This window comes from Mesorhizobium sp. U510 (genome assembly GCF_059180695.1).
This window is the reverse complement of sequence record NZ_CP180532.1, coordinates 63578-174388: the sequence shown is the minus strand read 5'-3', so window position 1 is coordinate 174388 and position 110811 is coordinate 63578. Positions and strand designations below refer to the sequence as shown.

113 protein-coding genes, 1 tRNA gene and 1 riboswitch (2 of these 115 only partly in view) are annotated in these 110811 nt (G+C 64.0%); of the genes, 70 read left to right on the top strand and 44 right to left on the bottom strand.

From position 1 onward, the window contains the following. Both ACLGL5_RS02660 and ACLGL5_RS02655 read left to right on the top strand, forming a co-directional pair. Positions 1–725, top strand: partial view of a pyruvate dehydrogenase complex dihydrolipoamide acetyltransferase gene (locus ACLGL5_RS02660; RefSeq protein WP_069090278.1) — the 3' portion only. It extends 646 nt beyond the left edge of the window; only the last 725 of its 1371 coding nucleotides appear in the window; the start codon falls outside the window, past its left edge; its stop codon occupies positions 723–725. A gap of 114 nt (positions 726–839) precedes the next feature. Then, the gene (locus ACLGL5_RS02655; protein ID WP_064981045.1) at positions 840–1208 is read left to right on the top strand and encodes a hypothetical protein; all 369 of its coding nucleotides are present in this window, start codon (positions 840–842) and stop codon (positions 1206–1208) included. Positions 1209–1253: 45 nt separating this feature from the next. Here the strand turns inward: ACLGL5_RS02655 and ACLGL5_RS02650 are convergent, their stop codons facing one another. Continuing rightward, on the bottom strand, positions 1254–2225 hold the full coding sequence (locus tag ACLGL5_RS02650; RefSeq protein WP_069090277.1) for a sugar-binding transcriptional regulator: 972 nt from the start codon (positions 2223–2225) through the stop codon (positions 1254–1256). A 262-nt stretch (positions 2226–2487) separates the two neighbouring features. Between ACLGL5_RS02650 and ACLGL5_RS02645 the strand changes: the two genes are divergently transcribed. The 6 genes from ACLGL5_RS02645 (at position 2488) to ACLGL5_RS02620 (ending at position 9525) form a co-directional block, all read left to right on the top strand. Next, positions 2488–3474, top strand: coding sequence for an ABC transporter substrate-binding protein (locus ACLGL5_RS02645; RefSeq protein WP_064981043.1), 987 nt, complete (start codon positions 2488–2490; stop codon positions 3472–3474). Between the two features lie 59 nt (positions 3475–3533). Beyond that, positions 3534–5237, top strand: a complete 1704-nt coding sequence (locus ACLGL5_RS02640; protein WP_069090276.1) for an ABC transporter permease — start codon at positions 3534–3536, stop codon at positions 5235–5237. Then, positions 5225–6301 (top strand): ABC transporter ATP-binding protein, encoded by a 1077-nt coding sequence (locus tag ACLGL5_RS02635; protein ID WP_069090275.1) that lies wholly within the window; start codon positions 5225–5227, stop codon positions 6299–6301. Before ACLGL5_RS02640 ends, ACLGL5_RS02635 begins: the two co-directional genes overlap by 13 nt. Continuing rightward, a complete protein-coding gene (locus tag ACLGL5_RS02630) occupies positions 6301–7467 on the top strand; it encodes an MBL fold metallo-hydrolase (RefSeq protein ID WP_069090274.1) in 1167 nt (388 codons plus the stop codon). Before ACLGL5_RS02635 ends, ACLGL5_RS02630 begins: the two co-directional genes overlap by 1 nt. Then, the gene (locus ACLGL5_RS02625) at positions 7464–8207 is read left to right on the top strand and encodes a 5'/3'-nucleotidase SurE (protein WP_069090273.1); all 744 of its coding nucleotides are present in this window, start codon (positions 7464–7466) and stop codon (positions 8205–8207) included. The genes ACLGL5_RS02630 and ACLGL5_RS02625 overlap by 4 nt, the downstream gene beginning before the upstream one ends. 106 nt (positions 8208–8313) lie before the next feature. Beyond that, positions 8314–9525: a DUF930 domain-containing protein gene (locus ACLGL5_RS02620; protein ID WP_069090272.1), complete on the top strand. Its 1212-nt coding sequence runs from the start codon at positions 8314–8316 to the stop codon at positions 9523–9525. A 30-nt stretch (positions 9526–9555) separates the two neighbouring features. On the opposite strand, the gene ACLGL5_RS02615 is transcribed toward ACLGL5_RS02620, so the two are convergent. Then, the gene (locus tag ACLGL5_RS02615; protein WP_240565033.1) at positions 9556–9738 is read right to left on the bottom strand and encodes an HAD family hydrolase; all 183 of its coding nucleotides are present in this window, start codon (positions 9736–9738) and stop codon (positions 9556–9558) included. Between the two features lie 191 nt (positions 9739–9929). Between ACLGL5_RS02615 and ACLGL5_RS02610 the strand changes: the two genes are divergently transcribed. Further along, on the top strand, positions 9930–10994 hold the full coding sequence (locus ACLGL5_RS02610; protein ID WP_069090271.1) for a DUF930 domain-containing protein: 1065 nt from the start codon (positions 9930–9932) through the stop codon (positions 10992–10994). 101 nt (positions 10995–11095) lie between these two features. Here ACLGL5_RS02610 and ACLGL5_RS02605 read toward each other — a convergent pair whose 3' ends face one another. After that, complete coding sequence (locus ACLGL5_RS02605) at positions 11096–11770, bottom strand: HAD family hydrolase (RefSeq protein ID WP_038650014.1); 675 nt, start codon at positions 11768–11770, stop codon at positions 11096–11098. Positions 11771–11876: 106 nt separating this feature from the next. After that, positions 11877–12518, bottom strand: coding sequence for a hypothetical protein (locus ACLGL5_RS02600; protein WP_038653435.1), 642 nt, complete (start codon positions 12516–12518; stop codon positions 11877–11879). Positions 12519–12709: 191 nt separating this feature from the next. Between ACLGL5_RS02600 and ACLGL5_RS02595 the strand changes: the two genes are divergently transcribed. The 5 genes from ACLGL5_RS02595 (at position 12710) to ptsP (ending at position 17523) form a co-directional block, all read left to right on the top strand. Then, positions 12710–13147, top strand: a complete 438-nt coding sequence (locus ACLGL5_RS02595) for a transcriptional regulator GutM (protein WP_069090270.1) — start codon at positions 12710–12712, stop codon at positions 13145–13147. A 51-nt stretch (positions 13148–13198) separates the two neighbouring features. Next, on the top strand, positions 13199–13960 hold the full coding sequence (gene srlA / locus ACLGL5_RS02590) for a PTS glucitol/sorbitol transporter subunit IIC (protein WP_027047456.1): 762 nt from the start codon (positions 13199–13201) through the stop codon (positions 13958–13960). A 16-nt stretch (positions 13961–13976) separates the two neighbouring features. Next, positions 13977–14981 carry a PTS glucitol/sorbitol transporter subunit IIB gene (srlE, locus tag ACLGL5_RS02585; protein WP_069090269.1) on the top strand — a complete coding sequence of 335 codons (1005 nt, stop codon included), beginning with the start codon at positions 13977–13979 and terminating at the stop codon, positions 14979–14981. A 26-nt stretch (positions 14982–15007) separates the two neighbouring features. Further along, the gene (locus ACLGL5_RS02580) at positions 15008–15388 is read left to right on the top strand and encodes a PTS glucitol/sorbitol transporter subunit IIA (protein ID WP_038650009.1); all 381 of its coding nucleotides are present in this window, start codon (positions 15008–15010) and stop codon (positions 15386–15388) included. A gap of 152 nt (positions 15389–15540) precedes the next feature. Further along, positions 15541–17523, top strand: a complete 1983-nt coding sequence (gene ptsP / locus ACLGL5_RS02575; protein ID WP_038650006.1) for a phosphoenolpyruvate--protein phosphotransferase — start codon at positions 15541–15543, stop codon at positions 17521–17523. A 23-nt stretch (positions 17524–17546) separates the two neighbouring features. Here ptsP and ACLGL5_RS02570 read toward each other — a convergent pair whose 3' ends face one another. Continuing rightward, entirely contained in the window at positions 17547–18341 is a 795-nt protein-coding gene (locus tag ACLGL5_RS02570; protein WP_019861513.1) for a hypothetical protein, read from the bottom strand. 156 nt (positions 18342–18497) lie between these two features. Here ACLGL5_RS02570 and ACLGL5_RS02565 point away from each other — a divergent pair, with 156 nt between their 5' ends. Beyond that, positions 18498–19508, top strand: coding sequence for a sugar-binding transcriptional regulator (locus tag ACLGL5_RS02565; RefSeq protein ID WP_027047454.1), 1011 nt, complete (start codon positions 18498–18500; stop codon positions 19506–19508). On the opposite strand, the gene ACLGL5_RS02560 is transcribed toward ACLGL5_RS02565, so the two are convergent. From ACLGL5_RS02560 to ACLGL5_RS02550, 3 genes are read right to left on the bottom strand one after another with little or no spacing between them, the layout of a single operon-like run. Continuing rightward, entirely contained in the window at positions 19495–20346 is an 852-nt protein-coding gene (locus ACLGL5_RS02560; RefSeq protein WP_019861511.1) for a TIGR01459 family HAD-type hydrolase, read from the bottom strand. The two genes, ACLGL5_RS02565 and ACLGL5_RS02560, sit on opposite strands and share 14 nt — an antisense overlap. After that, positions 20343–21617: an FGGY-family carbohydrate kinase gene (locus ACLGL5_RS02555; protein WP_019861510.1), complete on the bottom strand. Its 1275-nt coding sequence runs from the start codon at positions 21615–21617 to the stop codon at positions 20343–20345. Before ACLGL5_RS02555 ends, ACLGL5_RS02560 begins: the two co-directional genes overlap by 4 nt. 15 nt (positions 21618–21632) lie before the next feature. Further along, a complete protein-coding gene (locus tag ACLGL5_RS02550; protein WP_019861509.1) occupies positions 21633–22676 on the bottom strand; it encodes a class II aldolase/adducin family protein in 1044 nt (347 codons plus the stop codon). Positions 22677–22858: 182 nt separating this feature from the next. Between ACLGL5_RS02550 and ACLGL5_RS02545 the strand changes: the two genes are divergently transcribed. The 12 genes from ACLGL5_RS02545 to ACLGL5_RS02490 all read left to right on the top strand — a co-directional run bounded on the left by ACLGL5_RS02545 (position 22859) and on the right by ACLGL5_RS02490 (position 35867). Further along, on the top strand, positions 22859–23641 hold the full coding sequence (locus tag ACLGL5_RS02545; protein WP_027047453.1) for a DeoR/GlpR family DNA-binding transcription regulator: 783 nt from the start codon (positions 22859–22861) through the stop codon (positions 23639–23641). Beyond that, positions 23638–25017: an acetate and sugar kinases/Hsc70/actin family protein gene (locus ACLGL5_RS02540; protein ID WP_038650001.1), complete on the top strand. Its 1380-nt coding sequence runs from the start codon at positions 23638–23640 to the stop codon at positions 25015–25017. Before ACLGL5_RS02545 ends, ACLGL5_RS02540 begins: the two co-directional genes overlap by 4 nt. Beyond that, positions 25014–26558 (top strand): sugar ABC transporter ATP-binding protein, encoded by a 1545-nt coding sequence (locus ACLGL5_RS02535; protein ID WP_038649999.1) that lies wholly within the window; start codon positions 25014–25016, stop codon positions 26556–26558. Before ACLGL5_RS02540 ends, ACLGL5_RS02535 begins: the two co-directional genes overlap by 4 nt. Further along, positions 26555–27547 carry an ABC transporter permease subunit gene (locus ACLGL5_RS02530; RefSeq protein ID WP_019861505.1) on the top strand — a complete coding sequence of 331 codons (993 nt, stop codon included), beginning with the start codon at positions 26555–26557 and terminating at the stop codon, positions 27545–27547. The genes ACLGL5_RS02535 and ACLGL5_RS02530 overlap by 4 nt, the downstream gene beginning before the upstream one ends. 80 nt (positions 27548–27627) lie before the next feature. Then, positions 27628–28566 carry an ABC transporter substrate-binding protein gene (locus ACLGL5_RS02525; protein ID WP_027047452.1) on the top strand — a complete coding sequence of 313 codons (939 nt, stop codon included), beginning with the start codon at positions 27628–27630 and terminating at the stop codon, positions 28564–28566. 69 nt (positions 28567–28635) lie between these two features. Then, entirely contained in the window at positions 28636–29529 is an 894-nt protein-coding gene (locus tag ACLGL5_RS02520; protein ID WP_069090268.1) for a sugar phosphate isomerase/epimerase family protein, read from the top strand. A gap of 128 nt (positions 29530–29657) precedes the next feature. Beyond that, positions 29658–30011, top strand: a complete 354-nt coding sequence (locus ACLGL5_RS02515) for a cupin domain-containing protein (protein ID WP_038649996.1) — start codon at positions 29658–29660, stop codon at positions 30009–30011. A gap of 149 nt (positions 30012–30160) precedes the next feature. After that, on the top strand, positions 30161–31087 hold the full coding sequence (locus ACLGL5_RS02510) for an ArsR/SmtB family transcription factor (RefSeq protein ID WP_027047451.1): 927 nt from the start codon (positions 30161–30163) through the stop codon (positions 31085–31087). Between the two features lie 104 nt (positions 31088–31191). Continuing rightward, positions 31192–32697 (top strand): arabinosylfuranosidase ArfA, encoded by a 1506-nt coding sequence (gene arfA / locus ACLGL5_RS02505; RefSeq protein ID WP_069090267.1) that lies wholly within the window; start codon positions 31192–31194, stop codon positions 32695–32697. A 114-nt stretch (positions 32698–32811) separates the two neighbouring features. After that, entirely contained in the window at positions 32812–34086 is a 1275-nt protein-coding gene (locus tag ACLGL5_RS02500) for an extracellular solute-binding protein (protein ID WP_020629056.1), read from the top strand. Positions 34087–34143: 57 nt separating this feature from the next. Next, positions 34144–35028, top strand: coding sequence for a carbohydrate ABC transporter permease (locus tag ACLGL5_RS02495; protein WP_038649988.1), 885 nt, complete (start codon positions 34144–34146; stop codon positions 35026–35028). Beyond that, positions 35025–35867, top strand: a complete 843-nt coding sequence (locus ACLGL5_RS02490) for a carbohydrate ABC transporter permease (RefSeq protein ID WP_019861495.1) — start codon at positions 35025–35027, stop codon at positions 35865–35867. The genes ACLGL5_RS02495 and ACLGL5_RS02490 overlap by 4 nt, the downstream gene beginning before the upstream one ends. Positions 35868–35920: 53 nt before the next feature. Here ACLGL5_RS02490 and ACLGL5_RS02485 read toward each other — a convergent pair whose 3' ends face one another. Continuing rightward, complete coding sequence (locus ACLGL5_RS02485) at positions 35921–37006, bottom strand: ABC transporter ATP-binding protein (RefSeq protein WP_019861494.1); 1086 nt, start codon at positions 37004–37006, stop codon at positions 35921–35923. A gap of 166 nt (positions 37007–37172) precedes the next feature. On the opposite strand from ACLGL5_RS02485, the gene ACLGL5_RS02480 reads away from it, so the two are divergent. Next, positions 37173–38681: a multicopper oxidase family protein gene (locus tag ACLGL5_RS02480; protein WP_069090266.1), complete on the top strand. Its 1509-nt coding sequence runs from the start codon at positions 37173–37175 to the stop codon at positions 38679–38681. A 6-nt stretch (positions 38682–38687) separates the two neighbouring features. After that, the gene (locus ACLGL5_RS02475) at positions 38688–39122 is read left to right on the top strand and encodes a YqaA family protein (protein WP_069090265.1); all 435 of its coding nucleotides are present in this window, start codon (positions 38688–38690) and stop codon (positions 39120–39122) included. 35 nt (positions 39123–39157) lie between these two features. Here ACLGL5_RS02475 and ACLGL5_RS02470 read toward each other — a convergent pair whose 3' ends face one another. The 3 genes from ACLGL5_RS02470 to ACLGL5_RS02460 all read right to left on the bottom strand — a co-directional run bounded on the left by ACLGL5_RS02470 (position 39158) and on the right by ACLGL5_RS02460 (position 41160). Further along, positions 39158–39700, bottom strand: a complete 543-nt coding sequence (locus tag ACLGL5_RS02470) for a cytochrome b (protein ID WP_245306978.1) — start codon at positions 39698–39700, stop codon at positions 39158–39160. 135 nt (positions 39701–39835) lie between these two features. Next, positions 39836–39912: transfer RNA gene (locus ACLGL5_RS02465), tRNA-Arg, on the bottom strand. Between the two features lie 84 nt (positions 39913–39996). Then, positions 39997–41160 (bottom strand): M20 aminoacylase family protein, encoded by a 1164-nt coding sequence (locus ACLGL5_RS02460; RefSeq protein WP_038649981.1) that lies wholly within the window; start codon positions 41158–41160, stop codon positions 39997–39999. Between the two features lie 253 nt (positions 41161–41413). Here ACLGL5_RS02460 and ACLGL5_RS02455 point away from each other — a divergent pair, with 253 nt between their 5' ends. Together ACLGL5_RS02455 and ACLGL5_RS02450 are read left to right on the top strand one after the other, a co-directional pair. Next, positions 41414–42583 (top strand): D-alanyl-D-alanine carboxypeptidase family protein, encoded by a 1170-nt coding sequence (locus ACLGL5_RS02455; RefSeq protein WP_069090263.1) that lies wholly within the window; start codon positions 41414–41416, stop codon positions 42581–42583. Positions 42584–42672: 89 nt separating this feature from the next. Continuing rightward, the gene (locus ACLGL5_RS02450; RefSeq protein ID WP_069090262.1) at positions 42673–43800 is read left to right on the top strand and encodes a CobW family GTP-binding protein; all 1128 of its coding nucleotides are present in this window, start codon (positions 42673–42675) and stop codon (positions 43798–43800) included. 16 nt (positions 43801–43816) lie between these two features. Here the strand turns inward: ACLGL5_RS02450 and ACLGL5_RS02445 are convergent, their stop codons facing one another. The 5 genes from ACLGL5_RS02445 to ACLGL5_RS02425 all read right to left on the bottom strand — a co-directional run bounded on the left by ACLGL5_RS02445 (position 43817) and on the right by ACLGL5_RS02425 (position 47780). Continuing rightward, positions 43817–44056 (bottom strand): sulfurtransferase TusA family protein, encoded by a 240-nt coding sequence (locus ACLGL5_RS02445; RefSeq protein ID WP_019861468.1) that lies wholly within the window; start codon positions 44054–44056, stop codon positions 43817–43819. Between the two features lie 8 nt (positions 44057–44064). After that, the gene (locus ACLGL5_RS02440; RefSeq protein ID WP_038649974.1) at positions 44065–45396 is read right to left on the bottom strand and encodes a L,D-transpeptidase family protein; all 1332 of its coding nucleotides are present in this window, start codon (positions 45394–45396) and stop codon (positions 44065–44067) included. A gap of 239 nt (positions 45397–45635) precedes the next feature. Beyond that, positions 45636–46586 (bottom strand): acetyl-CoA carboxylase carboxyltransferase subunit alpha, encoded by a 951-nt coding sequence (locus ACLGL5_RS02435; RefSeq protein ID WP_019861465.1) that lies wholly within the window; start codon positions 46584–46586, stop codon positions 45636–45638. A gap of 98 nt (positions 46587–46684) precedes the next feature. After that, on the bottom strand, positions 46685–47602 hold the full coding sequence (locus tag ACLGL5_RS02430; RefSeq protein ID WP_038649972.1) for a site-specific tyrosine recombinase XerD: 918 nt from the start codon (positions 47600–47602) through the stop codon (positions 46685–46687). A 25-nt stretch (positions 47603–47627) separates the two neighbouring features. Further along, positions 47628–47780: a hypothetical protein gene (locus ACLGL5_RS02425; protein ID WP_019861463.1), complete on the bottom strand. Its 153-nt coding sequence runs from the start codon at positions 47778–47780 to the stop codon at positions 47628–47630. Positions 47781–47991: 211 nt separating this feature from the next. Between ACLGL5_RS02425 and ACLGL5_RS02420 the strand changes: the two genes are divergently transcribed. Genes ACLGL5_RS02420 through ACLGL5_RS02410 form a run of 3 tightly spaced genes read left to right on the top strand, consistent with a single transcriptional unit; the run spans position 47992 to position 50628 of the window. Then, entirely contained in the window at positions 47992–48603 is a 612-nt protein-coding gene (locus tag ACLGL5_RS02420) for a shikimate kinase (protein ID WP_027047447.1), read from the top strand. Continuing rightward, complete coding sequence (aroB, locus tag ACLGL5_RS02415; protein ID WP_494372862.1) at positions 48600–49736, top strand: 3-dehydroquinate synthase; 1137 nt, start codon at positions 48600–48602, stop codon at positions 49734–49736. The genes ACLGL5_RS02420 and aroB overlap by 4 nt, the downstream gene beginning before the upstream one ends. A 1-nt stretch (position 49737) precedes the next feature. Next, complete coding sequence (locus ACLGL5_RS02410) at positions 49738–50628, top strand: HlyC/CorC family transporter (protein ID WP_019861460.1); 891 nt, start codon at positions 49738–49740, stop codon at positions 50626–50628. 96 nt (positions 50629–50724) lie between these two features. Here the strand turns inward: ACLGL5_RS02410 and ACLGL5_RS02405 are convergent, their stop codons facing one another. Beyond that, positions 50725–51783, bottom strand: a complete 1059-nt coding sequence (locus tag ACLGL5_RS02405) for a hypothetical protein (protein ID WP_141700858.1) — start codon at positions 51781–51783, stop codon at positions 50725–50727. A gap of 260 nt (positions 51784–52043) precedes the next feature. Here ACLGL5_RS02405 and ACLGL5_RS02400 point away from each other — a divergent pair, with 260 nt between their 5' ends. Together ACLGL5_RS02400 and ACLGL5_RS02395 are read left to right on the top strand one after the other, a co-directional pair. Beyond that, positions 52044–52844 (top strand): alpha/beta hydrolase, encoded by an 801-nt coding sequence (locus ACLGL5_RS02400; RefSeq protein WP_069090260.1) that lies wholly within the window; start codon positions 52044–52046, stop codon positions 52842–52844. Positions 52845–52961: 117 nt separating this feature from the next. After that, entirely contained in the window at positions 52962–54515 is a 1554-nt protein-coding gene (locus ACLGL5_RS02395; RefSeq protein WP_069090259.1) for an acetolactate synthase large subunit, read from the top strand. Positions 54516–54543: 28 nt separating this feature from the next. On the opposite strand, the gene ACLGL5_RS02390 is transcribed toward ACLGL5_RS02395, so the two are convergent. Continuing rightward, positions 54544–54846, bottom strand: coding sequence for a BolA family protein (locus ACLGL5_RS02390; protein ID WP_019861455.1), 303 nt, complete (start codon positions 54844–54846; stop codon positions 54544–54546). Positions 54847–55005: 159 nt separating this feature from the next. On the opposite strand from ACLGL5_RS02390, the gene ACLGL5_RS02385 reads away from it, so the two are divergent. From ACLGL5_RS02385 to ACLGL5_RS02360, 6 genes are all read left to right on the top strand, one after another. Then, complete coding sequence (locus ACLGL5_RS02385) at positions 55006–55635, top strand: J domain-containing protein (RefSeq protein WP_019861454.1); 630 nt, start codon at positions 55006–55008, stop codon at positions 55633–55635. Between the two features lie 123 nt (positions 55636–55758). Continuing rightward, entirely contained in the window at positions 55759–56745 is a 987-nt protein-coding gene (gene cobS, locus ACLGL5_RS02380; RefSeq protein ID WP_027047444.1) for a cobaltochelatase subunit CobS, read from the top strand. An 11-nt stretch (positions 56746–56756) separates the two neighbouring features. After that, positions 56757–58655, top strand: coding sequence for a cobaltochelatase subunit CobT (cobT, locus tag ACLGL5_RS02375; protein ID WP_494372861.1), 1899 nt, complete (start codon positions 56757–56759; stop codon positions 58653–58655). Next, positions 58652–59680 (top strand): esterase-like activity of phytase family protein, encoded by a 1029-nt coding sequence (locus ACLGL5_RS02370; protein WP_069090258.1) that lies wholly within the window; start codon positions 58652–58654, stop codon positions 59678–59680. The genes cobT and ACLGL5_RS02370 overlap by 4 nt, the downstream gene beginning before the upstream one ends. Before the next feature lie 279 nt (positions 59681–59959). Next, positions 59960–60328: an ArsR/SmtB family transcription factor gene (locus tag ACLGL5_RS02365; protein WP_069090257.1), complete on the top strand. Its 369-nt coding sequence runs from the start codon at positions 59960–59962 to the stop codon at positions 60326–60328. Further along, complete coding sequence (locus tag ACLGL5_RS02360) at positions 60325–60813, top strand: SRPBCC family protein (protein ID WP_019861448.1); 489 nt, start codon at positions 60325–60327, stop codon at positions 60811–60813. Before ACLGL5_RS02365 ends, ACLGL5_RS02360 begins: the two co-directional genes overlap by 4 nt. A gap of 22 nt (positions 60814–60835) precedes the next feature. On the opposite strand, the gene ACLGL5_RS02355 is transcribed toward ACLGL5_RS02360, so the two are convergent. The 3 genes from ACLGL5_RS02355 to rpmB all read right to left on the bottom strand — a co-directional run bounded on the left by ACLGL5_RS02355 (position 60836) and on the right by rpmB (position 62645). Further along, the gene (locus ACLGL5_RS02355; RefSeq protein WP_069090256.1) at positions 60836–61510 is read right to left on the bottom strand and encodes a spermidine synthase; all 675 of its coding nucleotides are present in this window, start codon (positions 61508–61510) and stop codon (positions 60836–60838) included. A gap of 3 nt (positions 61511–61513) precedes the next feature. Then, positions 61514–62194 (bottom strand): queuosine precursor transporter, encoded by a 681-nt coding sequence (locus tag ACLGL5_RS02350; RefSeq protein ID WP_069090255.1) that lies wholly within the window; start codon positions 62192–62194, stop codon positions 61514–61516. 154 nt (positions 62195–62348) lie between these two features. After that, positions 62349–62645: a 50S ribosomal protein L28 gene (gene rpmB, locus ACLGL5_RS02345; protein WP_010911765.1), complete on the bottom strand. Its 297-nt coding sequence runs from the start codon at positions 62643–62645 to the stop codon at positions 62349–62351. Between the two features lie 258 nt (positions 62646–62903). Here rpmB and ACLGL5_RS02340 point away from each other — a divergent pair, with 258 nt between their 5' ends. From ACLGL5_RS02340 to ACLGL5_RS02330, 3 genes are all read left to right on the top strand, one after another. Next, a complete protein-coding gene (locus ACLGL5_RS02340; protein WP_069090254.1) occupies positions 62904–63692 on the top strand; it encodes a DUF3108 domain-containing protein in 789 nt (262 codons plus the stop codon). An 82-nt stretch (positions 63693–63774) separates the two neighbouring features. Further along, the gene (gene yddG / locus ACLGL5_RS02335; protein WP_069090253.1) at positions 63775–64689 is read left to right on the top strand and encodes an aromatic amino acid exporter YddG; all 915 of its coding nucleotides are present in this window, start codon (positions 63775–63777) and stop codon (positions 64687–64689) included. After that, a complete protein-coding gene (locus ACLGL5_RS02330; RefSeq protein WP_069090252.1) occupies positions 64686–65360 on the top strand; it encodes a lysoplasmalogenase family protein in 675 nt (224 codons plus the stop codon). Before yddG ends, ACLGL5_RS02330 begins: the two co-directional genes overlap by 4 nt. Here the strand turns inward: ACLGL5_RS02330 and ACLGL5_RS02325 are convergent. Then, the gene (locus tag ACLGL5_RS02325) at positions 65335–65787 is read right to left on the bottom strand and encodes a cupin domain-containing protein (RefSeq protein WP_069090251.1); all 453 of its coding nucleotides are present in this window, start codon (positions 65785–65787) and stop codon (positions 65335–65337) included. The two genes, ACLGL5_RS02330 and ACLGL5_RS02325, sit on opposite strands and share 26 nt — an antisense overlap. Before the next feature lie 12 nt (positions 65788–65799). Then, positions 65800–66567, bottom strand: a complete 768-nt coding sequence (gene gloB / locus ACLGL5_RS02320) for a hydroxyacylglutathione hydrolase (RefSeq protein ID WP_069090250.1) — start codon at positions 66565–66567, stop codon at positions 65800–65802. Between the two features lie 162 nt (positions 66568–66729). On the opposite strand from gloB, the gene ACLGL5_RS02315 reads away from it, so the two are divergent. The 4 genes from ACLGL5_RS02315 to ACLGL5_RS02300 all read left to right on the top strand — a co-directional run bounded on the left by ACLGL5_RS02315 (position 66730) and on the right by ACLGL5_RS02300 (position 70821). Next, positions 66730–67518 carry a class I SAM-dependent methyltransferase gene (locus tag ACLGL5_RS02315; protein ID WP_019861437.1) on the top strand — a complete coding sequence of 263 codons (789 nt, stop codon included), beginning with the start codon at positions 66730–66732 and terminating at the stop codon, positions 67516–67518. Positions 67519–67647: 129 nt separating this feature from the next. After that, on the top strand, positions 67648–69468 hold the full coding sequence (locus ACLGL5_RS02310) for an ABC transporter ATP-binding protein/permease (protein WP_038649954.1): 1821 nt from the start codon (positions 67648–67650) through the stop codon (positions 69466–69468). 88 nt (positions 69469–69556) lie between these two features. After that, positions 69557–70360, top strand: coding sequence for a DUF1194 domain-containing protein (locus ACLGL5_RS02305; protein ID WP_064981703.1), 804 nt, complete (start codon positions 69557–69559; stop codon positions 70358–70360). Between the two features lie 140 nt (positions 70361–70500). Beyond that, on the top strand, positions 70501–70821 hold the full coding sequence (locus ACLGL5_RS02300) for a DUF1330 domain-containing protein (protein WP_019861434.1): 321 nt from the start codon (positions 70501–70503) through the stop codon (positions 70819–70821). Between the two features lie 7 nt (positions 70822–70828). On the opposite strand, the gene metW is transcribed toward ACLGL5_RS02300, so the two are convergent. Both metW and metX read right to left on the bottom strand, forming a co-directional pair. Next, positions 70829–71443: a methionine biosynthesis protein MetW gene (gene metW, locus ACLGL5_RS02295; protein ID WP_027047441.1), complete on the bottom strand. Its 615-nt coding sequence runs from the start codon at positions 71441–71443 to the stop codon at positions 70829–70831. 58 nt (positions 71444–71501) lie between these two features. Then, the gene (gene metX, locus ACLGL5_RS02290; RefSeq protein WP_069090249.1) at positions 71502–72671 is read right to left on the bottom strand and encodes a homoserine O-acetyltransferase MetX; all 1170 of its coding nucleotides are present in this window, start codon (positions 72669–72671) and stop codon (positions 71502–71504) included. A 105-nt stretch (positions 72672–72776) separates the two neighbouring features. Further along, positions 72777–72854: riboswitch (SAM riboswitch) on the bottom strand. Between the two features lie 170 nt (positions 72855–73024). Between metX and hisC the strand changes: the two genes are divergently transcribed. Together hisC and ACLGL5_RS02280 are read left to right on the top strand one after the other, a co-directional pair. Beyond that, a complete protein-coding gene (hisC, locus tag ACLGL5_RS02285; protein ID WP_069093198.1) occupies positions 73025–74134 on the top strand; it encodes a histidinol-phosphate transaminase in 1110 nt (369 codons plus the stop codon). A 23-nt stretch (positions 74135–74157) separates the two neighbouring features. After that, positions 74158–75093: a prephenate/arogenate dehydrogenase family protein gene (locus ACLGL5_RS02280; RefSeq protein ID WP_171903223.1), complete on the top strand. Its 936-nt coding sequence runs from the start codon at positions 74158–74160 to the stop codon at positions 75091–75093. Here ACLGL5_RS02280 and ACLGL5_RS02275 read toward each other — a convergent pair. Both ACLGL5_RS02275 and ACLGL5_RS02270 read right to left on the bottom strand, forming a co-directional pair. Next, positions 75090–76019 (bottom strand): sugar kinase, encoded by a 930-nt coding sequence (locus tag ACLGL5_RS02275; protein WP_069090248.1) that lies wholly within the window; start codon positions 76017–76019, stop codon positions 75090–75092. The genes ACLGL5_RS02280 and ACLGL5_RS02275 overlap by 4 nt on opposite strands. A 7-nt stretch (positions 76020–76026) precedes the next feature. After that, positions 76027–77025: a DUF2125 domain-containing protein gene (locus ACLGL5_RS02270; protein ID WP_027047439.1), complete on the bottom strand. Its 999-nt coding sequence runs from the start codon at positions 77023–77025 to the stop codon at positions 76027–76029. 152 nt (positions 77026–77177) lie between these two features. On the opposite strand from ACLGL5_RS02270, the gene ACLGL5_RS02265 reads away from it, so the two are divergent. The 3 genes from ACLGL5_RS02265 to ACLGL5_RS02255 all read left to right on the top strand — a co-directional run bounded on the left by ACLGL5_RS02265 (position 77178) and on the right by ACLGL5_RS02255 (position 79613). Further along, positions 77178–77699 (top strand): gamma-glutamylcyclotransferase, encoded by a 522-nt coding sequence (locus tag ACLGL5_RS02265; protein WP_027047438.1) that lies wholly within the window; start codon positions 77178–77180, stop codon positions 77697–77699. Between the two features lie 123 nt (positions 77700–77822). Next, on the top strand, positions 77823–78770 hold the full coding sequence (locus ACLGL5_RS02260; protein WP_069090247.1) for an aldo/keto reductase: 948 nt from the start codon (positions 77823–77825) through the stop codon (positions 78768–78770). Between the two features lie 216 nt (positions 78771–78986). Continuing rightward, a complete protein-coding gene (locus ACLGL5_RS02255; protein ID WP_494372860.1) occupies positions 78987–79613 on the top strand; it encodes a LysE family translocator in 627 nt (208 codons plus the stop codon). Positions 79614–79631: 18 nt separating this feature from the next. On the opposite strand, the gene ACLGL5_RS02250 is transcribed toward ACLGL5_RS02255, so the two are convergent. Beyond that, positions 79632–80420 carry a lysophospholipid acyltransferase family protein gene (locus ACLGL5_RS02250; protein ID WP_019861421.1) on the bottom strand — a complete coding sequence of 263 codons (789 nt, stop codon included), beginning with the start codon at positions 80418–80420 and terminating at the stop codon, positions 79632–79634. 113 nt (positions 80421–80533) lie between these two features. Further along, entirely contained in the window at positions 80534–81436 is a 903-nt protein-coding gene (locus tag ACLGL5_RS02245) for a LysR family transcriptional regulator (protein ID WP_069090245.1), read from the bottom strand. A 103-nt stretch (positions 81437–81539) separates the two neighbouring features. Between ACLGL5_RS02245 and ACLGL5_RS02240 the strand changes: the two genes are divergently transcribed. Together ACLGL5_RS02240 and ACLGL5_RS02235 are read left to right on the top strand one after the other, a co-directional pair. Beyond that, positions 81540–82010 carry a nuclear transport factor 2 family protein gene (locus tag ACLGL5_RS02240; RefSeq protein WP_069090244.1) on the top strand — a complete coding sequence of 157 codons (471 nt, stop codon included), beginning with the start codon at positions 81540–81542 and terminating at the stop codon, positions 82008–82010. Between the two features lie 38 nt (positions 82011–82048). Then, complete coding sequence (locus ACLGL5_RS02235; protein WP_038649946.1) at positions 82049–82684, top strand: pyridoxamine 5'-phosphate oxidase family protein; 636 nt, start codon at positions 82049–82051, stop codon at positions 82682–82684. A 15-nt stretch (positions 82685–82699) separates the two neighbouring features. On the opposite strand, the gene ACLGL5_RS02230 is transcribed toward ACLGL5_RS02235, so the two are convergent. The 3 genes from ACLGL5_RS02230 to ftsE all read right to left on the bottom strand — a co-directional run bounded on the left by ACLGL5_RS02230 (position 82700) and on the right by ftsE (position 85180). Further along, positions 82700–83425 carry a YdcF family protein gene (locus tag ACLGL5_RS02230; protein ID WP_038649945.1) on the bottom strand — a complete coding sequence of 242 codons (726 nt, stop codon included), beginning with the start codon at positions 83423–83425 and terminating at the stop codon, positions 82700–82702. A 110-nt stretch (positions 83426–83535) separates the two neighbouring features. Then, complete coding sequence (locus tag ACLGL5_RS02225) at positions 83536–84528, bottom strand: cell division protein FtsX (protein WP_038649944.1); 993 nt, start codon at positions 84526–84528, stop codon at positions 83536–83538. Further along, positions 84521–85180, bottom strand: coding sequence for a cell division ATP-binding protein FtsE (ftsE, locus tag ACLGL5_RS02220; RefSeq protein ID WP_010911739.1), 660 nt, complete (start codon positions 85178–85180; stop codon positions 84521–84523). Before ftsE ends, ACLGL5_RS02225 begins: the two co-directional genes overlap by 8 nt. 306 nt (positions 85181–85486) lie before the next feature. Here ftsE and ACLGL5_RS02215 point away from each other — a divergent pair, with 306 nt between their 5' ends. From ACLGL5_RS02215 to ACLGL5_RS02205, 3 genes are all read left to right on the top strand, one after another. After that, positions 85487–86131 carry a hypothetical protein gene (locus tag ACLGL5_RS02215; protein ID WP_038649942.1) on the top strand — a complete coding sequence of 215 codons (645 nt, stop codon included), beginning with the start codon at positions 85487–85489 and terminating at the stop codon, positions 86129–86131. 184 nt (positions 86132–86315) lie between these two features. After that, positions 86316–86858, top strand: a complete 543-nt coding sequence (gene hpt, locus ACLGL5_RS02210; protein ID WP_019861412.1) for a hypoxanthine phosphoribosyltransferase — start codon at positions 86316–86318, stop codon at positions 86856–86858. 119 nt (positions 86859–86977) lie between these two features. Next, positions 86978–87349, top strand: a complete 372-nt coding sequence (locus ACLGL5_RS02205) for a response regulator (protein WP_019861411.1) — start codon at positions 86978–86980, stop codon at positions 87347–87349. Here ACLGL5_RS02205 and ACLGL5_RS02200 read toward each other — a convergent pair whose 3' ends face one another. Beyond that, positions 87350–88297, bottom strand: a complete 948-nt coding sequence (locus ACLGL5_RS02200; RefSeq protein WP_069090243.1) for a DMT family transporter — start codon at positions 88295–88297, stop codon at positions 87350–87352. A 224-nt stretch (positions 88298–88521) separates the two neighbouring features. Here ACLGL5_RS02200 and ACLGL5_RS02195 point away from each other — a divergent pair, with 224 nt between their 5' ends. Beyond that, complete coding sequence (locus ACLGL5_RS02195; RefSeq protein WP_038653420.1) at positions 88522–89379, top strand: LysR family transcriptional regulator; 858 nt, start codon at positions 88522–88524, stop codon at positions 89377–89379. 2 nt (positions 89380–89381) lie between these two features. Here ACLGL5_RS02195 and ACLGL5_RS02190 read toward each other — a convergent pair whose 3' ends face one another. From ACLGL5_RS02190 to ACLGL5_RS02180, 3 genes are all read right to left on the bottom strand, one after another. Beyond that, positions 89382–89753, bottom strand: coding sequence for a glyoxalase superfamily protein (locus ACLGL5_RS02190; RefSeq protein ID WP_069090242.1), 372 nt, complete (start codon positions 89751–89753; stop codon positions 89382–89384). A 47-nt stretch (positions 89754–89800) separates the two neighbouring features. Further along, positions 89801–92407 carry a TIGR02302 family protein gene (locus ACLGL5_RS02185; RefSeq protein ID WP_069090241.1) on the bottom strand — a complete coding sequence of 869 codons (2607 nt, stop codon included), beginning with the start codon at positions 92405–92407 and terminating at the stop codon, positions 89801–89803. Between the two features lie 116 nt (positions 92408–92523). Further along, the gene (locus ACLGL5_RS02180) at positions 92524–93465 is read right to left on the bottom strand and encodes a threonine/serine dehydratase (protein ID WP_019861406.1); all 942 of its coding nucleotides are present in this window, start codon (positions 93463–93465) and stop codon (positions 92524–92526) included. Positions 93466–93515: 50 nt separating this feature from the next. Between ACLGL5_RS02180 and ACLGL5_RS02175 the strand changes: the two genes are divergently transcribed. Further along, positions 93516–93818 (top strand): ArsR/SmtB family transcription factor, encoded by a 303-nt coding sequence (locus tag ACLGL5_RS02175; RefSeq protein ID WP_019861405.1) that lies wholly within the window; start codon positions 93516–93518, stop codon positions 93816–93818. Between the two features lie 18 nt (positions 93819–93836). On the opposite strand, the gene lysA is transcribed toward ACLGL5_RS02175, so the two are convergent. From lysA to argH, 3 genes are all read right to left on the bottom strand, one after another. Continuing rightward, positions 93837–95105 (bottom strand): diaminopimelate decarboxylase, encoded by a 1269-nt coding sequence (gene lysA / locus ACLGL5_RS02170; RefSeq protein WP_019861403.1) that lies wholly within the window; start codon positions 95103–95105, stop codon positions 93837–93839. Positions 95106–95172: 67 nt separating this feature from the next. Beyond that, a complete protein-coding gene (locus tag ACLGL5_RS02165) occupies positions 95173–95379 on the bottom strand; it encodes a hypothetical protein (RefSeq protein WP_019861402.1) in 207 nt (68 codons plus the stop codon). Positions 95380–95472: 93 nt separating this feature from the next. Continuing rightward, positions 95473–96873, bottom strand: a complete 1401-nt coding sequence (gene argH, locus ACLGL5_RS02160; protein ID WP_038649937.1) for an argininosuccinate lyase — start codon at positions 96871–96873, stop codon at positions 95473–95475. Between the two features lie 37 nt (positions 96874–96910). Here argH and tlpA point away from each other — a divergent pair, with 37 nt between their 5' ends. The 6 genes from tlpA (at position 96911) to ACLGL5_RS02130 (ending at position 103182) form a co-directional block, all read left to right on the top strand. After that, entirely contained in the window at positions 96911–97591 is a 681-nt protein-coding gene (tlpA, locus tag ACLGL5_RS02155) for a thiol:disulfide interchange protein TlpA (RefSeq protein ID WP_069090240.1), read from the top strand. 397 nt (positions 97592–97988) lie between these two features. Beyond that, positions 97989–99341, top strand: a complete 1353-nt coding sequence (locus tag ACLGL5_RS02150; protein ID WP_069090239.1) for an extracellular solute-binding protein — start codon at positions 97989–97991, stop codon at positions 99339–99341. A gap of 106 nt (positions 99342–99447) precedes the next feature. Continuing rightward, positions 99448–100332 (top strand): carbohydrate ABC transporter permease, encoded by an 885-nt coding sequence (locus tag ACLGL5_RS02145; RefSeq protein WP_019861397.1) that lies wholly within the window; start codon positions 99448–99450, stop codon positions 100330–100332. Positions 100333–100339: 7 nt separating this feature from the next. Next, a complete protein-coding gene (locus tag ACLGL5_RS02140) occupies positions 100340–101254 on the top strand; it encodes an ABC transporter permease subunit (protein ID WP_069090238.1) in 915 nt (304 codons plus the stop codon). Between the two features lie 10 nt (positions 101255–101264). Further along, positions 101265–102365: a sn-glycerol-3-phosphate import ATP-binding protein UgpC gene (locus ACLGL5_RS02135; protein ID WP_069090237.1), complete on the top strand. Its 1101-nt coding sequence runs from the start codon at positions 101265–101267 to the stop codon at positions 102363–102365. 7 nt (positions 102366–102372) lie between these two features. Beyond that, positions 102373–103182: a phosphodiesterase gene (locus ACLGL5_RS02130; protein ID WP_069090236.1), complete on the top strand. Its 810-nt coding sequence runs from the start codon at positions 102373–102375 to the stop codon at positions 103180–103182. 30 nt (positions 103183–103212) lie between these two features. Here the strand turns inward: ACLGL5_RS02130 and ACLGL5_RS02125 are convergent, their stop codons facing one another. The 3 genes from ACLGL5_RS02125 to ACLGL5_RS02115 all read right to left on the bottom strand — a co-directional run bounded on the left by ACLGL5_RS02125 (position 103213) and on the right by ACLGL5_RS02115 (position 107055). Continuing rightward, on the bottom strand, positions 103213–104295 hold the full coding sequence (locus ACLGL5_RS02125) for an ABC transporter ATP-binding protein (RefSeq protein ID WP_494372859.1): 1083 nt from the start codon (positions 104293–104295) through the stop codon (positions 103213–103215). Beyond that, positions 104292–105872: an ABC transporter permease gene (locus tag ACLGL5_RS02120; RefSeq protein WP_069090234.1), complete on the bottom strand. Its 1581-nt coding sequence runs from the start codon at positions 105870–105872 to the stop codon at positions 104292–104294. Before ACLGL5_RS02120 ends, ACLGL5_RS02125 begins: the two co-directional genes overlap by 4 nt. 175 nt (positions 105873–106047) lie before the next feature. Further along, entirely contained in the window at positions 106048–107055 is a 1008-nt protein-coding gene (locus ACLGL5_RS02115; protein WP_069093196.1) for an iron ABC transporter substrate-binding protein, read from the bottom strand. A 317-nt stretch (positions 107056–107372) separates the two neighbouring features. Between ACLGL5_RS02115 and ACLGL5_RS02110 the strand changes: the two genes are divergently transcribed. The 3 genes from ACLGL5_RS02110 to ACLGL5_RS02100 all read left to right on the top strand — a co-directional run bounded on the left by ACLGL5_RS02110 (position 107373) and on the right by ACLGL5_RS02100 (position 110697). Beyond that, positions 107373–107924, top strand: a complete 552-nt coding sequence (locus tag ACLGL5_RS02110) for a sigma-70 family RNA polymerase sigma factor (protein ID WP_019861390.1) — start codon at positions 107373–107375, stop codon at positions 107922–107924. Between the two features lies 1 nt (position 107925). Further along, positions 107926–108564, top strand: coding sequence for an NrsF family protein (locus ACLGL5_RS02105; protein WP_494372858.1), 639 nt, complete (start codon positions 107926–107928; stop codon positions 108562–108564). 162 nt (positions 108565–108726) lie between these two features. Further along, entirely contained in the window at positions 108727–110697 is a 1971-nt protein-coding gene (locus tag ACLGL5_RS02100; RefSeq protein WP_069093195.1) for a PAS domain S-box protein, read from the top strand. Between the two features lie 9 nt (positions 110698–110706). Here the strand turns inward: ACLGL5_RS02100 and ACLGL5_RS02095 are convergent, their stop codons facing one another. Further along, on the bottom strand, positions 110707–110811 hold the 3' end of the coding sequence (locus ACLGL5_RS02095; RefSeq protein ID WP_015315562.1) for a 3-hydroxybutyryl-CoA dehydrogenase. It continues 774 nt past the right edge of the window; only the last 105 of its 879 coding nucleotides appear in the window; the start codon falls outside the window, past its right edge — the gene reads right to left on this strand; its stop codon occupies positions 110707–110709.

The following is a 110811-nucleotide window of genomic DNA, read 5'->3' as shown; positions in this document are numbered from 1 at the left end:
TGTTCGAGCAAGGCTCCTACGAACTCGTCCCGCACGACAATATGCGCAAGACGATTGCGCGGCGGCTGGTCGAGGCCAAGTCCACCATCCCGCATTTCTATCTGACGCTCGACTGCGAACTCGACGCATTGCTGGCGCTGCGCACGCAGATCAATGCCGCCGCCCCGATGAAGAAAACCGACAAGGGCGAGGCTCCCGCCTACAAGCTGTCGGTCAACGACATGGTCATCAAGGCGATGGCGATGGCCTTGATGGCTGTGCCGGATGCCAATGCCTCGTGGACCGAAAGCGCCATGGTCAAGCACAAGCATGCCGATGTCGGCGTTGCCGTCTCGATCCCCGGTGGCCTGATCACGCCGATCATTCGGCATGCGGACGAAAAGACGCTGTCGACCATCTCCAACGAGATGAAGGACCTGGCCAGCCGCGCGCGCAGCCGCAAGCTGAAGCCGGAGGAGTATCAGGGCGGCACCACGGCCGTATCCAACCTTGGCATGTTCGGCATCAAGGACTTCGCCGCCGTCATCAACCCGCCGCATGCGACGATCCTGGCGGTCGGCGCGGGTGAGGAGCGGGCTGTGGTCAAGAATGGCGAGATCAAAATCGCCACCGTGATGTCGGTGACCTTGTCGACCGACCATCGCGCCGTGGACGGAGCGCTCGGCGCCGAACTTCTGGTCGCCTTCAAGCGGCTGATCGAGAACCCGATGGGCATGCTGGTCTAGCTTCTTGTTGTAAGCCGGTGCCAAACGTTACGCCGGCTTACGACAGAAAACGACTTGTCAGGCGCCGACCCTTGACCCATCTTCCCCAGTGGATCGCGACCAAGGGAGGCCAAAATGCCTGCATTCGACCCGTCTGACGTCAAAACCTTGTTCGGCAAGGTCATGGGTGCCTCGCCGTCCGACATCAAGCTGGTGGCGCAGCGCCTGCACGACCATGCCTTCGAGCCGCGCATGTCGGCGGAGGAGACCAGGCAGCTTGTCGCTGACCTGGGCTATGACAGCCTCGATGCGTTCTGTGCCGATATCGGCCTGCCCGCTCATATCGCCGAGCGCTGGAGCCGTTTTGGCGTTTCCGGTGAGATGAAACAGGTGTTCACCCTTTTGGCGGCCCAGCGCAAGCGGGTGGCCGAGGCGATCGCCGAATTCGAATCCATGACCCATGTCGGCGTCGAGGATTATTTGCGCGAACGCGGCCTCATCTAAGGTGTATCTATATTCGGGTGAGGTCGGCCTGCAAATGGCAGGACCTCAACCGCCCTTGGCCAGCAGTGCAGTCGCCGTGTCGCTGTCGGTGATTAGCACATTGGTGCTGACCGCCTTGAGTGCGGCCAGGATCGCCGCCACCTTGCGTTTTCCGCCGGCGGCCAGCACGACATTCGGCACCTGGCTCACCACATCGAGACCGATGGCCATGACGCGCCCGTTGACCTCATGGTCGACCAGCCGGCCGGCGGCATCGACGAAGTAGCACAGCATGTTGGCGACCGCGCCTTTCGCCTTCAATGGCGCGATCAGCGATGACGGCACGATCCCGTGGCGAAAGATGGTGGCGTCCGCGGACATGTCGCCGACGGTGAGCAGTGCGATGTCGGCGGCCGCCGCCCGCTGGCGTACGTCCTGCAGGGTCGGCTGCGCCCACAGGAGGTCGCGAAGCGCGGGATCGTCAACCATCACCGGCGCGGTGATCTGGTAGGAGTCGACCTCGAAGACATCGGCGACCTTGGCGGCGACGATCGACGGGTTGATCCACTGCGAATGCGGCAGGCTGCCGACGAGCGCCACCACCGAGGCGCGCCTCAGCTGCTGGCGGGCGAGGAAGCCCAGGCTTGCATGCAGTGTCGCGCCGCCGCCGATCGCCAGCGTCATGCCGTCGTGCATCTGCTCGCCGAGATAGGCCGCCACGGCATGGCCGATCGCCTTTTCCAGATGCTCATGCGCCGAGGGTGTCGGGATGACCACCGCGGCGTCGAGGCCCCAGCGCTTTTCCAGTTCCCGCTCGAGCGCAACCTGTCCGGCGGTCGGTGCGTTGATCATGGTGACCACGATGCCTTCGGCGGTGCAGGCAGCCAGCGTGCGCATGACCTTCACGCGGGAGACATCGAGCTTCTCGGCGATCTGTTCCTGCGTGAAGCCCTCGACATAGTAGAGCCAGGCCGTCTTGACGTTGAGATCGGACGACGCCATCGGCAGGCGGGCCGGTGTGGGTTTTTCCGTGGGCATCTGTTCTCGTCCCTCATCAGCCATGGCCGACCGCGTCGTCCTCATCGGAGAAACGCCGGCCGGATGTCAACCGGATGCCGGTTTCAGCCAAGCCGATTGTTGCACATCTCTGATCATTTGTAATTGACAATGTACAAATGAACATATTTTGTGGGTTTCACGCGCAGTGTCATCCACCAGTCATGTGCGCCGTGCAGGGAGGAAGAGACGGGGAGCCGGCCAGGGGCCGGACCGGTCATGCACAGACAAGACAGGAGGTCTCATGAAGACGCTACTCATCAAGCTGCTGGCCAGCCAGTTGGCGCTCGCGGCAATTTTGTTTGCCGGCGTGGCAAACGCCGAAACACTGACGCTCTACACATCGCAGCCGGAAGCCGACGCGGCCAAGACCGTGGACGCCTTCAAGAAGGCGCAGCCCGGCATCGACGTGACCATCTATCGTTCTGGGACCAGCGACATCCTCACCAAGATGGCGGCCGAGTTCGCCGCCGGCAGCCCGCAACCCGACGTGCTTTTGATCGCCGACGCGGTCTCGATGGAGCTATTGAAGAAGGACGACCGGCTGCTGCCTTATCCCGAAGCCAAGCTCGATGGCATCGAGGCTGATGCCTATGACGCCGACAGGACCTATTTCGGCAGCAAGCTGATCACCACCGGCATCGTCTACAACACCGCGGCTGCTGAAAAGCCGCAGCATTGGGCCGATCTTGCCAAGCCCGCCTATGCCGATGGCCTGGTCATGCCGAGCCCGCTCTATTCGGGCGCGGCCGCCTATCTGCTTTCCGGCTTTGCCGGCGATACCAACTTAGGCTGGGATTTCTTCCAGAAGCTGAAGACCAACAACACCGTCAGCGTGCGCGGCAACGGTGCTGTACTGAAGTCGGTGGCATCAGGCGAGAAGCCCTATGGCATCCTCGTCGACTTCATGGCGATGAACGCCAAGAAGAAGGGCTCGCCGGTCGAGTTCGTGTTCCCGAGCGAAGGCGTGCCGGCGGTGACCGAGCCGGTCGCCATCATGAAGACCGCCAAGAATGTCGACGGCGCCAAGAAGTTCGTCGACTTCATTCTGTCGGATGAAGGCCAGAAGCTGGCGCTGTCCATGGGCTACCTGCCGGCGCGTGCCTCGGTCGGCCGTCCCGAATGGCTGCCGGAAGGCGTCAAGGTCAAGGTGATGCCGTTCGACACCAAGGCGATCGTCGCCAAGACCGACGCCGACAAGGCGAAGTTCCAGGAACTGTTCGGCGGCTGAGCCGGCAATCGTGGCGGGATGTCGTTTCGACGGCATCCCGGACCTCAGGAAACACAACCATGCCAACACGCGTCAGGGAAAGCCGGGGCCAGGAAATGGTCCTGACGGCGGCGGTGGCCGTCGTCATCGTGCTGCTTTCGCTGCTGCCCATGCTGCGCCTCATCAAGGAGATCGTGGCACCTGGCGGCACGCTGTCGACCGTGGCCATTGCGGCCGGGCTGAGAAGCCCGGCGACCTGGATCGCGACATGGCATACGCTGGTCGTCGGCATCGGCGGCACCTTGCTTGCGGTGCTGTCGGGAACGCTGGTGGCGGTGCTGGTCTCGCTGACCGACATACGCGGCCGCAGCGCCCTGGTGCTCTGCTACGTCATGCCGCTGATGATCGCGCCGCAGGTCACGGCGCTGGCCTGGCTGCAGCTGTTCGGCCCGGCAAGCCCATTCCTCAAGCTGTTCGGAGCGGCACCGCCGCTCGGCACGAAAAACCCGCTTTACTCAACGTCAGGCATCATTCTGCTGCTTGGCGTCCAATATGGCCCGCTGGTGTTCCTGCTGGTGCGTGCCGGCCTGCGCAAGCTGCCGCGCGAACTGGTCGAGGCCGCGCGCGCCGGCGGCGCGGGCTGGTTCACCGTGCTGGTCACCATCGTTCTGCCCTTGATGACGCCGTCGATCATGGCGGCCGCGGCACTCGCCTTCGTGTCCTGCGTCGGCAATTTCGGCATTCCGGCTTTCCTCGGCATTCCCGCCAACTACCTGGTGCTGCCGACCCTTATCTATCAGAAGCTGGCCGGCGGTGGTCCGGCCGTGCTCGGCGAGACCGCGTTCCTATCGGCTCTGATCGGCGTTATCGCCATGGCCGGCATTCTCGCCCAGGAGGTGATGAGCCGCCGCCGCGACTACCGTATCTCTTCGACATCGTTGCCGGCCGAACCCTACGAACTCGGTCGCTGGCGGGCTATTGTCCAGGCCTGCATGTGGCTGCTGATCGTGCTGGTGCTGTTCCTGCCGCTGTTCGGGTTGGTGCTGACCTCATTGGTACCGGGCTATGGCATCGCGCTCACCGCCAAGACGGTGACGCTCGACAATTATCGTTTCGTGCTGTTCGAGCATGACGCCGCCAACCGCGCCTTCTTCAACAGTTTCTGGCTGTCGATCGCGGCCGCATTCTTCGCGGTCGTGGTCGCCGTGCCGGTCGGCTATCTCATCGCCTGGGGCAGGCAGCGCTGGGTACGGCTGCTCAATCTGGCGGTCGAACTGCCCTATGCCTTGCCCGGCGTGGTGCTGGCGATCGCCTCGCTGCTGCTCTTCCTCAGGCCGATCCCACTGACCGGCATCCAACTCTACAACACGGTCTGGATCATCCTCTACGCCTACCTCGCCCGCTTCCTGGTGTTGGCGCTGCGGCCGACCATCAGCGGCTATCACCAGATCGATCGGGCGCTGGAGGAGGCCGCGCAGGTGGCGGGCGCCGGCCTGTTCACGCGCATGCGCACCATCATCTTTCCACTGGTCGCGCCGGCGGCGATCGCCGGTGGTCTGCTGATCTTCATGACGGCGCTCAGCGAACTCACCGTCTCGGCGCTGCTGTGGTCGTCAGGCTCGGAGACGATCGGCGTGGTGATGTTTTCCTTCGAACAGGGCGGCGATTCCAACTACGCGGCGGCGATGTCGGTCATCACGGTCGCGGTCACCTTCGTGCTGATGCTGGTGACCAATCTGCTTGCCCCCTACCTTCCCAGCGGAGTGCTGCCATGGCGCGACTGAGCCTGGACCATGTGACCAAGAGCTTCGCCAACTTCGATGCCGTGAAGGACGTCTCGATCGACGTTGCCGATGGCGAGTTCCTGGCCGTGCTTGGACCGTCCGGCTGCGGCAAGACGACGTTGCTCAGGCTGGTCGCCGGATTCGAGAAAGTGACTTCGGGAGCGATCCGCATCGGCAGCGATGTCGTATCGAGCAGCGTCGGCAGCGTCGCGCCGGAAAAGCGGCGCGTCGGCATCGTCTTCCAGAACTATGCGCTGTGGCCGCACATGACGGTGGCCGAGAATATCGGCTATTCGCTGAAGGTGGCGAAGCTCGACAAGACCGTCGCGCGCCATAAGGTCGAGGACGCGCTGGCTCTGGTCAATCTGCAGGGGCTGGGCGAGCGCAGGCCGGCCAATCTTTCCGGCGGTCAGCGCCAGCGCGTGGCGCTGGCGCGCTGTCTTGTCGCCGCACCGTCGCTGGTGCTGTTCGACGAGCCGCTCGCCAATCTCGACGTGCATCTGAGAGCCTCGATGGAGGACGAGTTCGCCGCCTTTCACAAGCGCACAGGCACGACCATCGTTTATATCACCCACGATCAGGCCGAGGCGATGGCGCTGGCCGACCGCATCGCGGTGATGGACCATGGCCGCGTGGCGCAACTGGCGACACCGCGTGAACTCTATCATGAGCCGGCAAATGAGATGGTCGCCTCCTTTATCTCGCAAGGCATCCTGCTGCCGGCGGATGTCCTGACGGGCGAAGACGGCGGCCATTGCAAGGTCAGGGTTCTGGGAACCGAGCTGGTGGTCCGCTGCCGGCCCGGCGAGCGGCCGCGTGCGGGTGCCAAGATCTGCTGCCGGTCGGCCGACCTTGACGTCTCACCGCATGGGCCAGGCTTCGATGGCCTCGTGAAACGGGTGATCTACCAGGGTGGCGCCGCACGCATCGAATTCACCCCTGCCGCGGGGCCTGACCTCACCTTGCATTTCGAGCAGCCAGACCCGGTTACGCTGGAGAGTGGAGCCCAGGCACGCCTGCGCATAAGATCCGGCTGGCTGATCCCGGTGGGGATGGCCTCGTGATGATGCTCGATCTCCTTGGCGGCTTTGGGGAAAAGGGCCGCACCAGCCTCGCCGTCAGCAGCGGCGGCGACCGCATCCTGCTCGATATCGGCGTCAAGGTCGGCGCCTCCGGCGCGGAATATTATCCGGCGCTCGACGGTCGGGTCGACGACATCGATGCACTCTTCGTCTCGCACGCCCATGAGGATCATATCGGTGCGCTGAGTTGGCTGTTGTCGCGCGGCTATGCCGGCCCGATCTTCATGACGGCCAAGACGCGCGACGAGGCTGCGGCCACGCTTGCCGCCTATGCCGATCCAGGGGATTTCAAGCGCTTTCCGTTTCCAGCCAATCGCATCGAGCTCTTCGAACCCGGCGATACGCTGAAGAGTGGAAATCTCACGATCGGGACCGGGCGATCCGGGCATGTCGTGGGCGGCGTCTGGTTCGCCGTCGATGATGGCAAAAGCCGCGCCGCCTATTCCGCCGATGTCGTGCCGGACAGCAATGTGTTTGTCATGGACACGATCCCGCATTGCGATCTTCTGGTCTTCGATGCCTCCTACGGCGCCGATCCCGTGCCGGGGGCTGCGCGGGCGCGGGAAATTTCTGAATGGGTAGCGCGGCATCCGCGGGGATGTCTGCTGCCGACGCCGCTGTCGGGGCGGTCGCTGGAATTGATCGCGGCGCTGCCGGGCCCATTCGCCATCCATGCCGGCATGCGTTCGTCGCTGGCGGGGCAGATCGGGGCCACAGCGGCCTTGTTGCCGGGCGTTTCCGAGCACCTGCGTGCCCGCTTGGCGAGTGCTGCGGACTGGACCGATGCCGATCCCCTGCCGTCGCTGCCGTTGCTGGCCGATGACGGCATGGGCGAGGCCGGCCCGTCGTCGCGGCTGTTGCCGCGTGCCGACGATGCCGGGTTTCCCGTGCTGCTCACCGGACATTTGCCGGCAGGTTCTCCTGGCGATCTGCTGCACAGAGCCGGTCGGGCGGATTGGGTGCGCATGCCCACCCATCCAACGCTGTCGGGCAATGTCGAAATATGGGAGAAGGCAGGACGGCCTGAAGCGCTCGGCCATTCCTGCGTTGCCGATCTTCTCGATGACCTCAAAAGCCACATCCCGTCGCTGCGCACGCAATGCCGTACCGGCCAGCGCATCACGGTGCCGCAAGGAAGCAAAGAATGAGAATCCTGATCTGCAACGATGACGGCATCGAAGCGCCGGGACTTGCCCGTCTCGTCAACGCCGCCGGCGAGCTGAGCGACGATGTCTGGGTCGTCGCGCCCGATGGCAAGCGCACCGCCGCCGGCTCGTCGCTGACGATCGCGAGGCCGCTGACGATGCGGCGCGTCAAGCCGAACTGGTACTCCTGCTCCGGCACGCCGGCCGATTGCGTGGTCAGCGCGATGACGTGGCTGTTTGCCGACGCGAGGAAACCGGACCTGTTATTGGCGGGTGTCAATGACGGCCGCAACGTCGCCGAGGATCTCGCCTATTCCGGGACGCTCGGCATTGCCCGGGAGGCGACCTTCTGGGGCATCCCGGCGATCGGCTTTTCGCGCGTGAAGAATCCTGAGTTCACCGATAGGGACGATCCATGGCTTGGCGCGCTGATCGCCTCGCTGTGGCAGTCGCGCGCCGGCTGGGCGACAGAAGGCCATTGGTTGAGCGTCAACCTGCCGACCGCGCTGCCGGCCGAGATCCGGCAGCCACGCATCGGCCGTGACAAGATCGGCCGCACGGCCGAGATCGTGGAAAGCGATGGCGATCGCACCGTCATCACCGTGCCGCGCGGGCGCGCTCATGCGAGCGAGCCGGGCGACGAGAACGAGGCGATCGATACCGGATACGTCAGCATCAACAGGCTGAACTGGTTTGGCGAAACGCGGCTGGACGAACGGTTTGTAGGCGGGATTCTGGACTGATCTTCCTGTGTGCGACCATCCCGATCACCAAGCTGTCAGCGGCTAAACCGCGCCGATCCGATGCCTGTGCTTGAAGCCGCCGCTATTTCATTCCACATCGGGCGCAATGAACGGCAAGATACGAGAGTGGTTTCGCAATTGGCGATGGGCTTTGGCCGCATCGCTGATCCTGCATGCCTTGATCGGAGCGTTCTTGTTCTTTGGCGTGCCGAGATCCGAGCAGCAGCCGGAACAGCAGGAACAACCCGTCAATGTCGCGATTGTGCCGCCGCCCGAGAAGCCCAAGCCGAAACCTGCCCCAAAGCCAGCGGAGCCGACACCCGAAAAGAAGGCTGAAAAGCCGCCTGAACAAAAGCCGCCTCCGGAGCCCCCGAAACTGCCAGACGACCATGTTCTGAAGCGCGTCTTCCAGTACGGCCAGAAAGATACCGGGCCGGAGAAATCGCTCGACGGAAGCAGCGCTAAACCCAACACGCCGTCACCGGCCAAGGATGAGGCGGCGAAGCCGCCTATAACACCGACACCCGCGCCGACCCAGCCCGCCCCGGCTGCAACGCCACAGCAGAAGGCAGAGCCCAGCAAGCCTGACGAGAAGCCGGCCACCATCGCGCCGGACGAAAAGCCCGCGCAAGGCGAGGAAAAGCAGGAGGCCGCCGCGCCGGACGCCAAACCTGCGCAAAGCGAGGAGAAGCAGGCGACCGAGGACGCTGACAAACAGCAGCCGGACAAACAGGAGCTCGCACCGCAACCCGCCGAAAAGCAAGCGGTTGTGACGCCAAAGCCATTGGCGGCTGAGACTGGTGCTAAGCCAGCGCCTCCAGCCTCAGCTGGAAAGGCAAAGCCTGCCAAGACGTTGACGTTCAAACCCGCCAGAGCCTTCAAAGCGCCGATCGGGAACGCTGGGAGGTCAAATCCCACCAACAACGATGTTGCAGGATCGCCAATCTATTCCGGCCTTCCGGGCGTCAGAAAGCTTTACTCGCAGGGAGCAACCGGCAATGCCTTCGCCACAAGTTCCATGGAGAATGTGCCGCGCGGTCAGCGTGTGGCCACCCTTTGCGGCAATGTTCTGAGCCAGGAACTGCAAAGTGCCGACTATTCGGTCAAATGGGTGCCAACCATTACGCTGGACAAAGGCAATGTTCTGAACCCTGGTCAAGCGGCCTTCAGCACCAGAAACACCTGGTACAATCTAAACTTCCGATGTGAAGTCGACCCCGATGCGACGAGGGTCCTATCCTTCAACTTCCGTGTGGGGTCATTAGTCCCGCCTGGTGAATGGGCCAGCCGTGGATTCACCAAGTATCCGCTGAATTAGGCCGGCACGCCAAGCAGGGACAATTGCCGGCTAATTTCTTGCCAGTCGGCGCAGACGAAATCGGCACCGGCAGCCGTCAGCCACAGCGGTGTGCTCGGCATAGGTGTGGCCGCCGCCGGTGTCGCCGATCGCCGTCATGCCGGCGGCAACCGCGGCCTGGATGCCGACGGACCAATCCTCGATGACGATGCAGCCGGCCGGATTGGCACTCATCCCGGCGGCGAACTGGCTGATCTCAGGTCTTGCTGGATCGGATCGTGCGCAGCCGCTTATTGAGCCGCCACAGCGACTTGGCCAGGCTGCCCTAGGTGTGGTGATCCAAATCGACAAGCTGTCAGCGGCTATATGCGCAAATCCAGTGCTTATGCTTGAAGCCGCCGCTATTTCATTCCACATCGGTCAGGATGAAGGGCGAGACAGAAGAACGGCGTCGGTATCTGTTGTGGGGTATTTCCGCATCGCTGATCCTGCACGTGCTTGCCGCGGCACTCCTTGTGTATGGCCTGCCCGTGCCTCCCCAACAGCCGCGCGAGGAGCAGCCAGTCAATGTCGCGATCGTGCCTGCGCCCGATCAGCCAAAGCCGAAACCCGTTCCGCCGGCGCCAAAGCCACCGGAACCGAAGGTTGAAAAGCCACCTGAGCAGAAAGTTGAAAAACAACCTCCGCCGGAGAAGCAGTCTCAGAAGCCACCGCCAGGCGAGGTCCTGAAGCCTGTTTTTCAGTTCGGCGACAAGGATACCGGCCCGAGGAAATCCCTGGACGGGGCCAGCGCTCAGGACAGTTCGCCGTCTCCGGCCAAGGATGACGATTCGAAGCCGCCTGTCGTGCCGAAGCCTGCAGACAGCCAACCTGTCACGCCGGCAGACTCCGAGCAGCAGGCCGCTTCAAGCGCCGAGATGGATAAACAACAGGCAGCCAAACAGCAGCCAGACAAGCAGGCGGCGCTCGACGCCGCCAAGCAACAGGGCGCGGCACCAGCGCCTTTGGCTGCCGATAGCGGCGGCGAGATCGAGCTTCCCACAACGGCCGAGGCACCAAAGCCCAAACCCGCAAATGCGCCGAAGCCCAGCCCTTCAAAGGCCTCGAAGTCTGCATCTCGGAACAACTCGGGCCTTCCGGGTGTTCGTAGGCTCTACTCGCAGGGCGCTACCGGCGATGCGCTGGCCACGACCGCGATGGGCGGGGTGCCTCGCGGTCAGCGTGCGGCCAAACTTTGCGCCAGCGCGTTGCAGCAGGAATTGCTGGATGCTTCCTATTTTCCCAAATGGGTACCATCTATTCCGTTGAAGGTGGGCAATATTCTAGACGCCCCGGATGTCGCTTTCAGCACGACAACCACATGGTACCATCTGGGCTTTCGGTGCGAGGTCGACACCGATGCGACGAGGGTCCTATCCTTCAACTTCCGCGTGGGGGCACCAATTCCGCCCAGCGACTGGGCCGGTCTTAGATTACCCAGTCCCTACTAGTGCGTTTCACCGCTTCATGGAAACGGCGAACTTCTCTAACTCTTTGTTTTGACCCAATTCCGGACGGAAAACCGCTCGCGCTTTTCTGGAATTTCTCTAGATCAGGCCGGCACGCCGAGCCCGGACAATTGCCGGCTAATTTCTTGCCAGTCCGCGCAGACGAAATCGGCACCGGCCGCCGTCAGCCGCGCGGCGTGGTCGGCATAGGTGTGGCCGCCGCCGGTGTAGCCGATCGCCTTCATGCCGGCGGCAACCGCGCCCTGGATGCCGAAGGGCGAATCCTCGATGACGATGCAGTCGGCCGGATCGGCGCCCATCCTGGCGGCGGCGAACAGGAAGATGTCGGGCGCCGGCTTGCCGTTCTTGACCATGGAGGAGCTGTAGATCGCCTCGCCGAAGAACTGCGCCAGCCCAGTGACGGCCAGGCTGTGGTTGATGCGCTCGATGGAGGATGACGAGGCGACGCAGCGGTCGCCCTCGATCGTTTCCAGAAACGCCGCGATTCCTGGCGTCGGCTTCAATTCCTCAGTGAACAGGATCTTGGTCTCGGACCAGATGTCGCCGTCGGCGGCAGCGGGAAACTGATGGCCGGTCAATTCCCTGATCCTGGCGATGATGTCGGACTGCTTCATGCCGACGCATTGGGCGATAATGCCGCCATGGACGCCGGGCATGCCGTGCTTTTCATAGACGCGTTCGTAGGCCCTGGCGGCCAGCGGCTCGCTGTCGACGAGAACACCGTCGCAATCGAAAATGATAGGCCTTGGTCGCGGCACGCGCTTGTCTCCTCACGTCAAATTTCGCACATCGCTATCGGCAAAAAGTCAAATGTTCAATAGTGCGATGTCTTGAGCGCGTTCTGGGGCTGAAACGGCGGGGCAGTCAAAGCTGGCGCAGCGCATCGCTTGCGCGGCCGGATCCGAGCGCCCGTTGCATGGCTTGCCGGGACTGAGCGCGGTCCGGCGTGATCCAGTTCGGCTCCGCACCCAGGAAGCGGTCGAGGAACGCCACCGCATAGGCCGGCATCTCGGTGACGTTTTCGCGATAGGACCACCAGGTGCGCAGATCGTCGGCGCATTTGTCGATGCTGGGCGCCTTGCCGAACTCCTGCTCATAGATCGCCGAAATCACCGAGACGCAGTAATTGGTGTAGAGAAAACCTTCCGGCCAGAAGCGGATGATTTCCAGCGTGCCGGCATTGTGATCCGTTTCGATGAGTTGCGCGAGGCCGGAGATTTCCCTGGCCGGCGCCTGTTTGATCAGCTCGCGCAGCACGAGGCCGGCGGCAAAGACGATGAAGTCGGCGCGGTCGATCGCGGCGAAGCGCTTCTGCGCTTCCATGATCTCGACCCAGTCGAGAAAAGCTCGGGTCAGCTTTGCCTCGTCGATCTCGAAACGCACGCCGAACGTGTCCGAGACCACCTTGGCGCTGCCGCGGAAAGTGGCGCGAAACCAGCGCAGCTGCCGCAAGCGGTGGCGCAGGTCGGGCATAAGGGCCAGTTCATCCCTGAAGGGCAGTTCCATTTCATGCATCCCGTTTGACGACAGGCTAGCACAGCCATGCCGCCGCCGAAATCGGCAGGCGGCCCTGTGGATGGCGTGCCGGAGGCCAATATCATACATATTGACATTCGCGGAAACAAATGTTCTCACTTTGCTGTTGTCGCGTGCCGGTCCAAGGTGCGGTTCAACATAGGCTTCGGGAGGAGAACCGAATGGCGATTTGGCAGTGGGGACTGCTTCTGCTTGTTATTGTGTGGGCGCTGCAGTCGCTCGGCGTCTGGCTGCAGATGCGGCACTATTCGGATGTCTTTCGGGGCGTCACCGACCAGTACAAGGATGGCTTCGTCGGAGCCGGCAATTTTCGCGGCCGGCTGGCCAAGGGTACCATCGCGCTCGTCGTGGTGACGCCCGACCTGATCGTGCGCCGCCTGATGGTGATGAGCGGCCGTTCCGTCTTCACCAAGTTCAAGAGACATGAAGAATTCGAGGGTGTTCCCCTCGATCGACTCCGGTCCAACCCTGCGATCATGGGGGAGGGGGAACCCGGTGTGGCCGAGGCCGTGAAGCGGGCGATCGAACAGATCGACAAAGCACGGTCGGAGCCGGGGAAGAAGCCGGGCCTGGCCGGCTTGAACATAGCTAGGGCTTAGAGGACGCCGCGCACCGACTGGGATAACCGGCGGGCGGCATAAGGAGGAGAAATGTCTGTATTTTCGTTGTTGGCGCAGCATGCCGACATGGCCGTGCACAATCTGCATGTCGCGGGTGCCATGGTCTCGGATGCTGCATTGCATGGCAAGCTCGCCGTCGAGCATGCTTCCGACCATCTCGTTGTCCTTGCGCAAGCAGACAGCGGACCCATAACCGTCGATCAGTTCAAGGAAAAGCTGAAGGAAGTCCAGCAGGAAGAGCAGCTCGGCTGGCTGACCGCCATCGGCAAGTACTTCATCGGCATCTTCCAGAAGGGCGGCGAAGTGTTCGCCGGCTTCGTCACCGGCATCATTCCGACGCTGGTGGTGCTGATGACCGCCTTCTACGCCGTCACCGAACTGGTCGGCGAAGAGCGCGTGCATGGCCTGGCGCGCGGCGCCGGCAGGATTGCCTTGACCCGCTATACGCTGCTGCCTCTGCTGGCGGTGTTCTTCCTCACCAATCCGATGGCCTACACGTTCGGATCGTTCCTGGAAGAAAAGCACAAGCCGGCCTTCTATGACGCGGCCGTGTCCTACGTGCATCCGCCGCTTGGCCTGTTCCCGCACATCAATCCGGGCGAATATTTCGTCTGGGGCGGCATTCTCGTGGCTCTGCTCGAGCTTGAGAAGAAGGGCGTTGTCGTCGCCGGTTACCACGTCAAGGTGGCGATCTGGTACGCCATTGTCGGCCTCGTCGTCATCCTGCTCAAGGGCATGCTGACCGAGCGCATCACCACCATCATGGCACGCCGCCAGGGCGTCGAGCTGTAAGGGCGGGGAGGACATCATGGACAGGACATTCAAAGCCGTAAAGATCTCGCGGGGCAACACAGGCTGGGGTGGCCCGCTCGTCATCGAGCCGACCGCGCAGCGCGACAAGGTCGTCTCCGTCACCGGCGGCGGCATCCATCCCGTCGCCCAACTCATCGCCGACATGACCGGCGCCACGGCCGTCGATGGCTTCAAGGCGCCGCCAATCGAAGGCGAGATGGCGGTGGTCGTCGTCGATTGCGGCGGCACCGCACGCTGCGGCGTCTATCCGCGCAAGCGCATCCCGACCGTCAATCTGACGCCGGTCGGCCAGGCTGGGCCGCTCGCCCAGTTCATCACCGACGACATCTACGTTTCGGGCGTGAAGCCGGCCAACGTCACAATGGCGGACGGGTCCGAGGCGGTCACCACTGCGGGGGGAGCAGCATCGATGAGTTCAAGCAATAACACTGCTGCCGCAGCGCCACAGCCGCTGCCGAGCGAAGGCGGGCTGATCGGCCTGATCAGCTCGATCGGCCGCGTCATGGGCCGAGTGGTCGGCATCTTCTTCAATTCCGGCCGCCGCACGATCGACCAGGTGGTGCGCAACGTGCTGCCGTTCATGGCCTTCGTGACCATGCTCATCGGCCTGATCCTCTACACCGGCATCGGTGATGTGCTCGCCCAGCCGATGGGGCCGCTGGCCAACAACATTGTCGGCCTGCTGATCATCTCGGCCATTTGCGGCCTGCCATTCCTGTCGCCCATCCTGGGGCCGGGCGCCGTCATCGCGCAGGTCATCGGCGTGGCCATCATCGGCCCGCAGATCGCCAACGGCACGATTTCGCCGGCGATGGCTCTCCCGGCGCTGTTTGCCTACAATACCCAGGTGGGCTGCGACTTCGTCCCCGTCGGCCTGGCGCTCGGTGAGGCCAAGCCGAAGACGATCGAAATCGGCGTGCCGGCGGTGCTCATCAGCCGCCAGATCATGGGCCCCGTATCCGTGCTGATCGCATGGGTCGTCAGCCTGATCGTGTTCTAAGGAAATAAGAGAATGAGGTTCGCCACATGTCGGTTCTGCTGAGAACACGGGTCACTTCCATCGGGCCCGAAGTGGCGGATCTTGCCGAAGGGGGCGTGCTCATCCTGTTTGCGGATGGCTCGCCGCCGGAGCTTGCCGAGGTTTCGGTGCTCCACAAGACGGAGCTTGGACCCAGCGACGGCGCGCCGCAAAAGGGCGCGTCGATCACCCTTGGTCCGGTTTCCGCCGTCATAACCGCCGTCGGCTCCAGCGCATGGAGCAAGGTGCTCGAGATGGGCCATGTCGTCATCTCGTTCAATGGCGCCACCGAGGCCGAAAGGCCCGGCGAGATCTGCGCATCGCAGGTCGATGCCCAGGCGCTCGTGGCCGCCCTGAAGACGGACGCGATCATCACCATCGCCGCGTGAAGCATTCGCGCCGCGACGCATCTGGTTTCGGCTCCAGAGCAATTCCAGGAAAAGTGTGAAACGGTCTTCCGCCCGGAATTGCGTTAGAACAAAGAGTTAGAGCAATTCGTCGTTTCTGGACGAATTGCTCTAGGAAAAGCAGAGTATTTGCCATGGAACGCTCGACCATCGTCAGAGTGCATGAAGGTTTGCACGCCCGTCCTGCCACACGGTTCGTCAAGCTCGCGAAGGGCTTCGAATCCGATGTCGAGTTGGTCAAGGACGGCAAGGCGGTCAGCGCCAAGAGCTCCGTCAAGCTGATGCTGCTGGCGGTCAAGGAAAACCAGGAAGTCACCGTGCGGGCGAACGGCGCCGACGCCATCGAGGCGATCGAAGCGCTGATCGGCTATCTCGAAAACCCCAAGGCGGGTCTCGACGACGAAGCCGAGCCGCAGCGCCCGGCCAATGATGCCGGCCAGGCGGCATCCGCATCGGCACCCCAATCCGTGCCGGCTGCAGCAGGCGAAGCGAACGGCTTGCGCGGTGTCGCGGCAAGCGAGGGCGTCGCGATCGGGCCGGCCTTCGCACATTTCCCGCCCGAGATCGCCGGACAGGGCCGCATGCTGCAGGCCGAAGAGATCGCCGGCGAGATCGACAGGTTCCGTGCCGCGGTCGCCGCCGTCCAGGCGCGCATGGACCGGGCCTTGGCGCAGGACGGCCTGTCGGCCGCAGACCGCGGCATCGTCGCGGCACTCAGGGATATCGCCGCCGACGACAGCCTGACCGGCGAGGCCGAAAAGGCGATCAGGGGCGGCAACGACGCGGTCTCGGCCGTCATCACCGCAGCCTCCACGATCGCCGCCGATTTCAGCGCGGTCGACGATCACTACCTCAATGCGCGGGCCGACGATGTCCACGCCGTCGGGCGGCAGATCTGTCTGGTGCTGCTCGGCCAGGACGACGTCAGCCTCGAAAGCATTCCCGAAGGCGCCATTCTGATCGCCGACGACATCGGCGCCTGGGATCTGGCTCGGGCGCCGCTGAAGCGCATTGGCGGGGTGATTTGCGGCCATGGCGGCGCCACCTCGCACATCGCCATCATCGCGCGCTCGCACGGCATTCCGGCGGTGCTGGGCCTCGGCGACCAGGTCAATGCCTTGCGCATCGCGCGCGACGTGGCGCTCGACGGCAACACCGGCCATGTGATCATCGATCCGGACGAGGCGACGCGGGCCGACTATGCCGGCCGTGTCGAAGCGGCGGCGAAGGAGCGCGCCGGCCTGACCGTCTTCAAGATGGTGACGCCGAAACGTGCCGACGGCAAGGTGATCGAGGTCGCGGCCAATATCGGCTCGCTGGAGGAGATCGAGGCGGCGCAGGAAGCGGGCGCCATGGGCGTCGGCCTGTTCCGCACCGAACTCCTGTTCATGCGTCATATGCACCTCCCCTCGGAGGACATGCAGGCCGAGACCTATGCGGCACTGGCCAAGGCCTTCGCGCCCTATCCGGTCATCGTGCGCACGCTCGACATCGGCGGCGACAAGCCTATCGCCGGCATCGAGTTCCCCGATGAGGAGAACCCCTTTCTCGGCTGGCGCGGCATTCGAATGTGCCTCGACCGGCCCGATATCTTCAAACGCCAGCTCAGGGCGCTGCTGCGGGCGGCCGTGCACGGCAACATCAAGGTGATGCTGCCGATGGTGTCCGATATTTCCGAAGTGACGCGCACCCGCGCACTGGTCGATGAATGCGCCGCCGAACTCAAAGCCGAAGGCGTGCCGCATGCGACATTCGATCTCGGCGTGATGATCGAGACCCCGGCCGCCGTGCTGATCGCCCCGGCGCTGGCCAAGGAAGTGGCCTTCTTCTCGATCGGCACCAATGACCTCACCCAATACATCATGGCCGCCGACCGGCTCAACCCGACCGTCGCCAAGCTCAACGACGTCACCAATCCGGCGGTCATGTCGGCGATCGAGCTGACGGCCAAAGCCGGCGTCGCCGCCGGCATCATGGTGGGCATGTGCGGCGAGGCCGCCGGACGCCCGGATCTGATCCCGGCCTTCATCGAGATGGGTCTGACCGAGCTTTCGATGAGCCCGGCCTCGATCCAGCGCGCCAAGAAAACGATCACGGCCATGACGGCCGGGGACTAGATTTCCGGAAGCGCTGCTGGAGCTTACGGCAAATGCGCAAGCAAGGTGGCAAAGACTGGTGTCAGTTCCTCGACCGGGCTTGCCTTGGCGCAGGCCTGCGCGATGCGGTCGTGACGGATATCGGCAGCCAGGATCGCGATCTCCAGCATGTCGGGCTCAGGCGCGCCGTCGCGGCCAGTTGTCGCCAGGCCGCAGGCCAGAACCACCGGCGCCAGGCAGCTTATGTCGAGCGCGCGCTCCCCGGCCGTTTCCGGCGCGGCTTCGCCAAAGCGCACCGGACGCTGGCTGAGCAACTCGACCAGCAACGCCGCGCAAGTGGCCGCGATTGCCTGCAGTCCCGCGCCCGGCGCGGTCAACGCGGCCAGCAGATCACCATGGCGCTTGCGGATCGTGGCATGCGCGGCGGCGAAATCGGCTTCGTGGATGCGGGCATTGTCGATCTTCAGCCCGGCGAGCACCGCCTTCGTCAAATAGTACATGTCGCGCCGGAACAGGCGCTCGGCGCTCAACTGCCGCTCTTCGTTTCCGGCCGGAAAATAGGTGCCGAGGCCTTTCACGGTCGTGCCGTCCACCTTGATCGGGCGCTCGTGCGGGACAAAGGATTCAGCGATCGACAGCGCCTCGTCGACGGCGCTGGCGGCATGGCTGAGCAGGCCTTCGATGCCCTTGCCCGGAAACGGCGGCAGATGGCTGGTCGCTTCGCGCAACAAGCTGGCGTCGCCGGTGCCGTCATGGCGGCTTTGCCGGATGATGTCGCGGACCTCCCGCAACCGGTCCTTCAAATTGACGCGGACGTCTTCGGAGATTTGTCGGAGCATCGCGGTCTGCCTCGAAAGTGTCTTGCAGGGCGGCCGGCGAGGGGCCAGCCACCGACTCTACATTGTTCCTATCGATTGGTAGATCAATAGGCGATACTAGACCAGCATGCAGAATCGGCGACGGCGCGCTCTTCCGTCGCCGCGGGGGAGGGATGATTGGCCAGGCGACGACAGACGGAAGAAGGGCGGGCAGGAGCAGAGGCGACCGAGCAGGTGGCCAGTGAAAGCCGGACGGACCGCCTCAGGATTCGCGCCGCCTGGATGTATTTCGTCGAGCAGATGACGCAGAACGAGATCGCCGACGTGCTTGGCGTCGGCCGCGTCACCATCGTGCGCATGCTGGCCGAGGCGCGTTCGCGCAACGAGGTGAAGATCACCATCGAGAGCGAATTGTCGGAGATCGTGCGGCTGGAGCGCGCGCTGGAGCGGACCTTCGGCCTGCAGCAGGCGCTGGTCGCCCCGCTCACCGCGCCGAATGCCGATCCGATCCCGGCAATCAGCGCCAAGACCGGGGCTTTCCTGTCCGACACGATGAAATCCGGTATGCGCGTCGGCGTCGGCTGGGGCCGGACGCTGTTCTCCAGCCTGCCCTTCATCAGCGCCAAGTCGCTCACCGATTTCAAGGTCATTTCGCTGCTGGGTGGTGTCGGCGTCGTGCGGCGCTACAACCCGGCCGAGTTCGCCTGGCGCTTCGCCCAGATATTCCAGGGCGACGGCTATCTGATCCCGACGCCGGCCGTCGTCGATAGTGTCGAGACCAAGATCGCGCTGGTCGAGCGCTGCGGCCTGCAGGAGGTCTTTGAAATGGCCAACGTGCTCGATGCGGTTCTGCTGAGCGTCGGCGGCATCGCCTCGGCCACCACCTTCTCCCGCGGCGGCTTTCTCAGGGAAGCGGACCGCGAGGCCCTGCTCGAGCGTGGCGCCGTCGGCGACCTTCTGTTCCATTTCTTCGACCGCAATGGCGACCTGGTCGACCATCCCGTCAACAGCCACGTGATGTCGGTGGAAGTCGACCGTCTGCGCGCGGCGCCAATCCGCATCCTCACCTCCGGCGGCGAGGAGAAGACCGAGGCGCTGCTCGGTGCGATGAACCTGATCGCGCCGACGATCCTGATCACCGACGAGGAAAGCGCCAAGCGCATGCTCGAGGCGGTCAGCCCAAGCTGAAGGATGCCGTGATGTAATCGGGCCAGGCCTGCTGCTCGTCGAAGACGGCGGCGAGATCCGGTGTGTCCGCCAATATGCCGCCGAGCACCAGGGCCGTGGCGACGCCGACACCTTTGCCGCCAGCAATGTCGTGCTCGACGCTGTCGCCGACGCAGACGACGCTGCCGCGCTCAGGCTCACCGGCCAGCGCCAGGGCCGCAGCGAAGATCGCGCGATAGGGTTTGCCGATGCGGGTGACGCTGCCGCCCAGGCTTTCGTAGAGATCGGCGATCTCGCCGGCGCCGAAGCGCGGCCCTGCCGCCGTCAGCATGATCCTGTCCGGGTTGGTGCAGAAGCACGGCACCTTTCGCGCTGCCGCCGGGGCGAGCAGTTGGCGGTAATGGTCGAGGTCGTGGCGGTCGCCTTCGCTGGCGGAGATCAGCACCAGTTCGGCGTCCTCACCGGCCTCGGTCAGCACAAAGGGCAGGCCCTCGATCGCCGTGCGGTCGTTGTCGCGGCTGATCAGCAGGCATTTTGTCCCCGGACGCAGCTTTCCCGACGCCGCCATGTCGTTGAAGGATCGCCACGCCACCTCGCCGGAGGAGACAAAATGATCCCAACTGCCGGCGGCGAAGCCGAGTTTCAGCAGGCGGTCCTCATTGGGCTTGGCGCGCTTGCCGGAATTGGAGATCAGCACCACCGTCTTGCCGGCGCGCTTCAGCGCCAACAATGCCTTTACCGCGCCTGGATAAGGAGCCTGGCCGTCATGCAGCACGCCGAACTGGTCGAGCAGGAACACCTGGTAGCGCTCGGCCAGCGGCCCGATACCGTCGAGGCGTTCGATCTTCTTCGCACTCATGCCAGTCCTGCCTTGTTTGCGCCCTTCAGCGCCAGCCGCGCCGTGCCGGCGGCCGCCTCATCGGAAAGTGTCGGCAGGAAATCGACGCCGAGCTTGCGCCGCCGGATATCAGTCCAGGCCGGATTTGCGGCGCCGCCGCCGACGCTCCTGACAGAGGTCAGCGCCGGCGCGCCGAGCTCGGCCAGCCTGCGGTAGCCGAGCGCCTCGATCGCGGCCATGCCTTCGAACATCGCTTTGAGATAGTCAGCATCATCAGCTGGTCGCGGCGAAAGACGCGGCGGCAAGGTGGGATCGGCGATCGGAAAGCGCTCGCCCGATGCGCCGAGCGGATAATAGTCGAGCCCGGTTTGCGTCGTGGGGTCGATTGCCGCGCTGAGTTCGATGATCCGCGCCAGCGGAAAATACTGCGCCAGCACCTTGCCGCCGGAATTCGACGCGCCGCCGGCCAGCCAGGTGTCGCCGAGGCGATGGCTGTAGATGCCGAAGCGCGGCGCCGAGATCGGCCGGTCGGAGAGGATCTTGATGGTGAGCGAAGATCCCAGCGCCGTGACGCCGTCGCCAGCCGTCGTGGCGCCCGTCGCCAGGAACGAGGCACAGCCATCCGTGGTGCCGGCGAGCACGACCACATCGCGCGGCAGTCCAAACAGTTCCGCGGCGGCCGCGGTGAGCGTGCCGGTGACGGCACCCGGCTCGACGACATGAGGCAGCAAGTCCACGCGCATGCCGGTGGCCGCGATCCAGTCCGGCCAGCGGCGCGCCTCGACGTCATAGCCTGTCTTCAGTGCATTGTTCTCGTCGCTGACGTCGAAGCGGCCGGAGAAGTTTGCGGCGATCCAGTCGGCCTGGTGCAGCACGGCCGCGATGCCGGGCAGATGCTGGAACAGTAACGCCTTGGCAAGGCCGGAAGTCGCGCCGTGCGCGGCGCTCGCGTCCGGCGCCTCGCGGGCGACGGCTGCCAAGATGTCGGCGTCGTCGACCTTGTCGTTGTACATCAGCGGCTCAGTCAGCGGCCGCCCGACGGCGTCGACCGGCAGCAGCGTGCCCGACGTGCCATCGACGGCGATAGTGCGGACAGCAGCGCGGTCGATGCCCGAAAGCAGTTCCGTCAGAGCCGCCTGGACCGCTTGCCACCATGCCGAGGGGTCGCGGGGATTTTGGCCGAATCTGTCGAGCCGAACGGCGGACTGGCCGGCAATGGAAAAATCCGGGCGCATGGCGACGGCGCGCGCGCCCGACGTGCCGATGTCGATGCCGATGACAAGGGGCATCATGTCTTCAGTCCTTTGTTAGCCGCCTGTGGCATTGAGCTTCTGGCGATACTGCTCGGCGTCCCAATTGACCAGTTCGTCGTTCTCGGCAGCGGTGAGATAATTCAACCGCGCCGCGACATCGACGCGCGCGGCCACGTCGGCGAGGCAGCGCTGCATGGCGTCGGCGCCGGCGCTGGCGTCGCGGCGCATCAGCACGCCGGCGCCGGGGAACAGGATCGCCATGGGTGCCGTGCCGAGGCGCGCGGCGACCCCCGCCGCATTCTCGCCCGACCTCGCTACGATCGAGCCCTGGCCGAGGAAGATGACATGATCCGGATAGAGGCTGCCGGCCTCCGCCATGCGGCGGCTTTGCGGATCGAGCGCGACCGCATGAGCTTCCAGATCCGCCGGCAATCGGTAGACGCTGTCTGCCGCAAGCGCTGTCAGAGCCCTGACGTCGGGCGCTGCAGTCGCACGCGCCGGCCGTGCCAACAGCGCGCGGACGCGATGGAGCAGCCTCTGCGCCTCGGCGACGGTTTCGGCGGCGACGACCAGCCCATGATTGCCAAGGATCAGGACATCGACACCAGGCCGCAGTTTCTCGGAAATGCCACGGGCGAGCGGCAGGCCCGGCCGGCAATAGGGCACATAGGCCCATTCGATGCTGCCGAGCCGCCTGGCGACCTCGGCCTCGCCATCAGCCTGCACGGCAAGCGAAATCGTGTCGACGCAGTGGACATGCAAAACCACGCGTTGCGGCATCAAGGCGTGCACCGTGGTTTCGATCGACGGGCGCAGGCCGCGCGTGTTGAGTTCCTCGATGGCGAAGGCCTGCGGCTTGTCGGCGGCGGGATCGCGCTCTTCGACCGCCTCGAGCAGCGGCGCCATTGCCACCGGCACCATGATGTCGTCGCTGAGCGCATCCTTCAGCCAGGTGCCGGAGGCCTTGATCCACAGCGTGTCGCCGGCCTTGAGCGAGGTATTGCCGCCTGCCGCCTGGGTCATATGCGGGTTGAGCCCGATGCTGGCCGAAAGCGCCCGCAAGGCCGCCAGTTCCTGCGCGTCAGCTTGGGTTGCCATGGCGCCTTTCCTTCAACGCTTGCCCGGGATCCCGCCGCTGGGGCCGGTGTTGGCGCTGATATCGCAGATGCGAGCGACTTACGTCAACAGTGATCTACTATCATCAAAACCAGCTTGCAATCTGACTATTGTTGAGTAAGTTGCACCAATCGCCATGGAAAATGGCACTTGGGAGGAAAGAGTTGAGCGACTCCGGCCGCCAGCGTCAGATCGTCGAATTGCTGCGGGACCGCCCGTTCGCCTCGGTGCGCGAGCTGCAGGAGCGGCTTGGCGTTTCGGCGGCGACGGTCAGGCGCGACATAGACCGGATCGACGAGGCCGGCGAGGCGCGCAAGGTCTATGGCGGCATCTCGGCGCTCGACGGCGCATCGCATGCGGGCGTCGCCTATGCCCGGCCCTATGACGAGAACCGTGACCTCGCGGTCGAGGCCAAGCGGCAGATCGCGGCCATCGCGGCGACCATGGTGCGCGACGGCGACGCGGTCATCGTCCATGGCGGCTCGACCTGCTTCCATCTCGGCGTCAAGCTCGCCGAGCGCAACATTCGCCTCTACACCAATTCGATGCCGCTCGCGGCCTATCTCAGCGACCATGGCCATTGCAGCCTGACGGTTGCCGGCGGCGAGCTGCATCGCGAACCCGGCATCATCCATTCGCTGACTCAGGCAACGCCCTTCTACGCCTCGAAATTCTTTCTCGGCGCGCAAGGCCTCAACCAGGAAGGCGTGCTGGAATCGCATCCGCTGCTGGTGCGCTCCATTGTCGATCTCAGCCTCTGCGCCGACCAGATCGTGGTGCTGGCCGACAGCCGCAAACTGTCGATCCACGCGCGCAATGTCGCGCTGCCGCTATCGCGCATCGGCACGCTGATCACCGATGACGGCCTGTCGGATGCCGATGCGCGCATGCTGGAGGATGCCGGCGTCATGTTGCGGATCGCGTCCACCTCGGGAGCCGTGCCGTGAAAGTGGCGGTGCTCGATTTCGGCAAGACCAATTCGAAGCTGTTCGTCTTCGGCCAGGACGGACGCATCCTCGACGAGCGTCGGACCCAGCCAAAATGGACGCGCCAGGACGGCTTCAGCGTGCTCGACGAGGCCACCCTCCACGACTGGGCGCTCGGTGCTGTCACGGACGCGGTCGAAAACCATGGCGTGCAAGGGGTGATGGTGTCGGGCCATGGCTGCACCTTCGCTCTCGTGGACGACGCGGCGCTGACGCATCCGATCCTCGACTACGAGCAGGAGCCGCCGGCCGAAATCGCTGCCCGGATCGATCGTCGCATCCCGAATTTTGCCGAGACGTTCTCGCCCCGCCTGCCGCTCGGCTTCAACTACGGCCGACACATGCTGTGGCTGCAGGAGGTCGATCCCGACGCGTTCGCTGCGGCGAAGTCGATTCTCGGCTACCCCCAATACTGGAGCTGGCGCCTCGGTGGCCGAGCGGTCTCGGAAGTATCCTACCTCGGCTGTCATTCGCATTTGTGGGCGCCGCGCAGCCAGGACTTTTCATCGTTGGTCGATGCCGAGGGGTGGCGCGGCCAGATGCCGGGCTTCGCGCGCGCCGGCGCGGTCATCGGCGAACGGCGCCTTGGCGGAGCGGCACAGCCGATCGCCATCCACAATGGCGTCCACGACTCGAATGCGGCGCTCCATGCCTATCGCCGCCAGGAGCTTGGCCCGCTGACCGTGGTGTCGACCGGCACCTGGGTCGTCGTGCTCAATCCCGACTGCCCGCTGGACGTGCTCGACCGTGACCGCGACATGCTGGTCAATGTCGATGTCGACGGCGGCCCGGTGCCGACCATCCGCTTCATGGGCGGACGCGAATTCGCCGCCATCAGCGGCGGCTGGCAAGGCGCGATCCAGCATGGCGCGGTCCAGCAAGCGATCGACGCCGGCATCATGGCGCTGCCGAGCTTCGCGCCGGGCGGGCCGATGCCGGACCGTCCCGGCCGGCTGGTCGGGCGCGCGCCCGATGCCGCAGAACGCGCCGCGGCGGCTCTGCTCTATGTGGCGCTGATGGTCGATCTCTGCCTCGACCTCATCCATTCCCAAAACACCGTCATCGTCGATGGCGGGCTGAACGCTGGCGGCCTGCTTGCCGGGCTGTTGGCTGAGCTGCGTCCCGGCCAGGCCTTCCTGCAGGGCGCCACGCTGGAGGGCAGCGCCACGGGCGCGGCGGCGCTTGCCTTCGAGAGCGTCGGGCGCGACTTCGCCGCCGAGGCGCCGGAGCCGGTGCATGCGACGCGCTTCGGAGGCTTAACCGGCTATCGCGACGCCTGGCGCGATCACGTCGGCGGGCAGGCCGCCGCCATCAAGGCCGCGGGTGGTGCACGATGAGCGCGACGGCGCAGAAACAGGCAAGCAGCCATCCTGTGCTGGAGATGCTTCACATCTCCAAGACATTCGGTGCGATCCGCGCCTTGCAGGATGTTTCGCTCACCGTCCATGCCGGCGAGCTGCATGCGCTGATGGGCGAGAACGGCGCCGGCAAGTCGACGCTGATGAAGGTGCTGTCGGGCGCCTATCGGCCGGATGCCGGCGGCGAGATCCTGATCGACGGTGTGCCCGCCGCGACCGGCGATCCGATCAAGGCGCGCGCCGCCGGTATCGCGGTGATCTATCAGGAACTGTCGCTGGCGCCCAATCTGACGGTGGCGCAGAACATCTTCCTCGGCAACGAGCCGCGGCGCTTCGGCATTGTCGACCGCGATCAATGCAGCCGGCGGGCGAACGAAATCATCGCCCGGCTTGGCGTCTCCTTCTCGGCGCGTGCGCTGGTCTCCAGCCTGTCGCTCGGCGAGCGCCAGCTGGTCGAGATCGCCCGTGCCCTGTCGACCAATGCGCGCATCATCGTCATGGACGAGCCGACCACGTCGCTGACGTCGCGCGAGACCGACAGCCTCTTCGAAGTGATCGCGACGCTGAAGGCGCAAGGCATCGCCATCATCTACATCAGCCATCGCATGGAAGAGGTCTACCAGCTCGCCGACCGCGTCAGCGTGCTGCGCGACAGCGGCTATGTCGGCACGCTGGAGCGCGCCGACCTCAACGCTTCGCGGCTGGTCTCGATGATGGTCGGCCGCGATCTCTCCGCCTTCTACAAGAAGGATCATCGCCCTCCGGACGCGAAGCGCGCCATCGCACTCTCGGTGCGCGGCATGTCCGACGGGCGCCTGTTGAAGAACTGCTCGTTCGACCTGCACAAAGGCGAGGTTCTGGCTCTGGCAGGTCTTGTCGGCTCCGGCCGCACCGAACTCGCCCGGCTGATCTTCGGCGCCGACAAGCGCAGCGCCGGCACGCTGGAACTCGACGGCAAACCGATCTCCGTTGGCTCGCCGCGCGAAGCGCTCGACGCCGGCATCGCCTACCTCACCGAGGACCGCAAGGAACTCGGCCTGTTCCTCGACATGTCGATTTCCGACAACATCAGCATGGGCGTGCTGGCCAGGGACGCGCTGACCGGCGGATTGCGCGACTTCAGCGCCGCCGAAAGGCGCGCGGCGAAAGCCATTGCGGACCTGTCGATCCGCACCCGCTCGGCGCAGGCCAATGCCGGCTCGCTGTCGGGCGGCAACCAGCAGAAGGTGCTGCTCGCCCGGCTGCTGGAGACCGAGCCGAAAGTCGTCATCCTCGACGAGCCGACGCGCGGCGTCGATGTCGGCGCCAAGTCGGAAATCTACCGGCTGATCGACAACCTCGCCAACCGGGGCATCGCCATCCTGATGATCTCCAGCGAATTGCCCGAGGTGATCGGCGTCGCCGACCGCGTGCTGGTGATGCGCGACGGCGCCATAGCAGGCGAGGTGACGACATCCGGAGGCGAGCCGCTGCGTCAGGAGGCAATCATGGAACTTGCGACGGGAGCGGCCCAGGAATGACCGACAGAACGACGACGAGCGTGGATCAGGCGGCGGTCAGGAGCCGGCGGCTGCGCACGGCCTTCGCGGCGCTCGGCATGCTGCCGGTGCTGGTGCTGCTGGCGGCGGGCTTCCAGTTCATCAATCCGCGTTTCCTCACCGAGACCAATCTGCTCATCGTCACGCAGCAATCGTCGATCAACATCGTGCTCGCGGCCGGCATGACCTTCGTCATCCTGACCGGCGGCATCGACCTGTCGGTCGGCTCCATCCTTGCCGCGTCGGCAATGGTGGCGGTGCTGGTGTCCTTGGTGCCGGACTGGGGCCTGCTCGGCGTGCCGGCGGCCATCCTCGTCGGCCTCGGCTTTGGGCTCGTGAACGGGCTGCTCGTCGCCTATATCAGGCTGCCGCCCTTCATCGTCACGCTGGGTTCGCTGACGGCCGTGCGCGGCATCGCCCGCCTGCTCGGGCAGGACACGACGGTGTTCAATTCGGACCTGCCGTTCGACTTCATCGGCAATGGCTCGCTGTTCGGCATCCCCTGGCTGGTCGTCATCGCGCTGTCGGTCGTGGTGCTGTCCTGGCTGGTGCTCAAGCGCACCGTGCTCGGCACCTGGATCTATGCCGTCGGCGGCAATGCCGAGGCAGCGCGGCTGACCGGCATCAAGGTGCCGCTGGTGCTGCTGTTCGTCTATGGCGTGTCCGGCCTGCTCGCCGGCCTCGGCGGCGCCATGTCGGCGGCAAGGCTTTATGCCGCCAACGGCCTGCAACTCGGCCAGTCCTACGAGCTCGACGCCATCGCCGCCGTCATCCTCGGCGGCACCAGCTTCGTCGGCGGCGTCGGCTCGATCTGGGGCACGCTGATCGGCGGCCTGATCATCGCGGTGCTCTCCAACGGGCTCATCTTGGCCGGTGTCTCGGACATCTGGCAGTACATCATCAAGGGATTGGTCATCATCGTGGCGGTCGCCCTCGACCGCTACCGGCTCCAGGCAGGGGCGAGAACGTGAGTGACCTAGTCGCCGGCATCAAAGACCGGCTTGTGTAACGCACCGTGAGAGGCGCGGGGCATCAGGAGGAAGTAAGCGTAATGAAGACCATCGCCAAACTGCTCTGCGGCGCCGCGTTCGCGGCCGTCGCCATCGCGCCGGCATCGGCCAAGGACCTCAACAAGGTCGGCATCTCGGTCGGCCTGCTCGGCAACCCCTTCTTCGTCGCCACCATCAAGGGCATCGAGGACGCGGCCAAGAAGATCAATCCGAAGGTCGAGGTGACGTCGGTATCGGCCGACTATGACCTCAACAAGCAGGTCTCGCAGGTCGATTCCTTCATCGCCGCGGGCGTCGACGTGATCATGCTCAACGCGGTCGACGCCAAGGCGATCGCGCCGGCGGTGAAGAAGGCACAGGCCGCCGGCATCATCGTCGCCGCCTTCGACGTCTCGGCGCCGGGCGCCGACGTCACCGTGATGACCAACAACGTCAAGGCCGGCGAGGAGGCCTGCCAGTATCTGGTCGATCATACCGGCGGCAAGGGCGACTACGTCATCCTCAACGGCCCGGCATCCTCGTCGATCCTGGAGCGGGTCAAGGGCTGCAAGAACGTGCTTTCGCAGCATGCCGATATCAAGATCCTGTCCGACGACCAGAACGCCGAAGGTTCGCGCGACGGCGGCCTGAAGGTGTTCCAGTCGCTGCTCACCCGCTTCGACAAGATCGACGCGGTGTTCGCCATCAACGACCCAACGGCGATCGGCGCCCAGCTTGCCGCCAAGCAGCTCAACCGCTCCGAGTTCATCTTCACCGCGGTCGACGGCGCGCCCGATATCGAAAAGGAGCTCTCTTCCGGCACCTCGATGATCAAGGCCTCGGCCTCGCAGGATCCCTATGTGATGGCCGGCCAGTCGCTGACGATGGCGGCCGAGCTGCTTGCCGGCAAGAAGCCGGCCGAGGCCACCGTGCTGCTCGATCCCAAGCTGATCACCGCCGAAAACCTGAAGGACTACAAGGGCTGGACCGCGGCCCGCTGATCACTCCAACAGGCGCGGCCGGATTTGTCCGGCCGCGCCCATTCTCATCGCCGCAAACCGGAGACGATCATGGCGCGCATCGGAATCCATTCTTTCGTCTGGTCGGCAAGCTCGGCACAGAGCGAGCTTGAACGCACACTGGCCAACACCAGGGAGGCCGGCTTCGACCTGATCGAATTCTCCTATCTCAACCCGGCCGATGTCGACATTGGCGGGCTTGCCAAACGCATCGCCGATCTCGGCCTCGGCGTGGCGATCAGCATCGGATTGCCTGGTGACGGCGACATATCGAGCGCCGACAAGGCGGTCGCCGCGCGCGGCGTCGAGATCCTCAACCAGACCATCGCGCTGACGCGCGATCTTGGCGGCCGCAAGGTCGCCGGCATCCTGTCGGCCGGCCATGGCCTGCAGATCGAAGCGCCGACGCGCGATCAATGGAACCGCAGCACTGCTGCGCTGGCGAAAGTCGCCGAGACGGCGAAGGCGGCTGGCGTCACGCTCAATCTCGAAATCGTCAACCGCTTCGAAAGCAATCTGCTCAACACCGCCGCGCAAGGTCTCGCCTTCATCGAGGATACCGGCTCGGACAACATCTTCCTGCATCTCGACACGTTCCACATGAACATCGAGGAAGCCGATGTCGGGCTGGCCATCCGCCACGCCGCGGGCAAGATCGGCTATGTCCATATCGGCGAGAGCCATCGCGGTTTCCTCGGCACCGGCAATATCGACTTCTTAGCCATTTTCGATGCGCTGACCACCATCGGCTATGCCGACGATCTCAGCTTCGAATCCTTCTCCTCGGAGATCGTCGACGAGAACCTGTCGAAGAAGACCGCCATCTGGCGCAATCTGTGGGCCGACAACATGGCGCTCGCCAAGCACGCGCGCGCCTTCATCGGCCTTGGGCTCGAGACGGCGCGGCGCAAGGCGGAACTGGTCTCTGCCCGTCACAAGCCGTAGGGCGGTCGCGGATTTCCCAAGACGCCCAGGCGCGTAAACGCCGCTCGTTGTCGTCGCGCATGCATTGCCGCCGTCCCATGCATCGGCTATCCGACCGCTGCGATACATGAAGCAGAAGGAAACCCGGCATGACCAATAAGACGATCCTCAAATTCGGCGCGATCGAACACGCGGAAGCCGGCGACCTGCCTGGCTGGATCGTGGTCGAGGGCCACCCGACCATGCAAACCGCCGTCCAGCACACGACGGAAGACGGCAAGGTGATGTCGGGCACGTGGCGGGCGTCGCCCGGCACCTATCATGCGACCTACACCGACTATGAATTCGTGCACATGATCGCCGGCCGCATCATCATCACGCCCGACGGCGGCACACCTGTCGAAGTCGGCCCGGGCGACGCTTTCGTGGTGGAAGCCGATTTCAAGGGAACCTGGAAGATCGTCGAACCGGTTACCAAGCATTTCGTCGTCCGGGTGGCCTGAACCAGCCGTCTCGACAGCAGGAGCAGGCAGGTCGGCAATGCGCCGACCTGTCAAGTGGCGCGGACCACGCGGTTCAATTCGCAACGCCACCGTCTTTATTTGTATCTGATCTGCTGATACATAACCCCGTGCGACCAGTGCGGGGCCATATGTCGAATGAAATCATGGTCGTCGATCCGCTTGAGCGGCTCGACCTGTTGAAGAGCCTCGCGAGCGAGGTTCGGGTCCGGATTCTCGACCTGCTGCACCGCAAGGGGCCGAAAAACGTCAATCAGGTGGCCGAAGAACTGGGTCTTCCGCAATCGACAATTTCGGCAAACATCCAGGTTCTTGTCGATGTCGGTCTGATCGAGACGAAATCACAGAAGGCGCGCAAGGGAAGCCAGAAGGTCTGTTATTCGACCTTCTCCGAGCTGGTTGTCGTCTTCAAGGACCGCACCCCGGCGCAGGATCTCGGCGTCATAGAAGTGGCGATGCCGCTTGGTCTCTACACAAGATGCGAAGTTTCCGCTCCCTGCGGCCTGTGTTCAACGGACGGCGTCATCGGACTTCTCGATGTGCCCGATACCTTCCTCGATCCTGACCGTATGCGGGCCGGGCTGCTGTGGTTCACGCGCGGCTTCGTCGAATACCAGTTTCCCAACAATGCGACGCTTGCCAATGCCAAAGTCGGCGGGCTGGAGCTGGCGATGGAGCTTTCGTCCGAGGTGCCGGGCACATCGAAGGACTGGCCATCGGACATCACGGTCGCGATCAACGGACACGAGATCGATACCTGGACGGCGCCGGCCGACTATGGCGACAAGCGCGGCAAGCATACGCCCGGCTGGTGGAAGCTGGCCGGATCGCAGTATGGCGACCTCGCACACTGGCGCGTCACCAACAACGGCACCTATCGCAACAACGACAAGGTTTCCAAATGCTCGCTGGCTGATCTGGAGCTCGAACGGCACCGCTCGATCCGGATACGTATCGGTGTGAAGGAAGATGCGCGTCACCCAGGCGGCATAAACATCTTCGGCAGCGGCTTCGGCAATTACAGCAACCACATCGTTCTGCGCCTGCTGAAGGCTTGAGAGCATATTTGGCCCTTGACGGCCGAACCAACTCCGCCCTTAACTGACCCACGATCCGGATATAGATCGGAAAGTCGGATTGATAATCCGCAGTGGGAGGGATCATGAAGGCCAGAGTCACGGCGAACGCGGCCTATACCGTCGCGGATATCGACAAGCGTCTCTATGGCTCGTTTCTCGAGCATCTTGGTCGGGCGGTCTACACGGGCATCTACGAGCCCGGACATCCGCAAGCGGACGCACAGGGAATGCGCAAGGACGTGATCGAGCTGGTACGTGCGCTCGACACGCCGATCTGCCGCTACCCCGGTGGCAACTTCGTGTCCGCCTACAATTGGGAAGATGGCATAGGCCCAAAGGAGAACCGCCCGCGGCGGCTCGATCTTGCATGGCGCACCACGGAGCCGAACCTGGTTGGCATCCACGAATTCGCCGACTGGGCCGAAAAAGCCGGCACCGAGATGATGCTTGCCGTCAATCTCGGCTCCCGCGGCCTCGACGAGGCGCGGGCCTTCGTCGAATACGTCAATCACCCGGGCGGCAGCTACTGGTCAGATCTCAGGGCCAAGAACGGACGCGCGCAACCCTGGAACTGCCGCCTCTGGTGTCTCGGCAATGAAATGGACGGCCCCTGGCAGGTCGGCCACAAGTCGGCGAGCGAATACGGGCATCTCGCCAACGAGACCGCCAAGGCGTTGCGCGGCCTCGACCCGACGGTGGAACTGGTCGTCTGCGGCTCGTCGCATTCCAATATGCCGACCTATCCCCAGTGGGAAGCGAGCGTGCTGGAAGCGACCTACGAGCAGGTCGACTACATCTCTCTCCACATGTATTTCGAGAATTACGAGAAGAATACGGCCGAATATCTCGCTCTTCCGGCCAAGCTCGACCGCTACATCGGCACCGTCGCGGGCATCATCGACTACGTGAAGGCCAAGACCCGCTCGAAGCGGGACGTGAAGATCTCCTTCGACGAGTGGAACGTCTGGTACCATCAGCGCAAGCAGGACGCCGAGCGCATGCGCGGCTGGGACTGGCCGGAAGCGCCCAGGCTTTTGGAAGACATCTACAATTTCGAGGACGTGCTGCAGGTCGGCTGCATCCTCAACACCTTCATCCGCCGGTCGGATGTTGTTCGCATCGCCTGCATTGCGCAGCTGGTGAACGTAATCGCGCCGATCATGACCGACCCCGGCGGCAGCGCCTGGCGGCAAACGATCTACTGGCCTTTTATGCTGGCCTCCAGGTACGGCCGCGGCACCGCGCTGCAACTCGCGGTCGAGGTGCCTACCTATGACGCGGCCGTAGCCGACAAGGTGCCGTGGCTCGACATTGCAGGCGTGCACAATTCGAACGCCGGCACGCTGACCTTCTTCGCAATCAATCGGCATGGGTCCGAGACGATAGAGGCCGAAATCGCCCTCGAGCGGTTCGCCGCCAAGTCCATCGAGCACACGATCATCCGTCATGACGATCTTGAGGCCTGCAACACCAAGGACGCGCCGGACAACGTAGCACCGGTCAAAGGCAACGGGGCAACGCTCAACAGCAAGGGAATGACGCTGAACTTGCCGCCGCACTCCTACTCGATGGTGCGTGTGACGCTTTGAGTTAATATCCTGATATCGGATACATATCGTAAAATCCGTTGCAGGCGGATCGGTTTGGTGTAGCATTGAAACGTTCAAGGCGGATCTAACCGCCGTACTCGGGAGGAAGCTGAGATGAACTTTCGCAGGATGATGGCCATAGCGGTGGTTGCGGCCGGAGGAATCTGGGCCGTCGCGGCCCAGGCCGAAGAAACCGTCATGTGGTGGGATTTCCTCGGCGGCGGCGACGGTGTGCGCATGAAGCAGATGATCGCCGACTTCAACGCCGCCCACACCGGCAAGATCAAGATCGACGCCACGACGCTGGAGTGGGGCACGCCCTTCTACTCGAAGGTGCAGACCTCCGCCGCGGTCGGTGAGGCGCCAGACGTCATGACCTATCATGCCAGCCGTATCCCCCTGGCGGTGAGCCAGGACATTCTCGAAGAAATCACCGCCGACGACATGAGCAAGATGGGCCTCTCGGCCTCGGACTTCGCCCAGACGACGATGGGCGCCGTGACGGTCGACGGCAAGCAATACGCAGTGCCGCTCGATACCCATCCGATCGTCCTGTACTACAATCGCGTCCTCCTGAAGAAGGCAGGCGTGCTCGGCGACGACGGCCGTCCCGTGGGTATGAAAAACAAGGAGGAATTCACCGCGACACTGCAGAAGTTGAAGGATGCCGGCGTCGAGTTCCCGCTGGGCAGCGTCACCGCCGACGGCAACTTCATGTACCGCACCATCTATTCGCTGGTGTGCCAGCAAGGCGGCGAGCTTCTGACGGGCAACGAATTCCTCGCCGGCGACAACGGCAAGAAGCTGGCGAACGCGTTGGCGGTTCTGCAAGGGTGGACGAAGGCCGGGCTGCAGTCGACCTATACGGACTATCCCGCAACCGTCGCCCTGTTCACCTCGGGCAAGGCCGCTATGATGATCAACGGCGTCTGGGAAGTTCCCACGATGACCGACCTCGCCAAGCAAGGCAAGCTGTTCGACTGGGGCGCCGTCGAGATCCCGGTGATCTTCGACAAACCGTGCACCTATGCGGACAGCCATTCGTTCGCAATCCCGAAGAACAAGGGCAAGGAGCTCAGCCCGGAAAAGCGTGCCGCCGTTCTCGAGGTGATCTCATGGATCGACAAGCACTCGCTGTTCTGGGCCACGGCAGGCCACATCCCGGCATACAAGCCAGTCACCGAGTCGGCCGAATACAAGGCAATGCAGCCCAATGCGACCTACTCGACGCTGACGGCCAACATGATCTTCGATCCGAAGTCGACCAAGGCCGGTGTCGCCGGGCCGATCTTCGACATCATGTCCAATTATTTCGTGCCGACCCTCAACGGCGAGATGGACCCAGGCGAGGCGGTGAAATCCATCAAGGAAGAGCTGAACAGCATGTAAGGCTCAAGGCTGGGACCGCCCGCCCAGGGCGGCCCCAGCCGTGTTCGAGGAAGAGCCATGCTTCGCAACTCCCGCACTGAACGTCTTGTCGCGCTGGTGCTGGTCGCTCCCTTCCTGGCGATCTACCTGCTGGCGTTCGTCTATCCGACGGTCCAGATGTTCCGCATCTCCTTCACCGATGCGCCGCTGATCGGCGCGGGTCGGTGGGTTGGCCTCGACAACTATCTGCGGCTCGACAACGACCCGATGTTCCGGCGCGCGGTCTGGAACACCGCTTACTTCGTGCTGATGACGGTCGTCCCCGGGACGCTCATCGCCCTTTTGATCGCGCTTGGCGTGTCGCGCCTCAAGGGCCGGTTCCAGTCGATCGTGCTGGCGCTGTTTTTCCTGCCCTACATTTTGCCGGTGTCGGTCGTCTATCTGATCTGGGACTGGACGCTGAATTTCCAGTTCGGGATCGCGATGCATGTGCTGGACTGGCTGGGAATCCCGCGCGTACCGGTCTTCAAGTCGCGCGTCTGGTTCTTGCCGGCGGTGGCCGGGGTGACGATCTGGTGGACCGCGGGCTTCTCGATCCTCCTCTTCCTCGCCGGACTGAGGTCCATACCAGTCGAGATCTACGAAGCCGCCGCACTCGACAACTCGACGCGATGGACCACGTTCCGGCGTATCACCTGGCCACTGCTATGGCCGGTTACCTCGCTGGTGTTGACCATCCAGCTCATCCTGCAGCTCAAGATCTTCGACCAGGTCTATCTGTTCTCGTTCGGCGGCCGGCCGAACGACAATATGGTCCTCGTCTATTACATCTTCCAAAAGGCCTTCCAGCAGAACCAGGGAGGCAGGGCGGCGGCTGTCGCCGTTACCCTCTTCGTGCTTGTGGTGGTCGTCTCGGTCCTGCAATTCCAACTGCTCCGGTTCGCCGAAAGGCGGCGCCGATGAACGCCATGGCTGCGCAACGCTGGAATTTCTGGGGCGGGATCATCACGGCACTGACGCTCGTCTGGGCCATCCTATGGGCATTCCCGCTCTATTGGGGGGTGATCTCATCGCTCAAACCGGACGACGAGGTCGTCCGGCCTTACATCGAACTCTGGCCCGAGACGCCGACGCTGGAGAACTACATTAGCGCCGTGACCACCACACAGATCGGCGCCTGGTACGTTAATTCGGTGGCGGTCGCGGTCGGCGTAACGGTCATCACCATCTTCATCTCGATGCTGTGCGGCTACGCGATCTCGCAGTTGCGGTTCCCGGGGCGCATCGCGCTGTGGTGGCTGATCCTCGCCTCCTTCATGGTTCCGACTTCGGCATTGATCATCAATCATTTCGTGCTGGTCGCCAACCTTGGCCTGCTCAACAGCTGGGCCGGGATCATGTTGCCGCAGCTTATCCACCCCGTCATCATCATCGTGTACAAGCAGTTCTTCGATCAGGTCCCGAAGGATTTCCGCGAGGCCGCGGTCATGGACAATGCGTCTGAATTCGGGATCCTCTTCAAGATCTACATGCCGATGAACTGGGGGGTAACGACGGCGCTGTCGATCGTCTGCTTCATCTGGACGTGGAACGCGTTCTTGTGGCCGTTCCTCTCGGTGACCCGCACCGAGATGATGACGATCACCGTCGGCATCACGCAGGTCAACGACGCCTTCGGTGTCTACTACGCGCGCCAGCTGTCGGCAGCCGTACTGGCCGGCCTGCCGGTGGCACTGGCCTACCTCTGCTTCCAGCGCCGGGTAACCGAAGCGATAACGCTCTCGGCAGGTATCAAGGGCTAAAGCGCCGGCAAGTGCACCGCAATGCCGGAGGGCACGATCGCCGCTGGGCAGGTTCAGGCCCCGTCAGCGCCCGCGTGCCAGGCCGATCCGTCCGCGGCGAAGAGATGCAGGGCCGTGGTGTCGAACTTCAGCCGAACGGCGTCGCCCGGTTTGACGCTCGAAAGCCCGCGATCCTGTGCCGTAACCTGGGTCCCATCCGCGAGCCGTGCGTAGACGAGCGTTCGCTCGCCAAGGCGCTCGACAACGGTGGCCGTGGCGGATGTTTCATTGCCCTCCGCGACGACCGTCAGCGATTCCGGCCGCACGCCGAGTTCGCGCCAATCCCTGTTGACCGGCGCGCCGGGAAGTTCGACCAGCGATCCGTCGGTCAAGCGCGCATTGAGCCTGTCACCCGAACCCGAAACCGTAACGGGCAGAATGTTCATCGCGGGTGACCCGACGAAGGTCGCGACGAATCGCGACGCCGGACGCGCATAGACATCGACGGGTCTGCCCATCTGCTCTATCCGGCAATTGTTGAGGATCACAATACGGTCGGCGAGCGTCATCGCTTCCACCTGGTCGTGGGTGACGTAGATCATCGTCGACTTCAAACGCTGATGCAGTTCGGCAAGCTCGACGCGTGTACGGGCTCGAAGTGCTGCGTCCAGATTGGAGAGTGGCTCGTCGAACAGGAATGCCTTGGGCTCCTTCACGATCGCTCGCCCGATGGCGACGCGCTGGCGCTGCCCGCCGGAGAGCTGCGACGGCCGCCGCTGGAGCAGCGCTTCGATCTCCAGGATACGCGCAGCCTCGGCGATGCGTTGGCGTATGACATCCGGCGCGACCCGGATGTTCCTCAGCCCGAAGGCCATGTTCTCCGCGACTGTCATATGCGGGTAAAGCGCGTAGTTCTGGAAGACCATCGCAACGTTGCGCCTGCCCGGCGCAAGGTTCTCCGAGCGCACTCCGTCGATCGTCAGCGTGCCCTGGTCTATGCTTTCGAGGCCGGCGATCATGCGCAGCAGCGTCGTCTTGCCGGAACCGGACGGACCGAGAAACACGACCAGTTCTCCCGGCTCGATGTCCAGGCTCACGTCGCGGATCACTTCGACTGAGCCAAAGTGCTTCGATACGCCCGAAAGCGCGATTCCCGTCATGCTTGCGATCCCTTCTTTCCTACATAATTTCGGATAAATACCCGATGTCAAGGAACTAAGGGCGCCGAGCCGATCAGGCGGCCCAAACGCCGCATTGACCTGGCCAGGCATCGGCAGTCTCTTAGGGTCGCCCTTGGTGTTCAACGACTGGTCGAGGAAACGACAGATGCATCGGCGAGGTTTTCTGGCAGCAGGTCTTGCGACGATTTTTGTGGGCGAGCGTGCCGCTGCGCAGATGAAGATGGACGACATGCCGGGCATGAATATGGGCGGTCACGCGGGCCATGACATGGGCACCGCGCCGCAAGGCACGGTGGTTCTGCCCGAGGGCGAGGCGTTGCGCGAATTGCCCCTGCTGGCGAACGAAGCCGGCAGGCCGGGTCTGTTCAAGGCGACGCTGACGGCCGGGTCCGCCACGGCGCGTTTTGCCGAAGGACTGGACACGCCGATCCTCGCTTACAACGGCACCAGCCCCGGGCCTCTGATCGAGGCCGTGGAGGGCGACCGCGTCGAGATCACCTTCGCCAACCGGATCGCGAACGAGGCAAGCACCATCCACTGGCACGGCATGCCGGTGCCGGCCGATCAGGACGGCAATCCGATGGACCAGGTCGCCACCGGCACCGATCGCACCTACAGTTTCGATCTGCCGGAAGGCAGCGCCGGCTCTTATTGGTATCACCCGCATCCGCACGGCAAGACCGCCGAGCAGGTCTATCGCGGCCTTGCCGGCGTGTTCGTGGTCAAGCCGAAGGCCGATCCGATCCCGGCCGCCTATGGCGATACCGTGCTGGTTTTCACCGACCTGCGCCTTGCGGCCGATGGCACCTTGCCCGACAACACGATGACGGACCTGATGAACGGGCGCGTCGGCGACCATGTGTTGGTCAACGGGCAGAAGAATCCCACACTGGCGGTGCCCTTTGGCGCGAAACGGCGCTTCCGGCTCTACAATGCGACCAACGCGCGCTTTCTGCGGCTTTCCTTCGACGGCGCGGCGATGACGATCATCGGAACGGATGGCGGTCTGCTGGAGGCCCCGGTGGCTGCCGGCGACATCCTGCTCAGCCCGGCGGAACGGCTTGAACTGGTCGTGTCTTTCGACAAGCCCGGCGCGGCCGCGCTTGCCACGCTGGACTATGACCGCGGCTGGATGGGTCCCGGGCGCCCTGCCGATGCCGGGCTGACGCTGCTGACGGTCAATGTCTCGGAGACGCCGACCGGGCCTGTCCCGCCACTGCCCGACAGGCTGCGGCCGATCGCGCAACTCGGCGCTCCGGCGGTCAGCCGCCGCTTTGTCTTCACCGAAACCATGGCCATGAACGCCGGCGGCATGGAGATGGGCTTTCTGATCAATGGCGCCGCCTTCGACATGCAGCGCATCGACGTCGTCGCCAAGGCTGGTCAGGTCGAACTCTGGGAGATCGTCAACGAGGCGGACATGGATCATCCATTCCATGTGCATGGGACGCAGTTCCAGGTGGTCGAGCACGAACGCGGCGGCACCATGTCAAAGCCGGCCTATCGCGCCTGGAAAGACACCGTCAATGTCGCGCGCGGAGAGACGGTGCGGCTGCTGCTGCGGCAGGACCGGCCGGGGTCGAGGATGTATCACTGCCACATCCTCGAGCATGAGCAGCTCGGCATGATGGGCATTGTCGACGTGCAGGCATAGTCCGGCGTGGCGGCGCTCTATGGCGCACTGTTCCTCAGCGCCTTCCTCGCCGCAACCGTCCTGCCGGTTTCGTCGGAGGCGGTGCTCGCCGGCCTTGTCCTCTCAGGCCGCGGTGACCCTTGGCTGCTCCTTGTGGTGGCGACGATCGGCAACACGCTCGGCTCCGTGGTGAACTGGGTTCTGGGGCGTGGCATCGACGGGCTGCACAACAGGCGCTGGTTTCCAGTCGCCACGGATCGCTATGAGCAGGCATGCCGAACGTTCCGCCGCTTTGGCGAATGGACACTGTTGTTTGCCTGGCTGCCGGTCGTCGGAGATGCTCTCACCCTTGCCGCGGGCGCCGCACGCGTGAACCTCGGCGTGTTCGTCGCTCTTGTCGCGACCGGCAAGGCTGCACGCTATGCGGTGATCGTCGCGGGAGGGTTGTGGGCGACGGCGTGAGTCATCGTCCGCATTGTCGACCGCGAGCGGCATGCTTATTCGCGTGAGGCCGTTTCCGGCCGGCCGAAGACCATGCTTCGCATGACGCCATCGCGCAACAGCCCCAAATGCACCATGGCAGCCAGGACGTGAACGCCGATAAGTCCAAGCATTATCCAGACCAGCTTCTGATGCACGAAGGCGAAACTCCTTGCCGACAGCGCCCCTACGGAGGGCGCCAGCGGCACGGGCAAGGTTCCGAAAAGCCGTGCAGGGGGCATGAAAGGCATTGGCCGATAGCCTAGCCATCCCGTTATCAGGACGGCGAGGATCGTGACATAGAGAAGCACGTGGAAGAAAGCCGTCGCAAACCGCAGGAATCGTGAGGTTGGCCTGACGGGGGCCTGCGTGAAGCTGCGCCAGCAAAGCCTGAGGACGACGATGGTCAGGATCGTCACGCCGATCGACATGTGAAGCGGCAGCCAGTTCATCATCGTCATGCCCGGCCCCCGCATCGGCCCGAAGGCAATGGCGATTTGCGCCGCGAGCGCCGCCACGGTCAGCCAATGCAGCAGACGAATGCCGAAATGCCAATGCAAGCGAGGTTTCCCGCTCACCTTCGCGGCCCGACGTTTTTCAAGGGTGCGCATGAGGGCGTGATGTCTTCGTCCTCTTCAACGGACCTGATTGCGCAAAGAGGTACAATGCTTCTTCGCCAAGCGCTTGAAAATGCATGGTGATCCCGACAGGAATCGAACCTGTGACCTACAGATTAGGAATCTGCCGCTCTATCCTACTGAGCTACGGGACCACGCGGCCCGACACATAGCCGCTTCGGACCGTTTCGCCAAGAGGCCGCCCGCATGCAATCGGCCGACCTTCTGGGCAATGAGCTTCAGGCGGCCAGGGCGGTTTCCGCCAGCTTCACCCAGTAGCTCATGCCGTGCGGGATGGCCTCGTCGTTGAAATCATAGGCCGGGTTGTGAAGACCGGCAGTGTCGCCATTGCCGATGAAGATGAAGGCGCCGGGGCGGGCTTCCAGCATGTAGGAGAAATCCTCGCCGCCCATCACCGGCTGGATGCCGCGGTGGACCTGGGCGTCGCCGGCGACATTGGCCGCGATATCGCTAGCAAACATCGTCTCTTCGGCGTGATTGAAGGTCACAGGGTAATTTGCCTGGTAGTCGACCTCGATCCTGGCGCCGAAGGCGGTCGCCAGGCCGTCGCAGATGGTGCGGATGCGCTCTTCGGATTTCTTGGCGATCTCCTTGCGCAAGGTGCGAACGGTGCCGGCGATCTCGGCCGATTCCGGGATGATGTTGTAGGCGTCGCCGGCATGGAACTTGGTCACCGACACCACCACGGCCTCGACCGGATCGGTGCTGCGCGAGGCGATCGTCTGCAGCGCGCCGACCAGCTGGCTGGTGATGACGATCGGATCAATCGTGCCGTGCGGCATCGCGGCGTGACCGCCCCTGCCTTTCACGGTGATGGTGAATTCGGCCGTCGCCGCCATGATCGGGCCCGGACGGATGGCGAACTGGCCGACGGGCAAGCCCGGCATGTTGTGCATGCCGAACACTTTGGAGATGTCGAAGCGCTCCATCATGCCGTCCTTGACCATCTCGTTGCCGCCGCCGCCGCCTTCCTCCGCCGGCTGGAAGATCACCGCCACGGAGCCGGCGAAATTGCGCGTCTCGGCAAGGTATTTGGCGGCACCCAAAAGCATCGCGGTGTGACCGTCGTGGCCGCAGGCGTGCATCTTGCCGGGAACGGTCGAGGCGTAGGGCTTGCCAGTGATTTCATTGAGCGGCAGCGCATCCATGTCGGCGCGCAGGCCGATGGTGGCGCCTTCGCCCTGGCGGCCGCGGATGACGCCGACGACGCCGGTCTTGCCGAGGCCGGTGACCACATCATCGCAACCGAACTCCTTTAGCTTCTCGGTGACGAAAGCCGCCGTCTTGAAGACATCGAAGTTCAGCTCCGGCGTCTGGTGCAGATGCCGGCGCCAGCCGGCGACTTCGTCCTGCATTTCAGCGGCGCGGTTCAGGATTGGCATGATGGTTCCATTCGTTGTTGGTGCAGCCGGCTTCAGCCTGTGTTTTGCAATTGTACCCGGGGTTTTGCAATTGTGCGCGGGGTTTTGGAATTGTGATTGTCAGGCACTTTGCCATGTTGGCGTCACATAGGGTAAATAGCACCGCACCGATGCGGTCCGTTTTTGAGGGTCGGACTCATTGTGCTGGCGGTCGCGTAACGAAATCTTACGGAGCCAGGGGCAATCAGGGCAAGAGGCGATTTCGGATTAGATCATGCGGCACAGGCATTTCCTCAAACTATTCTCGGCTGGCGCAATCATGCTGTCGGTCCTGGCCGGGCCGGCGCTGGCCAATCCGGTGGTTGTCTTCGATTTGAAGAACGGCCAGATCCTGCAGCACCAGGATGCCTTCAAACGCTGGTATCCGGCCTCGCTGAGCAAGCTGATGACCGCCTATGTGACCTTCCGGGCGATCGCGGCCGGCGAGGTCCAGCTCGATTCACCGATCAAGGTGACCAAGCACTCCGCCGGTGAGCCGCCAAGCAAGATGGGTTTCAAGCCGGGCTCGGTGATGCGGCTCGACAATGCGCTGAAGATGATGCTGGTCAAATCGGCCAATGACATCGCCATGGCTGTCGGCGAGAATGTCGGCGGCTCGCAGGCCGCCTTCGCCGAAAGGATGAATGCCGAAGCGGCTCGGCTCGGCATGAACGGCACCCATTTCGTCAATCCGAACGGCCTCTACTCGCCAGACCAGTACACGACGGCGCGCGACCTTTCGGTCCTGGTTATGGCGATCCGCCGCGAGTTCCCGCAATATGCGCCGTGGTTCTCGATCGAAGGCCTTGCGGTTGGCAAGAAGGCCATTCCGAACTACAATCTCCTGATCGGCCGTTACCCCGGCGCCGATGGCATGAAGACGGGCTTCGTCTGCCCTTCCGGCTTCAACATGATCGGTTCGGCGACGCGCAACGGCCGCACGCTGGTCGCGGTCGTGCTTGGCGAGAAGTCGGCGATCAGTCGTGCCGAGACCGCGGCAAAACTACTCGACCAGGGGTTTGACACGCCCACGGCCGGTTCGGCCACCGTCGCGACGCTGGCGCCCTATGGCGACACGGTCTCGCCCAACGACATGCAAGACGAGGTCTGCAAGAAGAAGAAGACGTCGGAGGAGCAGTCCGAGGCGCCGCCCGCTGTTGCCGCCAAGGACGCGCCGAAATCGCCCTATCAGGAAAAGCTCGACCATGTGCCGACGCTGGTTGCCGTCGGCCTCGGCGGCGCCACCGGTCCGGCGCCGAAGGCGATGCTCGACCAGGGCGGCCAGGAATATGCCGACGTGCCGATCCCGAGCTGGCGGCCCGATCGGCCGGTGCCGACCGGCGGCGGTCCGGCCGTTGCTGGTTCCGCCGCACAGGGCGACCAGCCGGTCAAGGTCGCGAACTAGAGCATGATCCCGAACCGAAGGTCCGCGTCAGCGAAACTTGGAATCCGGTTTTCGGAAAGGATCATGCTCAAACAAAGAGACAGATCCCGATGAATGGGTTTCCGATCCCCGTCTCGGTGCTGACCGGCTTCCTCGGCGCCGGCAAGACGACGCTGCTCAACCGGCTGCTGAAGGATCCGGCGCTGGCCGACACGGCGGTCATCATCAACGAGTATGGCGAGGTGGCGATCGACCATTTGCTGGTCGAGCAGGCCTCCGACGGCATCATCCAGCTTTCCGACGGCTGCCTGTGCTGCACCGTGCGCGGCGAACTGGTCGACACGCTGGCCGATTTGGTCGACCGGCTGCAGACCGGCCGTATCGCCCGGCTTGCCCGCGTCATCGTCGAGACCACGGGGCTGGCCGACCCGGCGCCGGTGCTGCAGTCGATCATGGCGCATCCGGCGCTCGTCCAGGCTTTCCGGCTCGACGGCGTCATCACGCTGGTCGACGCGGTCAATGGCAATGCCACGCTCGACGCCCATGTCGAGGCGGTCAAGCAGGTCGCCGTCGCCGATCGCATCGTGCTGAGCAAGGTCGACCTGGTGACCGATGCCGGCGATCTCGACACGCTGCGGGCGCGCCTGCGGCAGATCAATCCGGGCGCCGAACTGCTTGATGCCGGTCATTCAACAACCGGCGTGGCGGCGCTGTTTGATTGCGGCCTCTACAATCCCGCCACCAAATCCGCCGATGTGCGTCGCTGGCTCGGCGAGGAAGCGGCGCATGACCATGCCCACGACCATCACCATGACGATCATGCCCACGGGCATGACCACGATCACAGTCATGATCATGGCCATAGCCACGATTCGCGCGTGCGCTCCTATTCGCTCGTCCATGACGGTCCGGTGCCGTTTTCAGCGATAGAAATGTTCCTCGACCTGTTGCGTTCGACGCATGGCGAGAAGCTGCTGCGCATGAAGGGCGTGATCGAACTCAGCGAAGATCCGTCACGTCCGCTGGTCATCCACGGCGTGCAGAAGATCCTGCATCCGCCGGCGAGGCTGCCGGCGTGGCCGGACGGCCAGCGCGGCACGCGGCTGGTGCTGATCACGCTCGACATGCCGGAAGACTATGTGCGCAGGCTGTTCGCCGCCTTCACCAACCGGCCGTCGATCGACACACCCGACCGCGCGGCACTGGAAAACAATCCGCTGGCGATCGCCGGAAGATAGCGTTTTGCATCGAAATTCAGACGGTCTCGCCGCGCTCGACCAGGAACCGATGGCCGCCTGATACCGCCGCTGTTTCAATCAGCTGGTGGCCGGCATCCGAGCAAAAGGCGGGAATATCGATGACGGCGAGCGGATCGGTGGTCTCGAGCCAGAGCCGGCTGCCCGGCTGCATTCCCGCGAGGCGTTTCTTCGCCTTGAGCACGGGAAGCGGGCAGTTCAGCCCTTTCAGGTCGTAGACAGCGGTATCCTCGGCCAAGACCAGGCTCAGCCGCCGAACATGCCGAGCAGCTTGTTCTTCAGCTTGGTCACCCGGCTTTCATCGGCGCTCGCTGCCTGCGTTTCGGCTTCCGGCGCGGCCTCCGTCGGGGCGGCTATGGTGGCGGTGGCGACCGGGGCTTCCTTGGCGGCCTTTGCCGCTTCCTTTGCCGCCACGGCTTGCGCCTTGGCCGCTTCCTTTTCGGCCAGCGCCTGCGCCTTTGCGGCCTCCTTGGCCTGCTTGGCGGCCTCTATCGCGGCCAGCCTCTGCTCCTCGGCCTTCTGCTTGGCGGCTTTCTCGGCGTCCAGTGCCGCCATCTTGCGGCCAGCGGGCGAATCGATGCGGCCCATGCGCGCCGTTTCGCTCACCGTGCCGTCATTGTTGAGCGAAGGCGGATCGATCGGCACGCGCTCGCCGCGCGCCCGGCGCTTCGACCAGTCGGAGACGATGCTAGCTTCCTTGATGCCGGCGATGGTCGGCTTCGGCGGAGGCACGCTTGCCTTGAGCGCGCTGTTGAAGGCCGCGTCATAGGTGCTCTGATAAGCGTTGTAGGCGCTCTTCAGCGAATCCGGCTGCGTGGTTGCCGGGCATGGTCCGGTCGGATCGAATGTCTGGCCATCGGCGGCGACCTGGTTGAAGACGTAGCGCTTCTCGCAGACATCGACCTTCGGCGGCACCTTGGTGACCTCGAAATTGTCGTAGCCGACCTTCAGCATCTTCCAGAACTCGTAGTTCGGGTCGTTGCGGTAGCGCGCCATGTTGGCGGCGGTCATACGGAATGGGAAGGCCTGGACCTGGAACTCGGTCTGGCCGCCCTGGAAAGCGTCGCGGCCGAAGGCATAGATCTGCTCGATCTGCGCGTCGGTCATCGAATAGCAGCCCGAGGACGAACAGGCGCCATGCACCATCAGGTTTTGGCCGGTGCGCCCATTGGCGCGGTCATAGGCGTTGGGAAAGCCGATGTTGAAGGACAGATGGTAGTTGGAGCGCGGATTCATCTGCGACGGGCGGACCGTGTAGAACCCTTCAGGCGCCTGGCGGTCGCCTTCGGTGTATTTGGGGCCGAGCTTGCCCGACCATTTGCAGATGTCGTAGCTCGCCACCATGTCGTAGCGGCCGTTGGTCTTGGCTTTCCAGATCTCGAGCTTGCCCTCTTCCTTGAAGATGCGCGCCATCACCGAGGAGGTGCGCACCATGCCCTTGGCCCTCATGTCGGCAAGGATCTTGTCCGGCAGCGGCTTGTTGGCTTCCGGGGCAAAGTCCTTCATCGACGAATCATTGCAGCCGGCGATGGCTATCGAGGCGGCGAGGACTCCGGTGCGGGCGAGCTTGGCAAACATGGATACGGCTATGTCTTTTCCCTCGGGCCAATGGCTGCGAACTGCCGAGCCCGTATGCTGAACACCGACGGACCGTAAGCCCGTTAACCTTGAAAATTCCTTACCGCAAGCTTCGACCAACCCCTCACGGCAATTTCATTGACCCGAATCCGGCGGCATTTTTGTGGCGAAATTGCACATTGCCGCCACATTGCCGCGCGCGCGGGGCTTCCGATGGCCTTGTCCGCCGGCAGATGCCGTCAGAGACTGCGGCCCATCGCCAGATATTTCTCGCGGCGCTGTTCGCGGAAATCGGTGTTGGCGCCGGCAAATTCCTTCATCGTCTTGGCAATGAGGTCGCCGGTCGCGGCAATCACCGTTTCGGGCGCGCGCTGGGCGCCGCCCATCGGCTCGGGGATGATGGCGTCGATGATCTTCAGTTCCAGAAGATCCTGCGCGGTGATCTTCATGTTGGTCGCCGCGTCCTTGGAGCGCGTGGTGTCGCGCCACAGGATCGAGGCCGCCCCTTCCGGCGAAATCACCGAATAAATGGCGTGTTCGAGCATGTAGACGCGGTTGGCGGTGGCGATCGCGATGGCGCCGCCCGAACCGCCTTCGCCGATGACCACCGAGATCGACGGCACTTTTAGTGCAAGGCAGGCCGAGGTCGAGCGGGCGATGGCTTCGGCCTGGCCACGCTCCTCGGCGCCGACGCCGGGATAGGCGCCTGCTGTGTCGACCAGCGTCAACAGCGGGATCTTGAAGCGGTCGGCCAGTTCCATCAGCCGCACCGCCTTGCGGTATCCTTCCGGACGCACCGAACCAAAATTGTGCCTCAGGCGGCTGGTCGTGTCCGAGCCCTTTTCCTGGCCGATGATCGCGACAGGTTCGCCGCGGAAACGGGCAAAACCGCCGACGATCGCCTGGTCCTCGCCGAAATTGCGGTCGCCGGCGAGCGGCGTGAAGTCGCTGAACAGGCCCTTGATGTAGTCGACGCAGTGCGGCCTGTCGGAATGGCGGGCAACCTGCACCTTCTGCCAGGGCGTCAGCGCCTTGTAGAGATCGCGCAGCGCGTCGCGCGAACGCTTCTCCAGCCGGGTGATCTCATCGGCGACATCGACCGCTTCGCCATTCTCGGCAAGCTTCTTGAGCTCGAGGATCTTGAGCTCGAGATCCTGCACCGGCTTTTCGAAATCGAGATAATTATACATGCTTGGGCGGACCGATACGTCGGAAGGCAAGGACTGCGGAACCCTTGAAACCAAGGCTCCCGGCGGTGAAATGTCGTCCTCACATAGCGATATGAGGCCTAGTCGGCAAGCGGATGATGATCGTTGACCAGCCGCACCAGCCGCTCCTCCAGCACATGGGTGTAAATCTGTGTCGTCGATATGTCGGCATGGCCGAGCAACTGCTGCACCGCCCTGAGATCGGCGCCGTTCTGCAGGAGATGGCTGGCGAAAGCATGGCGCAGCACATGCGGCGATATCTTGGCCGAGGCGATGCCGGCCCGCGCCGCCAGCCCTTTCAGGTCGCGGGCAAAGACCTGGCGCGAGAGATAGCCGCTGTCGGACGCCGCCGGAAACAGGAACGGGCTGTCGGCGAAAGCGGGCACTCCGGCCCGGGCGGCAAGCCAGGCGCGCATCGCCACCCGCGCCTTGGCCGAGAGCGGCACCATGCGTTCCTTGTCACCCTTGCCGCGCACCATAAAGAAACGGTCGTCGCGCTGCGCAACCGTCACAGGCAGGCCGACCAGCTCGGAAACGCGCAGGCCGGTGGCGTAGAGCACCTCGACCAACGCGTGCAGGCGTAGCGCGGCCAGCCTGTCACTGTAGCCGAGCCCGGCGTCGCCGGCTTCCACCGCGGCGCGGTCGATCAGCCGGCCGGTTTCGGCCTCGCTCATCGTCTTGGGCAGCGGACGGCCTTTTTTCGGGCTGTCCAGTGTGCCGGTCGGGTCATCGGTGCGCAGGCCCTCGGCGTAGAGGAATTTGAAGAACTGGCGGATCGCCGACAGTTTGCGCGCCTGCGAGGTCGGCGCGAAGCCGCGAGCTGCGATGTCGTCGAGATAGGCACGGATATCGGCGGCGGCTGCACCGGCAAGCCCGCCATCGATCCCACTCGAAGCGTCTTCGAGGTCACGTCGGTAGGAGGACAGCGTGTTTTCGGCGGCGCCGCGCTCGGCGCTCATCATTTCCAGGAAGGCCTCGATGCGGGCGGCGCTGTTCATCCTCGGGGATCAGTTTTCTTCGGGGTCAGTTTTTCTTGGGATTCAGCTTTTCCGGCGGGATGCGCACGCTCATCTCGGCTTTTTTGGGCTCGACGAACATCACCAACGCGAACATCGTACCATAGGCAATGCCGGCCAGAATCGCGAGGATCACGACAAAGCGAAACAGTGTCGGCATCAATTTTCGCCCGTCTTCTTGTTCTGCGTTTCCAAACCCTGTGCCCTTATGGGACGCCTATCCGGCCAATTCAAGGAAGAAGCGGAGGCCTGTCAGCAACTTCTGATGCAGGCATCCTCCGCCCGATATAGGCTTGCCTGTGCCCGGCACGCTTGACGCAAACCGGCTTTTCATGTCGATACGCCGGCAAAGAGGGCCCAAGAAACAGCTGATGAACGCGCACCAGGCAAATCCTCCAGGCGAGAGCCTCGCCGCGCTGCTTGGCCGGCTGGGCAGCCGGTCCATCGTGTTTGTCGGCCTGATGGGCGCCGGCAAGACGGCGATCGGCCGCAAGGTGGCGACGATGCTTTCGCTGCCCTTCATCGACAGCGACCAGGAGATCGAAAGCGTCTCGCGCATGACCGTGCCGGAGCTGTTCGAGCGCTATGGGGAGACCGAGTTCAGGGCCCTGGAGCAGCGTGTCATCCTGCGCGTGCTTGAAAATGGCCCGCAGGTGCTTTCGACCGGCGGCGGCGCCTTCATGAACGCGCAGACGCGCGAAGCCATCGCCGCGCATGGCGTCTCGGTGTGGCTAAAGGCGGAACTCGATCTTCTGATGGACCGGGTTTCGAAGAAGCAGAACCGGCCGCTGTTGAAAAGCGCCGATCCCCGCGCCGTGCTGGAGCGGCTGATGGGCGAGCGCTATCCGGTCTACGCGACATCAGATGTCACCGTGCCGACCCGCGACGACCGCAAGGAGGTTATCGCCGCCGAGGTGCTGGACGCGCTGTGCCGGCATTTCGGCATCGATGAAATTGCAGCGACGGGCGAGATCGAATCGTGAGCGTGGACCAGTCAGTCACCGTCGAAGTCGGCCTTGGCGACCGGGCCTACGACATATTGATCGGCTCCGGCCTTTTGTCGCGCTCCGGCGAGGAGATTTCACGCCGGCTACCGGGTACGCGCGCGGCTGTCGTTACCGACGAGAATGTCGCCGCCGCGCATCTCGATACGCTGAAGGCAGGGCTCGAGAAGGGTGGCATCCAGCCCACCGTCATCACGATGCCGCCGGGCGAGAAGACCAAGAGCTTTGCCCATCTCGAAGAGGTGGTTGATGGGATTCTGGCCGCAAGGCTGGAGCGTGGCGACGTCGTCGTCGCGCTGGGCGGCGGCGTCATCGGCGATCTCACCGGTTTTGCCGCCGGCATCGTGCGGCGCGGCATGAATTTCGTGCAGGTCCCGACCTCGCTGCTGGCGCAGGTCAATTCCTCGGTCGGCGGCAAGACCGGCATCAACAGCCCGCGCGGCAAGAACCTTGTCGGCGTCTTCCTGCAGCCCAGGCTGGTGCTGGCCGACACCGGAGTGCTCGACACGCTGCCGATCCGCGAATTCCGCGCTGGCTACGCCGAACTCGCCAAATACGGGCTGATCGACCGGCCGGAACTTTTCGCCTGGCTGGAAGTGAACTGGCAGAAGGTGTTCGCCGGCGGGCCGGAGCGGGCGCAGGCGATTGCCGAAGCCTGTCGCGCCAAGGCCGATGTCGTCGCGCGCGACGAGTTCGAGACCGGCGACCGGGCACTGCTCAATCTCGGCCACACATTCGGCCACGCACTCGAAGCGGCCACGCAGTATGACGGTGCCCGGCTCGTCCATGGCGAGGGGGTCGCGATCGGCATGGCGCTGGCGCATCGCTTCTCCTCGCGGCTCAATCTGGCAAGCCCCGACGACGCGGCACGCGTCGAAACGCATCTGCGCGCCGTCGGCCTGCCGTGGCGGATGTCCGATATTCCGGGCGAATTGCCGGATGCCGAGGCACTGCTTTCCTTCATCACCCAGGACAAGAAGGTGTCGCGCGGCGCGCTGACCTTCATCCTGACGCGCGGGATCGGCCAGGCTTTTATCGCCAAGGACGTTCCGGCTTCCGAAGTGCTGTCGTTCCTGAGGGAAAACCATCCAGCCAGCCGGAAAGCCGGCTGAAATGGATAATGGCTGGATCGTCGTCGCCGTTCTTGCCATCCTCATCCTGCTGGTCGTTGCCGTGCGCACGCGCCTGCTTGCCATGTTCGGCTATGAGCTGTCGCGCATCGAGCCGCAGCGCTCGAGCCAGGACGAGCTGCGCGGCGCGGTCGACGATTTCCGCCGCGACGGCCAGGTGGTGCGCGAGGACCGCGACCGCATCGGCGGCCTGTTCGATCTCGAAGAGCTCGAAGTCTCCGATATCATGGTCCACCGCACCAATATGCGCTCGGTCAATGCCGATAATGCACCGGAAGCGGTGGTGCGCGAGATCCTGCAGAGCCCGCACACCCGCATGCCGCTGTGGAAGGGCTCGCTCGACAACATTGTCGGCGTGCTGCATGCCAAGGATCTGCTGCGCGCACTGAACGAAGTCGGTAACGACTTTTCCAAGATCGACGTGATGAAGATCGCCTCAAAACCCTGGTTCGTGCCCGACACCACGACCTTGCAGGAACAGCTCAACGCCTTCCTGCGCCGTAAGGCGCATTTCGCCGTCGTCGTCGACGAATATGGCGAGGTCGAAGGGCTGGTGACGCTGGAGGACATCATCGAGGAGATCGTCGGCGAGATCGCCGACGAGCACGATGTCGACATCCAGGGCGTCAAGCAGGAGGCCGACGGCTCCGTCGTCGTCGACGGCAATGTACCGATCCGCGACCTGAACCGGGCGCTCGACTGGAACCTGCCGGACGAGGAAGCGACGACGATTGCCGGCCTCGTCATCCACGAGGCGCAGTCAATCCCCGAGGAGAAGCAGGCTTTCACCTTCCACGGCAAGCGCTTCATCGTCATGAAGCGGGACAAGAACCGCATTGCCAGGTTGAGGATCAGGCCGGCGGGCGACGCCTAAAGCGTCGCGTTTTGAGCGCATTCCTGCGACGGACTTTAGGTCCTTGTTTTGGGCATGTCGTTGCCCCTCACCGGGGCCGCTTTTGGGCGATATGCATTAGAGCGGGTCGGTTTGCGCCAGGCGTTTGAATCCCGGCAGAGCGGCCAGCACCTCGACGAGATGGTGCGTCGGAACAAATGATGCGGGCTCGTCGAAAGGAAAGTGCCATTCGCAAGCGCCGCGAAACGATGCACTGCCGCGAAAGGCGATGCCGTCCATTCCAATCTTGGTCGGATGCATGTCCCTTATGGTGATCAGTTTCGTTCTCGTTTCGAGCTTTTGCCTGAATTCATCCATGAGGGCTTCTCCGTCGGGGCTGTGGAGCGCCTCGTTGAGTCTGCCGCGCGCTGCAGCGGCGGCATCAAAGCCCTTGTCCTTGTTCCACAGGTTCAGCGCTCTTTGCACCTCTGTTGCAATCCAGGAGATCGTCCTGTTCGATATGCGCTCTTTGTCCACTTTGGCTGGTGCCGCCAGACCCAATTCACCTTCAACAAAGTCACCGACAATTCCACGCTTGTGTTGCAGAGCGGTATTGAAATTTCGAATCGAGATGCGCTCTGGCCCGAACAGATTGCTGAGGACATCGACAAACTGAAGGGCGCCGCTCAGCGGTGTGTTCGGTGCGAAGCCCAGAGTTTCTTTGAGAAACGCGTCGAACGAGCCGATATGCCCCCAGCGAACTTTCGACGCCCAACAGGAATATATAAAACCGATGCCGTTGCGGACGTAGAGTATGAATCGGTCGATCGAGCCAAGAAAGGATTTCATCTTGATAAGTTCGGCCAGGTCGAAAGTGTTGAAGATCTCAGAAGAAATCAGACGGATGGGGTTTGTGGTTGAAAATGGATAACTGAAATTCTCTGCCTTTAGGGAACGAGCTTGGAGCATGCTCGAATAACGTTCGCGCTCGGGGGTAAAAAGGTCGTTTGGGCCGGGAGATATACGATGCGTGCTGAGCCAGCACGCCAGCCGGTGATGCCCAGTCAGGCTCCCTGTGCCATCGGGTTCATAGAAGACGTTCTGTGCCGCCAGCCACTCGCGACGAGCTGCCAGGAACTCCTGGATCGATGTGGTTCCGGTCTTGTGAAAGCCAGCATGGACGATCGTCGTTGTCATTTATAGCTTTGGAGCTTTCTTGCCGGCGCGCCTTGGACTTTGTGGGCAGGCAAGTCGTCGGACTTACAGTCCCTATCGATTCATATCCACAACGATCTGTAAATCCGGCCCGTATCACAATCGATTTATCAATGCAGGATGACGGCACCTCGGCTGGACCTTAACCTCAACACCAGGGAACGTCCCGGCACGTTACCGATCTTTCACTGGAACTTCGCGGCGTCCCTGTGCATTTTGCGCCGGGCGGTCAGGAGAAGATGATGGTCGATCGGCGAACCCTGCTTCTGGCTTCGATGGCGGCTTTTGTGCCGGCCACGACGTTTGCGCGCCAATCCTCACCATCTCCCAAAACCTTCGACTACGGACCGGCCAAGCTCGACATCTATGCGCCCGATGCCGCAAGCGGGTTGCCCGTGGTCTTCTTCGTCCATGGCGGGGCTTGGGAGTTCGGCAAGCGCAGCCAGGTGGGCGCCAAGCCGGCCTTCCTGCTCGCCAACGGCTTCTGCTTCGTCTCGATCGACTATCGCATGTTGCCCGAGGCCGATGTCGCCACCCAGGCCAATGACGTGGAAAAGGCCTATGCCTATGTCATGGCCAACGTCGCCGGGCATGGCGGCGACCCCACGCGCATTGTCGGCATGGGCCATTCGGCCGGTTGCCATCTGATCGCGCTGACCGGCATGCGCGGCGGGCTGCCCGGTGTAGCCGGTCTTCTGCTCAACGATACCAGGGCCTATGATCTTGCAGCGCTCGAGAAGAACGGCGGCATGGAGCGGGCCTATGCGCGGGTCTTTTCCGACCCTTCGCAGTGGGCGGCACTTTCGCCCGCCAGCTATGTCGATGGCCGCAAGCATCCGCCGACCTTCATCGCATACTCGGGGGCGTCGGGCCGTGGCGAGGAGTCGAAAGCCTTCGCCGAGCGCTTGCGCGCCACGGGCACCGAGGTCACGCTGTTCGACGGCAGCGCCTATACGCATATGTCGATCAACCGCGATTTCGGCAGGGGTGGCGACGCGTTGACCGCTGCCGCGCTGACGTTTCTGAAATCGACTGTCGGCTGATCGCGGTCCAGTTCGCTCGCCACTACTGCAGCTGGATCATGCCAAAAGCGGCGGCGGGATATTGCCGTGCGGACATCCCTAGGTGCAATTGGTTCTCATGACTTGGAGAAAAATTGCATGAATGGCGCCGATGCCCTGTGCGACGTGCTGCTGGCCAATGATGTGACGGTCTGCTTCGCCAATCCCGGCACCTCCGAAATGCATTTCGTTGCCGCGCTCGACTGTAAGCCCGAGATGCGCTGCGTGCTCGGTCTGTTCGAAGGCGTGGTGACGGGTGCGGCCGACGGCTATGCGCGCATGACCGACCGCCCGGCCGCGACTTTGCTGCATACCGGTCCGGGCCTGGCCAATGGACTGGCCAACATGCACAACGCCCGGCGTGCGTTCAGCCCGATGATCAACATCGTCGGCGACCACGCCTCTTATCATCTGCCGCTCGACGCGCCGCTCACCAGCGACATCGAAGGCCTTGCGGCACCGATGTCCAACTGGGTTCGCCGCATCGCCGGGCCGGCCGATGTCCAGCCGGCCACGGAGGCGGCCTTCCGCGCCTCGCTGACCCCGCCGGGCGTCACCACGCTGATCCTGCCGGCTGATGCGGCCTGGGGCGATGCTGCCCCGGCCTCGCCGGGCAAGGTCGTCCTTTCGCCGCCGCCGGCCGTCGATAGGGACGCTGTGCGCGCGACCGCCGAGGCGATCCGTGCGGCTCCGGGCCGTGTCGGGATGATCGTTCGCGGGCGAGCGGCGCGCGCCGATGCGCTCGAGATCGCCGGCCAGATCTCGACGGCCTGCGATGTGCGCCTGTTCAGCGAGGTCCTGATCGCGCGCATGCAACGCGGGCGCGGGCGCGTCGCGCCGACGCGCATCCCCTATCCGATCGATGCGGCGACGGCGCTGCTGGCGGATATCGACGTACTGGTGCTGGTCGGCGGCAAGGAGCCGGTTGCCTTCTTCGCCTATCCGGGAAAACCGGGACGGCTGGTGCGCGACGACTGCCAGGTGCGGACGCTTGCTGCTCATGGCGATGATCTGCATGCGGCGCTGGAAGCACTTCGCGACGAACTCGGCGTCAAACCATCGCAACAGGTTGACTTCGCAACCGCTTTTCCCGATGAGGCTGCGCCGAGCGGCGGGCTGACGGAAGATGCCATCGCGCTGTCGGTGGCGCGCAAGCTGCCGGACAATGCGATCGTCTGCGACGAGGCGGTCACCTCGGCCAGGCGCTTCTTCGCGCTGTCGGCCTTTGCCGCGCCGCACGACTACATGATGGGCACGGGCGGATCGATCGGCGGCGGCATCCCGATGGCGACTGGAGCGGCCATCGCCTGTCCAGACCGCAAGGTGATCAATCTGGAGGCCGATGGCAGCGGCATGTACACGGTGCAGGGCCTGTGGACGCAGGCGCGGGAAAATCTCGACGTGGTGACGATCGTGTTTTCCAACCGCACCTACGCGATCCTGCATGGCGAGATGAAGAATGTCGGCGTCAACGCGATCGGCGAGAACGCCAGGCGCATGCTCGACCTCGACCATCCCGCGCTGGACTGGGTGTCGCTGGCCAAGGGCATGGGCGTGGAGGCGGCGCGCGCCGACACCTGCGAGCGCTTCGACGCGCTGCTGGACAGTGCCCTGTCTCGGCGCGGGCCGTTCCTGATCGAAGCGGTGATCTGACCGCGCCGGAGGGCCACGGCGGACTGATCTACCAGCGGGTCTTTTCGCCGGGCGCCGCCGGTTCGATCGCCAGAGCATGAACGCCGGCCTTCAGTTCGTCGGCAAGCAGTTCGTTGACGGCGCGGTGGCGGTCGATGCGGCTCATGCCGGCAAAGGCGGACGACACGACGCGGACGCGAAAATGCGTCTCGCCGGTGCCGTCATAAGCGCCATGATGGTCCGAGCCGTGGTGATGGTGGCCGGCGTGGAGATGGCTCTCGTTGATGATGACCAGCCGCTCCGGCGAAAATGCCTTGTTGAGCTTGTCTTCCATGGTCGCCTGTATGGACATTGCAGTCTCCGTTCACCACATATGGCTGGCGCGCTAGCCCCGGGGGCCGCTATTGCGCAACTAAATCCGCAATTCGCCCGCTTTATGCCGCGATTCAGCGGTTAGGGCGATGATCGCGAAAATGTCAATTCTTGTTTCGCATTTGCGAACGCCCCATAAATGGGTGAGATGAAGCCGTATCCCAAATATTTCGAGAAGATTCGCATCCGCCCTGAAAAGGATGCGGAGCTGAAGTCGCACTCGCCGATCTGCCAGTGGGATGGCTGCAAGGAGCCGGGCACCCATCGCGCGCCGGTCGGGCGCATGAAGGAGGGTGAGTATTTCCGCTTCTGCTTCGACCATGTGCGCGAGTACAACAAGGGCTTCAACTACTTCTCCGGCGTGCCGGACACCGAGGTCGCGCGCTTCCAGAAGGAAGCTATGACCGGCCACCGGCCGACCTGGAAGATGGGCGTCAATGGCGCCTCGACACGTTCGTCGCCCGATATGGCGCAGATGCGCTCCGGCCGCGCCGGCTATTACAACCGCATGCGCGACCCGTTCGACCTGTTCAAAGGGCCGAAGGATCCGCGCGAGGCGCGCGAGCGCAAGGCCAAGCCGCTTGAGGCCAAGGCGCTGGAAACGCTTGGCCTTGATACAAAGGCGACTGGCAAGGATATCAAGGCGCGCTATAAGGAACTGGTGAAACGTCACCATCCGGATGCGAATGGTGGCGACAGAGGTTCGGAAGACCGGTTCCGCGATGTGCTGCAGGCCTATCGCGTGCTCAAACAGGCGGGCCTGTGCTGAGCGACCCTACGGTTTGTGTCGCTTTCCAACTTTCATAAGGTTGGAAAAGGCTCTAAGACCGCCCCCGAACAAAATCGATTGCCGGCGAAACGGGACGTTTCGCCCGTGGAGACGTTGAGAGATATGAACAAGGTCGATCGCGACATCGCCAACCTGCCCGACACGACGGTGTCGGTGAAGGACAAATTCGGCTTCGACTCCAAGATGGTGGTGCCGGCCTATTCGGTGACATCGGAACATGTGCCTGACGTCGATCCGGACTATCTGTTCGACAAGGCAACGACGCTGGCGATCCTGGCGGGCTTTGCCTACAACCGCCGCGTCATGGTGTCGGGCTATCACGGCACCGGCAAGTCGACGCATATCGAACAGGTCGCCGCCCGTCTCAATTGGCCCTGCGTGCGCGTCAATCTCGACAGCCATGTCAGCCGTATCGACCTCGTCGGCAAAGACGCGATCGTCGTCAAGGACGGGCTGCAGATCACCGAATTCCGCGACGGCATCCTGCCCTGGGCCTACCAGCACAATGTCGCGCTCTGCTTCGACGAATACGATGCCGGCCGTCCGGACGTGATGTTCGTCATCCAGCGCGTGCTGGAATCGTCGGGCCGGCTGACGCTGCTCGACCAGAGCCGGGTCATCCGTCCGCATCCGGCGTTCCGGCTGTTCTCGACCGCTAACACGGTCGGCCTCGGCGACACGACCGGCCTCTATCACGGCACGCAGCAGATCAACCAGGCGCAGATGGACCGCTGGTCGATCGTCACCACGCTGAACTATCTGCCGCACGACAATGAAGTGAACATCGTGCTGGCCAAGGCCAAGCACTATCGCGACAACAAGGGCAAGGACATCGTCAACAAGATGGTGCGCGTCGCCGACATGACGCGTTCGGCCTTCATCAATGGCGATCTGTCGACCGTGATGAGCCCGCGTACCGTCATCACCTGGGCGGAAAATGCCGAGATCTTCGGCAATATCGGCATGGCGTTCCGGCTGACCTTCCTCAACAAATGCGACGAGCTGGAGCGTTCGGTGGTGGCCGAATTCTACCAGCGCGCCTTTGGCGAGGATCTGCCCGAGAGCGCCGCCAACGTGGTGCTGGGCTAAGCAGAGCCTCGATGGCGGGTCCGGGCGACAACACGCGCAACAAGTCGAAGACGGGGTCTGAAGCCGACAGCTTCAAGCGCGCCGTCACCGTCTGCATGCGCGCCATTGCCGGCGACAAGGACATGGAAGTCGGCTTCGCCAAGGACAGGCCGGCGCTCGCCGGCAGCCGGGCGCGCTTGCCCGAACTGCCGAAGAAGGCCTCCAAGACCGATATTGCGATTACTCGCGGCCTCGGCGATTCCATGGCGCTGAAGCGCGCCTGCCATGATGCGCGCATCCACACCAAGCTGGCGCCGGAAGGCAAGGCGGCGCGCGCCATCTATGACGCGGTCGAGCAGGCCCGCGTCGAGGCGATCGGTAGCCGCGCCATGCAGGGCGTCGCCGACAATATCGGCTCGATGCTGGAGGACAAATACGCCAAGGCCAATCTTGTCGACGTCAAGGACAAGGCCGACGCGCCGATCGAGGAAGCGCTGGCGCTGATGGTGCGCGAGAAGCTGACCGGCCGGGCGGTCCCCAAGAGCGGCGAGCGGCTGGTCGAGCTCTGGCGGCCCTGGGTCGAGGAAAAGGCCAAGGCCGATCTCGACGGCCTGTCGGCCAAGCTTGACGACCAGCAGGCCTTTGCCCGCGTCGTGCGCGAAATGCTCGCCTCCATGGAGATGGCCGAGGAACTCGGCGACGACCAGGAGACGGAAGATTCCGAGGACAATGACGACAACCAGCCGCAAGGCGAGGAGCAGAGCGAGGAGGGCGGGGAAGAGGATTCCGGCTCCGAGCAGTCGCAGTCCGAGGACGCCGAGGCTTCGGCTGATGACGAGCAGTCGTCCGAAACGGAGGCGTCCGACGCCACCGCCGACGATCTGTCCGATGACGACGACGCCGATGCCGAGACGCCCGGCGAGGCTCGCCGCAACGACAATCCCTTCACCAATCTGCCGAAGGAAATCGACTACAAGGTCTTCACCACTGCTTTCGACGAGACGGTCGGTGCCGAAGAGCTGTGCGAGGAGGAAGAACTCGACCGGCTGCGCGCCTTCCTCGACAAGCAACTGGCCAATCTGTCGGGCGTGGTCGGGCGATTGGCCAACCGGCTGCAGCGCCGGCTGATGGCGCAGCAGAACCGGTCCTGGGATTTCGACCTGGAGGAGGGTTACCTCGACCCGGCGCGGCTGGTGCGCGTCGTCATCGACCCGATGCAGCCGCTGTCCTTCAAGCAGGAACGCGACACCAAATTCCGCGACACGGTGGTGACGCTGGTGCTCGACAATTCGGGCTCAATGCGCGGCCGGCCGATCACGGTCGCCGCCACCTGCGCCGACATCCTCGCACGCACGCTGGAGCGCTGCGGCGTCTCGGTCGAGATCCTCGGCTTCACCACGCGGGCCTGGAAAGGCGGGCAAGCGCGCGAAAAATGGCTGAAGGACGGCAAGCCGCCGAGCCCCGGCCGGCTCAACGATCTGCGCCACATCATCTACAAATCCGCCGACCACCCGTGGCGGCGGGCACGGCGCAATCTCGGCCTGATGATGCGCGAAGGCCTGCTCAAGGAGAACATCGACGGCGAGGCGCTGCTGTGGGCGCACAACCGCCTGATCGCCCGGCCCGAACAGCGCAAGATCCTGATGATGATTTCGGATGGCGCGCCGGTCGACGATTTAACGCTTTCGGTCAATCCGGGCAATTATCTCGAACGCCATTTGCGCGCCGTCATCGAGCTGATCGAGACGCGCTCGCCGGTGGAACTGCTGGCCATCGGCATCGGCCATGACGTCACGCGCTACTACAGGCGCGCCGTCACCATCGTCGATGCCGAGGAACTGGCCGGCGCCATGACCGAGCAACTGGCCTCGCTGTTTGCCGAGGAAAGCGCACGCGACACGCGGCGCGGCGGCATGCGGCGCGCCGGATGATCTTTTCGCGCGGGGGGGTTCGGCAAACGCTCTTCGCCGCCATCGCCCTGTTCGCCGGCGTGGCGTCCGCGCCAGTTCGTTCGGCCGGCTCGGCGCCGGTTTATCCCATCGAGGTTTCGTCCCGCCCGATCACCGAATTCCGCATTGGCCGGACCGACACGCAGTTCGGTTCACTCGAATTCGTCGGCGGGCTGGAAATGACCTCGAAATCGCGCGATTTCGGCGCGCTGTCGGCCTTCCGCTTTCTGAAAGCGGGCAGCGATTTCATCGGCGTGGCCGACACCGGCTACTGGTTCTTCGGCACGGTGGCCCGCGACGCCGACAGGCGGCCGGTGGGCATCCAGAACTTCCGCATGCAGCAGATGGTCGACCAGAGCGGCCAGCGGATCGACGAGAAATGGGAGGTCGATGCCGAAGGACTCGCGGTCAAGGATGGCATCGCCACGGTCGGTTTCGAACGCAATCACCGCGTTGCCCAGTTCAGGATCGACCCGGAGAACATGAAGGCGCCGTACCGGCAGCTGGATTTCCTGGTGCCGGCGCGCGAGCTGCGCCAGAATCGCGGCTTCGAGACCGTCACCCATGCCAATGCCAACGGCCAGCATCAGGGCGGCCTGGTCGTGGTGTCGGAGAAAAGCCTCGACAAATCAGGCAACATCTATGCCGCCATCATCGAAGGGCCGCACAAGGGCGTCTTCACCGTCAAGCGCAACGGCGATTTCGACATCACCGACGGCGCCTTCCTGCCGGACGGCGACCTTTTGCTGCTGGAGCGCAGTTTCACCATGGCGGGCGGGCTCAAGATGCGGCTGCGGCGCATCTACGGCGAGAGTGTCGAGAAGGGCGCCGTCGCCGACGGGCCGGTGCTGCTGGACGCCGACATGGGCTACCAGATCGACAATATGGAAGGGCTCGACGTCTGGACGCGCGACGACGGCGCGGTGATGGTGTCGCTGATCTCCGACGACAACCACTCGATCCTGCAGCGCAACCTCTATTTGGAATTCGTCCTGCACCAGGATTGAGTGACGCTTCAGCCGCGAACCCAACGGCGGGTTCGATCTGGTCGGGCGCCTTCCCCCACTCCGTCTCGGCTTCGCCGAGCCACCTCTCCCTCCTCTGGAGGGAGAGGTGGGGAGCCAGCCTGTGCACGCTCGCGCCTCTCCTCTACCCCGTCGATCGGGGGAGAGGTGGCGCTGCGAAGCAGCGACGGAGTGGGGGTCGACCCATCCCTCGATCTACGTTCGCCAAAATACTTTAGTCCAGACTCGACAATTGTCGCCTCCGCCACAATACTCAAGTCCATGCTTAACTATTCCGAGATCGACAGCATCCTCCGCGCTCTTGTCGAGCCAACGCGTCGCCAGATCCTGGAACGGTTGAGCCGCGGACCGGCCAGCGTCAGCCAACTGGCGGAGCCTTTCGGCATGACCTTCGCCGCCGTCTTGCAGCATCTGCAGGTGCTGGAGGCCTGCGGGCTGATCCGCAGCGAAAAGATCGGGCGGGTGCGAACCTGCCGGATCGAACCGGGCGGGCTCGCTCCGCTCGCCGACTGGATCACCGAACGCCGCATACCGGCGGAACGCCACCTCGACCGACTTGGTGAGATTCTGGCCGAGACTGACCAACCATCCCCGAAAGTTCAAGATCAGGAAAAGGACGAGCAGACATGAACCAGATCGCCCCTGTGAAAGACGAGCATTCCGTCATCCATTCCACATTCACCATCGAGCGCACGTACCCGCAATCGCCAGATCGCGTCTTCCATGCCTTCGCCGATAAGGCGACGGTGCGGCGTTGGCGGGTCGACGGCGATGGTTTTGCCGTCGCCGAATTCAGCTTCGATTTCCGTGTCGGCGGTGGCGAGGTTTCACGCTTCAGCTATGGCGGCGGCCCGGAGATCAGGCTCGACGCGCAGTTCCAGGACATCGTTCCCGATCAGCGCATCGTGTTTTCCTACCGGATGGCAATCGGGCCGCAGCCAATGTCGGCATCGCTGACCACGGTTGAGCTGACACAATCGGGTGATGGCACAAGGCTGACCTATACCGAGCAGGGCGCCTTCTTCGATGGTGTCGATTCCGCCAAAGGGCGGGAGGAGGGGACGCGCGGGCTGCTGGAGGCGCTTGCCGCGGAACTCCAGAGGTCAAAAGCCTAACACTGCCCGACGACGGCTTCGGTCAGACGCCGTTGGTGGCGATCCAGATGACATGGCGCGCGCCGCGCTTGCCGTTGGCGCGCGTGTTGACCTCCTCGACGGCGAAGCCCGCCTGTTTCAGCCGCCGCGTGAAGCCGCTGTCCGGCCCTTGCGACCACACCGCCAGCACGCCGCCCGGCTTAAGGGCGGTGCGTGCGGCGCCGAGGCCCGCGAGGCTGTAGAGAGCGTCATTGCCCTTGTGGACGATGCCTTCGGGGCCGTTGTCGACGTCGAGCAGGATGGCGTCCCAGGCCGCGGACCCAGACCGGATCAATTGCCCGACATCGGTCTCCTGGATGGCGACGCGGGGGTCGTCGAGACAGCCGCCAAACACCTCCGCCATCGGGCCGCGTGCCCAGGCGACGACCGCCGGCACCAGTTCCGCAACAACGATGCCGGCATCCTCGCCGAGTTCGGCCAGAGCGGCGCGCAGCGTGAATCCCATGCCGAGGCCGCCGATCAGGATCCTCGGCTGGCGATGGCCCGCAATCCTTTGGCAGGACAGTTTCGCCAGCGCTTGCTCGGAGCCGCTGAGGCGGCTGTTCATCAGCTCGTTGGTGCCGAGCATGATCGAGAATTCGCTGCCGCGCCGCTTGAGGCGAAGTTCCTGGGCGCCATCCCCGGTCTTTGCCGAATCGAGATGGACCCAGGGGATCATGGTTTAGACGGCCAGCGCCGGCTGGCTCCAGCGAGCGGCGAGCAGCCGGTAGGGGATGAGCGCGACCACCGCGATGATCAGCTTCACCGCGAGATCGCCCAGCGCCCAAGAAACCCAGCGCATGGCCTCGACATGGAAGACGCCCATCAGCGGCGCCGTCTCGAGCGCGAAACGGTCGTTGGGGCCTGCAAAAGCGAAAGCGGCCGAGAAAGCGACGGTGAAGAACACCATGGTGTCGAAGACCGATCCGACCAGCGTGCCGACGATCGGCGCCCGCCACCAGCTCTGCCGGCGCAGCCGGTTGAACACGGTGACGTCGAGCAGTTGCGCGCACAGGAACGCCGCGCCTGAAGCGGCAGCGATGCGTACCAGCCGGTCGGCCGCCGTTTCGAATTCGATCAGGCCATGGCGGAACAGGAAGGGCGGGACGAGGATCGAGCAGACCACCGCCGTCATGAAGCCGACAAAGACGATCCGGCGCGCCACGGCAGGGCCATAGCGGCGGTTGGCGAGGTCGGTGACCAGGAAGGAGAAGGGATAAGTGAAAGCGCCCCAGGTGAGCAGGTCGGCCAGAGACAGGCCGCCGATCTGCCCCTGCATCGGGAACTGCACGAGGATGTTCGACGCCACGACAACAAGCGCCATGGCGGCCACGAAGGGCAGATATCGCGAGAAGGAAGTCATTTTTTTATCCTGGGTAATGGAACCAGCGGAGCATCATGCCCATCGGGGCCGTGCTCGCTTCGTAGTCGAGCACCGGATTGTCGAACCCTTGCGGATCCATCCGATGCTCCAGGCCAACAAGTTGGCCTGGGCGGTCCCCCGCCTTTATCCGATGTTAGGCAGCGACCTGTTCGGCCAGCTTCTTGGCGATCTGCTTCTTCAGCAGGCGCGCGCGCTGCGACAGTTCCTTGACGTCGGCCTTGGCCAGGAAGGCGTCGAGGCCGCCGCGATGTTCCACCGAACGCAGCGCGTTGGCCGAAATGCGCAGGCGCACATTCTGATTCAGCGCTTCCGAGATCAGCGTCACATTGACGAGATTCGGCAGGAAGCGACGCTTGGTCTTGTTGTTGGCGTGGCTCACATTGTTGCCGGTCTGGACTGCCTTGGCAGTGAGTTCGCAGGTGCGGGACATAATTCTAACCTTCAATTCTCTCGGGACCTGCCAAACCTTTGTGCCCACGCCGGGTGGCGCGCGGTTCTGGTCAGGCGGCCTTATGGAAAAAGTTGGCGTTCCATAGTTGCATTTCAGCGGGGCGTCAAGCTCCGGCTTCGCCACGGAAGCGCCCGGCATTTCATATTAAGGCCGGATTTCATCCTATAAGCGATCTCATAGGGACACGCCAGACCGGGGTCGCCCGCCTCCGGCCGAAAATCAAGGATCCGATCCCGCATGCTTCGTTTGTCTCACGCGCTTGTTGCCGCGCTTGCCGTCGCCTTGCCGTCCGCCGCGTCGGCTGCCTCGCCGCAGTCTTTCAAGGGCGAGTACACGGTGTCATTTCTTGGTCTCTCGATCGCGAGATCGACCTTCTCAAGCCACTATGAGAACGGCGCTTATGCGATCGACGGCACTGTCAGCGCCGCCGGACTGGCCAAACTGTTCGACGACACGCGCGGCACGATCTCATCCAAGGGCACGATTTCCGGCAAGAAAATGGTGCCCCAGGCGTTCCGCGCCGATTATACCTCGGGCAAGAAGGTGTCGGCGATCGACATTCGCTTTGCCAATGGCGCCGTCACCTCGACGCAGGTCATCCCGGCGCCGGGCCAGCGCGACCCCAACGACTGGGTGCCGATCGGTGCCGGCGACCTGGCATCGGTGCTCGATCCGATGGCGGCGACCGTCATCCATGCCGACAGCCTCGACCAGGTCTGCGGCCGCACGGTGAAATTCTATGACGGCGAGATGCGCGCCAACCTGACGCTGACCTACGCTTCGAAAGGCACGATCTCGGTGCCTGGCTACAAGGGCGACACCATCACCTGCCGGATGGGCTTCGAGCCGGTGGCCGGCTATCGCAAGGGCCGCAAGGCGCTGGAGTTCCTGAAGAACAGAAGCCGGATGATGGTGACGTTTGCACCGCTCGGCCAAACCGGCGTATATGCGCCGATCCACGCTACGGTAGGGACCCAGATCGGTCCGCTGACCATAAGCGCGAGACGGTTCGAAGCAGTCGAGTAATCTTACGCAATTTCGGGACGACCACCACCACGCGGTTTCCAGAGATTGTGGTGGGCGCCGCAGTGCGCCGTCGGGGGCAGGAATGGCGCGCGCAACACTGATCGGTTTTTCAGCGGTCGCCATGTGGGCGCTTCTGGCGCTTCTCACCGATGCCTCCGGCAAGGTGCCGCCGTTCCTTTTGTCGGCGATCACCTTCTCGATCGGCACCGGCGTCGGCCTTGTCGCGCGGCTGTTCATGCCGGCCGCCGAGAAGAGCCCGAAAATACCGCCGCAGGTCTGGGTGATCGGTATCGCCGGCCTGTTCGGCTACCACTTTTTCTATTTCACCGCGCTGCGCAACGCGCCGGCGGTGGAGGCGAGCTTGATCGCCTATCTGTGGCCCCTGCTGATCGTGCTCGGCTCCGCGCTGATGCCGGGCGAAAAACTGGCGTGGAACCATGTCGTCGGCGCGTTGCTCGGTCTGGCCGGCACGGTGCTGATCGTCACCAAGGGCGGCGGGCTGGCCTTCGATGCGCGCTACACCTTCGGTTACGCCATGGCTGCCGTTTGCGCCCTGCTCTGGTCGTCCTATTCGCTTTTGTCGCGGCGCTTTCCTTCGGTGCCGACCAGCATCGTCACCTGGTTCTGCGCGGCGACCGCCGTGCTGTCCCTCGGCTGCCATCTGGCGCTGGAACAGACATTGTTGCCAAATGGTGCAGGCCAGTGGCTGGCCGTGCTCGGGCTTGGCCTGATGCCGGTGGGTGCGGCCTTCTATGCCTGGGACATCGGCGTCAAGCGCGGCAACATTCAGGTGCTGGGCGCCGCAAGCTACGCGGCGCCGCTGCTCTCGACGCTGGTGCTGATTGTGGCCGGCGTCGCCGAGCCGTCGCTGCGCATCCTCGCCGCTTGCGTGCTCATCACCGGCGGCGCGGCCTTGGCGGCGAAGTCGCTGTTCCTGCGCAAGCCGGCCGCCGCCGAGACCGAAGCCACGGCATCCGAAAGCGGAGCCGCGGCATGACCATGCCGTTTGCCGGCGGCATCGACGCCAATTCCAATGCGACGCTGATCTTCTCGCTGGTGGCGGCGGTGATCTACGCCTTCACGCTGGGCATGCCGCAGAGCCTTGCCCGCTCCGCGGCTAAGACGCTCGCGGTGGCGATGCTGGCCGTGCTTTCGGCGCTGCAAGGCGGCCCGCTGTTGTTGGTCGCGGCGCTTGCGCTCAGCGCGGTGGGAGACGCGTTCCTGTCGCGCGACGGCGAAAAGGCATTTCTCGGTGGGCTCGCAAGTTTCCTTGTCGCCCACATCGTCTACATCGCGCTGTTCCTGCGCAGCGGCGGCGGGTTGGGGCTGCTTGGCGCCGAGCCCTGGCGCGGGGCGATCGCGCTGGCACTGGCGGTGTTCGCCATCGTCATGCTGGCCGCGCTCTGGCGTCGTGTCGGCCCCGGCCTGCGTGTGCCGATCGCCATCTATGTCGTGGCGATCCTGGCGATGGGCATGGCGGCGCTGACCACCAACAGCGCCTGGGTCATCGGCGGCGCGGTGCTGTTCATGGCATCGGACGGACTGCTGGCCACCGAGAAATTCCTGGTGGCGGCCATCTCGCCGCATCGCGCCTGGATGCGTTTGGCCGTCTGGGTGCTGTATTACGCGGCCCAGCTTGCGATTACGCTTGGCTTCCTGCTGGGTTAGGATTCCAGCCCGGCTCGGCCAGTTCGAAGGCGGCAAAATCAAAGCCCGGCGCGACGGTACAGCCGACCAGCGTCCATTCGCCCAGGCTGCGCGCCGATTGCCACCAGCCCGCCGGCACGACGATCTGTGGCCGTTCGCCGGCCGCGAGTTCGATGCCGAGCACCTGCTCAATGAACTGGCTGCCCTCTGGGCCGCCTTCTTCCCACATCGACAGCGCCAGCGGCGCGCCGGCATGGAAATGCCAGACCTCGGCTGCATCCTTGACCCGATGCCAGGCCGAAAGCTGGTGCTGTTCCAGCAGGAAATAGATGGCGGTCGAATGGCCGCGCGCTCCGCCGGCCTCGTCACGAAAGGTTTCCGCGTACCAGCCGCCTTCCGGATGCGGCTTCAGTGCGAGTGTCGCGATGATTTCTGCTGCGCTGGTCATCGGTCGCAGGGCTCAGAAATTGTCCTTGCGCTTGCGGATCTCGGCGAACACCTCGGCATCCCCAGCCTTTTCCATACCGAGATGCTTGCGGATTGCCGGATCGTGCCAGCGCAGGAAAGGATTGGTCGACAGTTCCTCGCCGATCGTCGTCGGCAGTGTCGGCTTGTTGTCGACCCGCAGTGCCTCGATCCTTGCGGCGCGCTCCTTCAATGCCGAATTGGTCGGGTCGACGGTCAGCGCGAAACGGGCGTTGGCAAGCGTGTATTCATGGCCGCAATAGATCGTCGTCGCGGCGGGAAGGGCTGCGAGTTTCTTCAGCGATTCATACATCACCGGCGGCTTGCATTCGAACAGCCGCCCACAGCCGAGCGCGAACAGCGTGTCGGCGGTGAACGCCACCTGCGATGCCGGCAGATGATAGGAGACATGGCCGGCGGTATGGCCGGGTGTGGCGATCACCTCGATGCGCTCGTCGCCGAGATGTAGCACGGAGCCGCCCTCGACGGTTTCGTCGATGCCGGGAATCTTGGCCTTTTCCGCCTCCGGGCCGACGATGCGCAGCTTGTAGCGTTCCTTCAGCGCCAGATTGGCCTCGACGTGGTCCATATGATGATGCGTGGTCAGGATCATCGTCGGCGTCCAGCCGGTGCGCTTGATCGCGGCCAGGATCGGCGCTTCCTCGGGCGCGTCGATGATCGCCGTCTGCCCGCTTTTGGGGTCATGCACCAGCACGCCGAAATTGTCCGTGCGGCACATGAATTGTTCGATTTCGACCGCCATCGCGTCTCTCCTTTTGTCGCCGCAGACATAGGGCGCCGGAGGGCGGATGTCATCTACGGGATGACCGAATGTCATTCCCGGGAGGACAAATGCCATCGCAATGTGTCGACCGCCTCAGGGCCTTTTGTTGAAACCGGCCGATATCACGGCTACATCCCTGACATGCATTCCGACATCGTCGACCTTCGCTCCTTCTATTCGACAACGCTTGGCCGGTTCGCCGAGCGTTCGATCACCATGGCGCTGTCGTCGATATGGGCCGCTGTCCCCAATGAACGGCTGGTCGGCCTTGGCTATACCTTGCCGTGGCTGGAGCGTTTCGGCTCCGATGCGGAGCGGGTCTTCGCCTTCATGCCGGCAACGCAGGGCGCCGTGGTGTGGCCCGCGACGGGGCCGACGGCGACCGCTTTGGTCTTTGATGAGGAACTGCCGCTGGTCGATTCCTGCATCGACCGCATGCTGCTCGTCCATTCGCTCGAACATGTCGAAAATCCGCGCGAGACGCTCAACGAGATCTGGCGGGTGCTGTCGCCCGCGGGGCGCGTCGTCATCGTCGTGCCCAACCGGCGCGGTGTCTGGGCGCGCTTCGAGCACACACCGTTCGGCAATGGCCGGCCGTTCTCGCGCGGCCAGCTGACGGAACTGCTGCGCGAGGCGAATTTCACGCCCGCCGCCTGGTCCGATGCGCTGTTCTTCCCGCCATCGCGGCGGCGCTTCATGATGCGCTTCCACAATGTGCTGGAGCGCGCCGGCCGGCGGCTGTGGCCGATCTTTTCCGGCGTCATCGTCGTCGAGGCGCAGAAGCGGCTCTATCAGGGCGTGCCGGTCGCCCAGCGCGCCTCGCGCCGCGTCTTCGTGCCGGTGCTGTCGCCACACGGCGCGACACGACTCGGCCGCCGGGCCGAGGCGGCCGGCGCGGCCATGCCGTCTCGCCAGGTGAAACCTTCGTGATCGTGCTAGAAACGCGCGCGGCGCGTCCCTCCTCGACCTATCTGTCGTGGTGAACTCGCAGCCTGCCTGATATGCGGATGCCGTCATCATCCGGTTTCAGCATCGCACCTGAACGCAAGGACCTCTGACATGGCTGATCAACTTGACAATCAGGCCACCGTTCAGCCGGTCGCCGTCGAAGCCAGCAGCCTGCGTGATCAGGTTGCGACGATCAGACGGGCGCTGGTGGTGTCGCCGGTTCGCAAATGGCTGCTGTGGACGTCGGTCGGCATCATGGCCGTCATCATCGCGACCTCGATCGGCCAGGTCCTGCTCAACCGCTGGAACCAGCCCTTCTACGATGCGCTGGCGCGCCGCGACATGGCGGCTTTCCTGCACCAGCTCCTTGTCTTTGCGATGATCGCCGGCGGGCTGCTGGTGCTCAATATCGGCCAGACGTGGCTCAACCAGATGATCCGGCTGAAGTTGCGCGAGGCGCTGACGCTCGACCTGATCGACCAGTGGATGCGGCCGGTGCGCGCCTTCCGGCTGGCCAATGCCGGCGCCATCGGCGTCAATCCCGACCAGCGCATGCAGCAGGATGCGGCGCATCTGTCCGACCTGTCGACCGATCTCGGCGTCGGGCTTTTGCAGTCGCTCATCCTGCTCGTGTCCTTCGTCGGCGTGCTGTGGGAACTGTCTTCGGGCTTCGTCTTCCACATCAATGGCTGGTCGCTGGCCATACCGGGCTACATGGTCTGGGCGGCGTTCCTCTATGCCGGCACCGCCTCCTGGCTGAGCTGGCTGGTCGGGCGGCCGCTCATCAAGCTGAACAGCGACCGCTACACACGGGAGGCGGAGCTGCGCTCCTCGATGGTGCGCGTCAACGAGAATGTCGATGCCATCGCGCTGTACCATGGCGAGGCCGACGCCAAGCAGCGGCTCGAACTCGACCTCGGCACGGTGCTGGGCGCCATGCGGCGCATCTATACCGCGCAGATCAACCTGTCCTGGGTGACCGATACCTATGGCTGGATTACCGTCGTGGCGCCGATCCTGGTTGCCTCGCCCGTCTATTTCTCGGGCGATATCAGCTTTGGCGGGCTGATGATGGCGGTCGGTGCCTTCAACCAGGTCCATTCCTCGTTGCGCTGGTTCATCAACAATATCGGCAGCATCGCCGATTGGCGCGCCACGCTGATGCGTGTCGCCGACTTCCGCATCGCGCTCGATGAAACCGACGTGCTGCACGACACCGAAAGGCGTATCACCTTCGATCAGAACGCCAATGGCAGCCTGACGTTCGAGAAGCTGCAGGTGGCCTCGCCGGAGGGCTGCACAAAACTCTCCGACCAGCATGTCGAAATCCGCGCCGGCGATCGCGTGATGATCACCGGCGAACCCGGCGCCGGCAAGACGCTGTTCTTCCGCGCCATTGCCGGGCTTTGGCCCTGGGGCAGCGGAAAAATCGGCCTGCCGGCCGGAGAAACCCTCATCTTCGTGCCGCGCGTGCCGTATTTGCCGGCCGGCACGTTGCGCGAGGTGCTCAATCACGCCAACGGGCATGCGCCCGCGAGTGACGCCGAGATTGTGGCGGTACTGGCCGAAATTGGTCTGGAACGGCTGTCGTCCTCGCTCGACCGCGTCGGGCGCTGGGACCATGAATTGGGCGATGACGAACAGCGCTTGCTGGGCGTGGCCAGGCTCGCCTTGCGGCAGCCGAAATGGGTGATCATCGACGAAGCCATGGATGCATTCGACGGCCCCTCGCTGCGACGTGTGCTGGCGATGCTGGAAAAGCATCTGAAGGGCGCCACGATCATCAACATCGGGCGCGGGCAGCACAATATCCAATTCTTTCCGCGCGGCCTGACGATCGTCAAGGATTCCGGTGCGCCAGCGCTGAAGCCCGCCCACGTCAGGGCCGGCGCCATCGATCCGCCGCCGGTCGCGGTCCGCCGCAAGAAATAGGACCGCTTTCCCGCACTCTCGCAGCAAGCTTTATTTCGCCGCGATCGCGAAGGAAGATTTCCCCGAGAAACAAAACTTGGCGGTGGCGATGCTTGATGCTCTGCGCCTGCTTGCCTGTCTTGCCTGTGTCCAGCCAACGCCCGTTGCCTCGCCATCAGGTGCGCTGGCTGTTGACGTCGAATTGGTGTTGGCGGTCGATATATCCCTGTCGATGGACGAGAAGGAATTCGCCCTGCAACGCGCCGGCTATGTCGAGGCGCTGCGCCATCCCGACTTCATCCAGGCCGTCCGCTCCGGCAATACCGGCCGCATCGCGATTGCCTATTTCGAATGGGCCGGCACGGTGCGCGACGACGCGGTCATCGATTGGCAGATCATCGATGGCGCGCAAAGCGCCAACAGCTTTGCCGACAAGGTGGCGGCGCGCCCGTTCCGGAGTTTTCGCGGTACCTCGATTTCCACGGCAATTGCCTTCGGCACAGAGCTGTTCGGCAGGACGAATTTCGCCGGTGAGCGCAGCGTCATCGACATGTCGGGCGATGGCCCCAACAATATCGGGCCGCCGGTCACCGCGACGCGCGATGCGGCAACCGCAAAAGGCATCGTCATCAACGGCCTGCCGATCCTGATCAATCCATCGCCCACCTTCAAGCATCTCGACCAGTATTATGCGCAGTGCGTGACCGGCGGACCCGGCTCATTCGTGCTGCCCATCTACTCGGCTGCCGAATTTTCCACCGCCATCCGGCGCAAGCTGATCCTCGAGGTGAGCGGCATTCAGGACAAGGCCAGCATCATCCCGGTCGATGCGGACGCGCCGATCGACTGCCTGCAAGGCGAACGCGACAGGCGGTTCCTGTCGGATCCGTATTTTCCGGAACTCGACCGGTGAAATTGCGCAAGAGCACCTGCGGCCGGCCGTCGAAGGCACCGATTCCATTACCTCGGGCGTAATCGCTTTGCGTCAGGCATTCCGGCAGATTTGCCCTTGCGAGGCCGGTTGGTCGGTCTCGATGCAAAGGGAGTTACGTCATGACCGCTTACGCCATCGCCCATATGCGCCAAGTCACGATGGGGCCGCAGATCGTCGAGTATCTGCACAAGATCGATGCCACGCTGGAACCGTTTGGAGGCCGTTTCCTGGTGCATGGCGGCGATGTGGAGGTGATCGAGAACGACTGGCCGGGCAACCTCATCATCATCGAATTTCCCGACCGGCAGCATGTGCGCGAGTGGTATGCTTCGCCCGCCTATCAGGCAATATTGGCCTTGCGCACGGAGAACTCCCAATCCGATGTGGTGTTTGCCGACGGCGTCGAACATCCGCACAAGGCGACGGATGTCCTGGGCTAGACGTGCCTTATCGTTTCAGCAGGAACACCGCCTGCTGGCCAAAGAAGTTCCAGAACCACCAGGGCATGGACAGGCCGATCTTCTGGCCGGCGGCGTCGAGCGCGGTTGCCTTTTCCACCGTCGCGCCAAGCTCTTCGCACAAATTGACGAAGTCGCGGATGGTGCAGAAGTGGATGTTGGGGGTGTCGTACCAGGAATAGGGCAGGTCCTGGGTCACCGGCATGCGGCCCTTGACGAACAGCGACAGACGCACCCGCCAATGGCCGAAATTGGGGAAGGAGACGATCGCCCGGTTGCCGATGCGGAGCAACTCGTCGAGCACCAGCTTCGGGTTGCGCGTCGCCTGCAAGGTCTGCGACAGGACGACGAAGTCAAAACCCTTGTCGGGATAGAATTCGAGATCCTTGTCGGCATCGCCCTGGATGACGGAGAGGCCGCGCGCCACGCATTCGTTGACGCCGCGCTGCGACAGTTCCAGTCCGCGGCCGTCGACCTGCTTGGTGTCCTGCAGCAATTCAAGCAGCGAGCCGTCGCCCGAACCAACATCGAGCACGCGGGACTGCGGTGGGATCAGATTGGCGACGACCTCGAGGTCGACGCGCTGGCTGCCGTTGACGCTCATGATGTCGTCTCCTTTGCGGCGCATGATCCCGATCCCGAAAGTCTGGAACTTTCCGGGGTCATGCGCTTAGCCCTCTCGCCCGCGCTGCGGAGCCGATGAAGCCGTTGATGGCGGCGAACAGTTCCGGCTCGTCGAGCAGGAAGGCATCGTGGCCACGGTCGGTCTCGATCTCGACGAAGGACACGGACGCGCCGGCCGCGTTGAGCGCGTGCACGATCGAGCGGCTCTCTTCGGTCGGAAACAACCAATCCGAGGTGAAGGACACCAGGCAGAAGCGGGTTTTGGTGCCGGCAAAGGCATCCGCCAGCCGCCCGCCATGATCGGCGGCGAGGTCGAAATAGTCCATCGACCGCGTCATGTAGAGATAGGAATTGGCGTCGAAGCGGTCGACGAAGGTCATGCCCTGGTGGCGCAGATAGCTTTCGATCTGGAAGTCGGCGTCGAAGCCGAAGGTCAGCGCCTCGCGATCCTGCAGATTGCGGCCGAATTTCCGGTGCAGGGCGGCTTCCGACAGATAGGTTATGTGGGCGGCCATGCGCGCTACCGCCAACCCCTTTTCCGGGCGTTTGCCGTTTTCGAAATATTTGCCGCCGTGCCAGTCCGGATCGGCCATCACGGCCTGCCGGCCGACCTCATGGAAGGCAATGTTCTGCGAGGAATGGCGCGCACCGGTGGCGATCGGCAGCGCCGAAAAGACACGCTCCGGATAGCTCGACGCCCATTCCAGCACCTGCATGCCGCCCATCGAGCCGCCGAGCACGCAGAACAGTTTCTCGATGCCGAAATGGTCGATCAGCATCTGCTGCGCCCGCACCATGTCGCGGATGGTGATGACCGGCAGGTCGAGCCCATAGGGCTTGCCGGTGGCGGGGTTGGTCGATGCCGGGCCGGTTGAACCCAGGCAGCCTCCGATGACGTTGGAGCAGATGACGAAGAAACGGTTGGTGTCGATGATCTTGCCGGGGCCGATCAGCACTTCCCACCAGCCCGGCTTGCCGGTCACCGGATTGGTGTTGGCGACATGCTGGTCGCCGGTCAGAGCATGGCAGACGAGGATGGCATTGGAGCGGGCATCGTTCAGCGTGCCGTAGGTCTGGTAGGCGATCTGGAACGGCGATAGCAGCGTGCCGGCGTCGAGCTTGAGCGGCTTGTCCGCCCCGAAGCGCAAAACCGGGCTCGACGGCTGGTCGGCCTCGTTGTTGGTCTTTCCTGCGCGCAGAGCGGCCATTCTTGTCTCACCTGCTGCATCATATCAGGCGAAAAATCGCCGTCGATGCGTCCATCCGGCCGGCCGCGGACAATAAAAAACCGGCATTGCCTTCGCAAAGCCGGTTACGTCACGCAAACGGCCCTTTAGCGAATTGTTTAACGTGGCTGCAAGCCGACCGGCCAAATCACCACGGAACTGTTGCTGCCCTTCTAGAACTCGCCCGCGCTGCCGTCAATGCCGACATCTGGGCCGACATGGGCCGACATCTGGGCCGGCTGCTGGCATCACTGCCACCTCTCGACATTATCGGCCACGGCTTGTATTTCCGCTGCGGCCTCCGGATCGAGGCATTTTCGATGGATTTTGCAAAAATGAACCAGACACCGGATCAGGCACGTCCAACCCCGCGCGCGGGTATCATGGACATCGACGCCTATGTGCCGGGCAAGAGCGCCGCACCCGCCGGTGTCGCCAAGGTCTACAAGCTATCGTCCAACGAGAACCCGCTTGGCCCGTCGCCGAAGGCGATCGAAGCCGCGCGTGAAGTCGCCGCCAGGCTCGACATCTATCCCGACGGTACCGCCAGGCGGCTGCGCGAGGCGATCGCGGAAGTGCATGGCCTCAACGCGCAGAACATCATCTGCTCCAACGGCTCCGACGAGATCCTTGGCCTGCTGGCGCAGACCTATCTGGCGCCCGGCGACGAGGCGATATTCACCGAACACGCCTTCATGGTCTACAAGATCTACATCCAGTCGGCCGGGGCTGCGCCGATCGCGGTCAAGGAGACCGATGAGCGGGCCGACATCGATGCGATACTGGCGGCCGTCACGCTGCGAACCAAGATCGTGTTCCTTGCCAATCCCAACAATCCTACCGGCACCTATGTGCCGTTCCAGGAGGTGCGCCGCCTGCATGCCGGCCTGCCCAGACATGTGCTGCTGGTGCTCGACGCGGCATATGCCGAATATGTCCGCCGCAACGACTATGAGGCCGGCATCGAACTGGTTGGCAGCGCCGAGAATGTGGTCATGACCCGCACCTTCTCCAAGATCGGCCTCGGTGGCGCGCGGATCGGCTGGATGTATGCGCCCATGCACATCGTCGATGCGATCAACCGCGTGCGCGGTCCCTTCAACGTCAATGCGACGGCGATCGAGGCCGGCATCGCGGCAATCCGCGACCGCGCCCATGTCGAGCGCAGCGTGGCGCATAACGAGACCTGGCTGACCTGGCTGAGCCAGGAGATGACTGGGCTCGGGCTGCGGGTGACGCCCAGCGTCGGCAATTTCCTGCTCATTCACTTTCCCGATGATCAAAAGCATTCGGCGGCCGCGGCGGACGACTATCTGACCGCGCGCGGCTATATATTGCGGCGCGTTTCCGGCTACGGCTTCCCCAACGCGGTGCGCATGACCGTCGGCACGGAAGAGGCCAATCGCGGCGTCGTCGCCGCGCTCACGACATTCCTGAAAAGCTAGAACGCCCGAAAAGCAGGAACACCATGACATCACCGATGTTTGAAAAGATCGCGCTGGTCGGCATCGGCCTGATCGGCTCGTCGCTGGCCCGCGTCATCCGACGCGAGGGTCTTGCCGGCCACGTTGCCATCTCGACCCGCAGCGCCGCGACGCTGAAGCGGGCGGAAGAGCTTGGACTGGGCGATTCCTACACGACCGACGCGAAGGAAGCGGTCCGCAATGCCGACCTGGTCATCGTCTCGGTGCCGGTCGGCTCGTCCGGTGCGGTGGCTGAGGAGATCGCGCCGGCGTTGAAGAAGGGCGCCATCCTCACCGATGTCGGCTCGACCAAGGCGTCGGTCATCGCCCAGATGCAGCCGCATGTGCCTGATGGCGTTCATTTCATTCCCGGCCATCCGCTGGCGGGCACGGAAAAATCCGGCCCGGATGCCGGTTTCGCCGATCTGTTCGACAATCGCTGGTGCATCTTCACGCCGTTGCCAGGCTCCGATCCGGACGCGCTTGAGAGGCTGTCGGAATTCTGGCGCCGTTGCGGCGCCAACATCGACACGATGGATCCCCAGCATCACGATATGACGCTCGCCATCGTCTCGCATCTGCCGCACATCATCGCCTACAACATCGTCGGCACCGCCGACGATCTGGAATCGGTGACCAAGACGGAAGTCATCAAATATTCCGCCTCCGGCTTTCGCGACTTCACGCGTCTGGCCGCCTCCGACCCGACCATGTGGCGGGACGTCTGCCTGCACAACAAGGACGCCATTCTCGAAATGCTGGCGCGGTTCTCGGAAGATCTGGCATTCCTGCAGCGGGCGATCCGCTGGGGCGATGGCGACAAATTGTTCGACCTGTTCACCCGCACTCGGGCGGTACGCCGCTCGATCATCGAGGCCGGCCAGGATATCGACGTGCCGGATTTCGGCCGCCAGGCGGTCGAGCACCCGTCGAAGAACTAGGCTGTTTCGGGCCAGGTCGCCGCGACCATGGCCAGCGTCTCGGCCCGATCCGGCGCGCCGAGCCTGCCGCCAAAGCGCAGGCATTTGAGCGCGGCGGCGGCACTTGCAAAGCGCAAGGCCTGCTCGACCGGCATGGCCTCCGTCAGTCCGACAGCAAGGGCGCCGTGAAAGACGTCGCCGGCGGCTAGCGTGTCAACCGCCTTGATCTTCGGTGCCGCGACATGACGGGATGATCCCGCCGCGCGATCGAACCACCAGGTGCCTGCCGCGCCGCCGGTGACGGCGACGAACGCATCGGTGCGGGAAGCCATGTCGGTGCAAGCGCTCGCCAGATCCAGCGCCTGGCCGCAGATGATGCGGACGGCGGGCTCCGAGGCGACGATGTGCGAAGCCAGCGGCAACAGTTGCTCCAACACCGCCAGCGGGGCTGTGTCGGCATCGAGGATTGCCGGCCGGCCTGCCGCGCGCGCTGCCTTGAGGGCAAGCGCCGCGGCACCCGGCCAGCGCACGTCCACCAGCACGGCATCGAATGCCGTGATGTCGGCGAAAGGCAATGCCTCTGGATCGGCCTGGGCCAGGCTGTCATAGAAAGGCACGATGATGCGCTCGCCATGCGCGTCGACCAGGATCGAGGCCAATGCCGAGCGGGCGCCGCCGACGCGGCGGACATAGCCGCAGTCGACACCCTCGGCCTCGATCCCGGCGATCAGCTGATCGCCAATGAGGTCGTCGCCGGCGCTTGCCCATAGCGACACCTCGGCGCCCAGGCGATGCGCGGCGCAGGCGGCACTGGTGGCCATGCCCGAGGCGATCTGCACACCGTCGGCGGCGATGAACTTGCCCTGGTGCGTGGGCAGCGTCTCGACACGCAGGATGGTGTCGAGCGTCAGCGCGCCGACGCTGAGGAGCCTCGGTGGGCTTGTCATGGGCGCGCTATTGCACCGGCTTGATCTTGCCGAGCGGGATGAAGCCGAGCGAGGCCTTGCCCTTGACCACTTTCAGCGGCATCGACGGTTCGCTGCCGAGCATGGCGAGCGCGGCAAAACCCTGTTCGATCGCGTTCTTCTGCTCGGGTATGGCGCCGGCCAGAATGGCCGCCACGGCCTTGGGATCCTTGATCCTGATCATCAGATCGGCGTCGACCAGGCCTTCGGCGTCGACCGACAGCGGCCCGGAAACGGTGACCCGCGCCGTGCCCGACGACAAATCGAGGTTGCGGATCTCTACCCTTTGGCCGCGAAGGCTCGTCACCTGCGTTCCGATAAGCGCGACACCATTCTTCAGCGTGGCGTCGCCGCTGGCATCGAGCGCCGGCAGCACGCGGCCGCCGATCGCATCCGGGTCGATCTCCAGATCGGTGAAGCTGCCGGCATAATCGACGTCCTGACCGTTCGGCTGCAGCTGGCCGGCCGCCCTGCCGGCGCTGAACAGTTCCACCGGGTCGGTGTCGTCGGCCGGGTCGGTCTGGCCCGACAGGCCTTCCGCCTGCAGCGCAACGCGCTGCGGCAGCGGCCATGAAAGCTTGACCTTGGCCTGCAGATTGTCCCAGTCGATCCACAGCGGCACCATGCCGGGGACGGAGGTCCTGAGCGGACCGCGCAGATCGGCGACCGGCGACAAGGGCTGGATGATCTGGGCGACGGCATTGAAGGAGCCGGCCGAGGCTGCGATGTTCTTGGCATCGTCCTCATACGCCAGATTGTCGCAGGAGACGGTAAAGCTCAGGGGATAGCCGCTGACCTGGAGATTGGCGCAGCCGGCATTGATGCCGCTCTTGTTGAGCGTGGCGACCGCCTTGTCGGCCTCGACCCTGACCCTGTTGGCCAGATAGAACCAGCCGCCGCTGTAGATGGCGAACAACACAACGATGAACGCCACAAGCCAGAACAGGCCGCGGCGGGACTTTGGTTGGCGTTCGTCACTTGACGTCATGCTTTGGCTCTCATTAACCCACGGTGTTGGTGGACGAACCTTCGATTCCAACAACCAGGTAGACATTGACGGATAGGTAGCCGGGGACGGACGGAAAAAACACCGGTTTCCGGTGCGGTGTGGCCATTCTTTTTGCAATCAGGCACGGCGATATGGGCGATTTTTGGGTGTTTGGCTACGGTTCGCTGATCTGGCGGCCGGGTTTCGCACATGTCGAGACACGGCGCGCCCATCTGCACGGCTACCGCCGCTCGCTCTGTGTCTATTCCTTCGTGCATCGCGGCACGCGCCAGCGGCCCGGGCTGGTGCTTGGCCTCGACCATGGCGGCTCCTGCGTCGGCCTGGCTTTCCGCGTGCCCGGCGAGTTGCGCGACGAGGTCATCGCCTATCTGCGCGAGCGCGAACTCGTCACATCAGTCTATCTCGAACGCACGCTCAAGGTCCGCCTCGAGGGTGGCGGCACGGTCGAAGCGGTCGCCTACATCGTCGACCGCAAGCATGAGCAATATGCCGGCGCGCTGGATGCCGCGCATGCGGCCGCGGTGGTGCGCGGCGCTGTCGGCCAATCCGGCAACAACGAGGATTATGTGCTCAGCACGTTGAAGCATCTGGAAGCATTGGGCATCCGCGACCACTGGCTGGAGGATGTGGCACGGGGGATAGCGCCATCGTGAATGGCTGGCTCTGCGGAAAGAGGGGATCAGGCCTTTGACCTCGAAGCGGCACGACCTAGCTTAGGCTCCGAACCCAGCCAGCGGGCTGCATGCGCCCCATCCCAATCATCACGGAGAACCATCTTGCAGAAACGCCGTCTCGGTCGCACCGACCTTTCCATCGCGCCGCTGGTTCTGGGCGGCAATGTCTTCGGCTGGACCGCCGACGAGAAAACCTCGTTCGACCTGCTCGACCGCTTTGTGGCGGGCGGACTGAACGCCATCGATACGGCCGATGCCTATTCGCGCTGGGTGCCCGGTAACAAGGGCGGCGAATCGGAAACCATCATCGGCAACTGGTTGAAGGACCGTGGCAACCGGGACAAGGTCGTGGTGATCACCAAGGTCGGCTCGGATATGGGGCAGGGGCACAAGGACCTGTCCGCCGCCTATATCGAAAAGGCCGTCGAGGCCTCGCTGAAGCGGCTACGGACCGATGTCATCGACCTCTATCTGTCGCACTGGCCGGACCCGGCCACGCCCTATGAGGAAACGCTTGGCGCCTATGAGAAGCTGCTTGCCAAGGGCAAGGTCCGGCACATCGGCTGCTCGAACCTCGACGCCGGCCAATTGCGCGCCGCGCTCGACGTGGCGAGCCTGCGAAGCCTGCCGCGCTACGAGGTGCTGCAGCCGGAATACAATCTCTACGACCGCCCCTCATTCGATGGGCCGTTGCGCGATCTGTGCGTGGCCGAGGATATCGGCGTGATCACCTATTTCAGCCTGGCCAAGGGCTTCCTGAGCGGCAAATACCGCAGCGAGGCCGATCTTGGCCAAAGCGAACGCGGCGAGGGCGTCAGCAGCTATCTCAACGCGCGCGGCATTCGCATTCTGGCCGCTCTCGATGCCATATCCGCCAAGCATTCGGCGAAACAGGCGGAAGTCGCTCTTGCTTGGGCGATCGCGCGGCCAGGCGTCACCGCACCGATCGCCAGCGCCACTAAGGCCAGCCAGATGGACAGCCTGATCAAGGCGGCGTCGTTGAAATTGACCGCCGACGACATGGCCGAGCTCGACAAAGCGAGCGACTGAGGCTTCGGCCGCGATTAAAGCAGCTCACCGTTTCATGGAAACGGCGAACCGCTCTATCTCTTCCTCTTGCCCCAATTCCCAAGGGAAAACGCTACGCGCTTTTCCCGGGAAAACCGCTTCACACTTTTCCTGGAATTGTTCCATCCGCACGAACGTCCAAGACCACCCTCCTGCCTTGCCATAGTGTCCTCCGCTATTGGCAAGACAGAGGGTGCAATGACCGAGCCGCTTCTTTTGCAGCCGCAGCTTTGGCGACCTCTGCTCGCCCTGGTGCTGGCCGCCACGGTGGTCATGGGCAGCCCAGGGCCGGCAACGATAAGCGTCACCGCTGTCGGCGCCGCCTTCGGCCTGCGCAATTCTGTGCGCTACACCTGGGGGATCGTTCTCGGCACGGTCGCTGTGCTGCTGGTGGTGGCGACCGGGATCCTGGCGGTGCTTGGGTCGATGCCGAAGCTGGCACCGGTGCTGGTTGTCGCGTCGGCGGCCTACATCCTCTATCTCGCCTTCAGGATCGCCACGGCGCCGCCGCTGGCAGCACGCACGGCCGAGGCTGCGCGCCCGACCTGGCTGGCCGGGTTTCTGCTGGCGGTCGCCAACCCGAAAGCCTATGTGGCGATCGCCGCCGTATTCGCCGGCACCTCGTCGAACCAAGGCGGTGCGGAACTCGGCCTATGGCTGAAGCTGACGGTTCTGGCCGGGATGATCGTTGTCATCCACGCCGTGTGGCTGCTTGCCGGCGCGGCGTTCGCGCGCTTCCTGCGCAGGCCTGTCGCTTCGCGGATCATCAACCTGGTCTTTGCCGCGACGCTGGTGCTGACCACCGTGCTGGCTGTCTACGGCTGATTGCCTGGCTGGAGGTCTTCAGACCTTCGCGCCGAGCTCCCGCAGCCGCTTCAACGCCGTCGGCGGGAAGGCGGGCGGGTTGGCCGCGCGGGACGCTTCGACGAGCATCTGGTCACAAGCCGCTTCCGTCTCGCCGATCAGGCGCGCCATGAACTCGTCCTTGCCGAGGCCCGGTGGGATCGGCGGCAGGAAACGCGCCTTGATGGTGCCGGGATAGCGCAGGAATTTGCGTCGCGGCCAATAGAGGCCGGCGACATGGGCGACCGGCACCACCGGAACACCAAGCTGCGTGTAGATTTCGACGATGCCGTATTTGTAGGCCGGCTCGTCGCCCGGCGCCCGGCGCGTGCCCTCGGGATAGATGATCAGCTGGCGCGGGTTGCGCGCCATCTCTTCCTTGGTTGCCGCGACCACCGCCTTCAAGGCCTTGGAGCGGCTGCCGCGATCGACCGGGATCATGCGCATCTTCATGATGTACCAGCCGAAAAACGGGATCCAGGTCAGCTCGCGCTTGAGGATGTAGAGCGGGTCCTGGAGGAAGGGGAAGAAGGCGATCGCGTCCCAGAACGACTGGTGCTTGGGCGCAAGGATGAAGGAGCCTTCGGGCAGGTTTTCCTGTCCGGTGATGTCGTTCTTGGTTCCGGCGATCTTGTCGTAGAGCCACATGCAGCTGCGCGACCAGAATTTCGGCACGAACCAGGCGCGGTGGCGGGGCGACAGGAAATAATAGGGGGTCCAGAGGATCATCTGGACGATCAGATTGACGTAGAAGACGAAATTGAACGCCAGCGATCTGACATAGAGCATGGGGGAGGTCCGGTGAGGAAGTGTGCGTTGGTTACACCAAGCGCGGGGAAAAAGGAAATGGCGCAGGCGTGTCCCGATTGATGTGAAGCACGGCTCACGCCAGCGCAGGCATGCTAGCCCAATCGCGCCAGCCGCTCCTTCAGACGCGGTGCGGCAAAGTCGAGGAAGGCGCGCAGCTTGACGGGCAGCAGGCCGTGGCCCGCATGCACCAAGCTCACCGGCCACGGTTCCGGCTCGAACTCTTGCAGCACGATGCGCAGCATGCCGGACCGCACGGCGGCATCGACCTGATAGGAAAGCACTTTCGTCAGCCCGACGCCGGCAATCGCGGCATCGACCGCCGCCTCGGCGGTGTTGACCTGCAGGCGCGAGCGGACCTGGACCGTGACGTCCGTCTTGCCTTTGGCGAAGCTCCACGGGGCGGCGGAGGAAAGTCCCTCGAAGGTGATGCAATCGTGGGTGCCGAGATCTTCCGGGATCGTGGGTGTGCCGTGTTCGGCCAGATAGGCCGGGCTGGCGCAGACAACGCGGCGAATCGAGCCGACGCCAATGGCGACCAGGCTCGAATCCGGCAACTGGCCGATGCGCAGCGCGAGGTCGAAATGGTCCTCGACCAGCTGGGTTATGCGGTCCGCCAGGGTCAGGCGGATATCCACGTCGGGATAGGCCGAGAGAAAGCCGGTGACCACCGGCAACACATGGAGACGGCCAAACACGACTGGCGCGGTGATGGCCAGCTCGCCGGTCGGTGCGCTGTACTCGCCGGCCGCGGCGCGTTCAGCCTCGCCAACGTCATCGAGGATGCGGCGGCAGGCCGCAAGATAGGCCTCGCCGGCATCGGTCGGCGTCAGCCGGCGCGTCGAACGGTTCAGCAGGCGGGTGTTGAGATGGCGTTCGAGATCGGAAACCTTGCGGCTGACGGTCGCCAGCGGAATGCCGAAACGGCGGGCCGCGGCGGAAAGGCTGCCGGCCTCCACCGCCGCGACAAAGAGCGACATGGCTTCGAGACGATCCATCACTTCTTCCAGAAAATGGAAGGAATGATTGCAGATATGCCATCTGCATTTCAGGAATGGAAGGGGTTATATATGGGGTTCGCAGCCGCGCAATGGAGTTCTCATGTCTGAAAGCCGCCCACCCCTTCCGCCCTTCACCGTCGAGACCGCGGCGCAAAAGGCCCGTATGGCCGAGGATGCGTGGAATTCGCGCGATCCGGCACGGGTCGCGCTCGCCTATACGACCGACAGCCGCTGGCGCAACCGTGCCGAATTCCTACAGGGCCGCGAAGCCATCCAGGCCTTCCTGACGCGCAAATGGAGCCGCGAGCTCGACTACCGGCTGATCAAGGAGGTCTGGGCCTTCCACGGCAACCGCATCGCCGTGCGCTTCGCCTATGAATGGCGCGACGACGGCGGCTCCTGGTTCCGCAGCTATGGCAATGAGAACTGGGAGTTTGACGAGCACGGGCTGATGCGCCTGCGCATCGCCAGCATCAACGACCTGCCGATCAGCGAGGCCGACCGCAAGTACCATTGGCCGTTGGGGCGCCGCCCGGACGACCATCCGACATTGTCGGCGCTCGGGCTTTAGAGCGTCGGCTGCACCCGGTTCCGGGCAAGGAGGTTTCGATGGACGCGCATGCTTTCACCAGCGATGTCGCCTTCACGCCGACCGTCAAGGCGATCCAGGCGCGCAAGGGTTCGCGCCAGTCCTACGCCCGCGTCGAGGAGCGTGGTGGCTGGCAGGCCGTCATCACGCCGGACCTTGCCGCCTTCATCGAGATGCAGACCAGCGTCTTCCTGTCGACCGCCAATGGCGACGGCCAGCCCTATATCCAGCATCGCGGCGGCCCGGCCGGCTTCCTCAAGGTGCTGGACGAAAAGACGATCGGCTTCGCGGATTTTTCCGGCAACAGGCAGTTCATCACGCAGGGCAATCTGGCGGACAATCCACGCGCCTTCCTGTTTCTGATCGATTACATGCTGCGCCAGCGCATCAAGATCTGGGGCACGGCGCGCGTCGTCGAGAACGATGCCGAGCTGATGGCGAGGCTGATGCCGCAGGACTACAAGGCGCGGCCCGAACAGGTCATCCTGTTCACCGTCTCGGCCTGGGATGCGAATTGCCCGCAGCACATCCCGCAACGCTTCGAGGCGGCTGATGTGGCGGGCGCGCTTGGCGAGCGGGACAGGCGCATTCAACAGCTCGAGCAGGAGGTCAGCCGCCTGAAGGCCGCGTCAAAGGGGACAGACAAGGAACGATGATGGAGCGCCGGGGGCTCAGCCGCCGGCGGCGGTCTCAGCCAGCGCAATGCCGTCCGCGGTCGGTTTCACCGGCACGATGCCTCGCGCCAGCGCCAGCAGATATTTGGTGTATTCAGTGAACAGCACGCGCAACGCCCGCGGCTTGGTCAGCCAGCCGCCATTGTCGAGATTGGAATTGACCACTGGATAGGGTTCCAGCTTGGCGCCATGCAGCAGGCGGCCCATTTCCAGCAAGCTGCGCGGCATGTGGTAATTGTTGGTGACCAGGATCACCGTGCCATAGGCATGGCTCTCGACCCATTTGGCGCTTTCCTCGGCATTGCCGATCGTGTCGAGCGCGGCGCGGTCGATGTCGACGCAGCAGGAAAACAGGTTCTTATCGCCGCCGGTGGCTGCCTGGAGCTGGCGCCGGCTGGCCGAAGGATGCACGCCGCTGATCAACAGCCGCTCGCCCTTGCCGGACGCCAGCAGATCCATCGCCGCGTCGAGGCGGGACTGGCCGCCGGTGAGCACGATGATGGCATCGGCCTTCTCCGGATTGGCGGGCGTGGTCAGATGCGCGACCTTGTTGGCGAACCAGCCGAAGCCGCCGGCAAACAAGACAGCAAGGACGAGGAGGGAGAGCGCGGATATCCGCAGTGCGGTTCTTAAACGGCTAAACCCGCCGCGGTCGTGCAAACGAGCAACCACCACTGGCATCTGTCCAGCCGTCCCGGTCGAATCCCGCACGTCCATGACCATATGGTTAATCCTGAAATGCGGCCTTGGGTAGGTAAAAGACGCACTTTGCGTTACGCCGTTTCTCCATCCGTGATCAGCCAGCCTCCATCCCCATCAGCGCAGGTTCCCTTTCAAGCGTCGGGTTGTCGAACATCGATGTCGCTGAGATAGGCGACGACGGTGGCGTGCGAGGTTGCCGCCGTCAGCGCGCCGATCACCAGCACCATCAGGACGACGCCGAGATAGCCCGCAGAGCCGATGGCGAAATTGCCGAACAGGGCAGTCGCCTGATCGGCTTGCGGCGTCGCCATGTTGCGCGACGACCACCAGGAAAAGACGATGAAGACCAGCACCGCCGCCGCCCCGCCGGCGGCCGCGCCCTTCATGCCGGTGACCAGGAAATGCCGGCGGAATTCGCGCGCGATGAAGGCCGCCTCGGCGCCGACGAAATGCAGCACTTCGATGATATGGCCGTTGCCGGCCATGGCGCCACGGGTCGCGAACACCACGGTCAGCACTGTCGCCGACAGCATCAGCGCCAGCACGGCAATGCCGATGGTCACCGTGGTGCGGGCCATCGCCACCAGCCGGTCGACCCAGGTGCGGTGATCGTCGAGCGACGCGCTCGGCAGTTTCGGCGTGATGGCGGCGCGCATGGCGGCGAAGTCGGGCGGGCTGTTCTCATCGATGGTGACGATGATCAGGCGTGGCACCGGCAACTCGTCGATGTTGAGGCCTGAACCCAGCCATGGCTCCAGCAGCCTCGCGGTCGCATCGCGGTCGATGATCTTTGTCGACTTCACGCCGGGGAATTCGCCGGCGATTTTTGAGGCTTGGGCAAGGGCGGCCTCCATATCGAGGCCGTCGGCCGGTTTGATCTGGATCGTCGCCTCGCGCGAGATCTGGTTCTCCCAGACCGAGGCGGTGTCGCGCACCAGCGTCACCGCGCCGAAGGTCAGGCACGACAGGAAGGTCATGATGGCGATGACCAGGACGAGCGCCCGACCGGCGATGTTCTGCGCCGGAACGATCGGCGCCATACGGCGCTGGGCGCGCGGTCTTGCTTCGGCCGCCTCGGCGTCCTGCTCATGCTCTTGGAGGTGTTCGGCGGACAGATCAGTCATAGATGTCCAGCCTTCCGCCGGCCAGGATCATGCGGCGCGCGTCGACCTGTTCCATCAGGCCAAGGTCGTGGGTGGCGATCACCACAGCGGTGCCGAGACGATTGAGCTCGATGAAGAGCCGCAGCAGCCGTCGCGCGAGCGGCGGATCGACATTGCCGGTCGGCTCGTCGGCGAGCAAGATCTCGGGCTGCTCGATCAGGGCGCGCGCGATGGCGGCGCGCTGCTTCTCGCCGCCCGACAGGACCGGCGGAAGCACATGCATGCGCTCGCCCAGCCCCACCCATTTCAGCAGTTCGGTGACATCGGTGCGGTAGCTCGCTTCCTCGCGCCCGCGAACGCGCAGCGGCAGCGCGACATTCTCATAGGTGGTCATGTGGTCGAGCAGGCGAAAATCCTGGAACACCACGCCGATGCGGCGCCGCAAATGCGGCAGTTCGGTACGCGAAATGCGCGAACGGTCCTTGCCGAAAATGGTGATCAGCCCACGCGTCGGCTTCAGCGACATGAACAGAAGCCGCAGCAACGTCGTCTTGCCGGCGCCCGAGGGTCCGCTCAGGAACTGGAAGGAGCGCTCCGGGATGTGCAGGGAGATGTCGCGGAGGATTTCCGGACCCATGCCATAGCGGAGGCCGACATTTTCGAAGCGAATCAATTTCGACGACCTGAAATTTCTAGAGCATGATGCCGAAAAGTGTGAAGCGGTTTTCGGACGACATCATGCTCTATCTCTTTAGTTTGGACACGGATTCGGATTTCGGGTCGATTCGACCTGAAATCCGAATCCGCGTCGGGCAGCGCCAAGCCTGCCTGTTCTGCGAAAAGAGCATCGGCCGGCATGGTTAACCGGCGGTTAATTTCTGGCTTGTTTCGGCGCGTCACGAGGGCTCCGGTGGGGAAGCGTTAACCATTTTTGTTTACGCAAAAGAAACGAAAAGCGAACACGCGCAATGACGGGGCCATGATGGCTGACGAACGAACCGCGCGCCCGGTTTCCGGCGAAATCATGACCGATCCCCCGGCAATTGTCGCGGCGGAGCGGATCGTGCGCGGCCCGGCGGCTTATATCGTCGATGCCGACTATGAAGTGATGCCGCGCCTTGTCCCTACCGTGGAAAGCGTTTCACCGCCGCCGCGCCTGATTGTCACGCCGTCCATCGAGGGCATGGACATGCTGCGCAAGCCGGAAGCGCCGGCGGAACGGCCGCCGGCCGCGCGCGGCGGGCCGATCTTCTGGATCGCCGGCATCGGCGCCGCCTTGGCCGCCTTCTGGGTCTCCGGCGGGCATGCGCTGGTGCGCCAGGCGCCGCTCCTGACCGGCGCGCAAGCCTCGGCGCTGACCATTTCAGGCGTCACCTCGCACGTCGACGCCTCGGGAGCCAATCCGGTGCTGTTCGTCGATGGCGAGGCCGCCAATGACGGGGCGGGGCCGGCGACAATGCCGCCGCTCGAAATCCGCGTGACCGGCAATGACGGACGTACAACCCGCTATACGTTGGGGACATCCGGCCATTCGCTGGCATCGGGCGAAAGATTCGGCTTTGCCAGCCGGCTCGACGTGCCTAAGAACGGCGTGAGGACCGTTTTGGTTACTTTCGCCGAATAGCGTGTGTCGATATTCAGGTGAGGCCGGCCTGCAAACGGCGGTTCCCTGCGCTTCCGGTGCTCACGTACTTAAGTACGATCCGCTCCGGTACTCGGAAAACCACCGTTTTCGGCTCGGCCTGACCTGAATCTCAACACACGCTCGGTGTGGAGGCGTTTGGGTAAAAAACTTGAGGGGGCGAAAAATGCCAATCGTACGCGACAAGGACATCGAAGTCCTGTTTTCGGCATCGGCGATCGCGCGGCGCAATCTTGAGCTCGCCAAGGAGATCGCCGAGCACGACTATCACGATCTGCTGGTGATTTCGGTGCTGAAGGGCTCGTTCATCTTCGCCGCCGACCTGATCCGCGCCATGCACGATGTCGGCCTGTCGCCGGAGGTCGAGTTCATCTTCATTTCCAGCTATGGCGCCGGCACCACCAGCGGCGAGGTGAGGGTGCTGCGCGACATCGACAATGAGGTCGCCGGCCGCGACGTGCTGCTGATCGACGACATTCTGGAATCGGGCAAGACACTGACCTTCACCCGCGACCTGATGCTGTCGCGCGGCGCGAAAAGCTGTTCCATCGCCGTGCTGCTCGACAAGCGCATGCGCCGCCAGACCGCGCTCGTCGCCGACTATGTCGGCTTCGACTGCCCCGATTATTTCGTCGTTGGTTACGGCATGGATGTCGCGCACGCCTTCCGTGAATTGCCGTTCGTGGGCATCGTGAAAGGTGATGCGTGAGGCCACTGCCTTGCGCTGACAAGTTCTGAAAAAGGCCTTAACGGCGCCGGAAAAATTAGCCCTGTCAGGGGTTGGGTCCTTTCAGGAAAAGTCAACTTTTCGCGGCCAAATTGCCGGCCATGGCAAAGCTTTTGATCGTCGAGGACGATGAGTCCGTCCGCACCCTCGCTGCCCGCGCGCTCGAACGCGCAGGCCACGCAATCGATATCGCCGCCGACGGCGCCCAAGGCCTGGCGCTGATACGCGCCGCGCATGGTGGTTACGATCTCGTGGTCTCCGACATCCGCATGCCCGAGATGGACGGCATCGAGATGGCGATCGCGGCGGCCGTCCTTTTTCCGGCGATGAAGATCATGCTGATGACCGGCTATGCCGACCAGCGCGAGCGCGCCGAGGAGTTGAACGGCATCATCCTCGATGTCGTGCAGAAGCCGTTCACGCTGGCTGAAATCCGCTCGCGCGTCGAGCGCGCGCTGATCTGCTTCGCCTGATCAGACCGGATCGGCGGCGGCAAGCATGGGCGCTGCGCTCTTGAGCCGCCCAGTGTTGAGCGCGAGCAGGCCGGCGCCGATGATCAGCGCCGCGCCGATCACGGTCGTCGACCGCGGCACCTCGGCGAAGAACAGGAAACCCCAGAGCGGCGACCACAGAATGCCCGTGTATTCGAAGGTCGCTACCCGATTGGCCGGCGCCAGCCTGTAGCCCTGCGACAGGAGGATCATACCGGCGGAGGCGACGAAACCGCAGGCGGCCATCTTGAGAAAATCGGACAGCGTCGGCCAAATCCAGGGCCGCACCAGGAATTCGACGCTGGGGTGGACGGCGTGGGATATGCCGGCCAGATGGAATGTGCCGGCAACCACGGCTGCGCCGACGAGATAGGCGCCGTTCTGATAGAAAGCCATGACCGTGGACGATTCGGTATCGCCGATCTTGCGCGCCATCAATTGCGAGAAGCCGTAGAGCGCGGCCGAGCCCAGCGACAGCAGCGCCGCCCAGTCGAACAGGCCGGCGCCGGGGCGCACCATCACGATGACGCCAAGCAGCCCGATCAGCACCGTCGCCAGCGTGCGCCAGGAGACGCGTTCGCCAAGATAGGGGCCGGCCAGTGCCATGATGAACAGCGGCGCCATGAAATAAAGCGCCACCGCGTCGGCCAGCGGCAGCGCGGCGATGGCCAGATAATAGACCGTGTAGGAGGTGAACTGGATGAAGGCGCGGATCGTCAGCAGGCCGAACCGCTTCGACAGGATTGCCCGTAGCCCGACATCGGCATGGACGAGAATGATCAGGATCGGCAGGGCGACGATCGACCGGATCGCCATCACCTCGGTCACCGGATAGCCGCTCGACACGGCCTTGACGAGCGGGTCCTGCAGCGAGAACACCAGCACGCCCAGGCACAGGCTCAGGATGCCGCGCACCATCCTATTCTGCATCTGCTTTCCGGCTCCTGCGCGTCCGATCCGAAGCAGCCCGCCTCCAGATCAAAAAGAACCCGCCACCGTTTCGGGCAGCGGGTACGAGTGAGGACTCTTAGATTGGTCCGCGGCCGATTTCGCAGCTGCATATCCAATGGGTAAGGCAACTATCATCCGGCGTTTGACATGTTGCAAACGAATTGGAATGATGCCTGCAATCAAATCTGCTTATGATGGATAGCATGCGTCCAACCCTCGACAGCGATCTTCTGCGCACCTTCGTCGCCATCGCCGAGGCCGGCAATTTCACCCGGGCGGCCGAACAGGCCGGCCGCACCCAGTCAGCCGTGTCGATGCAGATGAAGAAGCTCGAGGAACTGGTCGGCGACAGCCTGTTCGAGCGCGGCTCGCGCGGCGTCGCGCTGACGCGGCGCGGCGGCGAACTCATCGTCAATGCCCGCCGCATCGTCTCGCTGCTCGACGAAACGGCGGCGTCGATGGCGGCGGCGCCGCTCGGCGGACCGGTGCGCATCGGCATTCCGGAGGAATATGGCCACGCAATCCTGTCGCGCGCGCTCGGCGCGTTCTCGAAACGCCACACCAAGGTCGAGGTCACCGTGCGCTACGCGCATTCGGAGGCGCAACTGGCGGCGCTCGCCGCCGGCGAACTCGATCTGTGCGTGGTGTTCGAATGGCAGGATCCGGCCGGTGGCGAAGTGCTGATGCACGACCCGACGGTCTGGGTGACGTCGACCCTGCATCACATGCACGAGGAACGGCCGGTGCCGATCGCGCTCTACAACCGGGTCAGCTGGTGCAAGGATTTCGCCATCAAGTCGCTGGAGCAGCGCGGTCTTGCCTATCGTGTCGCCTATACCAGCGACACGACCGGCGGCCTGAAGCTCGCGGTCACCTCAGGGCTGGCAATCGCGCCGATCTCGCGCAGCAACATCCCGGACGGCTGCCGCGAACTGACGTCGGCCGACGGGTTCGGCGACATCGATTCCTCCAATGTGGTGATGCATCGCAACCCGAACGCGTCGGGCGAGGCGATCGACGGCATGCAGGAGGCGATCCGCGAGGCGTTCGTCAACCGTTAGAGTCAGTCTTTCACATCCCCATAGAAGGTCAGGCGGTTGCCGAACGGATCGTCGACCGTGACCTCCTTCGTCTTCCAGGGCGTCTCCTCCAACCCCGGCCTGGCAAAGCGGTAATTCCTTTCGGTCAATTCGTGGTGGAGCCCCGCAATGTCGGTCGTCTCGATCCGGATGTGAGAGCCCGGCGTGCCGTCGCCATGATGTTCGCTCAGATGCAAGACGCAGCCGTCGCGAGAAACGCCTGTGTAGAGCGGCGCGGTGTCTTCGAAGCGGTGTTCGAACTGCACTTCGAAACCGAGAAAACCGACGTAGAATTCATGCGCCTTGGCAATATCGAAGATGCGCAGGATGGGCGTGACAGTACCGAGCTTCGGCATGGTGTTGCAACCGTTCGAGGGGGGCAGGCGGGGTGTGGGGGCGGTCCCTATTTCAGCTCGAGCAGCCGTTCGAGATAGCTGCGCTCGATATCGGGGCTGAGCGCGTTGCCGAGCCGTTTGCGGATCGCTTCCAGGATCTGGCGGGCGCGCTGGACGTCGATCTCGTCGGGGACTTTCACGGAATCGCCGAAATCGGGACCCTGGCTGGCGCGCGGCCGGCCGAGCGGGTCGCGGTCGGCATTCTGCTGACGCCCGCCTTCCTGGCTGCCGCCCTGGTCGCCCTGCATGGCCTGCATCTGCTTCATCATGTCCTTGGCGCCCTTGCGCAGCGCCTCGAGTGCCCGGCCCTGGTGGCCGACGGCCTCGTCGCCCTGGCCCTCGCCAAGCGCCTGCTCGGCGCTGCCCATCGACTTGCCGGCCTCGCCAAATCCTTCATTGGGCTCCATGCCCATGCCTTCGAGGCTCTTCTTCAGCTTCTCGAGGTCGTTCTTCAACTGGCCCTGGCCTTCCTGCAGCTGCTTCAGCGCATCGGCGAATTCCTGCGGCGTCATCGGCTTTTGCCTGGCGAGCGGATCGCGGTCCTCGCCGACGCTTGGCTTGTCCTGGTCCTCGCCACCGCCCTGGCCAAGCTGCTCGTCGCGGTTCTGTCCGCGCTGGCGCTCACCGCGCTGCATCTGGTCCATGCGGAAAGTGTCGTTCATCATCTCCTGCTGGCGGCGCAGGATCTCGCCGAGCTTGTCCATCTGCTGGCGCATCTGGCTGTCCTGCTCGCCGCCCTGCTGCTGGCGGCCGGCCTGGAGATTGTTCATCATGTCCTGCAGTTGCGACAGCAATTGCTGCGCCTTGTCGCGGTCGCCCGACTTCGCCAGGTTCTCGATCTGGTCCATCATGCGGTCGATGTCGCTCTGGCGCAGTTCCTGGCCGTTCTGCTGCATTTGCGGCGCATTCGGGTTCTGCTTGGCGCGTTCGGCGAATTCCTGCAGGAACTGGTTCATCGCCTCGCGCAGTTCCTTCATCGCCTTCTCGATTTCCTGGTCGCTGGCGCCGTTCTTGATGGCGTCCTGCAGCGCCTGCTGCGCCTGGCGTAGCCGCTTCTCGGCCGCCGAGAGGTTGCCCTCCTCGATGCCGAGCGCGATTTCCCAGAGATAGGCGACCTCGCCGCGCAGCTGATCGTCGTTGCCGGCCAGTTTCAGCCGGCTGCGCGCGCTCATGATGGCGAGGTAGTGGGACATGTTGTCGAACGTGTCTTCCGGCCGCAGCGTGATGGCGTCGATCAGGTCGAGCACGCGCGGCTTGGCATTGGCGTCGAGCGCAAGCAGGCGGCGCTGTTCGATCACCGCCCGCGCCAGCGGGTTGGCGAAAGGCCGCTCCGGCATCACCAGCGTCTTGGTCTCGCTCGACGCGGTGTGGCCGGCGTCGTCGGTGGCGACCAGCGTCAGCTTGATGCTGCTGCCGGCCCAGACATGCTCGGTCAGGTCCTTGGTGGTCTTGGCGGCATTGGACTTGCCGCCGCGGCGCGGCAGCGCCAACGGCATTTCGGGCGTGCCGTAGAGCGGATGCGCGCCAGGCGCCTGCGGGTCGGCCAGCGCAAAGACCGCCTTGGCGGTGGCGGCGCCATAATCGTCGTCGATCTGGTAGTTGAGTTCGAAGGCGCCGTTGGCGGCGCGCTTGGGCTCGCCGACGAAGCGGATCTGTGGCGGTTTGTCCGCGATCACGGCGAAGGCCCAGCGGCCGAGCTGATCCTCGCCCGATTTCAGCGTCAGCGTGCCGTCGCCGGTCAGCTTGCCGGTGAACTGGCGCACCTTGGACTGGGATGCGGGGGCCGGCGCCGCCGGGCTAGCGGCTGGCTTGACGCTGGCCGCCTGTGGTCCGGCAGGGTCGATGGTGCGCGCATTGCCATCCTTGTCGGCATAGGCCAGCGTTTCCTCGCCCGAGCCTCCGGTGACGCGCAAGGAGACGTCGCTGCCCTCAGGCACATGAAACGTCGGCGTTGCCTGGTTGGCGTCGGCGGTCAGGAAGATCGGCGGCTTGCCGGTATAGGCGGGCGGCGTCACCCAGGCATCGATGCGTGGCGGCACGGCATCGTGCGCGCCGTGGGTGCTGAAGCCGTCTTCTATCCTGCCGCCTGTCGGCCCGAAGGAGAAGGCAAAGGCGGTGACGAGCAGCAGCGCCGCCACGGCGCGCAGCCCCCAAGGATCGCGCTCCGGCACCCGGGTGCGCGGCAGGTCGGCGCCAAGGCTGTCGAGCCTGGCGGCCATGCGCTTCTGGTGTTCACGCCACAGCGCCTGCGAGAAGCTGCTTTCGTGGCCGCTTGGCCGGTCGGACTGCACCAGCACGGGGCTGTGCAGCAATTCGTTGGCGGCCTCGATGCGGCGGTCGACCTCGGCGGCGCCAGGCAAGCGGAAAAAGCGCAGCGGATAGAGCGCCGCCAGCCCTGCCAGGCCGAATGCGGCGACAAGGCCGATACGTGCGACATCCGGCAGCTGGGAGAAAACGCCGAACCAGGAGATGCTCAGGAACAGGCAGGCGACAATAATCAGCGGCAGCAGCAGCGGCCAGCCGCGCTCGACCATCATCGAGACCCGCGTCGCCAGCCGGCTGAGCGCAAGGCGCCCGGCGAGACCGCGATCGCTAGAGGTGGGTCGTTGCGTCATCGGCCCTTCCTGGAATCAGGCAGGATAGCCCGATCCTCACGACTCGAAGAATACCAGCAAACACGGCAAAGGCGAGGCGCTTTCAAAAAACGTGAAGCCCGCCGAAATGGTTGCAATCAGAAATTGGCGGGGTTTGCGTTGGCGCCACAGACCAGCACGGCGACGCGTTCGGCCGGTGCCGGCGTGTAGCGGCCGGACAGGATCGCGGCGAAGGCGGCAGCCCCACCCGGTTCGGAGATGATGCGCACCCGGTTCCACAGTGCCTTCTGCGCGGCGATGATGTCGTCATCACTCACCAGGATGGAGCGCTCGACGAAGGCTTCGGCGATCGGGAACATCATTTCGCCGACGCGTTTCGGCGCCAGCGAATCGGCGGCGATGCCTTCCGCCGGCGCGTCGACGGGATGGCCGGCCTCGAAGGCGCGATGAAGCGTCGGCGCGCCCTCGGGCTCGATGGCGATGATGCGGATGCGGCCGGCATACCAGGCGGCGATGCCGCCGATCAGGCCGCCACCGCCGACGGCGACCAGCAGCGTGTCGATCTCGGGCAGGTCGTTCTCGATCTCAAGCCCAAGCGTGCCCTGGCCTACCAGCGTTTCCTCCTGGTTGAAGGCGTGGATCTGCAAGGCGCCGGTCTCCTGCGCGAAACGTTCGCTGGCGGCCAACGCCTCGGCGTAACGGGCACCACCAACCACCAGGTCGGCGCCATAGGAACGAATGCGGTCCAGCTTGGCCTGCGGGCTCACTTCGGGAACGAAGATGGTCGCCTTGTGGCCGAGACGCATGGCGGCGTAGGCGACGGCGGCGCCATGGTTGCCGCCCGATGCGGCGACGACACCGGCCTTGGGAACCGGCCTTTCCAAAAGATTGGTGAAGGCGCCGCGCGCCTTGAACGAACCGGAATGCTGCAGGCATTCGAGCTTGAGGTCGACCGCCAGCGACGGCCGGTCGAAGTCGGCCATGTCGACGCGCAGCACCGGCGTGTGCCTGATATAGGGGCGGATGCGCGGTTCCATCGCGGCAATGCGCTCGCGGGTGACGGTGTTGCCCTGCGCCATGACGATCTCCTCGGGATTGACAGTAATTAGTAACTTGGCAAAATAGCTAAATGCAAGAGGTTGATGTCTTTAAGGCGATCGCCAACGAACGCAGGCTGCAGATCCTCGACTGGCTAAAGGATCCGCGCTCACATTTCCCGGCCCAGGCCGACGGCGATCTGGTCGAGGACGGCGTTTGCGCGCTGCTGATCGCCGAGAAGCTCGGCATCACGCAGGCGACGCTCTCCGAGCATATGCGCGTGCTCACCCAGGCCGGCCTGCTGCGGCCCAAGCGCATCAGGCAATGGACGTTCTACCGCCGTGACGAAGACAGGATCGCCGAGACAAGGACGCTCCTGCAGAACCGGCTGTAGCGCTGCCGGCTGTGGCTTCTATGCCAGCCAGCCAGGCACCGAATCCAACCCGATCAAATCGTCATAGGTCAGGCGCGGACGCACGATGTGGAAACGATCGCCGTCGACCAGCACCTCCGGCACCAGCAGGCGGGTGTTGTAGGTGCCTGCCTGCACGGCGCCGTAGGCACCGGCGGTGGAAACGGCAATGAGATCGCCGGCCTTCAGCCTGGGCAAGTCGCGGTCGAGGCCGAGATAGTCACCGGTCTCGCAGACCTGGCCGACCACGTCGACCATCATGCGCGGCGTGTCGGCCGGCGGCTGCACGACCGGCCTGATGTCGTGGAAGGCGTCGTAGAGCGTCGGCCGGATCAGATCGTTCATAGCGGCGTCGACGATCAGGAAATTCTTGGCGTCACCTTCCTTCACGAAGATCACTTCCGAGACGAGGATGCCGGCATTGCCGACGATCAGCCGTCCCGGCTCGAACATCACCTTCAAACCGAGCTTGGTGACATGCTTCCTGACGATCTGGGCATAGGCATCGGGCAGGGGCGGCGGGTTGTTGTCGACGCGGTAGGGGATACCAAGCCCGCCGCCGAGATCGACATGCTCGATGGCGTGGCCATCGGCGCGCAACGCGCCGACCAGATCGACCAGCAGGGCAAAGGCGTCGTCGAAGGGCTGCAGCTCGGTGATCTGACTGCCGATATGGGTGTCGATGCCGGTGACCTTGACACCCGGAAGCGTCGCCGCGCGGGCATAGACCTGCCGCGCGCGCTGCCAGGCGATGCCGAACTTGTTCTCGGCCTTGCCGGTGGAGATCTTCTTGTGGGTCTTGGCGTCGACATTGGGATTGATGCGCAGCGAGACCGGCGCCACCTTGCCGAGTGCCGTGGCGCGCGCCGACAACAGGTCGAGTTCAGGCTCGGATTCGACGTTGAAGCAAAGGATGCCGGCTTCGAGCGCAAGGTCCATTTCGCGCGCGGTCTTGCCGACGCCGGAAAACAGGATCTTGCTTGCCGGGATGCCGGCAGCCAGCGCCCGGCGCAACTCGCCTTCCGAGACAACGTCGGCGCCGGCGCCAAGCCTGGCCAGGGTGCGCAGCACGGCCTGGTTGGAGTTGGCCTTCATGGCGTAGCAGACCAGCGCGTCGAGGCCGGCAAAAGCCTGGGCAAAGACGCGGTAGTGCCTGGTCAGCGTGGCGGTCGAATAGCAGTAGAACGGTGTGCCGACCTGAGCGGCGATATCAGGGATTGCCACGTCCTCGGCATGCAGCACGCCGTCGCGGTAGTCGAAATGGTTCACGAGAGTGATTCCGGAGGTTGGAGCACGATAAGATCGGGTTTGGAGGCCAAACCCGGTCTGATCGGTTCTAGATCAGCGGGTCGAGGATGAACTTCTTGTCCTTGACCGGTTTTTCCGGCTCCGGCGGCAACGGCTGCTTGGCCTTTTCGGCATCCTTGCGCGCTTGCACGGCCGCCTCATAGGGCGTGTCGAGACCGGCCTTGCGGCCGCAGGCGGTCACGGCGGCCATCGCAGCCAGCAGCGTCAGCGTCACCAAAATCCTGCTTCCGGTCATCGATCCATCCGTCCGAAACGTTTTGTCAGCCGCCGCTTTTAGCCGAGTTCTCGGCGCATTGCACCCCGGATATTGCCGTCGCAATATCCGGCTTCAGGCTTTGGCGAGCCGCTTTTTCCAATAGCGGATCTGCTTCCTCACTTCCGACGGCGCGGTGCCACCGAAGCTGGTGCGACTCTTGACCGAATTCTGCACCGCCAGCACCGAGAAGATATCCGATGTGATGCCGGGGTTGATCGACTGCAGGTCCTCCAGCGAAAGCCTCTCCAGGCTTACCTTCTTCTCCTCGGCCAGCGCCACCGCGCGGCCGGTGACGTGATGCGCCTCACGGAACGGCAGGCCGAGCGTGCGCACCAGCCAGTCGGCGAGGTCGGTCGCGGTCGCGTGGCCGGAGCCGGCGGCCTTCTTCATCGCGGCCGCGTTGACCGTCATGTCCGAGACCATGCCGGTCATCGCAGCCAGCATCAGGTCGAGCGTCTCGGCGGCGTCGAACACCGATTCCTTGTCTTCCTGCATGTCCTTGCCATAGGTCAAAGGCATGCCCTTCATCACCGTCAGCAGGCCGATCAGATGGCCGTTGACGCGGCCGGTCTTGCCACGCACCAGTTCGGCGGCGTCGGGGTTCTTCTTCTGCGGCATGATCGAGGAGCCGGTGGAAAACGAGTCCGACAGCCTGATGAAGCCGAATTGCGGCGTCGACCAGATGATGATCTCCTCGGCCAGCCGCGACAGATGCGTGGCGCAGATCGCCGCCATGGCGAGGAAGTCCAGCGCGAAATCGCGATCGGAAACACTGTCCAGCGAATTGCGCATCGGTTCACGGAAGCCGAGCGCCTTGGCGGTCCGGTGGCGGTCGATGGGGAAGCTGGTGCCGGCTAGGGCGGCGGCCCCGAGCGGGCTCTCGTCCATGCGCTCGATCGCGTTGCGCACGCGCGACAGGTCGCGGGCAAACATCTCGACATAGGCCATGCAGTGATGGCCGAAGGTCACCGGCTGCGCCGCCTGCATATGGGTGAAGCCCGGCATCACGGTCGCCGCGTGCTCCTCGGCCCGCGCCAGCAGCGCCGTGATCAGGCCCTTCAGCGCCTCGGCGACGCGGAAGCACTCATCCTTGACCCAGAGCCTCAGATCCACAGCCACCTGGTCGTTGCGTGAGCGCGCGGTGTGCAGGCGGCCGGCGGCCGGGCCGATCAGGTCGGCGAGGCGGGCCTCGACATTCATGTGGATGTCTTCGAGCTTCGTCGAAAACTCGAAGCTGCCGGCCTCGATCTCTTTCAGGATCGTGTTCAGGCCGTGAGCGATTTTTTCTTGATCGGCCGCCGAAATAATGCCCGTTTGCGCCAGCATCTCGCTATGGGCGATCGAGCCGCGTATGTCCTGCGCGTAGAGTTTGCGGTCGAACGAGATCGACGCGTTGATCGCTTCCATGATCGCGGCCGGACCCGAGGCAAATCGTCCGCCCCACATCTGGTTGCTGGTCTTCTTGTCGCTCATCGCTATAAAACCCGTGCTTGGGAGCAGTTTTGAGAAAATGGCAGACGGAAACAGATTTTTCCCGGCCCCGCGCCTGATCCTCGCCGCTTTGGTGGCGGGAGCGCTGGCCGGTGCGGTCGCGGTATATGTCAGCGAGAGCCGGTCTGGCAACAATGCACCGGCCCAGGTGGCGGTCGGCGGCAGCAAGGATGACGTCGCCTGCGCCGCCAAGAGCGGCCGCGCCAAGAAGATCGCGGCTGCCGCCACCGGCGAGGTTGCGGCCCTGTTGCCCGCCGATCCGCCGCAGTCGATGAAAAGCCTTGCCTTCAATGGCCCCGACGGCAAGCCGATGACCATCGCCGATCATGCCGGCAAGACGGTGCTGCTCAACCTCTGGGCGACATGGTGCGCGCCGTGCCGCGCCGAAATGCCGGCGCTCGATGCGCTGCAGAAGGAGAAGGGCAGCGACAGCTTTCAGGTGGTCGCCGTCAATGTCGATGCCGGCGACGATGTGAAGCCGAAGAAGTTTCTCAAGGAAACAGGCGTCGAGGCGCTCGGCTACTACAGGGATTCGACGGTGGCGCTGTTCAACGACCTCAAGGCGCGCGGCCTGGCGCTCGGCCTTCCCGTCACCATGCTGATCGACGGCGAAGGCTGCCTGATCGCGCATATGAACGGCCCGGCCGAATGGTCGGGGCCTGACGCCCGGCGGCTGGTCGAGACGGCGCTGGGCAGCTGAGGCAGGCTGGCCGTCGTCGGTTTTATCGTTGCGCCGTGCGAACCGTCACGACGAGTGCCTGCCATCCGGCAGCGCCGCCGGAAGAACAGCCCATCGTGGCCCTGCCTTCGGCGCGTGCTGTCCCGGCCCCGGCGCATTCGTGCCGTTGCCGCATCTGCATTCCATCGTCCCTTTAGCCGGATAATCATAACGGCCGATGTGGTCTTTACCTCGTCGACAGTCGCCCTAGCTACAAAAATGCCGGTGCGTTTCGATGCCGGCCAAGCCGCCGAGGGAGAGGAACGGGCAGCTGTGTAAAGGCCGGGGAGCCACAACAGAACTGTCACATACCTTCTCTAAGAGAGCGGGCAAGGACTTGCGCAAGACCCTTGTCACCAGCCACTCAAGAGGGAAAACCATGACCATGATCAAGCGGGGCTTTGCTGCCCTTGCCGCTGGTGCGCTCAGCACCGCGCTGGCGATGCCTGCTTCTGCAGAACCGGTAAAATTCGACTTCTGGTTCGGCCTGTCGGGCGACCTTGCCCGTGTCGTCGACACGCTGTGCAAGAACTTCAACGCCTCGCAGAAGGATTATGAAGTCGTCTGCACCAGCCAGGGCAATTACGACGCCACGCTGCAGAACACCATCGCGGCCTTCCGCGCCGGCAAGCAGCCGGCCGTCGTCCAGGTCTACGATGTCGGCACCGCCACCATGATGCTGTCGGGCGCCTACAAGCCCGCCGACAAGCTGATGGAAGAAAACGGCTACAAGATCGACTACGCCGACTATTTCCCCGGCATTGCGCGCTACTACGCCACGTCGAAGGGCGAGATGCTGTCCTTCCCGTTCAATTCCTCGACCCCGCTGATGTACTGGAACAAGGACGCCTTCGCCAAGATCGGTAAGACCGAAGCGCCCAAGACCTGGGAAGATGTCGGCGCCGACCTCAAGGCGTTGAAGGACGCGGGCTACGAGTGCCCGATGGCGATCAACATCTCGGCCAATGAAAGCTGGCAGCTGATGGAGCAGTTCTCGGCGCTTCACAACCAGCCGATCGCCACCAAGAACAATGGTTATGACGGTCTCGACGCGCGTCTCGAAGTCAACAAGACCAAGTTCGTCCAATACGTCACCGACCTCAAGAAGTGGTATGACGCCGGCCTGATCAAGATCAAGTCCAAGGATCTCGGCCAGGACATGGTCCAGGCCTTCGCTTCGGGTACCTGCCAGGTCATCCTGACCTCGGTCGGCGACCACGGCACGGTCGGCAGGACCCAGAAGGAAGGCATGAAGTGGGATGTCGCCGAACTGCCGGTCTATGCCGGCACCGAGCGCAAGAATTCGCTGGTCGGCGGCGCTTCGCTGTGGGTGCTCTCCGGCAAGTCGGATGCCGAATACAAGGGCGCTGCCGCCTTCCTGAATTTCATCCATGACCCCAAGACCGCGCTGTTCTGGTCGACCAACACCGGCTACATCCCGGTGACGAAGTCGGGCTTCGACTACATGAAGGGCCAGGGCTTCTACGACAAGGCGCCCTACAAGGGCCGTGAAGTCGCCATCGCCAGCCTGACCGCGTCGGAGCCGACCGAAGTCACCCGCGGCATCCGGCTGGGCAATTTCACGCAGATCCGCGCCGAGTTCGGCACGCAGATGCAGGCGATCTTCGCCAACAAGGTCAGCGTCCAGGAAGGCCTCGACACGCTGGTCAAGAATGGCGACGCCATCCTCGACCGCTTCCAGCAGACCTATCCGGGCAAGACCCTGCCCTGATCTCCGATTGCGGAACGGCCGCCCGTCGGGATTCGACGGGCGGCTATTTCATATTTAGTCTCCCGCTGAGAAGGCGGGCTGACGGTTCAACGGCATCGGCGGATCGATGGAAAAACGCGTCACTTTCGGCAAATGGACGATCGGCATCCTTTTCGCGGTGCCGCAGCTCCTCCTGATCTTCACGTTCTTCTACTGGCCGGCCGGCCAGGCCGTGTACTGGTCGCTGACGCTGCAGCAGCCTTGGGGCGGCGGCAACATCTGGGTCGGGCTCGACAATTTCCGCTCGATCCTGTCCAACGCCGACTACTGGAACTCGATCAACGCCAGCCTTGTCTTTGCCGGCGTCAGCACCGGTCTTGCAATGTTCATCGCGCTGGTGCTCGCCGCCTTGACCGACCGGCAGCTCGCCGGCTCACGCCTCTATCGCGTGGTGCTGATCTGGCCCTACGGCATCGCAGCGCCCGCGCTGGCGCTGGCGTTCCGCTTCATCCTGGCGCCGGAGGCAGGGTTCATGGCCGTGGTCAACCAGATCTGGCCGGGCTTCTGGGACCCCGGCCTCGACGGCGCCGACGCCATGGCTTCGATCATCGTCGCCTTTTCCTGGAAATATGTCGGCTACAACTTCATCTTCTTCCTTGCCGCGTTCCAGGCCATCCCGCGCTCGCTGATCGAGGCCGCTGCGATGGACGGTTCCGGCGTCATCAGGCGTTTCTGGGACATACAGTTCCCGCTGATCACGCCGACCATCTTCTTCCTGCTGGTCATCAACATCACCGAGAGTTTTCAGGACTCCTTCGGCATCGTCGACATCATGACATCAGGCGGTCCGGCCAACGCCACCAATCTGATGGTCTACAAGATCTATTCCGACGGCTTCAAAGGCCTCGATTATTCAGGCGCCGCCGCGCAGAGCATCATCCTGATGCTGCTCATCGTCGTGCTCACCATCTTCCAGTTCCGCTTCATCGAGCGGCGCGTGCACTACAGGTGAGATGGATATGGTCGAGCGCACCCCGTTCCTCAATTTCTTCACGCATCTGATCCTGTTCATCGGCTTCGTCTTTTGCATCGCGCCGTTCGTGGTCGTAGCGATCGCGGCATCGCACAACCTCAAGGATGTCAATGATGTGCCGATGTCGCTGCTGCCGGGCAGCGACTTCTGGGTCAACATCAAGACCGCCTGGACGACCGCCGATCTCGGTCCCAAGCTGCTCAACAGCTTCATCATGGCGACCGGCGTCGCCGCCGGCAAAGTGATCATCTCGGCGCTCACCGCCTTCTCGATCGTCTACTTCCGCTATCCCGGCCGCACCTTCATCTTCTGGCTGATCTTCATCACGCTGATGCTGCCGCTCGAAGTGCGCATCGTGCCAACCTATGCGGTCGTCGCCAACGTGCTCGAACCCTACCAGACGATCTTGGATCTGACCGGCCTATCCTGGCTGATCGAGAAGGTTTCGGGCGTGCATGTCGCGCTCAACCTGGGGATGCTCAATTCCTATCCCGGCCTGATCCTGCCGCTGATCGCCACCGCCACCGGCACCTTCCTCTACCGGCAGTTCTTCCTGACCGTTCCCGACGAGCTGACCGAGGCCGCGCGCATGGACGGCGCTGGGGCGCTGCGCTTCTTCATCGATATCCTGCTGCCGCTGTCGCGCAACAACATGGCTGCGCTCGGCACCATCATGTTCCTGTGGGCGTGGAACCAGTATCTGTGGCCGCTGCTCATCACCACCGACCAGTCGCATGCCACAGCGGTAACTGAGCTCAAGCAGCTCATCCCAAATGTCGGCGGCGCGCCCGAATGGCACATCGCCATGGCCGGGACGCTGATCATCATGCTGCCGCCGCTGCTCGTCGTGGTGCTGATGCAGCGCTGGTTCGTGCGCGGCCTGATCGCCACTGAGAAATAAGGAGACAAAAATGGCCTCCATCACAATACGCGGCGTCAAGAAGAACTATGCCAAGACGCAGGTCGTGCACGGCGTCGACCTCGACTTCCCCTCGGGCGAATTCGTCGTCATCCTGGGACCGTCCGGCTGCGGCAAGTCCACGCTGCTCAGGATGATCGCCGGGCTGGAAGAGATTTCCGATGGCGAGATCGCGATCGACGGCACGGTGGTCAACAAACTCGAACCCCGCGAGCGCGGCTGCGCCATGGTGTTCCAGAATTACGCGCTCTATCCGCATATGAGTGTTTCGCAGAACATCGGCTATTCGCTCAAGGTCGCCGGCGTTCCTTCGGCCGAGCGCCAGCAGCGCATCCAGGCGGTCGCGCGCACTCTGGAGCTCGAACACCTGCTCGACCGCAAGCCGATGGCACTTTCCGGCGGCCAGAGGCAGCGCGTCGCTATGGGCCGCGCCATGATCCGCGAACCGAAGGTGTTCCTGTTCGACGAGCCGCTGTCCAATCTCGATGCCAAGCTGCGCGTGCAGATGCGCTCGGAAATCCGCAAGCTGCATCGCCGGCTGAACGCCACCTCGGTCTTCGTCACCCACGACCAGGTCGAGGCGATGACGCTGGCCGACCGGCTGGTGGTGATGAATGGCGGACGCGTCGAGCAGGTCGGCACGCCGGGTGAAATCTATACCCGCCCGGCCAGCCGCTTCGTCGCCACCTTCGTCGGCGCGCCGGCCATGAACATTCTGGAAGGCACAGTCGAGCTCGATGGGCTGTCGCTGCTCGGCGGCAGCCGGCGCCTGGCCATGGCACGCACCGGCCTGCCGGTCGGCACCAAGGTCGCGATGGGCATCCGGCCCGAGGCCGTCCGGCTGGTGGCGCCCGGCACGGCCGGCGCGCTCAACGCCACCGTCGATCTCGTCGAGGAACTGGGGGCGGGCCGGGTCATCTATGTCGATCTCGACGGCGCACCATTTTCAGTGATGACGTCGGAGGCCGTCCACCCCGAGCCCGGCAGCCAGGTCGGCCTCAAGATTTCGCCGGACGACATGCATTTCTTCTCGTCGGAGACGGGAGCCCGCCTCGATGTCTTCAAGGCGTCCGTGCCCGAGCCGGCGCTCTGAAAGTACCATGAAAATCATCCAGGTCACCGACGTACATCTTGGCCGGCAAGGCGAGCGCCGCTACGGCGCGGACCTGCATCAAAGGCTGGCATCCTGCATCGCGCATATCAACGCGCATCACGCCGACGCCGCCCTTTGCGTCTTTACCGGCGACCTGACGGAAGCCGGTGCGCCGGAGAGTTACGCGGATCTGCGCACGGCGCTGAGCGCGCTGTCGATACCGTACAGGCTGCTGCCCGGCAACCATGACCGGCGGGCCAATCTCGTCGCGGCGTTCCCGGAAAATCCGGTCGACGAGAACGGCTTTGTGCAGTCGGTCCATGACACCGGCAACGAAGTGCTGCTGTTCCTCGATTGCCTGGCGGAAGGGCGCATCGAAGGCGAATTGTGCGAAAGGCGGCTTGCCTGGCTCGAAGCCCGGCTGGACCAATCAGCCGGCAGGGCCGCCTACGTCTTCCTGCACCATCCGCCGGTCGCGCTCGGCCTGCCGCAGCTCGATCCGTTGGCGCTTGAACAGCCCGAGCGGTTGCTCAGCCTGCTGAAGCGCCATGGCAACGTCCGCCATATCTTCTTCGGCCATGTCCATCGCGACATCGCCGGCACCGTCGCAGGGATTCCGTTCTCGGCGCAGCGCGGCCTGCATGCAAGGTTCGAACTTGCGCTTGACCGGTCGAGCGAAATCGTCGAGCAGGCGCCGCCCTCCTACGCCGTCATCCTCGTCGACAGCGCCAATGAGCGGGTGGTCGTGCATGGCTGTGATTTTCTCGAGCGCTGGCCGATCTATTCAGCCGAAACCGGCGAACGCATCACAGCGTGAACTGCGCGCCGGACGCCGGCCCTCGGTCGCCTAGACGAACACATGCGCCTTTCCCGACACGGTCAGCCGGACGATCTCGCCGACTGCTGGTGCGTCCATGCCGGATTTGCGCAGGATCAGCGGCGTGTTGCCGATAGCGGCGGCGTCCGGTGGATCGAAATTGTTCAGGAGCCGCACCGCGATCGTGCATGTCGAGCCGGCGAATTCCAATTCTGTCACCTCGCCAAACAGCATGTCGGGGGTGCCCGACATGCCTTCGCGCGACGTGCGCTTCAGCCCGATCTGCTCCGGCCGCAGCATGATGCGGGCGACATCGCGGCTGTCATTTGTGTCGACGGCGATGCGGCCGAGCGGCGAGTTGGCGAAGCCGCCCGAGATGCTCGCCGGCAGGATGATGGCGTCGCCGAGGAATTCGGCGATCATCCTGTCCTTCGGCTTGAGATAGAGATCGCGCGGCGTGCCGACCTGCGAGAATTTGCCGTCGCGCATCACCGCCACCTGGGCAGCGAAGGACAGTGCTTCGGCCTGGTCGTGGGTCACCAGGATGGTGGTGATGCCGGCCGCCTCCAGAAGTTCGGCCACCGCCTTGCGCATCGAGGCGCGCAGGGCGGTGTCGAGCGCCGAGAACGGCTCGTCGAGCAGCATCAGCCGCGGCTTCATCGCCATGGCGCGGGCGAGCGCCACGCGCTGCTGCTGGCCGCCGGAAAGTTCGTGCGGGCGGCGCTTGAGGATCGCCTTGTCCAGCCCGACGATGTAGGCCAACTCGACGATGCGCTCGGCGCGTTTGTCATCGCCGTGGCCCATGCCGAAACCGATATTGTCGCTGATGGTCAGATGCGGGAACAGGGCGCCGTCCTGCGCCACCACGCCGATGCCGCGACGATGCGCCGGGATGGCGGCGCCGCCATTGGCCAGCACCTCGCCGTCGAGCACGATGCGGCCCTGGTCCGGTGCCTCGAAACCGGCGATCAGCCGCAGCAAGGTGGTCTTGCCGCAGCCGGAGGGGCCGACGATCGCGGTGCGGCTGCCGCTGGCGACATCGAGGTCGACGCCGGCCAGTGCGGCGACCGGGCCGTAATGCTTGTGCAGGCCTTTGATTTCGAGAAAGCTCATCGTCCGGCCATCCGTTTCGACTGGACATAGAGCACCCAGGTCAGCGGCAGCGACATCGCCACCATGATGAAGGCGTAAGGGGCCGCCGAGGCGTAGTCGATCTCGCCGCTGTAGGACCAGAATGCCATCGCCAGCGTGCGCGTGCCGTTCGGCGCCAGCATCTGGGTCGCTGTCAGTTCGTTCATGATGCCGAGCGCCACCAGCGCCATGCCGGCCGCCGCACCTGGCGCCGACAGGCGGATGGTCGTCGACCACAGCGCGTTGAGCGGCCGCCTGCCGAGGCTGGACGCGGCGCGCTCGAGCTCGACCGGCGCCTGGGCGATCGAGGCGCGCAGGCTGACCAGGGCACGCGGCAGGAACATGAGGGCATAGGCGACCAGGATGGTGAACAGCGTCTGATAGAGCGGAAGCGCAATGCGCACGGTGATGGTGACCAGCGCCAGCGCGATGACGACACCCGGTAGCGAGCCGACGATGTAGTTGCAACCCTCCAGCAGGCGCTGCAGCGGTCCCGGCGCGCGGATCGAGATCCAGGCCATCGGCATGGCGGCGACAGTGGCAAGCAGTGCCCCGGCAAGCGCCAGGAACAGCGTCTGGCCGAGCGCCAGGCCAATCTCGTCGAGACGCCAGACCTCAGCGCCGCCGGCGATGAGCCAGCGGCCGATGGTGACGAACGGCACGCCGAGCGCCAGCAGCGTGGTGACCACCAGCAAGGCCAGGCTTGGGATGGTGGCGCGGCCGAGGTTCGTGCGCTGCTGGGAACGCGCCGCGCCGGAACCGACACGGGCATAACGCTCTTCGCCGCGCACCAGCACTTCGAGGCCCAGAAGCACGAAGCAGCAGGTCACCAGCAAGCCGGCCAACATGTTGGCGGCCGGTCCGTTGAAGGTCGATTGGAACTGGTCGAAGATCGCCGTGGTGAAGGTGTCGAAGCGGATGAAGACATAGAGGCCGTATTCGGCCAGCAGATGCAGTCCGACCAGCAGCGAGCCGCCGCAGATGGCGAGCCTGAGCTGCGGCATCACGACTCGCCAGAAGACGCGCCATGGCCCAAGGCCAAGGGCGGCGGCCGCGTCCTCCAGGGCTGGATCGAGACGGCGCAGCGCTGCCGATATGGGCAGATAGAGGAAGGGAAAATAGGCGATCACCGACACCAGCACGCCGGCCCACAGGCCATGCAGGCCGGGCACCATGGTGATCCAGGCATAGGAGTGCACGAAAGCGGGGATGGCGAGCGGCGCCACGCACAGCCATGCCCACAACCTTGCGCCGGGCAGGTCGCTGCGCTCGGTCAGCCAGGCCAGCGCGACAGACAGTATGATGGCGATCGGCACGGTCAGCAGCACCAGCAGCGTGGTGTTGACCAGCAGTTCCCCGACGCGCGGCCGGAAGACCAGCGCCGACACAGTCTCCCAGCCGGTCTGTACCGCGATCCAGATGATGAAGGCGAGCGGCAAAAGGGCGAACAGCGCGACGAGAACGGCGGCGGTGACAAGCCAAGGGGGCGCCCGCCGCTGCGACATCCGGCGCATCTTCGACGGCAGGCCGGCGCGCCCGAGATCGACGGCGGACTGCATCAGCTCGGACGCCCCACGGTTGCGGCGGTATGCCGGCAATCGAGGGACCACTCTCGGAGGTCAGGAACGCAGCGTGTCGTCATCGACGAATGCCATCTCGAAAACAAAACGCTCCCGCGGAAGGTGGATTCCCACGGGAGCACGGTCGGTTAGTCCTTATTAGGACGAACGGCAACTAAAGCAAGCCGGCTGCCGTCATCAGGTCGGAGACCTTCTTGGAGTTCAGCGTCGTGGCGTCGACCTTCGGTGCCTGCAGGTCGGCCAGCGGAACGAGCTTCGGGTTGGACTCGGCACCCTTGCCGACAGCGTATTCGAAGGAGTTTCCGTTCTTCAGCACATCCTGGCCGCCCTTGCCGGTCACCCATTTCAGGAAGGCCTGGGCTTCCTTCTGATGCTTGCTCGAGGCGAGCACGCCGCCACCCGAGACCGAGACGAAAGCGCCCGGATCCTGGTTCTTGAAATAGTGCAGCGCGACGTTCTTGCTGTTCTCGCCGGTCTTGGCCTGATCGCCGAAGTAGTAATAGTGGTAGATCACCCCGCCGTCGATCTCGCCGGCGTTGACCGCCTTCATCACCGTGCTGTTGCCCTTGTAGGCGGTGAAGTTCTCCTTCATCGCCTTCAGCCAGTCCGCCGTGGCGGCCTCGCCCTTGAGTTGCAGCAGCGCGCTGACGATGGCCTGGAAATCGGCCCCCGAGGGCGAGGCCGCCCAACGGCCCTTCCAGCTCGGATCGGCGAGGTCGAGCAGCGACTTCGGCAACTGCTCGGCCTTGAGCTTGGTCGTGTTGTAGGCAAAGACGGTGCTGCGCGCGGCCACGCCCACCCATTTGCCGCTGGTCGCCTGATAGTCCTGCGGCACCTGTGCCAGCGTGTCGGCATCGACGGGCGCGAACAGACCGGCATTCTCGACCAGCACCATGGCGGGCGAATTCTCCGTCAGGAACACGTCGGCGGGCGAGGCGGCCCCCTCGGCTACGATCTGGTTGGAGAAGTCGCTGTCGCCGCCATTGCGCAGCGTGACCTTGATGCCGGTCTCCTTGGTGAAACCTTCGGCCCATTCCTTGGCCAGGCTCTCGTGCTGGGCGTTGTAGACGATGATGCCGGCATCCTCGGCCGTCGCCGGACCGGCGGCCAGGCCGATTGCAAGTGCGGCGGCGCCGACAAGGGCGGAAAGGGTGTATCTCATGGCGTCATCCTTGCTTTCGTTGGTCTTGGCATGCTGCACCTATCGATACATGACACGAATAGTCAACATTGTTGGTCTGCTTCAATCGGTCGCTGAGGCACAAAGAGCGGCGCGAGGCGGACAATTCCATGTGATGGCATCCCGGACCGACGGTTTTCGCAAGACGTATGAGCAAGGCCCATCAGGTCGTCCGGTCTGGGCTGAGCCTCCAGGGCCTGCAAACTTTCGTGATTTGCCCGTAGTTTGGCTTGGACATTATTTCGCCGGCCACGTAACAAATCAGTGCCGAGGCACGAAAATCGGGGGAGTGAACTCTTGTGAGCGGCAAGGACGAGGCCGAGCTTTCCCGGCTGTTGCGGGCCGCGATCGCCGGAGATGAAAAGGCCTATGCCGACTTTCTGCACCGGATTGCCGCGCTGGTGCGCGGCTTTGTCCGGCGCAAGATCGTGCAGGGCGGAGTCGATCCCGAGGATGTCGTGCAGGAAACCTTGCTGGCCATTCATGTGAAACGGCATACCTGGCGCCAGGACGCGCCGGTGCTGCCGTGGATCTATGCGATCGCCCGCTTCAAGCTGATCGATGCGTTCCGGCGGCGCGGTCGGCGCATCGAAATCGATGTCGACGATATCGCCGAGACCTTCGCCGAACCGGAAACCGAAACCGTCAGCGAGCGCGACATCAACAGGGCCCTGGACGGGCTGCCGCCGGCACAGCGTTCGGTGGTTTCGGCCGTATCCGTGGAAGGCCGCTCGATCGGCGAGACGGCGGCGAAGTTCGGCATCAGCGAGACGGCGGTGCGTGTGTCGCTGCATCGCGGGCTAGCCGCCATAGCCAAGCGATTCGGGCAGGGGCGATTCGGGCGGGAATGACATGAGGACCGAGGATCTCATCAAGGCGCTCGACGCCGATGCAAGCAGCAAGGCGATGCCGCTGCGCTCGGCCTGGTGGCTGGCGGCTGGCGCGGCCATTGTCATCGCGGCAGTCGTTTTCCTGCTGACGATCGGCCCGCGCCCCGACTTCATGGTGGCCGCGCACACGATGCGCTTCCTGTCCAAATTCGTCTTCACCATCGTGCTTGCCGTCACCGCCTTCGGCCTGATACGGGCGCTGTCGACACCGGGCGCCTCAACGGCCAGGGCCGTGGCCTGGATGGCCGCGGCCCCTCTGCTGGTGGCCGTGGCGGTGGTTCTGGAACTCCTCATGGTGCCGGAGGCGTTGTGGGGCACCAGGATGATCGGCTCCAACATGATGATCTGCATGGGCTTCATCCCGCTGATCGGCATCGGCCCGCTGGCCATCTTCCTGTGGATGCTGCGCTATGGCGCGCCGACGCGGCCGGTGCTTGCCGGCGCGGTGGCGGGGCTGCTCGCCGGCGGGCTGGCGGCGACCTTCTATGCCGCGCACTGTTTCGACGATTTGCCGCTTTTCGTCGCCACCTGGTACACGATCGCGATCGCGATTCTCGCCTTGCTCGGCGCGCTCGGCGGTCGGTTTTTCGTGCGCTGGTAGCAGGATAGAAGCGGCCACACCCCGTGCACACCGATCCTTAATCATGCCGGCGATTGTTTGCCGGTTGAGCATATCGCGGTCCCCCTACGCAACCTTTCCTTAAAATCGATCCTCCAGGGTTTTAACGGGAAAAAGCGATTGCCCACGGGGGTGGCACGGATCGTGATACTACGAGGACCGATCAGGCTCGACAAACATGCAACGCCGGCGTTGCTCGTGGCCGGCGTCGCCTCGGCCTCGGCCCTGCTGTCGAGGCTGGACCTTGGCGCTGAAGCGCTCAGATTTTGCCTTCAAGTGTCGGTCGCGTTGACAATCGGCGCGCTTTTCTTCGCCTGTCTTTTCATCGGCCGTATCTCGAAAGATCGGCGGCAGATCGCGGAGAGCGAGCAGCGCTTCCGCCGGGCGATGGAGGACTCGGCAATCGGCATCGCCGTCGTCAGCCTCGATGGGCGCATTGTGCAGACCAATCCGGCGTTCGCCTCGATGCTCGGCTACAGCCGCGAAGAGATCGAGGCGCTGACCTTTTTCCAGATCACGCACCCCGACGACCTGCATGTCGGGCGGGAAACCATGGAAGGCATCAAAGCTGGCACGGTCAACGCCTTCCAGTTCGAGAAGCGTTACCTCAAGAAGGACGGCACACCCGTCTGGGGCCATCTCGCCGGCTCCGTCATTCGAGAGGAGAAGAGCGGCCGCCCGCTCTATCTCGTTTCACAGATCGAGGACATCGACGCGCGCAAACAGGCCGAGGCGCGCATCGCCGAGGCCGAAACGCGCTGGAATTTCGCGCTTGCCGGCGCCGGCCAGGGCGTCTGGGATCTCGACATCCGCAAAGGCGGCACGACCTACTCCTCGACCTGGGTCAAGATGCTGGGTTATGCGGATGGCGAACTCGATGGCGACCCCGATCGTTGGCTGACGATGATCCATCCCGACGACCGCGAAACCGTCGCCGAGGCGGATCGCGCCCATCTCGATGGCCAGACAGAGTTCTTCGAGGCCGAGTTCAGGATGCGTCACAAGGACGGCCGCTGGATCTGGATACTCGACCGCGGCAAGGCCATAGAGCGCGACGGGGAGGGGCGTATGATCAGGGCCATCGGCAGCCTGACCGACATCACCCGGCGCAAGGAGGCCGAAGAGCGCCTGACGGTATCGGCGGCAATGCTGGCTGACGAGAAGGAGCGGCTCCGGGTGACGCTGCAGTCGATCGGCGATGCCGTCATCTGTACCGATGCGGCGAACCGCGTCACCTTCATGAATCCGGTTGCCGAGAAGCTGACCGGCGTCTCGGGGGAGGCGGCTCTCGGCAAGACGCTCGGTCATGTCTATTGGGCGGTGGACGAGGAGACGGGACACAGGATCGGCGTGACACGGCCGGCGATCGGTGCGGAGACGCCCTCCGACCACAACAGCCGCGCCGTGCTGGTCCGCCGCGACGACACACGCTGCAGTATCCGTCAGGTCGTGTCGCCGATCATGAACGAGCGCAACGAATTCTGCGGGCTGGTCATCGTCTTCCAGGATTTTACCGATGCACGCGCCCTGCAGCGCCAGCTTGCCCACGCCGCCGCGCATGATGCGCTGACCGGCCTTGCCAATCGCTCGAGCTTCATCCGCACCATGGAGGAGCTGGTCGATCAGGCCCGCAAGGATGCCGCCGGGGCTGGCAGCAGCCGCCATCAGTTCATGTTCATCGACCTCGACCATTTCAAGCTGGTCAACGACACCGGCGGTCACGCCGCCGGAGACGCCTTGCTGAAGCGGGTCGCACAGGCCGTGCGTGGCGTACTGGGGCCTGAAGACATCGTCGCGCGCCTGGGCGGCGACGAATTCGCGGTCGTCCTGAAATCGGGCTCGACCGCCGGCACCAGGATCGCGGCGCGCTCCATCATCGATGCGATAACGGGCTTGAACTTCACCTGGGATGGCCGGCCGCATGCCATCGGCGCCAGCATAGGTGTGGCTGCAGTCAACGCCAATTGCGGTGAGGCCGACGAGATCATCGCAAGGGCTGACGCTGCCTGCTACGCAGCCAAGGCGGCCGGCCGCGGATGCGTTCGCATGGCGCCCGACAGCACGGTCGCCGGCGACAAGTCGGAGCCGGCCGCGCCGCTTGCCGCGGCGTCGTGAACGCACGCGTCAGCGCGTCGGAACGGGGTGCTCGCCGCGATAATCGTAGAAACCGCGCCCGGTCTTGCGGCCTAGCCAGCCGGCTTCGACATATTTGACCAGCAGCGGGCAGGG

Bases quoted from the DNA above. Each gene is read 5' to 3' on its own strand.
- ACLGL5_RS02560 (WP_019861511.1), bottom strand. From the start codon at position 20,346: ATGAGTGCGAAGAAGATCGAACGCCTCGACGGTATCGGGCCGCTGGCC.
- metW (WP_027047441.1), bottom strand. From the start codon at position 71,443: ATGAGCGTCAACGGCAGCCAGCGCGTCGACCTCGAGGTCGTCGCCAAT.
- metX (WP_069090249.1), bottom strand. From the start codon at position 72,671: ATGGCCGCTCTGCGCGCAGGAAAGACCAACAACGAGGCCGACCAGCCG.
- ACLGL5_RS02180 (WP_019861406.1), bottom strand. From the start codon at position 93,465: ATGGCGCAGGGCAACACCGTCACCCGCGAGCGCATTGCCGCGATGGAA.
- ACLGL5_RS02255 (WP_494372860.1), top strand. From the start codon at position 78,987: ATGACCGAGCCGCTTCTTTTGCAGCCGCAGCTTTGGCGACCTCTGCTC.
- ACLGL5_RS02615 (WP_240565033.1), bottom strand. From the start codon at position 9,738: ATGAGTGCCAATCCGGCCGGCTGCATCGTCATCGAGGATTGGTCCGTC.
- ACLGL5_RS02355 (WP_069090256.1), bottom strand. From the start codon at position 61,510: ATGATCCCCTGGGTCCATCTCGATTCGGCAAAGACCGGGGATGGCGCC.
- ACLGL5_RS02250 (WP_019861421.1), bottom strand. From the start codon at position 80,420: ATGCTCTATGTCAGATCGCTGGCGTTCAATTTCGTCTTCTACGTCAAT.
- ACLGL5_RS02435 (WP_019861465.1), bottom strand. From the start codon at position 46,586: ATGTATAATTATCTCGATTTCGAAAAGCCGGTGCAGGATCTCGAGCTC.
- ACLGL5_RS02360 (WP_019861448.1), top strand. From the start codon at position 60,325: ATGAACCAGATCGCCCCTGTGAAAGACGAGCATTCCGTCATCCATTCC.
- ACLGL5_RS02400 (WP_069090260.1), top strand. From the start codon at position 52,044: ATGGTCGATCGGCGAACCCTGCTTCTGGCTTCGATGGCGGCTTTTGTG.
- ACLGL5_RS02640 (WP_069090276.1), top strand. From the start codon at position 3,534: ATGCCAACACGCGTCAGGGAAAGCCGGGGCCAGGAAATGGTCCTGACG.
- ACLGL5_RS02245 (WP_069090245.1), bottom strand. From the start codon at position 81,436: ATGGATCGTCTCGAAGCCATGTCGCTCTTTGTCGCGGCGGTGGAGGCC.
- ACLGL5_RS02275 (WP_069090248.1), bottom strand. From the start codon at position 76,019: ATGACAAGCCCACCGAGGCTCCTCAGCGTCGGCGCGCTGACGCTCGAC.
- ACLGL5_RS02215 (WP_038649942.1), top strand. From the start codon at position 85,487: ATGATGGCTGACGAACGAACCGCGCGCCCGGTTTCCGGCGAAATCATG.
- ACLGL5_RS02550 (WP_019861509.1), bottom strand. From the start codon at position 22,676: ATGGCAACCCAAGCTGACGCGCAGGAACTGGCGGCCTTGCGGGCGCTT.
- ACLGL5_RS02555 (WP_019861510.1), bottom strand. From the start codon at position 21,617: ATGATGCCCCTTGTCATCGGCATCGACATCGGCACGTCGGGCGCGCGC.
- ACLGL5_RS02190 (WP_069090242.1), bottom strand. From the start codon at position 89,753: ATGCCGAAGCTCGGTACTGTCACGCCCATCCTGCGCATCTTCGATATT.
- ACLGL5_RS02310 (WP_038649954.1), top strand. From the start codon at position 67,648: ATGGCTGATCAACTTGACAATCAGGCCACCGTTCAGCCGGTCGCCGTC.
- cobT (WP_494372861.1), top strand. From the start codon at position 56,757: ATGGCGGGTCCGGGCGACAACACGCGCAACAAGTCGAAGACGGGGTCT.
- cobS (WP_027047444.1), top strand. From the start codon at position 55,759: ATGAACAAGGTCGATCGCGACATCGCCAACCTGCCCGACACGACGGTG.
- ACLGL5_RS02225 (WP_038649944.1), bottom strand. From the start codon at position 84,528: ATGACTGATCTGTCCGCCGAACACCTCCAAGAGCATGAGCAGGACGCC.
- ACLGL5_RS02525 (WP_027047452.1), top strand. From the start codon at position 27,628: ATGAAGACCATCGCCAAACTGCTCTGCGGCGCCGCGTTCGCGGCCGTC.
- ACLGL5_RS02430 (WP_038649972.1), bottom strand. From the start codon at position 47,602: ATGAACAGCGCCGCCCGCATCGAGGCCTTCCTGGAAATGATGAGCGCC.
- rpmB (WP_010911765.1), bottom strand. From the start codon at position 62,645: ATGTCCCGCACCTGCGAACTCACTGCCAAGGCAGTCCAGACCGGCAAC.
- ACLGL5_RS02420 (WP_027047447.1), top strand. From the start codon at position 47,992: ATGAACGCGCACCAGGCAAATCCTCCAGGCGAGAGCCTCGCCGCGCTG.
- ACLGL5_RS02595 (WP_069090270.1), top strand. From the start codon at position 12,710: ATGGCGATTTGGCAGTGGGGACTGCTTCTGCTTGTTATTGTGTGGGCG.
- ACLGL5_RS02500 (WP_020629056.1), top strand. From the start codon at position 32,812: ATGAACTTTCGCAGGATGATGGCCATAGCGGTGGTTGCGGCCGGAGGA.
- ACLGL5_RS02195 (WP_038653420.1), top strand. From the start codon at position 88,522: ATGCGTCCAACCCTCGACAGCGATCTTCTGCGCACCTTCGTCGCCATC.
- ACLGL5_RS02120 (WP_069090234.1), bottom strand. From the start codon at position 105,872: ATGCAGTCCGCCGTCGATCTCGGGCGCGCCGGCCTGCCGTCGAAGATG.
- ACLGL5_RS02650 (WP_069090277.1), bottom strand. From the start codon at position 2,225: ATGCCCACGGAAAAACCCACACCGGCCCGCCTGCCGATGGCGTCGTCC.
- ACLGL5_RS02425 (WP_019861463.1), bottom strand. From the start codon at position 47,780: ATGCCGACACTGTTTCGCTTTGTCGTGATCCTCGCGATTCTGGCCGGC.
- ACLGL5_RS02350 (WP_069090255.1), bottom strand. From the start codon at position 62,194: ATGACTTCCTTCTCGCGATATCTGCCCTTCGTGGCCGCCATGGCGCTT.
- ACLGL5_RS02140 (WP_069090238.1), top strand. From the start codon at position 100,340: ATGGTCGAGCGCACCCCGTTCCTCAATTTCTTCACGCATCTGATCCTG.
- ACLGL5_RS02620 (WP_069090272.1), top strand. From the start codon at position 8,314: ATGAACGGCAAGATACGAGAGTGGTTTCGCAATTGGCGATGGGCTTTG.
- ACLGL5_RS02395 (WP_069090259.1), top strand. From the start codon at position 52,962: ATGAATGGCGCCGATGCCCTGTGCGACGTGCTGCTGGCCAATGATGTG.
- ACLGL5_RS02205 (WP_019861411.1), top strand. From the start codon at position 86,978: ATGGCAAAGCTTTTGATCGTCGAGGACGATGAGTCCGTCCGCACCCTC.
- ACLGL5_RS02365 (WP_069090257.1), top strand. From the start codon at position 59,960: ATGCTTAACTATTCCGAGATCGACAGCATCCTCCGCGCTCTTGTCGAG.
- ACLGL5_RS02405 (WP_141700858.1), bottom strand. From the start codon at position 51,783: ATGACAACGACGATCGTCCATGCTGGCTTTCACAAGACCGGAACCACA.
- ACLGL5_RS02450 (WP_069090262.1), top strand. From the start codon at position 42,673: ATGAATGGGTTTCCGATCCCCGTCTCGGTGCTGACCGGCTTCCTCGGC.
- ACLGL5_RS02165 (WP_019861402.1), bottom strand. From the start codon at position 95,379: ATGACCGGAAGCAGGATTTTGGTGACGCTGACGCTGCTGGCTGCGATG.
- srlE (WP_069090269.1), top strand. From the start codon at position 13,977: ATGGACAGGACATTCAAAGCCGTAAAGATCTCGCGGGGCAACACAGGC.
- ACLGL5_RS02130 (WP_069090236.1), top strand. From the start codon at position 102,373: ATGAAAATCATCCAGGTCACCGACGTACATCTTGGCCGGCAAGGCGAG.
- ACLGL5_RS02135 (WP_069090237.1), top strand. From the start codon at position 101,265: ATGGCCTCCATCACAATACGCGGCGTCAAGAAGAACTATGCCAAGACG.
- ACLGL5_RS02325 (WP_069090251.1), bottom strand. From the start codon at position 65,787: ATGACCAGCGCAGCAGAAATCATCGCGACACTCGCACTGAAGCCGCAT.
- ACLGL5_RS02105 (WP_494372858.1), top strand. From the start codon at position 107,926: ATGAGGACCGAGGATCTCATCAAGGCGCTCGACGCCGATGCAAGCAGC.
- ACLGL5_RS02630 (WP_069090274.1), top strand. From the start codon at position 6,301: ATGATGCTCGATCTCCTTGGCGGCTTTGGGGAAAAGGGCCGCACCAGC.
- ACLGL5_RS02495 (WP_038649988.1), top strand. From the start codon at position 34,144: ATGCTTCGCAACTCCCGCACTGAACGTCTTGTCGCGCTGGTGCTGGTC.
- ACLGL5_RS02240 (WP_069090244.1), top strand. From the start codon at position 81,540: ATGTCTGAAAGCCGCCCACCCCTTCCGCCCTTCACCGTCGAGACCGCG.
- ACLGL5_RS02570 (WP_019861513.1), bottom strand. From the start codon at position 18,341: ATGCTCCGACAAATCTCCGAAGACGTCCGCGTCAATTTGAAGGACCGG.
- ACLGL5_RS02385 (WP_019861454.1), top strand. From the start codon at position 55,006: ATGGGTGAGATGAAGCCGTATCCCAAATATTTCGAGAAGATTCGCATC.
- ACLGL5_RS02340 (WP_069090254.1), top strand. From the start codon at position 62,904: ATGCTTCGTTTGTCTCACGCGCTTGTTGCCGCGCTTGCCGTCGCCTTG.
- ACLGL5_RS02370 (WP_069090258.1), top strand. From the start codon at position 58,652: ATGATCTTTTCGCGCGGGGGGGTTCGGCAAACGCTCTTCGCCGCCATC.
- ACLGL5_RS02305 (WP_064981703.1), top strand. From the start codon at position 69,557: ATGCTTGATGCTCTGCGCCTGCTTGCCTGTCTTGCCTGTGTCCAGCCA.
- ACLGL5_RS02460 (WP_038649981.1), bottom strand. From the start codon at position 41,160: ATGCCAATCCTGAACCGCGCCGCTGAAATGCAGGACGAAGTCGCCGGC.
- arfA (WP_069090267.1), top strand. From the start codon at position 31,192: ATGAAGGCCAGAGTCACGGCGAACGCGGCCTATACCGTCGCGGATATC.
- ACLGL5_RS02480 (WP_069090266.1), top strand. From the start codon at position 37,173: ATGCATCGGCGAGGTTTTCTGGCAGCAGGTCTTGCGACGATTTTTGTG.
- ACLGL5_RS02280 (WP_171903223.1), top strand. From the start codon at position 74,158: ATGACATCACCGATGTTTGAAAAGATCGCGCTGGTCGGCATCGGCCTG.
- ACLGL5_RS02535 (WP_038649999.1), top strand. From the start codon at position 25,014: ATGAGCGCGACGGCGCAGAAACAGGCAAGCAGCCATCCTGTGCTGGAG.
- ACLGL5_RS02390 (WP_019861455.1), bottom strand. From the start codon at position 54,846: ATGTCCATACAGGCGACCATGGAAGACAAGCTCAACAAGGCATTTTCG.
- ACLGL5_RS02230 (WP_038649945.1), bottom strand. From the start codon at position 83,425: ATGGTCATGGACGTGCGGGATTCGACCGGGACGGCTGGACAGATGCCA.
- ACLGL5_RS02515 (WP_038649996.1), top strand. From the start codon at position 29,658: ATGACCAATAAGACGATCCTCAAATTCGGCGCGATCGAACACGCGGAA.
- ACLGL5_RS02440 (WP_038649974.1), bottom strand. From the start codon at position 45,396: ATGTTTGCCAAGCTCGCCCGCACCGGAGTCCTCGCCGCCTCGATAGCC.
- gloB (WP_069090250.1), bottom strand. From the start codon at position 66,567: ATGGCGGTCGAAATCGAACAATTCATGTGCCGCACGGACAATTTCGGC.
- ACLGL5_RS02530 (WP_019861505.1), top strand. From the start codon at position 26,555: ATGACCGACAGAACGACGACGAGCGTGGATCAGGCGGCGGTCAGGAGC.
- ACLGL5_RS02315 (WP_019861437.1), top strand. From the start codon at position 66,730: ATGCATTCCGACATCGTCGACCTTCGCTCCTTCTATTCGACAACGCTT.
- ACLGL5_RS02655 (WP_064981045.1), top strand. From the start codon at position 840: ATGCCTGCATTCGACCCGTCTGACGTCAAAACCTTGTTCGGCAAGGTC.
- ACLGL5_RS02580 (WP_038650009.1), top strand. From the start codon at position 15,008: ATGTCGGTTCTGCTGAGAACACGGGTCACTTCCATCGGGCCCGAAGTG.
- ACLGL5_RS02185 (WP_069090241.1), bottom strand. From the start codon at position 92,407: ATGACGCAACGACCCACCTCTAGCGATCGCGGTCTCGCCGGGCGCCTT.
- ACLGL5_RS02235 (WP_038649946.1), top strand. From the start codon at position 82,049: ATGGACGCGCATGCTTTCACCAGCGATGTCGCCTTCACGCCGACCGTC.
- ACLGL5_RS02270 (WP_027047439.1), bottom strand. From the start codon at position 77,025: ATGACGTCAAGTGACGAACGCCAACCAAAGTCCCGCCGCGGCCTGTTC.
- ACLGL5_RS02330 (WP_069090252.1), top strand. From the start codon at position 64,686: ATGACCATGCCGTTTGCCGGCGGCATCGACGCCAATTCCAATGCGACG.
- ptsP (WP_038650006.1), top strand. From the start codon at position 15,541: ATGGAACGCTCGACCATCGTCAGAGTGCATGAAGGTTTGCACGCCCGT.
- ACLGL5_RS02610 (WP_069090271.1), top strand. From the start codon at position 9,930: ATGAAGGGCGAGACAGAAGAACGGCGTCGGTATCTGTTGTGGGGTATT.
- ACLGL5_RS02410 (WP_019861460.1), top strand. From the start codon at position 49,738: ATGGATAATGGCTGGATCGTCGTCGCCGTTCTTGCCATCCTCATCCTG.
- ACLGL5_RS02510 (WP_027047451.1), top strand. From the start codon at position 30,161: ATGTCGAATGAAATCATGGTCGTCGATCCGCTTGAGCGGCTCGACCTG.
- ACLGL5_RS02485 (WP_019861494.1), bottom strand. From the start codon at position 37,006: ATGACGGGAATCGCGCTTTCGGGCGTATCGAAGCACTTTGGCTCAGTC.
- argH (WP_038649937.1), bottom strand. From the start codon at position 96,873: ATGAGCGACAAGAAGACCAGCAACCAGATGTGGGGCGGACGATTTGCC.
- ACLGL5_RS02265 (WP_027047438.1), top strand. From the start codon at position 77,178: ATGGGCGATTTTTGGGTGTTTGGCTACGGTTCGCTGATCTGGCGGCCG.
- yddG (WP_069090253.1), top strand. From the start codon at position 63,775: ATGGCGCGCGCAACACTGATCGGTTTTTCAGCGGTCGCCATGTGGGCG.
- ACLGL5_RS02455 (WP_069090263.1), top strand. From the start codon at position 41,414: ATGCGGCACAGGCATTTCCTCAAACTATTCTCGGCTGGCGCAATCATG.
- ACLGL5_RS02625 (WP_069090273.1), top strand. From the start codon at position 7,464: ATGAGAATCCTGATCTGCAACGATGACGGCATCGAAGCGCCGGGACTT.
- srlA (WP_027047456.1), top strand. From the start codon at position 13,199: ATGTCTGTATTTTCGTTGTTGGCGCAGCATGCCGACATGGCCGTGCAC.
- ACLGL5_RS02635 (WP_069090275.1), top strand. From the start codon at position 5,225: ATGGCGCGACTGAGCCTGGACCATGTGACCAAGAGCTTCGCCAACTTC.
- ACLGL5_RS02600 (WP_038653435.1), bottom strand. From the start codon at position 12,518: ATGGAACTGCCCTTCAGGGATGAACTGGCCCTTATGCCCGACCTGCGC.
- ACLGL5_RS02520 (WP_069090268.1), top strand. From the start codon at position 28,636: ATGGCGCGCATCGGAATCCATTCTTTCGTCTGGTCGGCAAGCTCGGCA.
- ACLGL5_RS02300 (WP_019861434.1), top strand. From the start codon at position 70,501: ATGACCGCTTACGCCATCGCCCATATGCGCCAAGTCACGATGGGGCCG.
- ACLGL5_RS02115 (WP_069093196.1), bottom strand. From the start codon at position 107,055: ATGAGATACACCCTTTCCGCCCTTGTCGGCGCCGCCGCACTTGCAATC.
- ACLGL5_RS02200 (WP_069090243.1), bottom strand. From the start codon at position 88,297: ATGCAGAATAGGATGGTGCGCGGCATCCTGAGCCTGTGCCTGGGCGTG.
- tlpA (WP_069090240.1), top strand. From the start codon at position 96,911: ATGGCAGACGGAAACAGATTTTTCCCGGCCCCGCGCCTGATCCTCGCC.
- ACLGL5_RS02150 (WP_069090239.1), top strand. From the start codon at position 97,989: ATGACCATGATCAAGCGGGGCTTTGCTGCCCTTGCCGCTGGTGCGCTC.
- hisC (WP_069093198.1), top strand. From the start codon at position 73,025: ATGAACCAGACACCGGATCAGGCACGTCCAACCCCGCGCGCGGGTATC.
- hpt (WP_019861412.1), top strand. From the start codon at position 86,316: ATGCCAATCGTACGCGACAAGGACATCGAAGTCCTGTTTTCGGCATCG.
- ACLGL5_RS02145 (WP_019861397.1), top strand. From the start codon at position 99,448: ATGGAAAAACGCGTCACTTTCGGCAAATGGACGATCGGCATCCTTTTC.
- ACLGL5_RS02645 (WP_064981043.1), top strand. From the start codon at position 2,488: ATGAAGACGCTACTCATCAAGCTGCTGGCCAGCCAGTTGGCGCTCGCG.
- ACLGL5_RS02490 (WP_019861495.1), top strand. From the start codon at position 35,025: ATGAACGCCATGGCTGCGCAACGCTGGAATTTCTGGGGCGGGATCATC.
- ACLGL5_RS02175 (WP_019861405.1), top strand. From the start codon at position 93,516: ATGCAAGAGGTTGATGTCTTTAAGGCGATCGCCAACGAACGCAGGCTG.
- ACLGL5_RS02125 (WP_494372859.1), bottom strand. From the start codon at position 104,295: ATGAGCTTTCTCGAAATCAAAGGCCTGCACAAGCATTACGGCCCGGTC.